We start from the raw sequence: 115343 nt of genomic DNA, 5'->3' as shown, positions 1-115343 counted from the left end.
TGGACGGTTAATCCTCCTTATATTCGCCCGCGTTATCTATTTCTCCTGCAACACTTCCGGGTTGACAACATATTGCGGCCTTTTTCCGGTTAATACATCAACTACTCCCTGAGCCGCGCCGGTGGCCATCCTGACAACGCATTCCTTGGTCAGGGCCGCGCTGTGGGGCGAAAGGAGTACATTATCGAGTTCAAACAGCGGATGATTGTGCGGCGGAGGTTCTTCTTCGAACACATCCAAGGCCGCACCGGCGATAAGGCCGTTCTTTAAAGCCTTATACAGGGCGTCCTCGTCCACCACGCCGCCGCGGGAGAAATTGATAAGAAAGGCGGAAGCCTTCATCAAAGCTAATCTTTCTTCATTTACCAACCCCCGCGTCTCCGGTGTGAGTGGGGTGTGCAGGGAAACTACGTCGGCTTCCTGGAAAATCCGGTCGAGGTCGCTGTATAATGTAATATTGTTTTCTGCCGCCGTTTCCGGCCGCACATAGGGATCGTAGGCAATTACCCGCATGTTGAAGGCGGCGGCTGCTTTTTTGGCTACCATGGTTCCTATCCTGCCGAGGCCCACCAGTCCCAGCACCTTGCCGTCCAGGTCCACCGCTTTGTATTCGTTTCTGACTTCCCATTCGCCGCGGCGGGTGGCCAGATCCATGGATAGCAACCTTTTTGCCAGGGCTCCTATGGCGGTGATGGTATGTTCGGCTACCGATACGGCATTGGCGTCGGGGGTGTTGACAACCAGGATACCCCTTTCCGTGGCCGCCCGAACATCGATGTTGTCCACGCCTACGCCGTGACGGGCGATCACTTTCAAGCTGTCGGCCGCCGCGATTATTTCCCGGGTAAAGGGCGCCGTCCGGACGACCACGCCTTCGACGCCCTTAATCTCCCTTTTTACCGTTTCTACCGACGGGTCGGGCGCCACTTTTACCTCGAAACGGTCATCAAATACCTTCATGCCGCTTTCATGAATCGGCTGTACGATTAAAACTTTCTTTTTCATTCTTTTCTTTGCACCGTCCTATGCTTTGACTATACCCATTTCCTGCAAGACCTGCCTTAAGCGGGCGCGGTTTTCTTCCGTAAGGGGCCCGACAGGCCGAATGGCCTGCCCCGCTTCGATGCCGATCATGTTCAAAGCTTCCTTGATCACCACCGGGAAGGTCCCGAGTTCAAAGGCCAGGCGCAGGGGCGCAAGGCGGTACTGGGCCTCCAGGGCGCGGCGGTGATCCCCGGCCATAAAGGCCTCATAAATTTCTACCACCAGGCTCGGATCCACGTTGGCCGTGGCCGTAATGGAGCCGGTACCGCCGTAGCAGAGGGTGGCGTAAATGAGGGTATCCCGGCCGGCCAAAACGGAGAAATCCATTTGCCGCGTGACCCTTATATATTCGGCCGTGAGGGTCATGTCGCCGCTGGAATCCTTGATGCCAACAATGTTGTCCACGGCCGCCAGCTCTTTTACGGTTTCTACCGTAATTGGCACCTTGGTCCTGGCCGGATTGGAGTAAAGCAGTACCGGCAGGTCAGGGACGGCCCTAGCGATATCAAGGTAAAACTGGATGACTTCCTTCTGGTTCAGGTTGGTGAAAAAGGGCGTCAGGATGGAAACGGCGTCGACCCCCAGATCGCGGGCCATCTTAGTGGTTTCTATGGCTTCCCTAGTAGTTAAAGCCGCCGTGCCGGCATAGACGGGAACGCGGCCCCGGGTTTCGTCGATGACTATCTCGATCACTTTTTTCTTTTGCTCAAAGGTGAGGGCGAAAAACTCCCCCTGGCTGCCGATGGGGAAAAGGCCGTGCACGCCGCCGTCGATTAAATGATTGACAAGTTTCCGCAGTGCGCCTTCATTGATATTTCCCCACTCGTCGGTGGGCGTGGCCATAGCCGGGATGATACCCCGGGGTACAAATTTTGCCATTTCTTTTACCTCCATTTTTACTAACGTCGGGAGGCGACGTATCCCTTTAACTCGGTGGTATACTTGCTGCCGGTATCGACGATCATGCTGATATCGTTGGAGTAGGCTATCAGCCTCATACCCGCATCAATCCATTTTTTGGCGCTTTCCATGTCATAGACGTGGATGCCCGGCGCCACGCCGTGGTCGTTGCAAACCCGGATAAACCGCTCAAGGGCGGCGGTAATCCGCGGATCACTGGTCTGGCCCGGTATGCCGTAGGACTGGCTAAGGTCGGCCGGCCCGATGAAGGCCGCGTCCACGCCTTCCACCCTTACCAGCTTCTCGAGATCGTTGATGGCCCGCTCACTTTCGATCTGGATGACGATCAGTGTCTCCTCGTTGGCCAGTTTGATATAATCGGCCGTTTTCACCTGAGCAAAGTTGGAATGGGCACGCCGCAGGGCCATGCCGCGCTCGCCCAGGGGATAGTACTTGGTGTACTCCACAATCTGCTTTACTTCTTCTTCCGTCTCCACCTGGGGAATGAGAAGTCCTTCCGCACCGGCATCGAGGGGCCGGGAAAGGGCCAGCCGCGACAGACCCGGTGTCCTGACAATGGTGACGATGTCATGGGCTTTGGACACCGCTATCATATCGGCCACGGTTTCAATGCTGTAGGAAGAATGTTCCATATCAATATAGACGAAATCGTATCCGGCCGTGGCCAACATGGTAATGATCCCCGGGCCCCGCACTTCGGAGATCATGGTGCCGATGACGACTTCGCCATTGGCCAGGGCTTTTTTCACCTTGTTCTCCCGCATAAGGTCAGCTCCTTGCTATGAGATCATTTTATTATTTAGTGATTTGATGTGTCATTTAATTTTATCTATTCGTCATTAAAAGCAAAATTCCTTCTTGGTCGGAAAACTTTTTATTCTTGATATGGCAAAACAAAAAAGCTGCCCGTCGGCAGCCGATTAAAAATTAAGAGCTAATTCAGATGCGCCGGTAGCTTTTGCAGGAACGAGGCAAAAATGCTCAAGCCCTTCCTGGCCTCCGGGTTGTTCAGTTGGCGTAAGATACTTAATAACCCCTGCGGGGATTTATCTTTATTTTCGCCAACAGCCTCCTTCAGGGCGGCCACCATGCCCTCTACAAGCCTATCTCCCCGGAACGCTTGGATCCGGTCCAGCATAGCTAAGGCATTCACTAGCTGTCGGAGAACACCGGCGACCACTCCGGGGGTTAGGGAATCCTTCATGGCCTGAAGGGTGCTTCCTAGCTCCAGTAGGGCATCCATCGTGCCCGTCTCTTGCAGTTCTTTAATTTCGGCTATTAATCCTCTGAGACTACTCCCTGCTCCAGCGACCTCCCGCAAAAGCGCCTGCATCTCCGGCCGGCTGAATTCATCGGCAATTTCCCCCAGGCGAACTAGATTGCCGACCAGGTTCTGGATGACGGATGGCTCCAGGGAATCCATGCCGGCGCTGAGGAGATCTAAAATTTTCCGGGAACGGTCGGGCAGTTCCGGCTCCAACTTCTCAGGTCCTACCATTTTCCTGGCGGGTTGGGCCATCCTTCTTCACCCCCTCATAAAATTCCCCGGGCCGACAGCCAGTACATTTCGTTGTAAGAGAGCTTGAACCAGTGCAGCATTTCCGAAGGCGGTACCGGCCGCGGCGGCTGTTTGTAGTTAAAGGTGATATACGTGGCTTCGTTCATACCCGTTTCAATGAAGCAGAAGGCCTTGCCGTTATAGCGATGGGACGGAGGCAGCCCCTTCAGCTCGCTTATTAAATTCTTGACCACTACATCCGCTTCATAATGGGCTGTAGAGCCCGCTTTGCTCACCGGCAGGTTGGTGGCATCGCCGATGACGTAGACGTCGTCCCGCCCTTCCATCTTTAAAGTGTAACGGTCGGTGGGGATAAAACCGTCTTCATCGCCCAGACCGGCATCGCGAACGACCCTGGCCCCCCGGTGGGGCGGTACGGCGACCAGCAAATCATAAGGATGTTCGGAGCCGTCCATGTTATAGGCAATTTTCTTTTCCGGATCAACCGCTTCCAGGTTAAAAAAGACCTCATATTCGATACCGCGCTTCTCGAATTCTTTTACAGCCCATTTGGCCACCGGTTCCAGGGAATGAACACGGCCTATGGGGTAGGTGTATTTCAATCGCACCTTGTCGCGAATACCGATGTCGCGGTAATAATCGTCGGCCATAAAGATGAATTCCAGGGGAGCGACCGGGCATTTATGGGGCACGTCGATGGTGACCATGATGGTGCCGCCCTGGAAATTTAACATCTCATATCGTAATCTCTCCGCACCTTCCGGCGTATAGAAGGTGTGGCCGCCCGCCGCCAGACCGGGTACGGAATCCATATCGGGGTATGACCCCGTGGCTATCACCAGAAAATCGTAAGCAAAGGACTGCTTTGGGGTTATAATTTTCTTCCCCTCGACGTCGATATTGACGGCGCCGTCCGCAACGAAATTAATTTTGGGATGCAAAAGATATTTTTCTTCCCTGGTAAACTGCTCCAGGAAGCCTTCATTGAAGGCCATGAAAAGGAAGCCCGGCTGATAAATATGCCTGTCAGTGTCACCGATTAACGTTACTTCCAGCGCGCCGCTGTAAATCTCGTCTTCCATGGATTTTGCCAGGCGGTTGGCCACCATGGTACCGGCCACACCGCCGCCGAGGATGATAATGCGCCTGGTCACTCCATGCCACTCCTTTAACAACCGCCTAACTTGGGTAAAAACCGGGGGACGGGCCGCTAAGACCTCCCCCGGCCGTTTTTATGCCGCAGGTTTTATTTTGTCTTCCTAACGGCAATACGCCAAAAACCTTCGTCTTCTTTGCAGTAGACTAGCTCGTGACCCATTTTATTGACCCATTCGGGCACGTCTTTCGCCGAACCGCTGTCGCCGGACAGCAATTCGTAAACGTCTCCCACCTGGCCGCGCTTGATGGCCTTGACAAGCTCCATCAACGGCCCGGGACAGTATGAGCCTCTGGCGTCTATGGTTTTGGTAATATTAATTTCGGACATGTTATCCCTCCAGATTTAATTACATTACAATAACCTGGCTGCCGGCCGCCTTACCCAGGAAGGCCGTTACCCCGATTACGTCGTCAAAAAGGTCGATGAGGTCTTCCTTTTGCCACCCCATTAAATCCATGGCCATGGCGCAACCGAAGACCCGTAAGTTTCCCATTTCTTTGCCGTTTTCCAGCAGCTGATAGAAGAGATCGACTTTTTTATTGAGCATTTCCCGTCCGACTTCGCCGGCGGTTTTAAAATCGCGGGCGTTGATTACGTCTTTACGAAAGGCCCTTAAAGCCTCCATAGTCACGAAAATATTGACCTCCATCCCCGACATGGACGCTACCGAACCCACCAGGCATCCGGCCTGCAGCTTTTCCAGCTCTCCTGAGAGAAGGATTACGGATAATTTAGGTTGATCCATGACCATTCTCCTTTCGGTAATTTTTCACAAGTAAATCTTTGGGGCGCCCCGTATATCACCTTGCTTATTAAATATATACGCCGTAAAAAATGATATTCCTCCTTTTCTTTTATTTTTCTTCGCTTAAATTTTAATGGGCGAATTTGACAGCAAAAAAAATTACTCCAGCTGGGCCTGCTTAAAAACCTCAATAAAGCGCAAAAGGAAACGCAGCTGCTTCTCGTTTAAGTAACAGATCTGCCTTAAAACTGCCTGGACGTTTTCATTTAAAAGCAGTTCCCTTAGATCCGGACCCATGGAAGCCAGCATCTCTTCCAGCTGGTCACGGGCTATAAGCAGATAACAAGGAGAAATACCAAGGGCTTTGGCTATTTTTTCTATAGTATTAAGGGAAGGCTGCACTTTTCCGGCTTCGATCTGGCCGATCATCGCCGCCGAAAGGCCGGCCTGGGCCGCCAGGGCGCCCTGGGTCAGTCCCAGAGCTTCTCGCACCTCTTTTAGCTTTTTTCCGATCCAGTTCTCGTTATGGCTGAGGAGCATGGACAGGGGTACTTCCAGGGCGGCCGCTATTTTGCCCAAGGTATCTACGGCAGGATGGAGAACGCCCCGCTCGATCTCACTCAAATAGGTAAAGGAGATGCCCGTTTTGGCGCTTAAGTCTTTTAAAGAGAGACCTTTTTCTTGGCGGGCCATACGAATTTTATCTCCGAGACCAATGCGGGCCGCCTCTGCCGGTATAAGGGTTTCCCGGGAGATATTAAGGGCGCTGCATAGCTTGTCCAGGGTTTTCAGGGAAGGGCGCTTGTGTCCCCTTTCTATCTCGCTTAAATACGAAGGGGAAATCCCCGCTCTATGCGCCAGTTCGTCCAGGGTGTAACCCCTTTCTTCGCGAAAATGCCTGATGGTAGGACCTAGATCCACGAAAAATCCTCCCAGTATCTTTATACCTTTAAAGAAAAAAACCGGGTTTGCCACCCGGAAACCGAAAAAGTGATATAAAACGTGGTGCGGGCGAGAGGACTTGAACCTCCACGGATGTTCTCCACCAGATCCTAAGTCTGGCGCGTCTGCCGTTCCGCCACGCCCGCCGATAAAATGGTGAGCCATCGGGGAATCGAACCCCGGACACCCTGATTAAAAGTCAGGTGCTCTACCGACTGAGCTAATGGCTCACAAGCAGTGGCTGGGGCGGCTGGATTCGAACCAACGAAATGACGGATCCAAAGTCCGTTGCCTTACCACTTGGCTACGCCCCAGCATAAGGGATAAAAATGGGGTGGGAGATGGGACTCGAACCCACGACCCCCAGGGCCACAACCTGGTGCTCTAACCAACTGAGCTACACCCACCATAAAATTTTTCTCTTTTTATGGCGCGCCTGGCAGGGTTCGAACCTGCGGCCCGCGGCTTAGAAGGCCGCTGCTCTATCCAGCTGAGCTACAGGCGCCCAATTTTGGAGCGGGTGATGGGAATCGAACCCACGTAACCAGCTTGGAAGGCTGGGGCTCTACCATTGAGCTACACCCGCGCGCAATGGATATTATACCTTAAAAAAAGCCTGAAGTCAAAAACAGTTTTTACCGTAAACCCTTAAAAAACCTTCAATTTTATTTTAACCAAAAGCCGTTCCTTTACAACTCCTGTTTTTCTCCGAAAAGCTCCCTTAATACCGGCCGCAGGTTTTTAACCGCCAGCGCCCGGTGGCTTAAGCCGTTTTTCAGCTCTTCACCCAGCTCGGCATAGGTTTTGCCGTAAGCCGGCAGATAAAAAAGGGGATCATAACCGAAACCGTATTCACCCTTCAGTTCGTATGCAATAAAGCCTTCCACCATACCTTCCGCAATATGCTCTTTCCCCTCTGGCTCTATCAGCGCCAGGGCGCAGCGGAAACGAGCCGTTCGCTTGTCCCAAGGAACGCCCGCCATAAGCTGCAGGAGTTTTTGATTGTTGAGCAAATCGTTAGAGGGTTCGCCGGCAAAACGGGCGGAATAAACCCCCGGCGCTCCTTTTAGAAAGTCTACTTCCAGGCCGGAGTCGTCTCCCAGGGCAGGCAGGCCGGTCCTTTCGGCCACGGCACGTGCCTTTAAAAGGGCGTTGGCGGCAAAAGTGTATCCATTTTCTTCCGGCATGATAACGTCTGGAAAATCCCTCAAAGTCAATATAGTAACATTTAACCCTTTAAGCAGTTCCCGGAATTCCTTTGCCTTACCTTCATTGCCGGTGGCCACTACTATTTTATTCATTTCCCATTCCCACCTGCTCTGCCAGGGGACCCAAAACCCGACGCTGGATGGCAATAAGTTGGGCGATGCCTTCAGATGCCAAATCAAGCATGGCAGTCATTTCTTCCCTGGAAAAGGGATGTTTCTCCGCCGTCCCTTGTATCTCTACCAATTGTCCAGAACCGGTCATGACTACGTTCATATCAGTGTCGGCCCGGGAATCTTCTTCAAAATCCAGATCGAGTAAAAGCTCACCGTCTACCAGACCTATACTTACGGCCGCCAGAAAGTCACGGAGGGGAAGCCTTTCTATGACGCCGGTCGCCACCAAACCGGCCAGGGCATCGGCCAGGGCCACAAAACTACCGGTTATGGCAGCGGTCCTCGTGCCGCCATCGGCCTGAAGGACGTCGCAGTCAACCCAAATGGTACGCTCCCCCAAAACCGCAGTATCTACGACGCTGCGTAAAGCCCGACCGATCAGGCGTTGGATTTCCTGGCTGCGGCCACTGGGCCTCCCCCTTGTCGCCTCCCGCACCGTCCGTTCCCTGGTTGAACGTGGCAGCAGGGCATATTCCGCCGTAATCCAGCCTCGCCCGCTGTTGCGTAAAAAGGGCGGCACTTTATCTTCAACGGTGGCGCTGCAGATCACCCGCGTATCGCCTATGCAGATCAGGGCCGAACCCTCGGCATACTTTAGATAATTTCTCTCTATTGTTACGGGACGCAGTTCCTGGGGGCCGCGTCCATTTACTCGTGTTAAAGCCATAAACCGTTACTCCCCAAGTAGATAGAGTTTTCTGGTGCCTTTAAGCTCCGGCCAACCCACCAGCTGCATGCCGACCCTATAAAAGGTTTGGGGATCGCCACTGACATAAAAAGTGTGGGCCTTGGAGCCGTGGGCTCCCCGCAGACCGCCCGCGGAGGCCAGGACTTCCTTTAACTCCCGCACCGTTGCCGCTGCGGGATCAACGAGGATCACCCCCGGACCGGTCACTTCCTGTATCACCGGGGCCAGGAAGGGATAATGGGTACACCCTAAGATTAAAGTATCAATACCGGCGTTGACAAGGGGTTCTACATACTCCCGCACCGCCCCTTCTACTTCCGGTCCGGAAACCTTGCCGGCCTCGACCAGGGGTACCAATTTGGGGCACGCCCGGCCGAAAACTTGCACATCGGCGGCGTGGGCTTGCACTGCTTTTTCATGGGCGCGGCTGGCTATGGTGGCTTCCGTGGCAATAACACCGATGCGGCCGTTGCGCGTGGCTTTTAGTGCCTCCTTCACGCCGGGTTCAATAACGCCGATTATGGGAACATCATATTTCTGCTTTAAATAGGGAAGGGCCACGGCGGATGTGGTATTGCAGGCATCGACAATGGCCTTGGCCCCCTGTTCAACTAGAAAACGGGTTATGGTGTCGGCAAAAAAAATAAGCTCCTCTACGGTGCGACTACCGTAAGGTACGTGGGCGGTATCGCCGTAGTAAACAATGGTTTCTGCCGGCAGTTGCCTGGAAATCTCCAGGGCCACCGTCAAACCCCCGACACCGGAATCAAAAACTCCCACCGGTTGGACGGGCTGCACCGTCCTCATCTCCTTATCCCAATCCTTTTTGGCAGAACCAGTACTTCATAATTATATGCATGCAAGTCTTAGGTTAATCTTTATTTCCCTTTACGCCGATAATGACAAAACCCTCCATGGGTCGTTCTTGCTTCGTGTACAACTACAAAAGCGTTGGCGTCCCAATCATTGACCATCTGCTGGACAATACCCAGCTGTTTGCGGGGAAAGCTTAAGTTTAAGATAGGATGAGAACCGTCCCGCCCCTGGCCTTCGGTTACTGTGACCCCGAACCCTGCGGTGCGCAGAGCTTCGGCCAGTTCCAGAGGTTCGCGGAGGGTAATTACCTGGACCGTCACCTGTCCCAGGGCCACCTTCTCTTCAATAAAACTGCCCACTATATTACCTGTAGCGAAACCCAGGGCGTAGCAGATGAGACTCACGGGATCGCTTAAACGATCGACTACATACTTCAAAGCCACTACGTAAATCGTTACTTCAAAAATACCGATCCCGGCCGCATAGAAGCGCTTGCCCCTGACTAAAAAAAGCATCCTCATGGTGGCCATGCTTACATCGGCTACCCGGGCCAAAAAAATTAAAAAATATCCCCCCACCAGGGCCAGCACCGGTACTCCCTCCCGCCAGACTGCTGCCTCCCCATTGTAGCAAAGAAGAAGGGAGCCCGCAAGGTAAGACAGGCTCCTCCTTCCTTATTGACCAGCAAAATAGGCGCTGAGCCCGTTAAAGATTCCCTCGGCCACTTTGGCCTGAAAGGTGGGGTTGTTTAACAGCTGTTCCTCCGTGGGGTTGGAGATAAAGGCTGTTTCCACCAGCACCGAAGGCATATCCGTATTGCGCAGCACGGCGAAATTGGCTTCCCGGACACCCAGGTCCTTTGTACCCAGGACGGCTACCAGGGCATTCTGAATGGCCGTTGCCAAACGCAGTCGCTCCTCCCGCTGCTGCCCCAGGGCGGTACCTTCCGGAGCATAGAAATAAGTCGACGTGCCGGATGCCTCCGGGCTTAAAGAAGCGTTGGAGTGAATGCTGATAAAGAGGTCGGCGCCTATATCATTGGCATAATAGGCCCGGCCGGAAAGGGTGTAAGGACAGATCTCATCACTGCGGGTGAGGTAGACGTTGGCCCCCGCCTGTTTCAGAAGGGCGGCAAGTTTCTGGGCCATGGCTAGATTGACGTCCTTTTCCTGCACCCCTGTGGGGCCGATGGCCCCGGGATCGCGTCCTTCCGGATCGGTGCCGTGGCCGGGATCGATGACAATCTTGCTGCCTTTAAGGGACGATTTCTCCAGGAGGAAAATCATACCCTTCTGATCCGCCGCCGGCTGGGAGCGCAACCGGACGCTGCTGTTCAGGTCGAATACTATCCGCACTGTATCTTTGGTATATTGTCCCAAACGCACCCTTAAAAGGGGTGGCCGGTTAACTTCTACCGTAGTCTGCCCCGAGGAAACAGCCAAAACGGCGCCGGGTACATCAACAATGAGGCGATTGTCCCAGCGGGAAGTTTTAAAGGTGAAAGCCCCGGTGGCTTTAACGGTTACCTTAAAGGCCTCACCGACAGTCGTTACAGTTACCCCCGTGATCTGGAGGTTGTCCTGCGAATCATTAGGCTCCTTTTCTGAAGGTTCATATGGGGCAAAGGTGGCCAGGGCCCTGGCCAGCCAGCCACGCCGGCCGTCGTCCATCTCCACCTGCCACCAGTCGCCCTTTTGCTCCCAAATGGGAAGCCTGCTGCCGGCAGCGGCTGTACCTACCTGTTTTTCTACCGGGCTCGGCCCGGCCAAAACGGCCACAGGCCTGCTGCCGATCACCGCCAGGCCCAGGGGCTGCCCGTCGGTCTGTTGATCACCGTCAGGCGGCCGGTTGTCTTCAGCGGGCGGCTTCGTATCACCCTCCGATGGTCCTCCTGCCGATGGCCCGCCGTTATCCGAAGGGCCGCCGACCAGCTGGGCATAAGAAGCCGAAACCCAACCCTGTCGCCCGTCCTTCAATTGGACCTTATACCAGCCGGAGGCTTCCCCCAGAAAGCTTAAAACCGTATCCCGCGGGAGGGTTGTGATGATGCTATAATTTAGTCCCGGCCCGGAACGGATATTTACATAACTGCCCGTCAGGCGCACCTGGCTACCAGCAGACCCTCCCAAAGTAATCTTTACGCTCTGGGTGGCTTCTTCCCATTCGACCCGGCCGCCAAAGGCCTGGGACACAAAACGTACCGGTACCATGGTCGTATCGCCCTTTAAAACGGGCGTGGTATCCAGCGTGAGGGATTGTCCATTGACATAGGCCTGACGGCTGTCGATCCACATCTTTAAAGTTATTGACCCCCGGGTAACGACGATGCCCCGCTCCTTTTCCAGCCAGTCCACCCTGGCACCCATATATTCCATTATAAAGCGTAATGGTACCATGGTACGACCGTTGGCATCGATATAGGGTGGTACTGCCGGTTTAACCTGGACCCCGTTCAAAAAGAGGGCAATCCCCGGATCGGCCGCAGCCGGTAGGGTTTTTAAGCCCCATGCCAATATGTAGAAAAACATCAGCATCAGTAAAAAAGCCCACCGGCTTTTCAATTTTTTCCTTATCATCACCCTTCCTTTCTCCTTTCGTATTTTAGAAGCTATCATATCTATTCGCTATGCCGCGACTCTTTCCTTCCCTGCCGCCGCTTTTTGTTGAAAAAACAAAAAGGGTGCCCGGCAAGGCACCTTCCTTACCGGGCTTCCTTTTTGATCAAGCTTTCATTGCGGCTTATCGCCGTGGATACGTCGACATGGCCGGCTATTGTCTTAACATATTGGCCGTCCACCAGGAACTGGACTTCCTTAACCGTAGGAAACTGGGTGAGGGTGTTGACGATGGAATAAACCGTTAGGCTTTCTCCCAGGGAACCGCCGCTGTGGTTTTTCACCAGTTCTTTGCTGAAATCTACCCGGCAGAGGCCGTCGGAACGGATGTTAATATCTTTAAGCACCGTTCCCTTGGGGATAGTCGGTAGAAGCTGGGAACCCGGTTTCGGTCCTTTGATAAGCTCCTCTATGGCCGCCCGGGCAATCCCTTCTACTAAAGGTATGCTGCGTTCTTCGGCCACCAGGTAATTCCCGGTTGGATCGCTGAAATAGAGAACAATTTTAGTTGTTTTGGTGCCTTCCTTAATCTCCCCGGCCCCGGCCTGGGGCGATGCCGTTTCCGGCGGCGGCAACTGCACCTGCACCTGGGACTGGGTCCTGCCCCGCAACCTGTCAACCAGCCCGCAGCCGCTGATATTTACGACCATAAAGAGCAAACCTACGGCGACAGCCAGGCACTTTCGTACCCGCAAGGTGGTCCCTCCTTTCATTCCTGCTATAACATAAATATCAAAGAAAGGAGGGAACTATTCCTAATTTTTACGCCCGACCCAAAACTTCCCGTAGCGCCTTTATAAAGCGCTCATTCTGCCGGGGGGTGCCGATGGTCACCCTGAGGTAAGTATCATAGCCGAAAATATCCCCCGTACGGACGATAACCCCCCGTTTTAACAGCTCCTGAAAGACGCCGCGGCTGTCCTGCCCGACGTCCACGAAGATAAAGTTGGTCTCCGTCGGCACATACGTAAGGCCCATGGCCGCAAACTGTTCGTACAGGTACTGCTTGCCTTCTATATTTATTTCTCTGCTTTTGCGATAATGGGCTTCATCTTTTAATGCGGCGAAAGCCGCAGCCTGGGCCACGAGGTTTACATTGAAGGGTTCCCGCACCCTGTTTAAGTTTTTAATGATCTCGGGAACGGCCACACCATAGCCCACCCGCAGGCCGGCCAGACCGTATATCTTGGAAAAAGTGCGCAGGACTATGACGTTGGGCCGACCGTAGCGCACGTACGCCAGGCTGTCGGGATAGTGTTCGGCCGTAACGTAATCGGCATAGGCTTCATCTAAAACCACCAGGACCGAAGGAGGTATTTCTTTCAAAAAGTTGTCCAGCATCATCTGGCCGACGATGGTCCCCGTGGGATTGTTGGGATTACAGATAAACACCAGCCGTGTCCTGGACGTTATGGCGGCGGCCATGGCCTTTAAATCGTGGCGGAAGCTGCGGCAGGGCACCTTCACAGCTCGGCCGGCCATAACCAGGGCAGCAAACTCATACTCCGAGAAGGTGGGATCGGCGACCACTATTTCGTCCCCGGGGTTTAAGTATGCTTCGGCCAACATCTTGATAATCTCGTCTGTACCGTTGCCCACGATGATATTTTCCGGGGATACGCCGTGTTTTTCCGCCAGGGCGTTTTTTAAATAATAGCAGTTCCCGTCCGGATACAGGTAAACCCTCTCAGCCGCTTCCTGGATGGCCCGGACGGCATCAGGGGATGGCCCCAGGGGATTTTCATTGGAGGCCAGTTTAATTACGTCCTTAATTCCCAGCTCCCGCTGGACTTCCTCAATAGGTTTACCCGGTACATAGGGCTTAATGGCCAGAATAGTTTCCCGACATGCAGGAGAAGTACCCAATTCTTAACATCTCCTTCGCTGTTATAACAGTTATAATTGATAAATCTTCTCGCCTTCCAGGACGGTTATACCCTTCTGCTGGAGGACGGCGATGGCTTTATCCAGTTCTTCCACCCGGAAGATGACCATAGCACCATTCTCGCCCCTACCGATGAAGGCATAGAGATATTCGATGTTGATGTCCGCCTCTTCGAGCAGGGAAAGGATGTGGCTCAAGCCCCCGGGCCTGTCCGGCATCTCCACCCCCAGCACCTCGGTAAGGCTGACGGTAAAGCCGGCCTCTTTCAGGGCCCTGTAAGCTTCATCCGGATCGTTGACAATAAGGCGCAAAATGCCGAAATCGGAGGTGTCGGCAATGGAAAGGGCGCGGATGTTGATTCCCCGCCCGGCCAGCAGCCGAGTTACCGCCGCCAGCCGTCCCGACTTGTTCTCTAAAAACACCGAGATCTGCTTGATCTTCATAAATTTCCCCCCTCATATCTTCCGCTTATCGATTACCCTGACGGCCTTGCCTTCGCTGCGCTGGATGGTTTTCGGCTCTACCAGGGTGACCTTCACACTGATACCCAGGGTGCTCTCCAGTTCGTCCACCAGTTTCTTCTCCAGCTCTTCCAAGCCCCGTACTTTGTCAGAAAAGAGGGATTCGGAAACTTCCACCTTGACTTCCAGGGTATCCAGGGAACCGTGGCGGTCGACAATCAGAAGGTAGTGGGGTTCTGTCCCGCCCATTTCCAGAAGAACGCTTTCCACCTGGGAGGGGAACACGTTAACACCACGGATTATCAGCATGTCGTCGGTGCGGCCGGTAAAGCGGGCCACCCGCACATAAGTACGACCGCAGGAACAGGTACCGGGTATCAAGGTGGTAATGTCCCGGGTGCGATAGCGAATGACCGGCAGGGCTTCTTTAGTGAGGGAGGTGATGACCAACTCGCCCAGCTGGCCCGGCGGTACCGGCTTTTCCGTCACCGGATCGATGACTTCTACGAGAAAATGATCGCCGAATATGTGAAGGCCGTTTTTCGCCTGGCATTCAATGGCGACACCCGGACCGATAACCTCGCTCAGGCCGTAGATGTCCACGGCGCTGATCCCCAAGCGTTTCTCTATTTCCTGGCGCATGTTTTCCGACCAGGGTTCGGCGCCGAAAATACCGCAACGTAATTTCAGCTCATCCGAGGTAACGCCCATTTCCGCCATGACTTCAGCGATATGGAGGGCATAAGAAGGAGTACAAGTTAAAACCGTACTACCGTAATCCTTCATAATCATTACCTGGCGTTTGGTATTGCCGCCGGAGATGGGAATGACGGACGCCCCCAGGCGTTCGGCGCCGTAATGAACGCCCAAACCGCCGGTAAAAAGGCCGTAGCCGTACGCGTTCTGGATTATGTCGTGGCGGGTCGCCCCACCGCAGACCAACGCTCGGGCCATTAGCTCGGCCCAGACGTCGATGTCATGACGGGTGTAACCCACCACCGTCGGCTTGCCGGTGGTGCCCGACGAAGAGTGGATGCGCACCACTTCGCTCATGGGCACGGCAAACATGCCGAAAGGATAGTTGTCCCGCAAATCCTGTTTGGTGGTAAAGGGCAATTTTTGGAGATCGTCCAGACTCTTGATGTCGCCCGGCTCCAACCCTATAGCCTGAAAGGCTTTGCGGTAAAAGGGGACGTTATAGAAGGCCCTTTTTACTGTCGCCTGCAGGCGTTCCAGCTGTAGTTCCCGCAGCTCCTCTTCCGGCATACATTCATATCTTTCGTTCCAGTACAAACCGTACTCCTCCATATAATCTAAACTTCTCCCGAAAGTATGTTCCCGAAAACGGGACCATGCATCCGGGCATAATAAAGATATTTCCACATTAAAACAGGGATTCCTGCCTATGAATTAACGCCTGCTGTTTTTCTTGCCGTCATAGCTGAACACCGTTGTTTTACCGTCAATGACTGTCTCCAGATGGACCGGCCGCCCCCATAGCAGGTAAACATAGGGCAGGGTCTTCTCCAGATAGTAGACGTCGAGCTCTCGCCCTTCATAGCAGTGCTTAAGATAGAGCTCACCCCGGCGCTGGTAGTCGCCGTCCTCAACTACAATATAAGGGAAGCCGCAGTTGGTGAGGCGACTTACCAAGTCATCCCGCACCTTCTCCCAGTCCGTTTCGACGACTACCCATTCCGCTCCTATTTTCTGGTAAAGAAAGAGATCTAATTCTTCCACCAGTTCCTTGGTCAGGTAATTGCGCAGGAAGGACACGTCGTTCTCAAAGCTGCGGACTTCAAAGATTTTGGCCCTGCCCTCCCCGCCCGGCCGGATGTTCTGCTTTTTTTCTTCCGGGGAGGGGTTTTCCCAGCGTCTTTCAATATCCTCAAAAATTTTGCTGCCTACATAGTAGGGATTAATCTGCATCTTCCCCGGCTGAGTAACGACGGCATGGAGGTGGGCAAAATCAATGGTTTCCTTTTCCGTTAAATCCAGTTCCCGCATAATTCGCACATGCCAGTAAGTAGCCCAGCCCTCATTAATGATCTTGGTTTCCATTTGCGGCCAGAAATATCGTATTTCTTCTCGGATCATGGCCAAAATATCCCGCTGCCAGTCCTCCAGTTCGGGGCTATGGCGCATAATAAAGGCTAGCATATCCTTGGTCGGCCGCGGCGGTATTTTGCGGCCGCGCTCTTTCGGCCTTTCCCTGGGTTTGCCGTCCAGGGCCCACAGGTCGTCATAGGGCGTTTCTTTGGGGCGGGAATGGCCCGTGTCCTTCTCTTGTTCATCTTCGGCGCCGGTGAAAACGGAAGGCGGCTCGATATGTTCCTGGATGGACAGGGCGGCGTCGAGGAAAATTTCCACCTCGCGGCGGCCGTATTTAAACTCATACTCCCTTATTTTTTCGGCATGGACGGCCATGGTTTCTACCATATTGCGGGAAGTAGGGACAAAATGAATGTTGTTCTTAAAAAAGTCGCTGTGGGCAAAGACGTGGGCAATGACCAGCTTATTCTGGATCAGATCATTGCCCTCCAGTAAAAAGGCATAGCAGGGATTAGAATTAATAACCAGCTCATAGATACGGCTTAAATTGAAGTCGTACTGGAGTTTCATTTTATAGAAGTGCTTGCCAAAAGTCCAATGTGTGAACCTGGTCGGCATGCCGTAGGCGCCAAAGGCGTAGATGACGTCGGCGGGCACCAGCTCAAAGCGCATGGGAAAAAAGTCCAGGCCGAATTTTTTGGCCTGGTCGTGGATTTCTCTAATGGCCCGCTCCAGAACTTTAAATTCTTGCTCCACCCGGCTCCCCCCACTTCAAACCTGAAAAAAAGGTACGCAGGGCTTGATAGACGTCGTCTTTATCTTTCAGGGCAACTGTTACCAGACGCTCGTCTTTGATACGCTTCAGTACATTCATCAAGGTGCTGGTACGGTAATAGGGGTTGACGATCTCGCCATAACCCAGGAGATTTACCTTTGGTAAAAGTCGCCGCACTGCTTCCAGGCAGGTTTCGTTGTCGCTGGGTAGATTGTCGCCATCGCTGAAATGAAAGGGATAAATATTATAATCGGCAGGAGAATAACGTCTATCGATAATCTCTTCGGCCAGTTGATAGGCTGAAGAACACCGGGTGCCCCCGCTTTCACCCTTGGCAAAGAACTCTTCCTCCGTAACCTCTTTGGCCTGGGTGTGGTGGGCGATAAAAACAATTTCCACCTGCTGGTATTTGCGGCGCAGGAAACGTACCATCCAGAAAAAGAAAGTCCGGGCGATATATTTCTCAAAGGTCCCCATGCTGCCGGAAGTATCCATCATGGCCAGGACGACGGCGCTGGTTTCATAACGGATTTTTTCCTCCCAGGTTTTAAAGCGGAGGTCCTCCAGGGTAATGCCGCCGATGGCGGCCTTTCCTTTTATGGCATTGCGTTTGAGGTTCTCCAGCAGTGTCCGCTTCTTATCCAGATTACCCATGAGGCCTTTGCGGCGGACGTCGCGAAATTCATAGGTGGGGGAAGCCAGGACGGGCTTTTTCTTTTCCTGGAGGTTGGGAAGTTCCAGTTCGCGGAAAAGCATTTCTTCCACTTCTTCCAGGGTCACTTCGGCCTCGTAATAGTCCACTCCCGGCTGGTCACCCGCCCCCGCTCCTTTCCCGGCGCCTTCATGGGCCTCGCGGCCGATGACCGTTCCCTTTTGGGTACCACCGCTGCCCTGGCCGACGTTGCGACCCTGGTTGTAGTTGAACCGAAAGTGGTACTCCTCCAGGCTCCTGATGGGTATGCGAACCACCTTTTTGCCCCTGCCCATGATAATGCTTTCCTCGGTAATTATTTGCGGTAGGTTCTGTCTCAAGGCTTCCCGCACCTTTTCCTGATGCCGCTGCTGGTCCAGATATCCTTTGCGGTGCAGGGACCAATCTTCCCGCGACATGATGTAACGTTCCTCCAAGGTTATCACCCCGGTTCTTTAGCGGTTTAAGAGGCTGCCGGTGTATTTTAACAGCTCGTTGGCGCAAATAGGACAGTAGCCGTGCTGGGAAATAAGGCGGTCGATGACGGCATTGATGCGCTTTAACTGCTCCGGGTCCGGCGTCCTGGTGGAGGTGGTAATCTTGATGATATCCTTCATGTCGGCAAAAAGCTTCTTCTCAATGGCCTCCCGCAGGCGCTCGTGGGAGTTATAGTCAAAGGTCTTACCCTTACGGGCATAAGAGGAAAGACGGATGAGAATTTCCTCTCGGAAGGCCTTTTTGGCGTTTTCGGTTACGCCGATCTGTTCTTCAATTGAACGCATGAGCTTCTCATCGGGGTCCAGCTCTTCATCGGTTATGGGATCGCGCACCTTGGTTTTATTGACATAGGCCTCTACATTGTCCAGGTAATTGTTGAACAGGGCCCGGGCCGATTCTTCATAGGAGTAGACGAAGGCCCGCTGGACTTCCTTCTTGGCGTACTCGTCGTATTCCTGGCGCGCCAGGGCGATGAAATTGATGAGGCGCTCCTTTTCTTCTTTCGTAATAGAAGGATGCTGATCCAGGCCTTCCTTCAAAGCCCGCAGAATGTCCAGGGCATTGATGCAGCGGGTGTCGGAAGTTATGAGGGCGCTGGAGATGCGATTGATGACGTACCGCGGATCGACCCCGCTCATCCCCTCGCCTTCCACCTCGTTCATTAGCTCTACTACGTCCTTTTGTTTAAAGCCCTCTACATCCTCTCCGTCATATAGCTTCATTTTCTTCAAAAGGTCCATACCCTGTTTTTTTGATTCCTTCAAGCGGGAAAGAATGGAAAAGATGGCCGCCGCCTGAAGGGCAAAGGGAGCAATGTGGACGTTGATATCGCTCTGGCGGATCAATTTTTGATAGATCTTTACCTCATCCCGCACCCTCAGGTTGTAGGGAATGGTGATGACCATAATCCGCGACTGCAGGGCTTCATTTTTGGGATTGCTGATAAAGGCTCGATATTCCGCTTCATTGGTGTGGGCGATAATAACCTCGTCGGCCGATATCAAGGCAAAGCGGCCGGCTTTAAAATTGCCCTCCTGGGAGAGACTCAACAGGTTGTACAGGAACTTTTCATCACACTTTAACATCTCCTGGAATTCCATGATTCCCCGGTTAGCGATATTCAGTTCGCCGTCGAAACGGTAAGCCCTGGGATCCGACTCCGAACCGTATTCGGCAATGGTAGAAAAATCGATACTCCCCGTGAGTTCGGCGATGTCCTGGGATTTGGGGTCGGAAGGGCTAAAGGTGCCGATGCCCACCCTTTTTTCTTCCGACAGGATAATCCGTTCCACGGGCACTTCTTCCACCCGGCCGTCATACTTTTCTTCTACCATCAGCTGGCACACCGGGCAGAGGCTGCCCTCGACATATATACCATACTCCTTTTGAAATTCCGGGCGCAGTTCCCGGGGAATGAGGTGCAGGGGTTCTTCATGCATGGGGCAACCTTTAATGGCGTAAAGGGCTCCGTCTTCCGTCTGGCTGTATTTCTCCAGCCCGCGCTTTAACATGGTGACAATGGTGGATTTGCCGCCGCTGACCGGGCCCATGAGAAGGAGGATGCGCTTGCGCACATCCAGACGGCAGGCCGCCGAATGGAAATATTCTTCCACCAGCTTTTCCAAAGTCCGATCTAGCCCGAAGATCTCGTCGCTGAAGAAACGATAGCGCTTGACGCCATCCACTTCTTCTACCCCGGCGGCAGCAATCATATCATAAATCCGGGCATGGGCCAGCCGCGCCAGACGAGGATTTTTAACCACCATAGCCAGGTAATCGGCAAAGGTCCCTTCCCAGTAAAGCCTTTTGGTTTCCTGGCGGTATTCTTCCAAACGCTCTAAAATTTTCACCCAAACCCTCCTCCTTTCTGCCTGAAAGGTAAATGGCAGCCGCGATGAGACAGGAGTATTATATAAATATGAATCATGCACCGGAAAAAGAAGACTGCTGACAGAAGCAGGAAAAATAAGATGGGAAGCCGAATGATTATATAGGGATTGGCAAAAAATATCGCCGAGGTGATGGGTTTGGGCTACAAATACGAGTTTACCTGGCTTATCCGTTTACCAGTAGATGAACTGCCGGAAAAACCCAACGAGCAAAAGGGCGACGGAGAAAACCTGCTCCTGTGGAAAAGAACCAGCGGCAATATTATCCTGGGATACTTCCGCCAGGGTCATAAATTGGCCCACCCGGTAGGCTTGGAAGCCCTGATTGTTACCAAAAGCGAAGAAGTCCTGGGGTACGGCCATATCGTCAAGTCGGAAATCTACGAACTTCCCGATGGCACCATGACGACGGTGGTCGAATTTTCCGTAACCCGTCTCTTCGACGAAGAAGAAAAAAGGGTTATGACCCGTATTTTCCGGGAGATGTACGGACAAAAGCAGAGATAGCGGCCTGCAGGAGGGTTGTTTTTCAGTACCTTTAGGGTATAATGGTAAAGATGGTAAAGAAAAATATTCCGGGGAGGTCAACCTCCATGATTTTAGGCAAGCATTTTACCCTGGAACCCAGTGGCCTTTTAACTTTCACCGACGGGGTGATAGCTCCAGAACCGGATATACGGCGTCTTGCCGACGCCTTACCGGTACTTTATGCCGATGTACCGCCCAGCGATCGACCCCTGTATTATATGTACCGCGGCGTCTGCCTGGATAAGGATAAAGATTTATATGCGCAGCATGACATCCGCTATGACATTACCGTGATCCTTCCGGGAACCATAGGCAAAGAGTATATAAAAACCGTCGGGCACTTTCACCCGTTAAAGCCCCATTCGACAGAAACATACCCTGAATACTACGAAGTCCTGGATGGGGAAGCCATTTACCTGTTGCAGAAAAACAACCGCAGCGGCGAAGTGGAAGAAATCATAGCCGTGGAAGCCCAAAAGGGAGACAAAGTATTCATCCCCCCTTCTTATGGCCACGTGACCATTAACCCCGGCAGCCGCCCCCTGGTCATGGCTAACCTCGTTGAAAGCAACTTTTCTTCCATTTACGGACCCTTCCGAGATAAACGCGGCGCCGCCTACTACTATCTGGAGGGCGAGGACGGAAAAGGCGACTTCGTCAAAAACACCCGCTACCAGAACTCCGTCGCGCTAAAAATGGTCGCCGCGCCCAACCTCAACCAGCCTGTCGCCGCCGTAAAAAATAAATCCCTGTACGAAGCCTTTATAGCCGAGCCGGATGCCTTTAAAATTCTAAAATAACGGTTAAATAAAGGAAAACCCCGGTTTTTATATTGACGGCCGGGGTTTTTATATTGCTTCCAGGGCTTCATCAATCTCGCGTCGCACCAACACATCCTTTTCTTCAAGGCGGGCTTTATTAAGGAGCGAGCGGGCGGACGGCCCCAGACGACCCAGGGCCCAGGCGGCATGCCCCCGCACTATGGGGGACGGCGAGCGCAGGGCCTGTTCAAGAAGGGGAAGGGCAAAAAGATCGCCCCAGTTTCCCAAAAGGAGTACGGCGTTGCGCTGGATTACCGTTTTCCCCCGCCAGGCCAGGGGCGTGGTGCCGAATACTTTAGTAAACTGCTTATTATCCATAGCCAAAATGGCCGCCAGCTCCGTAAAGCGGTAGCTTCCTTCAGGGCTATTGCCCTCCGCCCCCTGCTCCCATAATTGAGCCGGCTCCCGCCCGGCGGCCGGGCAGACTTCCTGGCAGACGTCGCATCCCCAAAGATAGCGTTTAAAAAAAGGACGCAAATCAGATGGCACGACACCCCGGGCCTGGGTAAGATAGGAAAGGCAGCGCGCCGGGTCCAGGCGCCCGGGTGCTACCAGAGCTTTCGTGGGACAGGCCTTTAGGCAACGGCCGCACTCCGCGCAGGTAACAGGTTCCGCGGGTACGCCCGGTTCCAGCTCCAGATCGGTTAACAAAATCCCCAGGGATACCGCCGAACCCATACCCGGGATAATCAAGTTGCAGTTGGCACCGTAATACCCCAGACCGGCCAGATAGGCCGCCTCCCTTTCCAGCAGGGGGCCGCTGTCCACCTGAACGGCCGTGAACTCCGCTCCATTCTGCCGTAAATATTGGGCCAGTTCCTGAAGGCTGTTTTGAAGTTCATCGTGGTAATCGGTTCCCAGGGCGTAGCGGGCGATAAATTCCTTCGCCGGCAGGGAAACGGTAGCGGGGTCGGGATGGGGTTTAGCCACCACTATTAAAGAACGGACCATAGGGTATAAAAGGCGCGGATGGCAGCGTTCTTCTAGGCTGCCGCAGGCAAAGGGAGTTATAATCCCCCTCTCCTCCCGCCATTTTAAAGCGGCCAAACCCCTTTGGAAGGGAAGGGCAGGCGCTATACCCAGGACCAGACCCCGCTCTAGCGCCCATTCCTTAAGCTCCTTTTCCCGCATAAGCCGGTTTCCCTCTCCCCCTTCATTATGGATTAATAGCCCTCATCAGATGCTTCTACCTGGCGGCACTTATCAGGGCCGCAGTTGAACCCACAGATGGGACAAATATTGGCGCCGCCGGGATTCACCTTAAAGGTATTGCCGCAGCGGCTGCAGCGGTAGCTCAAAGGAGCATTTTCAGCACCCATGATTTCCAATCCCTCCTCACATATTCCCCCTTAGTATGGCTCGCCAGAGTTTACCTTATAAGCAGGAATTTTACCAACCATGAAGAAATAATAGTAATCACTACTGGAGGTGATAAAATGGGTGACGCTATTTTTAAGCAGCGCTCAGGTTTTCTGGGTGTGGGCATCGTTGCCAAATGCGGCGTTCTTACGCCGGAGCAGCTGGTCGGCCTAGCGGAACTGGCGCGAAACGTCGACTGCCGGTACTTAAAATTGACGACGCGTCAAACCCTCATCTTTGTCATCCCGGAAGAAAGGCTCGACGACCTGCGGAAGGGAATTGCCGCCCTGGATTTAAAAATCGGGGTATTTGGAGAAATAGTAAGAAACGTCAAGGCCTGCGCCGGCAATGAAGACCTCTGCCAGCGCTCTCTAAGCGATGTTTTCAGCCTTGGTAGCAAAATCCAGGAGCAGTTCATGAATCGGCCCACCCCCTGCGATTTTAAAATATCGCTAGCCGGCTGTCACCGCGGCTGTACCGACCCCCTCTGCGCCGATTACGGCATCATTGCCACCGGCAGTGACACCTATAACGTCTATCTGGGCGGCCGGGGCGGTAGCCGCAAACCCATCCATGCCCGACAAATCGCTACAGGCATTAACGGAGAGGGGGTCATCAGCCTCCTAGACTTCATCCTAGATCGTTACGCGGCCCTGGCCCAACCGCGGGAACGCATCTGCAACACCATCGCCCGCACCGGGCTGGAAGCCTTTCTGCCGCCTGAAGATTTTCTGCAACGCTACCGACCGCCGGAAGAAGATGACTTTCTCAAATTTGCCGGCTTTTAGATTGGAGGTAAAAAAATGAGCGCCCGCAATGTTGATCTGGATAAAATCCAGGGAGCCGTTGACCGCTGTTGCAAAACGGTAGCCGAATGCGGCACCTGCAATAAAGCTCACTGCTTAATCGGTTTTGCCCAAACAGCCCTGGCCTACGCCCGACAGAAAAATACCGTTCGCATTCCTCGGGGGAATGAACTCATCCCCCAGGACGACTTGCGGGTATACTACCAGCAGGATTTAATTGCCGCCCTGGTAGAAGTATTACTTGAGTGCCAGGACTGTCGCGACAACCATGAAGAGGAATGCGTAATCAACGTCACCCGGCGGGCCCTGGAGCTGGCTCTGCTGGGCGAAAACTTCGACTACGAGGGCAGCGTTTCCGCCTACCTGATGCAGGTCGCCCGCCATAACCCCGCTATCGGCGGCAGCCTTCTGGCGACCTACCAGGAGCGTAAAAAGAAAAAACAGGAAAGCTAAAATTAAAGCCACCGGAAGCATTACCCGGTGGCTTGTATTTTTCCCTCGCCCTTTTTCATCCGGCCCGGCGGCTGTTCCTTTTTAAAATGGCCGGCATGATATCAAAAAAGAGCTGCACCAACCGAGGATCGAATTGTTTGCCCGAGCCGTCTACCAGTTCATTAATCCCATCCAGCAAATTTTTAGAATACTGATAAGCCCGGGAAGAAGTCATGGCATCAAAGGCGTCGGCCAGGGAGATAATCCGCGCCCCCAGGGGAATATCGCTGCCCTGCAGGCCGTAATAACCCTTGCCGTCCCAGCGTTCATGGTGGTAGGCCACCAAAGGCTCAAGGACCTCAAAACCCTCCTGGGCGGACAGGATCTCCACCCCAAATTCCGGGTGCCGGCGCATTACTTCCCATTCATGATCGCTTAACCGGGCCGCCTTGTGCAGGATGGCGGCGCGCACCCGCACCTTTCCTATATCGTGCAAAAGGCCCCCTAAAGTTATGATGTTTACCTCTTCCTGATGTAAACCCAGTCCCTCCGCCAGAACGCCGGCTAAATTACCGACATTGCAGGAATGCTGGTAAGTAGTCATGCTGTGCTTACGCAGGCGCTCCAACAGCACCGCCACCTCTGGTGCCAGCGACACCGGGACCACTCCTCTTCCCGCCTTTCACCATTTTAAACTATTTTTAGACAGCACTCAAGGAAATCCTTTACCCTTTAAGGAGCTTTTTCAACACTTTCCCCGTAGGGCTCTTAGGGAGCTCGGGTACAAATTCGAAAAGGCGGGGGATCTTATAAAGGGCCAGGTGCTCCTTTAAAAATTCCTGCAAATCCCGTTTATCAGCGGTGGCTCCTTCCTTCAAAACAATATACGCCTTCACCGTTTCGCCCTTCAGGGGATCGCCGACACCTACCACTGCCGCTTCCTGAACGGCCGGATGGGTCAGGAGAACTTCCTCCACTTCCCGGGGATAAACGTTAAAGCCTCCCAGGATGATCATGTCTTTTTTGCGGTCGACAATGTAAAAATAGCCGTCCTCGTCCCGCCGGGCCAGATCGCCGGTGTGAAGCCAGCCGCCCTTTAATGCTTCGGCCGTTTCCTCCGGCCGGTTGTAATACCCGGACATAACGTTCGGCCCGCGCACGACAAGCTCCCCTACCTCATTCACAGGGAGTTCACGATCGTTTTCGTCGACAACTTTCACTTCTATTCCCGGCAGGGGCAGGCCGATAGAACCGGGCTTGCGAACACCGTAAAGGGGATTCAGACAGACTACCGGAGCCGCCTCGGAAAGGCCATAACCTTCCACCAGGGGAAAAGAAAATTTCTCCTCAAAACCACGGTGTACCTCCGCCGCCAGGGGGGCACCGCCGGAAATGGCGAACCGCAAACTCTTAAATTGACCCTTTTCACCGAGGCGCAGGAAAACGGCATACATGGAGGGAACGCCGCAGAAAATAGTAATGTTCTCTTCGGTCAGGGTCCGTAAAGTGTCTTTAGGTTGAAAACTCTCTTTTATGGTAATGGTACTGCCAAGGTAGAGGGGAAGAAGGACACAGGTTGTCCAGGCAAAGCTGTGGAACATAGGTAAGACACAGAGGAAATTGTTATCCGGTCCGAGGTGGGAAACGGCATCCATGGCTTCAATGTCGGCCATAAAATTCCTGTGGCTCAACATGGCCCCCTTCGGCCGCCCGGTAGTGCCGGACGTATAGAGGAAAACGCAGATGTCATCCTCCGAGGCGGCAATCGGCTCCGGCGGTGGTGCGGCTTGGGCCTTTGCCGCCGTATTTTCGTCAAGGACCACCAGATGTTTGAGACCTAAACTGGAGGCCTGCTGCGGCGAAAGGCCTATTCGCTCCAAAATCGCCTTGTGGATCACCAGGGTGCTGCAACCGGAGTCTTTGATTATAAAGGCGATTTCTTCCCGGGTAAGCATCAGGTTCAAAGGCACGGCGATGGCCCCGGCCTGGATGGCCCCCAGGTAACTGTAAATAAATTCCGGACAGTTAGGTGAACATATAGCCACCCTCTCCCCAGGGGTGACGCCCATTTGCTGTAACAGCCCTGCATATGCTTTTATCCAGGCAACCAGCTCAGGGTAAGATATCCTCTTATCCTGGAAAACCAGAGCCGGCCGGGCATCCGCCTCCCGATGCTTCTGCGGTAACTGCCAGAGTAACATTAGATATAACCTCCTCCAAAAAAAGACAAGTAATATAAAGATTCCCCGCCTTTCGGTTTTTTCCTGCCGCTTTGAGGTATATGGCAGAAAAATTCGTTAAATGAAGATAAAAAAAGGAGCAGGCACAATGCCCCTCCTGATTTGTACTGCCCTGCGGCAGCCATGTTTGACAAATTTGTGGTTCAGGTTTTTTTCACTTCACATAGACCTTCCTTGTAAGGCGGGTAGCCGGAAATCGGATCAAAGTTACGGGGGACAAGCATATTCACATTGGCCTGCGGCCAGCCATGAAATACGTCGATTACCCCCGGGAGAACAATATTGGTGACGCTGGCCTTTAGTTTAATTTCACCGTGGGGTGAAGCAAGGATAACGTCGTCACCATCTTTGATGCCCCTGGCTGCGGCATCTTTAGGATTTATACGAACCACCGGCTCGGGCATAAATTGATTTAACCACGGCAATTCCCGCAATTTGCTGTGGGTATACATGGGTACACGAGAACCTGTGTTGAGTATCAAAGGAAATTTTTTGGCCAGTTCCGGTGTACTTAAAGGACTCTCCAGGGGCTCGCGGTAAACCGGCAGGGGATTAAATTTGTATTGAGCCAGAATCTGAGAAGCAATTTCCACTTTACCACTCGGCGTTGGAAAACCTGGCTCGCCGTCCTGGCGTAAAAGCCCCAGTTCATATTTGCGGAATTTATTCGGTCCTTTAGGAGGAATTTCCAGGCCTTCGGGGTGCTTACGCAGGTCATCTACAGTAAGGTTTAAAGGTTTCAGCAGTTCATTTAGAGCAGCTTCCTCATCGCCATGCCAGAATTCTTCCGGATAACCCAGTCGGGTCCCCAGTTCAAACGCTATCCGCCAATCGGACCGCGCTTCTCCTAAAGGCTTTATTACCGGCTCGCGCAAGTATATCTTGCGCCCGAATATAGCCAGCGGTGCCATGCGTTCATAGGTCATAGCCGCTGGGAGCACCATATCCATAAAGTTATGGGTCCAGGGGCGTAAGTAGTAATCGGCTGCCACAGAAAACTCCATCCTGGCAATAGCCTGCTGGTACTGTGTTGTCTGGGGCCACATCATAGCATTGCCGCCGAACATGACCATAGCCTTAAGCAGGCCTTTTTCAACATATTCGGGCAGCATATTCATTTGGATTTCATTGATGTAGTGGGCCCATACGGGGAAGTATTCTTTATCAACCCGTTTATCTCTAATCTGCGGGAAAATATCGGTTTCCCTGTTAAACGCCGGGTTACCGGCAAAAAGATCAAAGGGAAGGGGTTCCGTGGGGATGGTTACTCCCCCTTCAACATCAAAATTGCCCGTTAGAGCAACCAGGGCAAGTATCGCCCGGTGGTTCTGGATGGCATTGGAGCTGTGAACGGTCGGAGAGGCGCTGCCGATCCACGTGGCAGGCTTTTCAGTGGCAAAAAGTTTTGCTGCTGTCTCAATTTTTTCCTTTGGAACCCAAGTAATTTTTTCTACCCTTTCCGGAGTAAACTCCTGGACATAAGCTTTTAATTCCGGGAATCCCAGGACCCACCTGTCGACAAATTCCCTGTCATACATCCCCTCACGGATTATAACATTTATTAGACCCAATGCCAGGGCACCGTCTGTACCCGGCCTGAGCTGCAGATGAATATCCGCCAGACCACTTACTGTCGGCGTAACCCGGGGATCAACAACAATAAATTTAGTGCCTCTTTCCTTGGCTTCATGCAACTTCCAGTGTCCGTATGGACCAGACCAGGCCGGGTTTTTACTCCAAATTAGACAAGTCCTGGTCTTCGGCGTAGGGTCACTTCCCAGAGTTACCAGGCCAAAAACCAAAAGCGACGCCAGGGCAGCCGCCCGGAAGCATGTCGAACTTTCATTGCCATAGTTAGGAGATCCAAAAGTGTACGCCAGTCGCTGAACAGCCGAACGGGGCTCTTTGGGATCACCCACATAAAATAGAACCTTTTCCGGCCCTTCCCGTTCTTTAATTTCATTTAATTTCTTGACAATCGTGTCATAGGCTTCATCCCATGATATCCGCTGCCACCCGGGATCCGGATCGCCTTTGGGGCGGGTACGCTTAACGGGGTATAGCAGCCGTTCGGGATCGTAAAGCTCTTGCAGGCTGGCAATTCCTTTTGCACACAACGGTGCATTGGGATAATTTTCCCGAGATTCAACCCTAACTATTTTACCATTTCTTATTACAGCGTTGATTCCACATTTCGGTGTCTGGTTGCACATATCGCAATAGGTATAAGCAAAGGTTTCCCGGCTGTTATCCTCGGCGTACGCCGGACTGGTTTGATGGAAAAATCCCTTTCCTGTCGCCAGGGTTATACCGGTCAGGGCAGCCGACCCTTTAATAAAGGAACGTCGTGTAAGTTTAATCACTGGCCATCCCTCCTTCTATCCTTAATAAGCGTTTATACCGCCGGTGGGCGCTGCTTATCGTCAAAGAGAGCTTTAATCCATAAGGAATGATGGGAACGGGCATATTCCATGGATATACGTCCTTTAACCATAGCCTGTATGCTTTCACGAGAATAAGGATGTAATAACGCCAGATAGGCGTGGCCGATTAAAACCGCACCTAACACCATCGCTCCCAGGGAGTGAATCGGCCGCGACCAGGCAACGAAGGTCGGAGAAAATTTAGCAGGGTATAGCATGGGCCAGCCGGTGATGATCATTATCAGAAAACCAATAATAGTTAAGATAGAATTCAGCTTTTGACCGGCATTATATTTTCCCTGTTCCGGCAGCGTCGCCTTCAGGCCGAAAAATTTAGCAGGATAAGCACGAATAAACGACCAATCGGATTTCGTCCAGGTGAAGCATTCTTTAAGCCATTCTGCTGTTGCCCTGGGAGCACCGAAGACGAGAATTAACAAAGTCAAACAAGTAAAAGGGTAGGCCATAAAATGGTGTATTTGTTGGAAAAATTTCAACCCCTCGCTGCCAAGGGTAGCACCGAAGCCGCGGAAAACAAGGGCCAGACCTGTCAAAAGCAGGGCTACAACAGAGATGGCGTGACTCCAATGTCCAAGACGCACTGCCGGGCTGAAACGTTCAATGCTGTCAAGAGGCTTCCTGTTATCCATTTGCTATTCCCCCTTCCTGATTGAATGGATGACAATACTACTGGCGACAGCCACGGCAGCAATACCCATTACAGCTTTGCCGGCAGGATGGACCACTTCCTTCCAGAAGCTGACAAAAGCAGGTTCTTGCAAATCTGGTGGCAGCTTACTTAAATCAAGCCCCGCAGGAGGTACATAATAAATACTGGTGCCTTTAATATTTATTGCCTGATGTTTCTCGATGTACTTTTTAACAGCACTGTCAGGTGCATCAAGGTCACCAAAAATGCGGGCTTTGCCCGGACAGTTGACCACACAGGCCGGTAGTTTTCCATTGGTAACTCGATGAATACAAAAAGTGCACTTTTCTGCCACATTAAGTCTGTGGTTCTTATATAATTCCTCTTCATAAGGCATAAGTTTATCTTTAAAATTTGTTGTCTCGCGTTCATTCATAATACGTGCTTCATAGGGACAGGCAGACAAGCAGTAGCGGCATCCGATACACTTGTCGTAATCTACGGCAACAATTCCGTTTTCCATTTTTGTACTTGCCCCCGTGGGGCATACTTTAACACAGGGTGGGTTATCGCAATGCATACATTGGGTGGGTATGAAAGTCTGGCGGGCACTAGGAAATTCAGCCCATTCAACTGTATGCACGTGGTTCCAGTTAACTCCCGGCCGTGTCCCGTTTTCCATCTTGCAGCTAACAACACAGGCATAACAGCCGGCACACTTCTTTAAATCAAAGATCATTGCCAAACGTGTCAACTCTTCCCCCTCCTTTTGTTAAAGATTATTCATAATAATATTTTAGGATCAAGTGAAAGTTTACACAATAGACCATCCAGTGGAAAAAACAAGCCGGGCGGTTTAGCCCGGCATCCTTAATAGTCTAAGCCCAGGAATTATAGTAGTCTAGTCATTCGTGATCATTTGCAATCATCATTAACTGGTGTCGGTTGGAGATACCTAGTTTGCGATAGATATTAAGCAAATGATTATGGACTGTATGGGCGGAAATATGCAGGTGCGTGGCAATTTCCTTATTCTTTAACCCCCGTCTCGCCAGAAGAAAAATCTCCTTTTCCCTTTTAGACAACAGCTTTTCGCTTTTCAATAGTTGTTCTCCATCTCCAGTATTTCTCGCTTCTTGATTATGCTTGCAAATAAAGTTGTTGATAAACTTGAAGACTATCCCCGTAACGCGTGGATCGAGATATGCTTTATTTTGATATACACATCTAATAGCCGCAGCTATCTCTATTCGTCCGGCCTCTTTAATGATAAATCCATGAACACCTGACTTAATAGCAGTAATTATTATATCCCTATCTGCAAAAGCGGTAAGGATAACTATCCGCATCCGGGGTGCAACTTCATGAAGAAAGTCCAAAATTCGCAGGCTGTTTTCATTACCTAATATTACATCGAGTAACAAAATATCAGGTTGTAACTGTTCAACTGTAGCTATCAATTGCGAAAGATCACCAGCCTCACCTATAACGTTAAAATCAGGTTCAACATCTAATGCTGCATGTAAACCTGAACGGTAAATCGGGTGATCATCGGCAAGAACTATTCTGATCTGTTCCATATTAAACCACTTCCCATAGTTCCTATTGGGGGAATAGTAATATCTATTACAGTACCTTTACCCGGTTCACTATTTAAGATAAAATCCCCACCAAGCATTTGTGTTCTTTCTTTAATTGAAATTAAACCAAAATGCTTGTTATCTACATTTCTATCCCCTTTTAACTTATTAACGTCAAATCCCCGTCCGTTGTCAGCGACATAAATCTGTATGCAGTCCCCTTTAAAAATTACTTTAACAGTCGCTTCACTAGCATGAGAATGTTTCTTAATGTTCGTTACTGCTTCCTGGACTATACGAAAAATCTCTACTTGTACCATCTGGTGGACACCAGTAAAATTCTTGGTAATTTCAGCATTAAATTTAATATTAGTATTCTCGGCTACTCTTTCCAGATAATTTTCCAGGGATTTTGCAAGCCCTTCTTCCATATACGGGGCACGTAATTCAAAAAGCATTTCTCTCAATGTATCATAAAGATTCTGTAATTTATATTTTATTTCATGTGCTCTTTTTATCATGTTTTCTTCATAAATACTAGTAATAAAAGTATCAAAATCTAAGATTATACAACCCAGGGTTTGTGCTACACTGTCATGCAATTCCATAGCCCAGCGTTTCGATTCCCTCTCCTGGGCATGATGAACGTTTATCCTTAATTTGCGGCCCGGACAGGGACAACTTTCTGCCTTTACCGGGCACACTTCCTTTTTATTAAAACTGGGACATTGTTGTAACAAATCATTTCGTAACGAACTCACACCACCCTGACCCAAAAAATTCCCTCCCCGACAGCTATTTATTGTTAATTTACAGCAAGCTAATCATATATAATATTCTTTCAAAATGAGTATTTTCCTTTCCATATTTTATATTCGATATGGCTATCATAGCCATCGTGTAGATCCTCACATTAATTCATCCCAAAATAATTCCATGGTTGCAAATTGAACAATCTGCTTCTGAAGTTAATACCAGGAGAGTATGAGAATCCCATTTCACTTTACGCCGGTATTTAAACTATAGATGGGTTTAGTCCGTCTTCTGGAAGGCGTGCTGCTTGGGGGCGAATCGAGTAGAATATTGGCTGGGAGGGTTTGCCATGCAGCTGATATTCTACACCACCGTGTCGCCCGAAGAGTACTGCCGCCAGGGTAAAGATTTCCCTTTCCCGGAGCCCGATTATTGTCCCCACTGCCGGATAAAGGTGCCGCCCCAAAAACACGGTTTTTTTGACCGTAACGCTATTACCGCTGATTTCAGCGGCCACATCTTAATCCGGCGTTACTACTGCCAATACTGCCACACTACCATTTCCTACCTGCCTTCCTTTTGCCTGCCCCGTTTCCAGTATTGTGTTGATTTGATTTTTACAGGCATCAGGCTTATGCTGGAGTTCAATTTTTCCCTGCGGGGCTGCCTTAAGTTTCTAAAAGGGCGCTGCCGGCAGTTCTACTGGGACATCTCGCACCTGCAGTTTTACCTGCGCCGCTTTCTGGCAAGCTTAAAGTCTATCATGTTAGGCCTACGTCAAATCCTGCCCCGGGTCCAACTACCGGAGGAAATGCCCGCCAAAAAGGAAGGAGCCCAAAAGGTACTCCGCCTCATTACCACTGGATTTGCCCACATCCAGTCCTTCAGTACCAGGTTTTACGAGGCTTTGGGGTACGCTTTTATGGCTCCTTTGCCCAATATTTTAGCATAACCGGAGCCCTTCTGGTACCCCCGGAGGTGAAAAATGGCGGCAACAAAACTTTTGTCTGGGGACTACTTAGCGGCAATGTTATCATGAACTTTGAGGGCGCCTCAGGCTGTAAGCGCTTACGGCCTCCTAAATTTTTACATGCAGTACTCAAGGAGGCTGGGGTTCTTTATGCTTTCTTCTCAAGACCGGGAAGAGATCGCCCTTAAAAAGTTTTCTTTGATTGCGCCGGTGCTTAACGGCCAGGTGGAAAGTGGTTGTATCTCTACCGCCGCCATGGCCTGGAGGGTTTAAAACCAGGTTACCGTTCCGACCGGGGGAAAAGCCGGCGGATTACGGAAGAGATGGCCCTAAAAATCGAGGCCAAAAGGCGGCAACCCCCCGCCTTAACGGTCTCATGCTCTATGATGAGCAGGAAATTTGTCAGTGAACTTAATCCGGCCCACTACAAAGCTTGTTATTTTGCTCTCTCCACCGTCGCGGGATTACTGTTTGAGCCGGCTGAAACTTGCCGGCCTCCGTTGGCCCAAACCTTAGCGCTACCTTTGGGCCTGCTTGAACTCATCACACACTAGCTCGTCTTTTCATAGACTAGATGTTGTGCGCCAATCTTTTTAACTTGTTTTCTGCCGGAATAAGCTTAGTTTCATATTCTTCAATTTTAAAATTTAACCTTTCCAGCGCTCTCTTCATTTCTTCAATGCGGGAAAGAAGTTTCTCCCGTTGCTCCATAAGGATTTGTTTTCTGGCCTCTATAGTTTCGTCGCCTTGCTGGAGCAGCGTAATATACTCAATCAGCGTTTCAACTTGAACACCTGCGCTGCGCATACATTTGATGAATTCAATCCACTTACAGTCTTCCTCCGTATAATCAAGGATACCGCTTTCGTTGCGATTTACCCTGGGGATCAGTCCTATACGCTCATAGTAGCGAAGTGTATCCGGTGAAAGGCCAAATTTTTTACTTACTTCCGCAATCGTCATGTAGTTTCACCTCCAATGTTCAATAACTCAAGTTGTTCCTATAAAACCGTCATTTGTAATTTTGTTCCCTTTCGGGGAAATTATTCTGTTGCCTGAGTTTCTTTGTTCGATTTTGTCCATTCTTATTTCCCCTTTCGCTTATGATATCAAACCAAGTCTCTTAAGCCAGTCTGCAACATCTTTGTCTGCTTTGTTAACATTGCTTCCTCGAATGGCTAAACCGGGCAGTACCTTGGCATTCGGACAAAGTTTCTTGATGTCGCGCTCACTGCTTCCCATACCACTGCCTTCATGTGTGCAAAATGGAACAATGGTCTTTCCCGCGAAATCATAAGACTCTAAAAATGTAAACACAGCCATCGGCATCGTTCCCCACCAATTGGGGTAGCCGAGGAAAATCACATCATAAGAACTTATGTCGTCTAGCTTATTTGCAAGCTCTGGTCTGGCATTCTGCCATTTTTCTTCCTTTGCTACCTCTGTTGTTTCTGTATAATCTTCCGGATATGTCTTTACCGTTTTAATTTCGAACATATCACCACCAGTTAGTTCCTGTATTTTTTTTGCTATTACCTCTGTGTTCCCAATCGGCAGATTCATAATCCTGCCATTGACATAATTATTTCCCCTACGAGAAAAATAAGCGATAAGAATCTTTGAATACGCCAATTCCTATACTCCTTTCATACTCCTTTCAAAATCACTGTTTTTATTTGCCCACTATGCATCAAATTTAAGTGTGCCAAGCCATTTCACGGTTTCCGGATCATTATGCGATAAGAACAAGCTCTTTTTTGTGTCTAATGTTGCAATTTTTTCCATATCCTCTTGACTCAATTCGAAGTCGAATATGCTAATGTTTTCGATCATCCTTTCTTTGTGTACAGTTTTCGGGATTGTGACTATCCCTCTTTGAATCAGCCACCGCAAAATCACCTGGGCAACCGTTTTATCGTACTCTTTGGCTATAGATACCAAAACTTCATTCTGAAAGATGTTGTTCCTGCCTTCTGCAAAAGGACCCCAGGATTCTGGTTGTATATTGTATTTCTTCATGAATTCGGTGCTCTCTGTTTGCTGGTAGAACGGGTGTATTTCAATCTGATTCACAGCAGGAACTACCTCGTGGTGAATTATTAAATCCATCAAACGATCCGGTTGGAAGTTACTGACTCCTATTGCCCTAACCAATCCTTCATGATAAAGCTCCTCCATAGCCCGCTAAGAACAATGCACATCGCCAAAGGGTTGATGAATCAAGTAAAGGTCGATATAGTCAAGCTGAAGCCTTTTAAGCGATTTTTCAAATGCTTTCTTGGTCGACTCGTAGCCCGCGTCTTGTATCCAAAGTTTTGTAGTAATAAATAGTTCTTCTCTTTTTACTATACCTTCCTCGATTGCCCTCTTAATAGCCTTGCCAACCGCTTCTTCATTCATATAGGCGGCTGCAGTATCGATTAAACGATAACCAACCATTATTGCATCATAAACACACTGTTCGCATTGCGTTAGGTCGGTAATCTGATAAACACCAAAGCCCAGTATAGGCATCTCAACACCATTGTTCAAAATTACCTTTTCCACAGTTTGACCCTCCTGTTTAATTAATTACATTGCCATGCGTAGTATTTCTACAATATCTTCCTTTCGCAGAGGGGGACGACCTGGAAGCCTTCCTTCTTCATCCTGAAGCACTTTCAGGGTCTCTTCCGCATAACGGAAAAGCATTTCCTCGGTAATTTCTCCAATGCCCAATTCCGACAGGCGCGTGGGACAACCTATGGAACGCAAAAACTCTTCAAACCTATTAATACCCTCCATAGCCAGGCTCAAGTCATCTTTGCCCATTGCCGACAGACCGAAGATACGCTGAGCAAATTGGGCAAAACGTTCGGGACGGACCCTCGCAGCAAAGCGCATCCAAGCCGGGTTCACGACTGCCAACCCTGCTCCATGGGGGATATCGTAGAGTGCGGAAAGTGTGTGCTCGATCATATGAACAGGGTAAGCTCCGTTTGTTCCTACTTGTACCCAGCCATTGAGAGCAACTATCGACGCCCACTGCACCTGAGTACGCGCTTCCAGGTCACTTCCATTGCTAACCGCCTTTGGGCCCCACTCCAAGACAGTAAGGATCACTCCCTCGGCAAATCTGTCCTGAAGAGGAGTCCCGTCTATACCGTTAAAATAACCCTCGGTCACATGGGTTATTATGTCGCACACCCCAAAAGCTGTGTGATTTTTGGGTACTGTCACCGTAAGTTCAGGATCCACCACTGCCACACGAGGATAGAGAACCTCGGCCTGAACGAATGTTTTTAGCTTTTCTCCTTCATCGTCAATCGTGATCACCGCACCGTTGTTCATTTCCGAGCCAGTTGCCGCCAGGGTAGGAACAGTGATAATGGGAAGAGCTCGCTCCGGAAGTCTGGGCACTTGCCCTGCCCGCACAAGCATATCCCTGGGATGTCCTTCATAAAGGACTGAGGCTGCAATTACTTTTGAGGCGTCCATAACGCTACCGCCACCCATACCTATAACCACATCACATGCTTCTTTTTTTGCCAGCTCTGCAGCGCGCACCACAGTTGACAGACGGGGGTTCGGCTCAACACCTGAGAATTCCACCACTGAAACACCTGCTGCCTTCAGACTGGATACTGCTCGTTCTAAGGCTCCACTTTTCTTGACGCTTCCTCCACCAGTGATTAGCAGTGCTTTTTTGCCATACGGACTTACCGCTTTTCCTAACTGCGCCAGCGAACCCGCACCAAAGATAAGCCGGGTTGGGTTATGAAATTCAAATTTCATCATAGGTAACATCTTCCTCCCTAATATTTTGTGAAATTATTTTAATGCTTGGAGTTAACTCCAAGTCAAGCACTTTTAATCAGTAAATATATTATCTCGACCGGCAACTTCTTCACAGCCAATCCCGGCCGAATATTGTCAGCCGGTGGGTTCGTCAGTACAAAGCCGGCCAACCCATGCAAGGCGGTAGCCCAAAGGGAAACGCCACCCACGTTACTCAGCAGGAACACGCCCGACTCGTTGCAGAGAACCGTGAGTTAGACAAACAGAATACCCATCTAAAATAACTTCTGGGCGAAAAAGACCTTGAAATTGCTATATTGCATGACCTATTAAAAAAAGCCAACCCTCACTTGCAGATAAAGTAGCCATTGCGCACAAGTGGATCACAGCCGGGTACAACGCTACTATCATGCTGCGCATAGTACACATGAACCCAAGCCGCATGCCACTTCGGGTGGACGTCCGTTTCCTGGTCATTCACTGACTGTGGGCGGCCGCAAGGTAAGTGATGAACAGATTAAGGAATGGATTATGGAGTCTATTTCCGGTGATGGTTACGCCTACGGGTACCGTAAGCTCACTCATATGCTTCGACAAGATCATGAGCTGGTGGTGAACGAGAAAAAGGTATACCGCCTGTGTAAGGAACTGGATATTCTGCGGCCACAACGGAACCTCCGTCGGAAACACCCGCGGAATTTGGCCCAGAACCGCACTATCACAGCGCCAAACCAGCGATACATTGCAGGAGAAGACCGGTTTTTCTTTGTGCTGTCGTACATTGACGTCTATGACAGGCAGATTGTGGGCTATCATATTGGTCTAACCTGTGAAGCCAGACATGCCGTTGAAACTTTTCGAGCAGCATTGTGGAAACGTCAGATTCTTCAAAGGAATTTACCATTACCCATCATCCGTTCGGATAATGGACCCCAGTTTGTAAGCCATCTGTTTGAATCGGAATGTGAGCGATGGAATGTCCTACACGAGAGAATACCGCCCAAGACACCGAATATGAACGCATATATCGAATCGTACCATCGGCTTCTTGAGGATGAATGCTTGTCGATGGGCGAGTTTCAGACCTATGCGGAGGATATCAGGCGGTCGTGGAATTCGTTAGCCGTTACAACAACCGCCGGTTGCACTCTAGTTTACACTACCTGTCGCCGGCCAAGTTTTACTGTCGTCATATCGAGACAGGATTGCAGCCCAGACATCCCGTGAGGGTGTGACGTAAATTGGTGCGTATCCGGAAGCCTTTGCCCTTTAAAAGCTTGAAGAAAAATTGCGAGAGAGCTTAATGTCGGGTGCATATGTCCAGTCTGCGGGGGTAAAGCAGGTCAGCTTACCCCGGAAAGGCAAAATCAGTAAAGCTCGTAAAGCATATCAAACGCAGAGCTGGTTCAAACGCCTCCAACGCTGGCGCGCTGGAGGGGAGGCTACTATTAGTCTTCTGAAGCGCAAATATGGATTACGCCGCAGCCTTTCCCGTGGATATGAGGGTACCATCACCTGGGTCGGTTATGGAATTTTGGCCTATAATTTAAACCGGGTGGCAACAATGGTTTAACAAGATGGGTGAAGCAGTTAGAGATTAACCCGGACTACAGTCCAGTAATAACTTTTCCCCTTAAGCGATGCAAAAGTGGATTTTTTCAGGGGGAACTAACTAATTTATCCTCTCTGCTATTGTCGAAGCTAGTTTCAATTCCTCATAGGTAGGCTGCGAACTGGGGAATTAATCCCCGTACCCGTATTAAAGAGAAGTTTCAATTCCTCATAGGTAGGCTGCGAACATAATATCCTTTATGCGAAATACCATTATCGCCTTATGTTTCAATTCCTCATAGGTAGGCTGCGAACTGGGAAAATACGCGGAGCCGCCTGTAAGGGAGCCGGTGTTTCAATTCCTCATAGGTAGGCTGCGAACCCGTTTATTCGCCGATTTTTCTATGTATGTAATGCGGTTTCAATTCCTCATAGGTAGGCTGCGAACTATACCGCTATTTTGGGCACTCTTTTTACTGGAATGTTTCAATTCCTCATAGGTAGGCTGCGAACTGGCTTATATGCCATTATATGCCTAGATGTCAGTATATGGGTTTCAATTCCTCATAGGTAGGCTGCGAACTGAGTACCAGGCAAATATGTTTACTGCCCGGTTGCTTGGTTTCAATTCCTCATAGGTAGGCTGCGAACTAACCAAGGAGGTTTGTAACGTGAAAACCTATGGAAGTTTCAATTCCTCATAGGTAGGCTGCGAACGCCTGGCTGGTGAGAAAAATTTTTGAGGTGTAAAGAGTTTCAATTCCTCATAGGTAGGCTGCGAACCTGCAATTGCGGAAGCAGTCCCCTGTACTGCTCGGCAAGTTTCAATTCCTCATAGGTAGGCTGCGAACATCCTTTTGACGGTTTAAATCCCCAGCTTAATCGCAGTTTCAATTCCTCATAGGTAGGCTGCGAACTGCACATCCGAAAAACAGCTCGCAGCTTTAATCCGGTTTCAATTCCTCATAGGTAGGCTGCGAACAAAAACTGCCCAGCTTGCGTGCTGGGAGGTTAATACGTTTCAATTCCTCATAGGTAGGCTGCGAACGGGGAAGGGGTTGTGGAATGTCCTGATTGTGAGGGGTTTCAATTCCTCATAGGTAGGCTGCGAACAGAATCCCGGTCAGCCGGTTTATACCGGCTTCCGCGTTTCAATTCCTCATAGGTAGGCTGCGAACAAAAACGCCGCCGATATGGAAATGTTATTTAGTAAGGGTTTCAATTCCTCATAGGTAGGCTGCGAACTGAAATGTAGCGAAAGAGGATTGAAGTAATGTACTAGTTTCAATTCCTCATAGGTAGGCTGCGAACTTCTGATGCCTTTACTCATACCCTCGTCTCCTTACAGTTTCAATTCCTCATAGGTAGGCTGCGAACAGCGGCGATTATGTTCTATTGCCCATACGAGGGCTTGTTTCAATTCCTCATAGGTAGGCTGCGAACTTTTTCCCGGCGACATGCCGGGAAAATTTTTTGTGTGTTTCAATTCCTCATAGGTAGGCTGCGAACGTGTTAAAACACTAAATACGGTAAACTATAGAACGTTGTTTCAATTCCTCATAGGTAGGCTGCGAACATTCTTCAGCAAAGGGATCCCACCATCCCCACTCTAGTTTCAATTCCTCATAGGTAGGCTGCGAACATATAGTACATGGATTTGTTTTGACTGATGCTGAACAGTTTCAATTCCTCATAGGTAGGCTGCGAACCCTGAATGGTATGTGAAAGATGCTTTTAAGCAGGCGTTTCAATTCCTCATAGGTAGGCTGCGAACTGACATCAACGACTTTCATATATCCTGACATCTATGGCAGTTTCAATTCCTCATAGGTAGGCTGCGAACATAATACCAACTATAATACTACCAACTAAATCAGCGTTTCAATTCCTCATAGGTAGGCTGCGAACGCAAAAACACCCGATAAGCAGGTAAGGAGTATGTTGGTTTCAATTCCTCATAGGTAGGCTGCGAACGGCCGAATCGCCAGCAGGCGGGTTGTTCGGGTCCTCGGTTTCAATTCCTCATAGGTAGGCTGCGAACTCTACTGGCAAGCCGGGGTCCTGTAAGACTGCCTGGAGTTTCAATTCCTCATAGGTAGGCTGCGAACTGTATCTGCCCACTCAATAGTTCCCGCCGCCTTTTCGTTTCAATTCCTCATAGGTAGGCTGCGAACTGCAAGGCCGGCCCCGCGTTCCTCGAGGGATTCCCGGTTTCAATTCCTCATAGGTAGGCTGCGAACTGCCGAACCCCTGGGCAGGCTTCTTCCCCAGGGCTAGTTTCAATTCCTCATAGGTAGGCTGCGAACCTGTTCTTCCCAGGGCGGGGTACGCCCGAACTGCCGGGTTTCAATTCCTCATAGGTAGGCTGCGAACGCGGTAACGGAAACGAAAACGGAAACGGAAAACGCGGTTTCAATTCCTCATAGGTAGGCTGCGAACTGAGGTGCCCCAGGGGGTCTGTCCGGTAATGCCAGTGTTTCAATTCCTCATAGGTAGGCTGCGAACGTAAAGCCGATCCGCGCTTGCTCCATATTGCCGGCGTTTCAATTCCTCATAGGTAGGCTGCGAACAGATTAATTGCATATTCCAAAGAAAGTGCGAAGGAGGTTTCAATTCCTCATAGGTAGGCTGCGAACTTATTCCATGCTGTGGAGAATGGTATTATGATCCCGGTTTCAATTCCTCATAGGTAGGCTGCGAACCCTAGAATTGCCTGTTGAACCTAACAGGCAATTTTGTTTCAATTCCTCATAGGTAGGCTGCGAACCTCCCGCCGCAACAATTATCGTTGCCGCAGGAACTACGTTTCAATTCCTCATAGGTAGGCTGCGAACTACCACCTGTCCGCCCGATCATCCGTGGTGCCGTGAGTTTCAATTCCTCATAGGTAGGCTGCGAACTCATGCGGCGGCCGGCCGGCTTTGCCGGCCGGGTGAGGTTTCAATTCCTCATAGGTAGGCTGCGAACTCGGTTTGGGCCGAATAAAAATTTTAGGAGGAGGAATTGTTTCAATTCCTCATAGGTAGGCTGCGAACGGGAAAAGGAAAATTGGGTATATAATCCAGAACCTAGTTTCAATTCCTCATAGGTAGGCTGCGAACTGATGTGATTAGATTTAATCAGTATGCCGAGATGTTGTTTCAATTCCTCATAGGTAGGCTGCGAACGAGCTATGCCAACGTGCCACCCCTGGGCCGTGGAAAATGTTTCAATTCCTCATAGGTAGGCTGCGAACGCTCGCCCGCCTTTTTTACTATGAATTTTTTATCACTCGTTTCAATTCCTCATAGGTAGGCTGCGAACGGGAGTGGAGGAGAAGTTAGTTCGCCAGAAGAACAATGTTTCAATTCCTCATAGGTAGGCTGCGAACTGTATCACTCACCGAAGGCTATATCTATGTGAGGGACGGGTTTCAATTCCTCATAGGTAGGCTGCGAACCCAGCCGGTTTATACCGGCTTCCGCTCAAGGGCTAAATGTTTCAATTCCTCATAGGTAGGCTGCGAACTGCTCTCGCCCGAAAAAATCCTAAAAAAATTTCCGGGTTTCAATTCCTCATAGGTAGGCTGCGAACCGAAGGCCGTCCAGCTGGATGAAGTTACGCCGAAACGGTTTCAATTCCTCATAGGTAGGCTGCGAACAAGGCAAAACGTGTTGGACGTAACACTGCCTACTTCGGTTTCAATTCCTCATAGGTAGGCTGCGAACGTGCAAGCCCGTACCTCCCCGAAAGGGGAGCCGCTGTTTCAATTCCTCATAGGTAGGCTGCGAACTTCCGCGTCCAATCGTATAACGTCATTACCGGGATGCGTTTCAATTCCTCATAGGTAGGCTGCGAACATAATACCAACTATAATACTACCAACTAAATCAGCGTTTCAATTCCTCATAGGTAGGCTGCGAACCCAGTAATAACTGTTACTGGTAGTCTAGATGAAAGAAGTTTCAATTCCTCATAGGTAGGCTGCGAACAATGCCCTCACTGCGGCGGCGAGTTTGAAGTCGATGTGTTTCAATTCCTCATAGGTAGGCTGCGAACAGACAGGCTAAAAATTGGTAGCGGTCTTATAAAAGGTTTCAATTCCTCATAGGTAGGCTGCGAACCAAGTCGTTTTTCTTTGTTAGCTTGCTTAATCATTTGTTTCAATTCCTCATAGGTAGGCTGCGAACTGCCGCCGGCGCCGTGATGTACCAGCGGATCCACCTGGTTTCAATTCCTCATAGGTAGGCTGCGAACGAAACTAGCCAAGATTGGATGGCATTGTATCCGTTGTTTCAATTCCTCATAGGTAGGCTGCGAACTTACAGGTTGCTTGAAGATATTAAAACAAAAAACTGTTTCAATTCCTCATAGGTAGGCTGCGAACAGAATGGTCTTTATTCGTTTGATAATGAACAGAAACGGTTTCAATTCCTCATAGGTAGGCTGCGAACCCATTATTATCATCCTCCATAAATATAGTCGATATTGTTTCAATTCCTCATAGGTAGGCTGCGAACTTGTATTAGCATTAAAACCTTAAACCCTATTAATTAGTTTCAATTCCTCATAGGTAGGCTGCGAACTCGGTATGAAATCGCTAGCAGATTGAAAAAATCTGTGTTTCAATTCCTCATAGGTAGGCTGCGAACTCTGCTTTTTTGTTGGCCATTATTGTAATCCTCCCTTGTTTCAATTCCTCATAGGTAGGCTGCGAACATATAATATGTTCCAGATTGTTGATCATGAAACTGGGTTTCAATTCCTCATAGGTAGGCTGCGAACTTGCACTATATTTGATTTTTCGCATATAATACTCTTGTTTCAATTCCTCATAGGTAGGCTGCGAACCTGGTATTAATCAGGAGAAGATCACGCAAAAGCTAAAGGTTTCAATTCCTCATAGGTAGGCTGCGAACTCAATGTTAAGCAATTGAGCAAACCTTTCTTTAATAAGTTTCAATTCCTCATAGGTAGGCTGCGAACATATACCGTCTTTTTTTTCTGAAGTCTACGTCTATAGTTTCAATTCCTCATAGGTAGGCTGCGAACCCAACGCATAAAACGGCAAATATAACCAAAATATACATGTTTCAATTCCTCATAGGTAGGCTGCGAACAAAAACTATAGCATTTAAGACGAATGAAGGATATTAGTTTCAATTCCTCATAGGTAGGCTGCGAACCTGGTGCGATGTGGCGGAGCTAATCAACCAGCATAACGTTTCAATTCCTCATAGGTAGGCTGCGAACACTTGGTGCTAATGCCAGTTTTATGTTTCAGGGAGGGTTTCAATTCCTCATAGGTAGGCTGCGAACTTCAAAGTAAAATTAATGCTTATTTGACGAAGTTAGTTTCAATTCCTCATAGGTAGGCTGCGAACTTGGACGTCGATTTTGCAGTAATTGCAATTCTTAAGAGTTTCAATTCCTCATAGGTAGGCTGCGAACCCAGCAGCGAGGCGGCGCCGGCTATCTTTTTCGCCAGTTTCAATTCCTCATAGGTAGGCTGCGAACGAAGAACATGGAAAAGAATGGGAAACGGTTTTTGATGGTTTCAATTCCTCATAGGTAGGCTGCGAACAAGATGAACTAATTATCAAGGATTATACGTTTTACCTGTTTCAATTCCTCATAGGTAGGCTGCGAACGAATCCCTCGGGCCTCCATCGGTCTCGATTACGTGAGTTTCAATTCCTCATAGGTAGGCTGCGAACCGAAGATGGATATTACTGCGATCGTTGTGGTAGTTGGTGTTTCAATTCCTCATAGGTAGGCTGCGAACCCGTGTTCTGCCGCCCGGTAATCAAGGTACTGACCGGTTTCAATTCCTCATAGGTAGGCTGCGAACTCGGCGGTGAACGCCCGGTGCATCCTTCTCGTCGGCGTTTCAATTCCTCATAGGTAGGCTGCGAACTAATATAACAATCTCCGGGTTGGCCGAACTCTGGACGTTTCAATTCCTCATAGGTAGGCTGCGAACGAAGAATTTCACCGCCTGGCTGCCACGTGGCCGGAAAGTTTCAATTCCTCATAGGTAGGCTGCGAACTGAAATGATTAATAGGGGCGGCGTTGTGATGACGGCGGTTTCAATTCCTCATAGGTAGGCTGCGAACCTGAATGTCCGGTATGCGGTAAATACAGATTGCGGGGTTTCAATTCCTCATAGGTAGGCTGCGAACAACGAAGGCGCTGATAAATTAACTCTCGCCTACGCGTTTCAATTCCTCATAGGTAGGCTGCGAACGGGCTGCCGGCTGCCGCATGAAAGCGCGGCTGTGGGGTTTCAATTCCTCATAGGTAGGCTGCGAACAAGTGAATATTCACCGGGTAATCTCCCAGGTTGGAGTTTCAATTCCTCATAGGTAGGCTGCGAACTAAAGTACAATCAGGAATTCCCCCGGGAGCACTATGCGTTTCAATTCCTCATAGGTAGGCTGCGAACCCAGTCTATCGCCAGCCCGTACTTAACCCAGATTACCGTTTCAATTCCTCATAGGTAGGCTGCGAACCATTGTTTCGATGTTGCGCTTATAAAACTCCATGACGGTTTCAATTCCTCATAGGTAGGCTGCGAACCAAGCTAAAAAGCCAGCGCGGTTTCACGGATGAAACTAGTTTCAATTCCTCATAGGTAGGCTGCGAACGCGGCCCTTGATTGAGCGCCGGCTGGCCGGGATGCTGTTTCAATTCCTCATAGGTAGGCTGCGAACGCGGGATCCTAAAGTCCGTGAACCCCTTACGTCCGGTTTCAATTCCTCATAGGTAGGCTGCGAACGAAAAAGGCGGCCCAGGCTGCTCTTGATGGCAATTTTGTTTCAATTCCTCATAGGTAGGCTGCGAACTTGAAGCGGAAATATATGCTTACTACGATACATTGGTTTCAATTCCTCATAGGTAGGCTGCGAACTACCGTCAATTACCGTCTGTATAATCTTCAATATATACGTTTCAATTCCTCATAGGTAGGCTGCGAACCGTTTATAGATTCCGTTGATGATACTGTCTGGCCGAGTTTCAATTCCTCATAGGTAGGCTGCGAACTAAGGTAGTAGGTGTTATTACTGTAGGTAGACCCGGTTTCAATTCCTCATAGGTAGGCTGCGAACTGAAGGAGGGGTAAAAAGTGTTTTCTTGGAGATGTGCGTTTCAATTCCTCATAGGTAGGCTGCGAACGAGGGTTCAAAGGTAAAGAAGGATATTGTCTTTTGAGTTTCAATTCCTCATAGGTAGGCTGCGAACCCAAACTGTGTCAGATACCCTCATGACTCCATTTAGTTTCAATTCCTCATAGGTAGGCTGCGAACCTGAACCAGGAACAAGTTTAAGGGCCGCCGGTTGGAGTTTCAATTCCTCATAGGTAGGCTGCGAACTCAATTTTTCAAAAAATTTGCGTCACCATAGCCCGGTTTCAATTCCTCATAGGTAGGCTGCGAACTGGGTCGCTGAGACAAAAGAGGCGGCCCCTGAAGCAAGTTTCAATTCCTCATAGGTAGGCTGCGAACGGTGACTGCGGCGGCGGCTGGGAATGTGACCGTAAAAGGTTTCAATTCCTCATAGGTAGGCTGCGAACAGGTTAGTGCCTAAAGTAGAACAAGGGAAATTATTTGTTTCAATTCCTCATAGGTAGGCTGCGAACTGGGATGGTCGAATGACCTCAAACCCTGGGGGATTAGTTTCAATTCCTCATAGGTAGGCTGCGAACTATCTGCCTCCACTCATCCTCCTTCCATTCTCCGGGGTTTCAATTCCTCATAGGTAGGCTGCGAACCCACCGCACCCCATACCATACGCCCACCGCCGAAACAGTTTCAATTCCTCATAGGTAGGCTGCGAACTTGGGTGGGCGATAAGAGCAATAAAAAATTCATAGCAGTTTCAATTCCTCATAGGTAGGCTGCGAACAGCTCAATCACAATGACCACCTATCCTATATATCTAAGTTTCAATTCCTCATAGGTAGGCTGCGAACGCTTGAGAATGGTGTTTTCATCCTGATCAGTCAGGGTTTCAATTCCTCATAGGTAGGCTGCGAACTCTTGATGGCGGTGTCAACATCATAAACAGCCCGGGTTTCAATTCCTCATAGGTAGGCTGCGAACTTAGCCAGCACCACCTCGTACTTGTTCAGCCCTGGATGTTTCAATTCCTCATAGGTAGGCTGCGAACTCTTAATACAGACCCTTTTATTCTTTTTCCAATTGAGTTTCAATTCCTCATAGGTAGGCTGCGAACGCAGGATTAGTCAATACATCTGCACCCGTATATGCAGTTTCAATTCCTCATAGGTAGGCTGCGAACTCGAGTGGCTGATTAATTTTAGTATCGAAAGAGGGTTGTTTCAATTCCTCATAGGTAGGCTGCGAACGCGTTTACTTTACTTATTCCCCTTCTTAGAGCATGAGTTTCAATTCCTCATAGGTAGGCTGCGAACTAACGCTGCCAATGTCAATGTGCCTTGGGAGGTGATTGTTTCAATTCCTCATAGGTAGGCTGCGAACTTGCGAACCCGCGGCGTAGGACCTCCTGTGCCCAGAGTTTCAATTCCTCATAGGTAGGCTGCGAACCATGTTCCTCCCGCCACCTTAGATCACTCTCCTTTTGTTTCAATTCCTCATAGGTAGGCTGCGAACTGCCCAGGACATGGCCAATAAGCTTTTTCCTCACCTGTTTCAATTCCTCATAGGTAGGCTGCGAACGGAAAGCGAGACCCGGGGTCAAAAACACCTGACGGGTTTCAATTCCTCATAGGTAGGCTGCGAACGCCTCCTTCCGACAGGAAGTTTAAAGGAAAAAGATATGTTTCAATTCCTCATAGGTAGGCTGCGAACTTGCTGCACATTTGGCCGAAATTGTGACAACTCCAGTTTCAATTCCTCATAGGTAGGCTGCGAACTTACCATTGCGGCCCTGTCTATCAGCCCCTTATCGGGTTTCAATTCCTCATAGGTAGGCTGCGAACTACCCGGCCTCGTAAAAGAAAAAGCCCTGGAAGCCGTGTTTCAATTCCTCATAGGTAGGCTGCGAACCACCGAGGAAGGCCGTTTGGCCCTTATCGGTGCCTAGTTTCAATTCCTCATAGGTAGGCTGCGAACCGTCCTGGAGAAGCTGGTCACTGGTATCTGTGTCGCGTTTCAATTCCTCATAGGTAGGCTGCGAACTAACGCTGCCAATGTCAATGTGCCTTGGGAGGTGATTGTTTCAATTCCTCATAGGTAGGCTGCGAACTAGCCTCTCCGGCGTCAGCAGGATCGCCCGGGCCAAAGTTTCAATTCCTCATAGGTAGGCTGCGAACCTACTACTTTTGAAAGCGCCGAGCCTGGTGAATTTGTTTCAATTCCTCATAGGTAGGCTGCGAACGTGATCGACCATGACCGTTGCCAACGTTCCTGAAGCGGGTTTCAATTCCTCATAGGTAGGCTGCGAACTTGAACGCCTGGGTGGGGAGGCGGGAAGGATGAAAAGTTTCAATTCCTCATAGGTAGGCTGCGAACCCGAATTCGGGGCAGGGTGTAAAATGTTGGCATATGCGTTTCAATTCCTCATAGGTAGGCTGCGAACGTAGCGGTTATCATGCTAGTGGCCCGCGCAGTTTTTAGTTTCAATTCCTCATAGGTAGGCTGCGAACAAAGAAAGTCCAAGAGGTATTTGTTGAACTCGGTGAAAGTTTCAATTCCTCATAGGTAGGCTGCGAACCCCCAACTTCCCGGTATTCCGCTATTACCCAGCCGGGTTTCAATTCCTCATAGGTAGGCTGCGAACGTATCGCTTCAAAAGTCTGTTCTTCAAGAAAGGACGGGTTTCAATTCCTCATAGGTAGGCTGCGAACCTCCTGAAGCATGGGTGCTCTTATGGGCGCTCGGAGGTTTCAATTCCTCATAGGTAGGCTGCGAACGAACCACCCAAACCGTAACTATTATTTCGGGAGGTGTTTCAATTCCTCATAGGTAGGCTGCGAACGTACCGAGCTTATCCCCCTGGTATCCGGTGTACTCGGGTTTCAATTCCTCATAGGTAGGCTGCGAACGCTGGCGTGGCGAGATGACACGCTCGGTTGCTGAGAAGTTTCAATTCCTCATAGGTAGGCTGCGAACGAATAATTCAGTGAGGTGAGGGATGATGGCTGACGAGTTTCAATTCCTCATAGGTAGGCTGCGAACACTAATAGGCCCCGAAGACACTGATTGGGAACCAAGGTTTCAATTCCTCATAGGTAGGCTGCGAACTACACAGCATCTGTTTCCGCCACCTGGGGCTGAAGGTTTCAATTCCTCATAGGTAGGCTGCGAACAGGCGAAGTAAAGTCAAGCGTTCCAGCAATGTCCAGGTTTCAATTCCTCATAGGTAGGCTGCGAACGCCGTCCCCGGGCTGTCGAATACGTCACCCGGAACGAGTTTCAATTCCTCATAGGTAGGCTGCGAACGAGTTAATCGCCACGTTCGCCGTCCCGTTGTTAACCAGTTTCAATTCCTCATAGGTAGGCTGCGAACATTGTTATCCACCATTCCGGAACGCCAAACGGGAATGGTTTCAATTCCTCATAGGTAGGCTGCGAACGTGCAGACGGGGCTTTAATTGTGGGTGATGATCTATAGTTTCAATTCCTCATAGGTAGGCTGCGAACCCAGCATAGATACCACCCAGACCGATGATACTGGCGACGTTTCAATTCCTCATAGGTAGGCTGCGAACCTGGTCGTATCGCCTGGCCTCCTGCCGCTTATGTTGTTTCAATTCCTCATAGGTAGGCTGCGAACGAAAACAGAACTGATTCCTATAGTAACGTTAACGATACGTTTCAATTCCTCATAGGTAGGCTGCGAACCGGCGAGTCCGCATGACCAGGCACGCCGCGGACCGGGGTTTCAATTCCTCATAGGTAGGCTGCGAACGCCGCAGTTGCTCTCTGGCGTACTCGGACACCTTCGGTTTCAATTCCTCATAGGTAGGCTGCGAACGCCCCAGCGGATATGCTTTTGCAGTTTTACCAAGGGTTTCAATTCCTCATAGGTAGGCTGCGAACTGGAAAGCGAGACCCGGGGTCAAAAACACCTGACGGGTTTCAATTCCTCATAGGTAGGCTGCGAACGGTTTGAGCGTATAAAAATCCCCAGCGGCGGCGGGAGTTTCAATTCCTCATAGGTAGGCTGCGAACCCATACCGTAGTAACTGATAAATTGCTCCGCAACTGGGTTTCAATTCCTCATAGGTAGGCTGCGAACTCGGCAAAGCTGAGATAAGGTTTTTGCGGGGGCGGTGTTTCAATTCCTCATAGGTAGGCTGCGAACTGGAACGACCCGGACGGCTGGAGTCTGGCTGAAGTAGGTTTCAATTCCTCATAGGTAGGCTGCGAACAGCTTGCTTGCACCGCTATTCAACGTCCTCTACCTCGTTTCAATTCCTCATAGGTAGGCTGCGAACTTATAAGACTCGCTCCTAATTTGCTTCCTAAATCCCGTTTCAATTCCTCATAGGTAGGCTGCGAACTTTGACCGCCGTCGCTCATCTGCTGGTTTTGGACCTGTTTCAATTCCTCATAGGTAGGCTGCGAACGCCTGCCGTGAGCTTATCCCTTATCCGCATCACCGGCTGTTTCAATTCCTCATAGGTAGGCTGCGAACTTAAGTCAGCTTACCCTTGATGGTTATGAGATTGAACGTTTCAATTCCTCATAGGTAGGCTGCGAACGTTTAAGAACTCTCATGCACTCATTAAATCCTTGTGGTTTCAATTCCTCATAGGTAGGCTGCGAACTTGCTCCATATTGCCGGCCAGTCCCAGTGGAGCTTGTTTCAATTCCTCATAGGTAGGCTGCGAACCATATCATCATTTCGCCTCCAATACCGGTACTCCCAGTTTCAATTCCTCATAGGTAGGCTGCGAACCCATTTATATACTAGTTTGGCTGCTTTTTTATTATAGCATATTTCCAGCAAAAACTTAATCTAAAGTAAAGGATACAGTAAAATCAAGGATTTTTTGATATCTTCACTGTCGTCGATCCCCGGGGGTTTTTACATTATTCAAGGTCGACGACATTTTTCCTGCTTATACTACAGGTTCCAGCATACCAAAGCCCTGGGAATTTTTGGCCCCGATGCCCGCGCTAAAGGCCAGGCGAATTAACTGCGGATCACCTGTTAGCATATATTTACCCAACCAGCCTTTAATTACTGTATCTTTATAATAAACTACTTTCATGTCGCTACCCTTTACGTTAACTGGATGTAATTCCAGTGGTACATCTGGCGGCAGGTTTATTCCCAGGACGGCAGCCTTCTTGAGAAGATTATTTCTTACCTGCTGCCCGAATTCTTTTTCTACAGGATGATAGTAATATGTCTTCTTTTTTCCATCAGGTGCTTGCAGGGTGGAATAGACGGTTACAGGGGAAATGGCTCTGCCTATTGCTTTGCCCGTACTGAAATCCGGCACAGGTATAACGGCGATTGTCCCAGGCAAGAATATGGTATCCCCCAGCCTTATTTCTTCTGCAGCGAGCATTGTTTCGGCAAAAACTTCTATGAACTGCTCCAGGGGGCTGCCAACTTTAAATTTTAGGGGGGAAGCAAATACTATTTTGCCATCTTTTATGGCTTTAACCCTGCCCAAAAGACGGGAAAAGACAAAAAGACGCAATATCCTTTCCCCGGCCGCATATCCTTTAGCATGTATCTCAGGCATTTTATCCTTGACCATACTGTAAATAAGTCCCTGCAGCAAATAGTTATAATGAATGGGTAAAACTGCATAATCGCCATTAGACGCGACCAGTTCGATCTGCAACTGCATTTAAATTCTTCCTTTCCACCTGACGTTAATAAATATTGCTCTCGCCGCCTTTAACAATGCCTATGGATTCCCTCTGGGAGTACCTTGTAGTCCGAAAGGTATAAAATATGACCGAGTCCTCGCTGGTATTAATAATACGCTTCAATTCCATCTTCAATTTTTTATAATTGGCTTCGGAAATCTCACCCTCCAGGACGGAGTTCTGTACCCAATAAAGGTATTTCCTGCTTATCTTTAAAACTTTGGCAACTCTTTTCTCGTTAACGTCATAAACTTCAATCACAAACATCTTTACCACCTGGCCAGGAAAGGTTCATATTCTTTTTCACCTATCAGGTGCTTTTCCAGCTTGTAGAGTTCCATTCTGATCAGGCGCCGGTAAGAAACATGGCGTCCCAGTTCCCGGTGCTGGATAGTGGTGGCAATCTTATCTTCATATTCTTTAATAAAAAGCGCCCGCCCGCTTTCGTTCAGGATTATGCCCCCCAGCTTTTTTTGAAAATGATTCTTTTTGATCATGCGTTTCCCTGTCAGGTTGAATATCAAACGGTCAACGATGATGGGTTTAAATATTTCGGCAACATCCAGGTTTAAGGAAAACCGTCGAAAATTGGACGTGTGCAGGAACCCTATCCTGGGATCCAGGTGGGTGCGGTAAATTTCGCTCAAAGTAGTAGTATAAAGCAATGTGTTGCCAAAACTGATGAGGGCGTTTAATTGGTTCTGGGGCGGCCTCCTGCTCCTTTCATTAAAAACGAAATCGGGATCACCGATGATAACATCGAAGGCGCCGTAGTACCTTTCCCGGATATTCCCCTCAATGGCCATCAGCTCCTCAATGCTATTCACCTTATCAACGGCAGGAGCGAGCTGGTCGATATATTCTAAAGTCTCACTTAAGTTTTTGCCACGGTTCTTGTAATATACGAGTACTTGCCTGATATTCTTTACAGCGCCGGTAACAAATGCCCGGGCGATTTTGATTCGCAGTTCAGGGGCCAGGTAATGCTCGGCCTGCTTGACAATCATATAACCAGAATTATAGTGCTCCCGCGGGTAATAACTGCCAACATAATAGTTATAGTGATTGTAAAAATGGAGAATTATTTCTTTCTCGGTCAGGAATTCCAGCAGGCGTTTATTAATGTTTAACTCACCAAAGATATGCAGCTCGCTTACATCCTCGACGGGGATGAATTTTTTCCCGTCCTCCATAATTAAACAGAGGGTGTTGCTTTCTCTTTTAAGCTCGCCGTCATTGAGAATATAAATAGATTTCTTCATGCTTTCACCCTTATTAAGCCCAGCAGTATTCGGCGTAGGCGCAGGGCCGGCACCACTTTGTCTTTACCGGGGGCGGTGGTAGGGATAAGCCTACTACCGCGCGCACGCCTTCTATAGCCCTTTCTACTTCTTCTATCCCCGTAGCATCAAGGGTTACTTCTTCTTTTTCCTTTTCCAGGGGAAATAGTAAAACACCGTTTAAATCAAGGCCATAGTTCTTTTTAAGGATATAGAGATAATATTTCAGCTGCAGGCGGGCGCTTTCCCTAGCATGGCTAGATTTTTTAATTTCGCCGATTACCACTTCTCCCCGCGGGCCTCGTACCAGGTCAATCTTGATATGGCCGACCTGGACTTCGTGCCGGTCACGGCTATAGGCTTTTTCATGCAGGAAACGGCCCAGGACAACATTATCGTCATTTTCATCCGGTGTCATCTGGCGGGCCATCAACCAGGCCTGGCGGGGGCAAATGGTGTAATACCATATGAGGGTACCGTTCACCGGCGGGAGACTTTCCTCAATCATGATCATTCTCCTCTATCAGCGCGGCAATCTTTACCGGGACAAACCCTGTTTCCCGCCGGTAAATACGTCCTATTCCTTCCCCCTGCACCAGCCACAGGTAGGGGAAAAGCTCCCTGATACACGGTTCCTCCCCGCCGTAAATCATGCCCCCTTCCCGCTGGTACCATTCCTCAAGGTACTTTTGGGGAACAGATATTGCGTGCCTTGTAATTTCTCTAAAGGCCCTTCTTCTTTTTTCGACTGCCTCCAGGTTATTTTTATCTTCCGACCCGGGCGGGCTGCAAATGCCGGTCAATAAATCCTGCAGCCTTGCGCCTTCCCCCTCTGCCGCACCATCAACCACCAGCATTATTTCATCAGGCCGCTTTTCGGCATACAGGTCGATATACTCACCCCATCTACCCTCACGGATGTTGCGCCAGAGGTCTGATTCTTTCACGGCCGCTTGTACGGCGCTAAAATAATCTTTGATTATCTCCCCGCAGTCCCTTTCATCAAAATGTTCCCTTAGAACATTGCGCGTTTGGTTTATGAGGGTCGAGTCGTAAATATAAGAAGCATAGCTCCTGCCGTTTTCATCTACCAGTTCCGCAATATAAACCTGCCCCCGTTGCCGCCCGGCATTGCGGTTGCAGCGACCGGCTACCTGGACGATGCTGTCCATAGGTCCCAGGTCCCGGAAGACCATGGCAAAATCCAGGTCAATACCCGCCTCTATCACCTGTGTGGCGATCAGGCAGCGCGGCTCCCCCTTTTCCTCTTTCTCTTTTAAAACCCGGAATATTTCCTCCCGGTGAACAGGGGTCAACCAGGCCGAAAGGAAGAAGGGATCCGCCCCCCTGTTTTTCATTGCCAAGTACATACGCAGGGCGGCTTCGCGGGTATTTAATACGATAAGACAATCGCTGGTCAAGGCCCCCCTGGCTACCAGAAAATCTGCCGCTTCTTCGAGGGACATCCGGCTTTTCTGCCAGTGAAATTCGTGCCTCACAGTGGGAAAGACCACCGGCCTGGGGACGAGCTCTTGTCCCGCTGTCAACCCGGGCTGGGTGGCGGTCATGAGAATAAAGGTGGTCCCCAACCGCTCTGATAACAGGGTCAACATCTTACCAAAACCCTGCCAGCAGGTGGCCGGAATAGACTGGGGTTCATCCAGGATGACAATGGCCCGGCTCAGGCGGTGAAAGGACATGGTGTCGTTGGCCCGCGGCGAAAAAAGGACTTCCCATAGCTTGGCCAGGGTGGTCACTATCACCGGCTCTTGCCAGTAACGGTAAAAAGCCAGAAACCGCCTGTTAGGGTCCTGGTCCTCCGCCCCTTCATCGGCCATTTCGTTGGTATAACTTAGATGGTGGTCCTCCATGACGACGGCGAAGAGTTCCCGCGCCACGGCGGCGTTCTGTTCCACCAGGCTTACAAAAGGCAGCACATAAATAATGCTTGCTGCCTTCAGGTTCCCGGCAACTTCCATGGCTGCCTGGAGGCCGGTAAGGGTTTTGCCGGCTCCGGTGGGCAGGGTGAGGGTATATATCCCCGGCTCTTTAATTATATTTAAGGAGTTGGCCACTACTTCCTCCCTCACCCGGCTGCGCCACTGGGCCAGCTTCCTGCCTCCCAGGGAGGATATATATTTGTCTAACTTTGCTTTGTCTATTGCCAGCGCCACATTCGCCAAATCACCACCCACCGCCTCCAGGCGGTCGGCTGCCACCAGCAGGGAGTAAAGCAGCCTCAGCTTGAGCCAGTCCGCTGCCATTTCCTCCTTTATGCCGTCAGGGTGATAAAGTTCCACCCCGCTAAAGATCAGGTCCTCCCACTGCTCTTCTTCTGGCAGCAGGTTAAGCCACCTGGAAATTCCACCCCCAAGTTCCTCAGCTATCCGGGCAGCTCCCGGCCACCAGGGCAGCCTTCTAACCGTATCTTTCCATTTGCTGTAATTATAGTTGCCCCAGAGCCGCTTTATATCAGCCAAATTTTCCAGGGCTGTATGGTGCCGCCGCACGGCTTCGGCACAAATAAGACTCCCGGTCCTGGCAAACACAAGTGCGGCCGAGGGTTCGGCATGGCCGAATTTAATGTGTTCCCCGGCCAGGCGCCGCTGAAAGAGGGGGTGGGCCTTGGCCAGGTCATGCAGGAGAATAGCCTCCTTTTCTTCCTGGCCAAGGCTAATACCGGCATGTTCCGCCATTTTATACGCAATGGCGGCTGTGCGCAAAAGGTGATCCTCCAGTTTCTTACCTTCGTGGCTGTAGATTTCACCAGGTTCCAAACCAGGCCACCCTCTCCTCCCCTACCTGGGAAACCGTCAATTTTCCTTTTTCTTTTAACCACAATCGCCCTTTGTTTTTAAAATCCAGGTAGACCACATTTACAGTCTCCTGCAGTCGGCGTTCCTCATCCAGGCGATAGGGCACCAGCTCGCGGTGGACAGCCCCGCTGCGCAGGACATCCACCTGTACCCCTTCATAGAGAGGTACGACTGTATTCACCCAGGTATTTTCAGCGATAACTTCTGTCTCGGCAAACTCGCCGCCATAAACGACATCTGCCAGGGCCCAGGCCACACCCAGGTAGGGAGTGTAAACAAACTCTCCACTTGCCAGGCGTCTTTTCAACTCAGGGTAGACGGCGCCGCCCCGCAGGTAAATGCGATAGGACGGCTTCTTCAAGAGCTGGTGCTTGGCCTGGATGTGCTCGCCCATATCGCCGCTGGGCGATTTAAATTTAATCATATTAACAGCCGTCATCATCCAGGAAGGCGCTTTTTTAAAGCTCAGGGCTACCTGCGTTCCGGACAGGTGACGCCAAAAATCCGCCCGCCAGGAACCCCGGGCAGCACCATGGTCAAAGCCGGCAATGGCTCCGATGAGTCCGGCGACTGCCGTCGGGGGTGGAAAAGGGAAGGAAACAAGCGAAGTGGTAGTGTACGGCTTCCTGAACATGGCCATATCGGCAGAAACGTCGAATACCAGGACCACCCCGATCACCTCAGCTCGATGTTACTAAAACCTAAAGCCTTGAGACCATCCTCCCCTTTCAGCCTCAGCTCGCGGTCTTTAATAATCCGGACGGTTTCAATATCATCCTTTTTCCCAACCATGGCATTTACCAGTGGTGTGACGTCAACCAGGACTTCATCCAAGCGCCGCAGGGCCTTTTGCCGGTCGCGGGTGAGCTCCTGCCCGTCCGCCGGGCAGAGAAGCAGCTTTTCATCCAGGGCGCCTATTTTGCCGTCAAAGCCGGTGCGGTATTTTATCTCCAGGTAGAAGCGCGCTTTATGCTCATTTTTGCTCCTGGTGATAAGGTTGTCAGTGCCCTGCCACAATGCTTCGGCAAGAGCCTCTAAGTCGGCATCATCTGCGCCTGTAATGCGCGCAGCGTACTGGTTGGCTATACCATAAACGGCGATTAGGGCAAAAGGTACTTTATACTCATTGCGGAAAGAGCGCTGCTCCTTCTCCCGGCCGCCCCGGCCCTCGGTGGCAAAGGCAGAGGTGCCCTGGATGAACTCAAAGGTAGCGGCATGGAGGGAACGGCCCCATTTAAACTGCACCGGGCCGGTCCAGGAGAAGGATTCGTTGCCCAGGGCAAAGGTCACGCCGAACAACCTGGTATCCAGGCACTCCCGCATGACTTCTCCCCCGCTTCCTTTGCCCGTCTCGCCCTTTAACTCCTCGAACCTGGCCTTCAAAGTCTTGGGTTCGCCGTCTACAAAAACCCTTTTGCCTTGCCGGACCCACTCATCCCGCACCGTGCGCTTAATGCGCACGTCGGAAACCAGCACCTGCTCCGTATCCTCATCATAGCGGGGGTGGTTTTCATTCAAGGGATCACCGTTGGGATTGGCGTCCTTAACCGTGTAGAGGAAAAGTATCTCGCGCCGGTTGGTAAAAGACATAACTCATTTACCTCCTGTGAGAAATTTATTTTATTCCGTTGTTTCCCCGTCTTTTTTGCCAAAAATCTTCCAGAAATAGCTGGAAGCATTGGCAAATCCGGTGGTGAAGGCGAAATTGCCGTCCACGCCCAGTTCCTGGTTCTCCCCTTTGAGGATTAGCCCGTTAGCTTCGGCTGCCAGGGCCGCTATCAGGCCGCTGTATTTCATAGTCTCCCTGTAGGCGGCTAAAAGCTGGGGCACCCGCGCCAGGAGTTTTTTCAACGCCTTCATGTTCAGGCGGCCAAACTCCAGCTGCTTGAAAAGGGGAGCACTGGCGATATCCTTTTCTCCTTCCACCTGACAGCGGGCCATATAGCCCAGCACCACCCCGGCCAAGAAAACACCCCTACCCACGGGTGTCTGCATGTAGGGATCCTTAAACTCATCCAGAAAGTCAAGCTTCATTATCTTCCCCCCTGTCGTTTACCCTGATCATGAATTCCGCCCAGGCATGGGCAAAAAGGATACTCTCTTTCACGCTGGACCAGCTATCGCTTTCGAAAATCAGCTTGCCCGTCCTGGCGTTGATTATCTTTTTGTATGCGGCCACAGGCAGCTTCTCGCCCTGCAGCATTCTGCTGATGACCTTGAGGGCGAAATCGCGGAAGACCTGCCGGTCGGCCTCGCTTTTGCCAGCAAAGCGGCTCAAGGTTACATAAAGGGACCTGATGGCTGAATCCAGAGAACGAAGGTCGTTATCCCAGCCGAAGAGGCACCGGACGGTTTCGCTCCACCGTGCTTCCAGGAAGGCCAGGCGCTCCGGCGGCACGTCTTCCACCATTAAATGCACCAGTTCCTGGGCGTTATTGCGTTCCCAGCAGACGAAATGAAAGGCCAGGCCGGTATCGCCCTGGCGGGCCAGTTGGGTAAAAAACCTCTCCTCCCTCTTTTCCCCCGGGCTTTGCAGGTGTTCGTCTTCCAGATTTGCCTCAATGTTTTTGAGGAGGGCAGTAAAAATAGGGGTCCTGGCTTCGCCCACCGCCTCAGGTATAGCCCACAGCCGCATTCCCGGCAGGATAGAGGCGTTGGCCAGCTTCCTTTCCGTATGTTCCCTGCCGCCTGACATTTTTTCCAGGCAGGATTGACAAATAGGAAAAGAAGCCTCCGCTCGTTCTTTTTCCAGGCCGGGCGCGAAGTTAACCTTATCATCGGTAGAAAACTTGAAGACTTTTTTTAACCCGGTTAAGTCGCCGCTCGCTTTCCCGCAAATGGCGCATACTAACCTTTCTCCTTTATTACACCCCCTGCCCTGCAGGGCTTCGGCCAGCTTGCGGCGGAAATAGGCCACAAAGGCCGGTATCTCCCCCGGGTAGAGAAAATTTCCGCCTTTCGCCGCGCCAAAGATTACAATATGGGACTGTTTGGGATCCAGGTCATCCAGCACCGCTTCGATTTTTTGCTCCAGGCCGGCCATGATCCTGTCTGCCGACCCGGAAGTTAGAGTACCCGTGGCCTCGTATTCCAGGAGCAGCTTGTTCCGGATCTTGAAAAAGTGGCTGTCCTTATCCCGGCGCCAGTCGCCCTTCTTGCCCAGTAAATATTCCCGGTTTTTATCTCTGCCTGCTTTGGGTTTGCCCAGCTTATGGATAGGCGTAAAGCCCCAGGTGGAAGCCGACCCCACCCGGTCGCGGTACAAATACTTCAGCTTCATTTCCGGCTCGGGCTGGAAGTGGGCCACGTCAATCCGGGCCACCCCCCGCACATCCAGGACCTCAGCTTCCGGGTCGGGCACGTCCAGGTAAACCCTGATCACCCGGCCCTCTTTCTCAAGGGGAAATTTTAGGTAGGGCTCCAGGCCTTCCCCTCCCCCCAGGTCCCCCAGGGCCCATATTGCTTGGAGAAATCCCAAAGTCTTATCACCTCCATATTTGATTCTATAAAGAAGCGAAATAACCATAACCTACCGCTGTTTTGGCTCCAATACCATATTCGCTAAGGGCATAGCGAAGCCATTTGGAAGCGGTGCTTAAAAAATCATGTCCGGCAAACTGCCCCCCGGCGATGGCCCGGTTGGCTGCCGGGTTTATGCCTAAGTAAAAGATCATCTCTGTCCCTGCTACCGTCAGGAAAAAAACCGGTACCGGATTATAATAATCGCCGGGTGGAATCCTTCCGCTGGTGTCCTGGTAGTACTTGGCATAATGGGAATTAATAATGTCAGGCACTATTTTGGGTGCCGCAGCCGGGTAGGCATCGAAGAAGTGTACCAGTCCTTTATGACTTTTCGACGTACCGTAATTGGTCCACCCAAAAATAGCCCGAAAACCCTCGTCAGCGACAGCCGCCTTTTCATCTCCCGCAAAAACTTCGCTGATTATTGTGTTGCGCACCAGGCCCTTTATAGCGCTGCCTGGGATAAAGGGAAAACCGTAGACAGGATGAAGGGTCAAGGCTGTTTCATAAACCGATTCCTGGCCCAGGCCTACAACAAACCGCCACTTAGGGGTAAGTTCAAGCCGTTCCAGGAGCAGACCCAGCCCATTGAGGGCTTTATCCCGCCTCGCATTTAGGGCCGGAAAATCTATTGAGGAAAAATCAGCTTTTATAAGTAAAGTGCCGGCCTTCTCCTTCTTATCTACCTTAAAAAACTTAAAACTTTTATCTTCGATGTCATATTTGGCTGCTTTATTGAGGAGAAGGCCAAAATTGTCGATTCTGGCAGGTAAAAACTTTAGAGTATCTTCTGGTAAAAACAACCTCAAATTATCTTCTGATGATTTACCCTTGGTATCGGTATCCTTCTGCCGGCGGAAGTCAGAATATTGCTTGTGCCGGTCCTGCTCTGGCCTGCCCCAAGTAGAATTATCCCTTTGCTGCTTAGCGGGACGGCGCGGCAGTTCCCGCCCGTCCACAAGGATCTTTATTATCTGCCCCTTTTCCCTTTCCACCTCACAATCAGCCCCATTGTAGCTGTCATCTGTTAATTCATAGAAGGACGGCAGGGGCATTTTTTTAGCGCCCAACCAAACTGTACCTGTATACCTGCCACTTTTTGCTTTCTGGATCACCAGTTTGCCCTTTTCAATCATCGGCAACACCTTCAATCAAGCCTTCAGCAAAGCGGCTAACCCATTTGAAAAGTGCCAGAACTTCTACCGTAACCATGCGGTAGGAAAAGGAATCAAGGGAAATTATTGCATCAACTAATTCTTTACCTCGCGCCACCAGGCCCCTTGCCACCAGCCATTGGGTCAACTGGTCATAAATAAGCTTATAGGCATATTCTTTCTTATTGGGATCATCCTTCTTTTTGGCGGCAATAAATGCCACGGTTGCCCCCAGGCCATTAGTTTTGATCAGAGTAGGTATTTTTTTGGCATAGGATTTATATTCTTTACTGGCTTGCAGTTCTTTCCCCTGCCTGGCGCAGTCATAGGCATAACGTGCCCGGCCCTGCTCTAATCCTGCAATCACCTTTTTAATCCTCCTCCAGGACCTTTAACCTTACTATCCCTTTACCAATGGTGGCATTGCCACCCAGTTGCAAGAATTCCGGCAGACCTTTTTGCCAGAAAGTGAGAACGGCCCTCTCTTCATCCCTGGCAAAAACGCCTTTATTGGTGTTAAAAACCGGCGAGGCCAGCGCCAGGGAATAAAGGACGCTTTCCTGGGGTAAATACTCTTCAGTAAATAAGGCCCCCTCCTGCACCGTACCTGTTTTGGGGTCGATCTTTGTCCTGGTGATTACCTCTGTGGACAGGTTGACAAAATCACGGAAATCATCATCCGCCAGGATTACCAAGTCTTTCTTCATCTTCGCGAACCAGTAGTCATAGCCCGATCCTGGAAATAGTTTACCGGCCAGCCAATCTGCCAGGCAGGTACAGGCAGTGTCTTCTTTTACTGCCAGGGTATATTCTTCCAGGATCAGGTGTTCACTGTTTACCATCAGCCCGCAACCCCGGGGTACCGTATACGCCGGCGGTACCTGTAAGCTATTTTTTATTCCAGCCATTCTTAACTCATGAAGAAACTTGGAAATGACTGCCGGGCAGCTCACCCACCCGAACACCCCGCGCATTGAGCGCACTGGAAACAACAGGAGCCTGGCATCGGTAAAACCCAGGGCGCCTGCATAGAGTTCTCCTTCCTCGGGTCCAAAGGCAAGGTTGATAGCTTCCTTCAGCTTGCTCTTTTCTTTAAGGGCAGGAAATTCTTGCACCAGGGGTTCCGGCAGCGAACCATTTGGTGTTTCGCTGAGTCCCTCGAAAGCTTCCCTAAGGCAGCCTTTCAAGCCGGAAGCTTCTACCTTAGGTATGCCGGTATGTTTTTCCCGCTGGATGGGCAGGTCGACTACTCCCAGGTCACTGCCGCAACCGGCATGGAGAGGCGTTTCTACAATGAGGAAAAAAGGACGCGCAGCTTTAAACATTCTTCAACCCCCTGTTAGCTTTTTAAAATTTGTTACCTAAGGGCTTTCTCAAAGTAATAACAATAAAATCCGGTTCTGTGAGCATATTCATCCGTTGCTTGAATTCTTTAATATACTCGCCATGATCAAAATCGCCCCTGACATAATCAAAAAGGCGCAGGCTCAGACCGTAAGGTTTAATAATGGGGGTATAGACAAGCCTGATCTGGCTCTTTCTGGTTGACTTGAAAATGTATTTGTCCCTGTCGGGGTTCTCGCCATGGCGGAGATCATTCTTTTCAGACAGCGAGTTTATGTATATTTGGAGTTCCTCTGTGGTCCGGAGTTTATTCTCTTTGATTAAACTCTCCAACCGGCCGTAGAGTTCCTGCAGGGCCTCGTTGATTTCCCGCTTGTTACCGCTGCTATCTTTGCTATAGCTGAACCCCTTCAAGACTTCTACCACGAAATAGTTGTGATACTTGTTCCAAAACATCCGGCCAATGGCATTTAATTCTGCGCATTCGCCTTCTTCCCAGATACAGGCCTGGAAATCTTCCTCTACTGGATGTTCTAATTTATATCGGCTCCAGTCATAAATTCCCCCGGCCAGGTCTTCAATGATATGGCTGTACTTCTCAAAAATACCCCAATTGATGTCCAGGGGTGCCTGGGGCAACCTGATAAGCTCATCGGTATCTTCGAATATGTAGTAGAGTGGAATATTGTTAAGCTGTCCCATAATGGTAATATAGGGGATAATCGCCTTGTAGCCACCAGTAAAATTAATAGCTATCTCTTTGCAGGTAAATGCTAGTTCTTCGATCCTGGCGATAAGGTTTATTAATCCTTCCTTTTCAAAACGTTTTCTATCCCATACCTGCAGGCCTTTGATAACATCTTTTTCCGGCTCAAAAAATATTTTCATTTCGTCCTTGAGGACCTGTTCAAGGACTTCGGCTACCAAGCGGGAAAGGATGGTATCCGTGGCCAGCAGCCGCACCTCTATTTCTTTAGTATTATGATGGCGAATGCTAAAGAGGCTTTTAATCTCAGCGCAGGTCTCTTTCTTCGCCTGGGCCCAGTTCAACAGGGCTCTTTTAATTTTGTTTATCCGCCGCTCGTTGTTATCCCAGTTTGACGCCGGTTCTTCCTTTAAATAAAGATAATCCATATCGATATCGGAGTGATTCTCGCGGTAATTTTCCAGCAAGGAGGTGCCCACAGTGGTAATAACCAGCATCTCAGGTTTCTCCTTTCTCTAAGATACTTTGATTTTTGGGATCGAGATAGCCCATGTAAGCGAGCCCAAAACCCTCCTTTTCCCTATACTCGCTTATTGAATGGCCGTGGAAAACCTTAACAGCATCGTCCATCGTGCCTTGCAGTATTTCAAAATAATAGACACTGCCCGCCGGTACGGCCTTGCGCATGGGTTTGGGCTGCTTTCGTTTTATATCAAAGCCGCCTATAGAAAGTGGTTTGCCCACAGCCGCCGTAAGTAGCTTTAGTTTTAAACCCTGATAATTACCTACGCCCTCTGGATTTATCCATCCGGGACGCCACCCTCCTTTAAAAAAGGCGGGAGTAGCCAGGTAAAGCTTGAAATACCTGCCCCCTGCAGGAGCTGGCAGTTCCTCTGTTGCTCCTGCCACATGGGTGTAAACGGCTGCCCGGCCTTCCCCACCCAGGCGCAGGAAGCCCTCCTCCGGCAATTTCAGACCCTGATAATCAACGGCCAGGCTCATATCTTTTAACCGTAACATCTCTACCCGGTACAGACGGTGTTCTTCTGCCGCCCTGGTGCCGGCATCCCGACCAATCCCGACTTTGAGCTCCCGGCTCAAATAGAAATTCATATCCAGGCCGAAAAATGTTGCCCTTTTGCCTTCCAGGTAATTCCTAAGGCTTTCGTGATCTATGAGATAGCCTACCGGACCTTCTACCTCCTCATCCTGGCTCGTTAACAACCATGTAAAAGGATAGTTAGTCACCAGGTTCCCCAGCGAGCTCATGGTTAGCAGGTAAAAACGCTGGGGTTCACGCCGGTTGTGCTTCAGCCTGACGCAATCCAGGGGCATGGGATAATAAGGGTTGCCTTCTCCTTCCGAACCTATAAGCCAATAAAAAGCTGTTATTTGTAAACCGGACGTAGGATCGGCCTCAGTTTCGGCCAAAGCAAGTTCTTTCGGATGCCAGGAGAAATAAAGACTGCGTAAAGCACCATAAATCACGCCGGGAGAAGGAGGAAAAATACTTACTGCCCAATTATCATCACCCATGGTAAAGGGCCGACCGTCGCGGAAAAAAAGGGTATCCAGGGGGTCAATCTTTAACTTCACTGATTACCTGCACCTCCCGGGATAGAAAAGCTGCTATATCTAAAAAAGAAAGGAAATTAACCAGGCCACATTCTAAATACAAGGTAAACAACTTCTCCCGAAGCTCACTCACAATTTTATCTGCCTCCGTAGGGTCTTGCAGCTGGCAGGAGCGCTGCAAGAGGCGCTTGATTTCGGCTGCCACCATCTCTTCTTCTGCCGCTTTTAATGCTATATTCCCGCTCTTCTTCGCCAGGCTCTCATCAGCAGGTGGGATTAAGGAGCGGAATTCCCGGGATAGATTCCTGATAAAAGTATCGGAAAACTTGCCGGTACTCAAGAGAACAACCAGGCTGTGCAGCAAAGAAAGTGGTTCCAAATTATCATACTTCCACCTGAAAACAGTCTGGCAGATTTCTCCTGAATGTTTTAATACACCTATAGCGAGGGCGTCCTTCCCGTCAACCCCCTTGGCCACTTCTTCCATTTTACGTGCAAATTTTATTACTTCTGCCAGAGGTGCTTTATAGTGAGCAATACAGACTCCTCCTGAAGTCGAGGAGGTTTTCTGCTGAGACATATTAGCGATTTTCTCCAAAGGCGGGAATTTATCCCGCAAATCTTTTAAGACCGACAGAAGATGGTTCAAGTTAATTAAACCCAGGACATCATCGCCGCCGCAATAAACGAGCTTACCTCGAGGTAGTTGCAAAATTGCTTTGGCCTCCCTGGCATAGGCACCCAGGTACCGGGTAAGGTTGCGCTGGAAGTCTGGCAGTTGCCCCTGGTCAGCCAGATTTTTACCGGCTACCCATTCGCCCATATTATCGCCATCCATCACCAGGAGAGCATAGTATTTCGTAAACTTTATTCCTCGCTTTTTGGCTTCGCTATACAGTTCCTTGAGAAGCGCATCTGCCTGTTGTAATTTTTCTAGGGACAAGCCTTCTAGTGCAAAACGTCTTGGGGTTAAATTCTCCTGGTAAAAGAACTGATCGTCAAATTCGCCTGCAAAAATTTTTTTATAGCTTTCAACTATATCCGCTGGCAATAAGTGGAGACTTGCCGCTAGTGCTATACTGGCCGTCGAAGGAAAGTCAGAATCAAAATTTCCACCCAAACAATGGCAAAAATACCTGGCGGCTGCCCGTTTCATAAAGCCGATCCCGCTTAAAGCTTCTCCAGGGGCCAGGTATTTCTTGGGCACGCTTTCAGGCACCCTGAACGCCTGCTCCAGGTAGGCCTTTTTCCCGCCCCGGTAGAAAAGGGCGTTATGCTCGCCGGTAATGCTGCACTTCCGGCCCCGTTCCCCCCCGGAGGAAAAGATGCGGGTATTTTTTATCGCTCCTAAGACAGCTTCCATTTGCCGGTAACGCTCAGCATAACGGGAGGGTTCGCAATTCCCTCCTACCCAGTAGATTTCCAAGAAATCCTGTAGCTGTGCTTCCAGGGCAGGAGTTACCGGTAAACCGAAAGACCGGACCACTTGCCGCCCGATCTGGACAAACTCATCCCTTACCTTACTCTCTAACTGACGACCTATTTCTTGCAGCTCTTCCTTTTCTCCTACGGGAAGAAGAGCCACAAGACGGTTCGGTAAAGATCCATTATGTAAATCTGGATAGATTATCTCCGCCTCATAATTATCCTGCGCCGTCCGAGCGGCTGTACCACAGAGATGGGACAGGATATAACTGCCGGCGTACAGGTCCTGGGTCTTACGCGCCTGGGCGATAAAAGATTGAACAGGTCCGATAGTAAAAATAAGTAAGGAATTCAATCTATCACCTCCAGGTACCGTCCTAATGCCTTATTCATTTCCTGGCACGCAGTGGAAAAGACCGCATCCTCTTTTTCCAGATTAAGGTTCCCTGGTATTTCTCCTGCCAGGCCTGTACAATACCGCGACGGTAGGTAAAGAATATAACCTGTATATCTTCCCTGCCACTCATGGACGCGCAGAAAATAAGGTTTGGCGTGCCTGGCCAGCCTGGATTGCTGCTTCTGGTTAACAATCAGCGGGGCACCGATATACTGGCGCCGTTTATAAGAATGAGGGGGCTCCAGGGAGAGACGGGCATGGCGATAGGCATGGCCCAGTTCTGCCAGGCAGGTATCCCAGGTACTGTGATCCTGCCGTGTTCTAAAAAGCCTGGCTCCATGAGAGAAGGCGCTGAATTTAGGAATCCCTGTATACTGCTTGAAACTTGCCAGGCTACTTGCCCCGGGAAGAGAGGTTAAGTCAATCTTCTCTCCGGCCGGAAGGTGCCCTTTAACATTTTTAACTTTAAAGCTGCCAAAACCATTGCGCGCTTTTGCTCCCAGTGATCCGAACCAGCAAAAATACTGCAAAGCCAGGAAGAATTCCAGGAGATCAACTTCATTATCTGTCTTTACGATTAGATTGAAACTGTAACCAGGTTTAATATAGGCGCGGTAGAATTCATTCCTTCTCTGCATCCGGTTATAAATATAGGTTCCGTAGGCCAGGTACTCCAGGATATTCAATTCATGTCCTTTTACCTGATATGTATGGCGGGGAAGGGGTTCTTTTGTAATGTAAGGAGTTAAATCCTCTCCCTCAATTCTAAGGGTGATTCTGCTTTTCTGTGCATGTTCACCTGCCGAACCAAATATACTGCCTTCTTTTGTTTTTAACAGGGGGTCAAAGCCGTGGAGGGCCCGCCACCAGAAGCGCAGGACTCCTTTAATTGATGGCGCCCTTAACTCTGGCTCCCTGGCATCCGCCCCACCCAGAAACATTGGCGTTAAAACCTCGCAAGTAAGAATTATGTCTTGCATCATCTCCCTCCTTATCGCCGCCTGCGCGCTCGCTCGCGAACGGCCTGCAGGTTGATAATCTCCGCCACTTCAAAGCGCCAACGAAAGCTTTCATCTACCGGCCGCAGGCGCAACATAGCCGGGAAATACCCTATACGCCCGTGCAGATGGGCCACCAGTACCGCAGCGCAGTAATTAAGGGAAGGGAGATTGAACAGGAAAGAGCCAGTTTGCCACTCCCAGGAGCTAAACCCGAGGCTATCAACCAGGGCCTCAATCTGGGGCTCTAGGGTGCAACGGGGATCGATATGACAGGTTACCTCGATTACTTCCTCCACTCCACCACCGCTGAGCCTGGCTATTTCCCCCAGGTTGGCCGGGGTCAAGGGGTGAGCAAAATTGATAATCTTCACGTTGAGTCATCCCTTCCTGGATGGTGAAAATAGGAAGCAAATTCAGCGATTAGCACGCTGCGATCGACGATACCAGGCGGGTAGCCCAGCCATTCCCGTAACTTTTCATAAACTCCGCGCAGCTGGTTGGCTACGGTTTGTTCTTTTTTATAAAGCCTGGCTGCTATAGCCTTATTGTCCAGACCATAACAGGCGAGTTTAACTACTTCCCGTTCGGCCGGCGTCAACCAGTGCCGGATGAACTCGCTCTTGCGCCTTTCCTGGTCATCACGGCTTAACTTTTCGTACCAGGCTACTACTTCCGCAGGGTCATCCAGCCTGGCCACCATGCGCATCAGCGTACCTGCTTCTCGCCAGCGCAAAACCGGCACCGGTACCAGCCAGACTTTTTCCTCCGCAGGTAGGTGCAAGCGGCGCCGGTCGCCGGGCTGCCACCCCTCGGTAACCAGGTGCCAGACACAGTCCTCAGGCCCAAACAGGAGCTGGGCCACGACCATGGCCATAATAGCCATGACCTTGCGCCCGCCGGAAACGCACAGGTGGACAATAAAATCCTGTTGCCTGGCGCGGCGCACCTCACCATACAGGGTGCGCAGCAGGGCGCGCAGGTCGGCATCGTTGCAAAAATCTTGTATTTTCCCTCGCCCTAAGGCTACTGGAACCGGGCGAAAACTGATACCTTGGTAGCAGGGACCCGCAAACTCGCCGGCAACTATCTCCAGGGCCTGGCGTACCGCCGGGTTCTCTGTATAGATTACGGCGACCTCGCTGATAGACCGACCGTCGGCTAGCAAGCGGTCAAGGGTAATAGTCACTACCTGAGGCTCCACACCCAGGGTGGCAATCAAAATTTCGGGATGCTGCCGGTTTTTCTTGGTGTGTTCCATTTCATCATGCCTTTAAGCTCCAGGATGGCCAAGACGATTGAGTACCAATTTTTTTAGTAGAAAATTACTACTGTATAACAGTGGTAAGGCAGTAATTCGACACCAAGGGAAAAAATTCCTGCTCCAGCGCCAACAGAATTAAAGTTGGTTGTTCACCTAAATTCATCCATACGCCAGGATTGAAAAACCTGGTCAGCAATGGCTATACTAAAGTTAGATTGGTGACTACCGAAAAGGCCTGCTGGAAAGTCATAATGAGAGGAGGGCACTGCAATGGGTATTTACCAGGAAAAAATGATAATCCCCGTTAAGAACAGCTATACTTACGAGGACTACGCCAGGCTGCCGGAAGGAACTCCCTTTCAACTAATCGGAGGTAAACTCATTATGACGCCCGCACCCGGTATCTATCACCAGATCATACTAATGCGTCTGATTGAAAAGCTGTTGTTTTTCCTTGCGGGAAAGGATTTGGGGATACTTTTTACCGCACCTGTAGATGTATTTTTAGAGGAAAAAGAAACCTACCAGCCGGATATTATCTTTATCGCGAAGGATAGATTGCATATAATCGAAACAACAAAAATAAAAGGGGCTCCCGACCTGGTAATGGAGATTCTTTCTCCCTCTACCGGCTATTATGACTTAAAGAAAAAAGCCCGTGTTTACGCGCGGTGCGGTGTAAAAGAATACTGGATTGTAGATCCCGAAGATAAAAGCATTGAGGTTTTTCAGCAAAAGGAGGGAAATTTCGTCCTTGTCCATCATGTCGAAGAAACGGGCCAGGCTAAATCCATCTTATTGAAAGGATTTGCAGTAGAAGTAAAAGAAATTTTCGCTCCACTTCAGTAACCCATTTGCTCCAAAGTGGCTGGCTTGCTTCGTTGCTCGGCTGCCAGCACGCCAACGATCCTGCCGCTGCCGTCCCGTATAGGCAAAGACAGGGTGCGCCAGGGTTGCCGGGTAATGGCCGACACATACACCGTTGATATATACTCTTCCCCGTCCATGGTCGACTTTGAGGAGAGATATGGGGATGTCCTTAAAAACCAAAGTACTCCTTGTTTTCTGCGCCGTCTTTGCCCTTCTTGCCCTTATTTTTTTTGCTGTTTCCCATGTTATAGCAGGGAATATTGCAGGTAAGCTGGAAAACGAAAGTATCCGAGAGAATGTGGAGCGGGCCCTGCAAGCCCTGGAAAGGGAAATAGCGGCGCTAGATAAATCTGCCGCAGACTGGGCTACCTGGGACGACACGTATAGCTTCGTGGAGGACAGGAACCGGGAATATATAGAAAAAAACCTGGTCGATAACGTATTTCAAATTTTGAGGCTTAATTATGCAGTTTTCCTAAATACCAGGGGAGAAATAGTATACGCCAGAGGATACGACCCTGAAGCGGGCGAAGAAATACCCTTACCTCCCGGCATTGTTTTTACAGCCCATAACCAAACCGGCGGCCTTAAAGGGGTGGTGGTAACGCCACAAGGGCCGGTGCTGGTGGCCGCCAGGCCCGTTTTAAAAAGTGATGGTAGCGGCCCCGCCCGGGGGACCCTTATCTTCGCCCGCACCTTCAAGGATAAAGATGTGAAAGAGCTCTCGGAAATCACCCGTCTCCCCCTCTCCCTTCACCCGCCGGAGGCCATAGACTTCCGCGAGCTCAAGCCAGCGGGAACCCTTAAAAACGGAGAACCCTTTTACGTAAAAATTGTTTCCCCGGAGGAGAGCGCCGGCTTTGCCGTCATTAAGGATTTGCAAGGTGAAAGCGCCTTAATCCTCCAGGCGAACTCCTACCGGCGCGCCGCTCAGGCGTTCCTGTCCGCAAGACAAGCCTTCAGCCTCTTTCTTGCGCTGGCGGCAGCTTTATGCTGCCTTCTTGCCTTGTTCTGGGTGGACCGGGCAGTTCTCTCCCGCCTGGCCCGGCTTACCGCCGTAGTTACTGGCATCGGCCGCTCTCCCTCCCCTGCCCCCGGAATACCCCCTCTGGAGGGAAAGGATGAGCTTGCCCTTCTTTCCTCTGAAATCAGCAAAATGCTGGAAAGGCTTGAGGAGTACCAACGGGAACTAGGCGAGAAGGAAAAGAAATGCTCTTCTCTGGTAGATAACGCCACTGAAACCATCATCGTTGTCCAGGACGGCGTGGTGACCTTTGTCAACCGGGCAACACTGGCCCACACGGGCTACACGGCAGGAGAGCTTCTATCCAGACCTTTCCTGGACTTCATTCATCCCGAAGACAGGGAAAGTGCCGTACAGCACTACCGGGAATTGCTGGAGAAAAAAAGCCCTCTGTATGCCTGCTCTTTCAGAATATTTGCCAAGGACGGGAGCGTCAAATGGATGGAGGCCAACTCTGTGGTAATCGAATGGGAAGGGCAGCCCGCTACCCTGCATTTTTTGACCGATATCACCCCGCGTAAAATCCTGGAAGAAGAGCTGCAGAGGTTAATGGCCGAAAAATCTCTGATTCTTGACAGCCTTACCGAGATGGTCGCGTTTTTGGACCGGGACATGCACGTCATTTGGGCCAACCGGACTGCGGGCCAATCCGTGGGCAAGAACCCCGAGGAGCTATTCGGAGCCAAATGCCACGAAATATGGCAAGGGAAGAGCGCTCCCTGCCCTCGCTGCCCGGTGGTCCAGGCTATGGAAACCGGCCAGGTATGCACAGGTGAGGTAGCCTCCCAGGACGGTCGCTTCTGGAGCATTACCGCCACGCCGGTGAAGGATAAAGATGGAAAAGTCATAGGGGCGGTGGAGGCAACCCTGGATATCACCGAGCGCAAGCGCTACGAGGAACAGTTAAGGTTCTTAAGCCTGCACGATTCTTTAACGGGCCTCTATAACCGGGCTTTCTTTCAGGAAGAGCTCAAGCGCTTGTCTGGCAGCCGGGAATATCCCATAACCATCCTGGTGGCGGATCTGGACGGCCTAAAACTGGTCAACGATACCCTGGGCCACGCTAAAGGCGATGAACTGTTACAGGCCTGCGCTGGTGTTCTAAAAACCTCCCTGCGCCGCTCAGATATTGTGGCTCGCATTGGGGGGGATGAATTTGCCGCCATCCTGCCCAAAACAGGCGAAAAAACTGGAGAGGACCTTGCCCAGCGGATCCGCTCGGCCATCGAGGCCTCCAATAAAGAACATCCCGAGCTGCCCCTGCACTTCTCCCTAGGGGTGGCCACCTGCCAGAACGCAGCGGAATCCCTGGAAGAAACCTTCAAGAAGGCCGACGACCTCATGTACCGCAACAAGCTCCAAAATCGGGCCAGCGCGCGAAACCAGATTGTTGGCGCCCTGCTGGCAGCCCTGAAGGAAAAGGATTACATTACTGCAGGGCACGCTGCAAGGCTGCAGGAAATGTGCCTGAATATCGAGTTGGGAGGGTAACTTTGCTTTTTTTTGGCAGGAGAAAAAGCTTTTCTGTCGAATAAACTTTCGAAGAAAAAAGATGCGGCAGCCGAGGTGTCCTAAGATGTTTAAAGAAACTTTTCCAGGCATAATATATGCTTTGCTTCTCCAGGATTTTCCCGAAAGCCTGGTTGAAACGATGGCGGTCTTTAGCCTTTTAAACCTGCGGATAAAAGATAGAAAGATTCTTGCCATTGCCCTGTTGCAGACCTTCACCAACCTGGTGCGCCTACTGCCCATCGCCTTTGGCGTGCATTCGGTAATTTTGATCTTATCCTTAGCTGCCTATACCCGCCTTTTCACCCGCGCTCAACTGTCCAAAATATTTTTGGCCGTCCTGCTATGCTTTGCTCTCATAGCCACAGCCGAGCTACTTTACGCACAACCCCTTTTAAACCTTACCGGGTTGGAATATGAAGAAGTCTTCGCCAATCCTTTTTTGAGAGCAGCCTTTGCCCTTCCCTACACAGTACTATTGTTGGTCCTGGCTTTAGTCAAGAATTATTATAACCAGAAGAGGGGATTGGTTTGTTAAGGTTTAACCTGACCCGGCCGGCTGCCGCCTACTTGAAGGAGAAGCTCAATTTGACCCCGGATGAGGAAGAGATCGCCCTATATGGGCTGCAAGTTATTATCTATCCCCTTATAAGCTTGCTGTCCATCAGCCTGGTAGGCTGGCTTTTAGGCTGCCTGTATACCACCCTGGCCGCTACCTTAACGGCAGCTTTCCTGCGCCTTTGGTCCGGCGGGGCCCACAGCCGGTCGCCCCTAACCTGCACCCTGCTGGGGGCAGTTGTTTCCCCAGCCCTGGGGAAAACGTCTCTAATATTGACACCTCATTTAAGCCCCTTTAACCTTTTCATAATAGTTATCCTGGGGTCGCTCTTATCTTTAACCTTCGTCTGGCGCCTGGCCCCGGTAGATTCTCCGGCCAAACCCCTTCTTTCCCCGGAATACCGCCAGAGAATGCGGCGTTTATCCATTACCAGCGTATTTTTTATCGCCGCCGTACAAATTGCCCTGCTGGCTACGGCCGGGGCCCCGGCCGTAGTCCTGGCCCTGAGCCTGGGTCTATGGTGGCAGACCTTTACTTTGACCAGGGCGGGACACCGGTTTGCCACTCTCATAGACGAAATAATCTCACCGGGAGTAGGGAGGTGAGAGGGGATGAAGCGTTTACTTTACCGCCTTTTGCCTTTTGCATTCAGCGTCTTGGCCTTCGCCGCTGCTATTGGGGTCAAACCGACTTGTAATTTCTTTTTCTATCAGCCCGAGGTGCCCAGGTCCCTCCGCAAGTAAAGCACTTTCGTACCGGGAAGCCCCGCCCTTCCCGGTACCAATTTTTTGGGAATAATGGAGGCTCTCGGGTCCAAGCAAGTGAAGGGGAGAACACGGCTCAGCTTTAATTTGACAAGGGAGAAGCGTCGATGCGCAAGTGGGAGCAAAAGAGGGCGCAGGAGATATCCGAGTATATTTTAGTTACCCATATCGTCAGCCTTTTAATTTTTTTAATGATCGTTTTCAGCTTTTATAATCTACCGTTAGGCTTACATCTGCGTTTGTATTTGCTATTTATGTTTATTATATTCGCTGCAACAATTATAGCGTATACTGCCGGCAAGCTCCTCCCCAGGATAACTACTCTGGAACAGCCGCAGATAGATGAGATTTTACTCCTGGCCGTCATCTTCCCTTTGGCCTTTATCTTTCTCTGGTACAGCCATAATTTTTTCGGGGCCAAGGTTTTGATTTTGGTCCCCTCCATAATCGCCTCCACCAGCTTGGGCAAGCTGGGGGGGACAACAGCCGCTGTTCTGGCCAGCGCCCTCCTTTTTTTCCTGGATTACCGGCTGCATAATTATTTGCCTCCCGAAATCTTCCAAACAAACTCCATCATCACCGGCGTTAATCTCCTGCTCACCTGGCTGGTGGGCGGGCTGATGGAAGTAGAAAGGAAAACCCGGCAGGAGTTGCTCCAGCTGGCCGATTACGATCAATTAACCGGACTGTACAACCACCGCTACCTGCAGGAAAAGCTGGCCCTAACCTTGCAAAAAGCGGCAGCGGCAAATCTTCCTGTATCCTTTGCCTTATTAGACATCGATCAATTTAAGTACTTTAACACGGTATACGGTTACCAGAAGGGGGATGAAATTTTAGCCAACATCGGGCAACTATTGGGGGAGGAAATCAAAGAGCCGTGTTATGCAGCCCGCTACGGCAGCGATGAATTCGCCCTGGTTTTTCCCGGGAAAGAAAAAAGTGAGACTGCCAGGGTGACTTCACTTATAAAAGAAAAAATAGTGAGCCGGGCCACCGTTTCCTTGCTGGAGAGTGAAAGGACGCCGCCTTTTAAGCCCTTTACCATTGTTACAGGATTAGCGAGCTACCCGGCTGATGCTGACGGGGTTTCGTCCCTGGTGAGGGCGGCAGAAAATGACCTATACAGAACCAAGTACTCACGAGGTGACGCTTACCTTTATTATTCTATAATAAGCGAGATAACCCACTTAAAAGTCAAGGAAGCCTTCCCCACCCTCCAGACCCTGGTGGCGCTGATAAATATCAAAGACCGCTACACCTTCGGCCATTCGGAGAGGGTTATGTCTTATTCTTTGGCCCTAGCGAAAAAATTATCCCTCTCTGAGGAAGAAAAAGATACCTTGCGCTACGGTGCCTATTTACACGACCTGGGTAAGATCGAAGTTGAGAGCGCTATCCTCAATAAAACAGGTTCTTTAACCGAAAGAGAATGGGAGATCATGAAGATGCATACAATATTAGGAAGCGAAATAGTCAAACCTTTACTATTTTTCCAAGATATATCACCAATTATTCGCTCCCATCATGAAAACTACGATGGCTCTGGTTATCCAGATGGTTTAAAAGGAGAGGAAATCCCGCTCCCGGCGCGCATCGTGCGCCTGGCCGACAGCTTCGATGCCATGACTACCGACCGCCCCTACAAGAAGGCACTGACCTTTTTGCAAGCTAGCCAAGAATTGCAGAAATATGCTGGTAAGCACTATGACCCGTTGCTCGTAGACCTCTTTCTGGAAGCGGTGAAAGAAGCATATGAAAAGCGGTACACCTATCTGTAGAAGGGATGCTTCTATACCTTTCCGCCTCCTGCCCAATCCTGGGTCCTGGGCCATACCTTCCCCGGAAGCGCTTTTTTTAGTGCTTACTGAAGAAAACTACCAAAAGTATTACCATGTAACCCCCGAGGGAGCAGACTTTATCCAAAATATTTATCTCCTCGCCTGCTGGGGGATAAAACCCAATCCCGGTTATAAGATCTCAATTTCGCAGATAGCCCAACATGATCGGGAAGTTATTATAAGAATAAAGTTAATCGAGCCGGAACCCCTAAAATTTTATCCCCAGGTTATCACTCGCCCCCTAATGGTCGCTGAGGTAGCTAAAGCTGCTTTATCTCCCCGCGGGCTGCTAACGTTTATCTTTGTGGCAGAAAAGGGGTTGGAACTAGCCCGCCTCGAAACTAATGTTTCAGCGTAAAGCCTTATAGGCGTTAACCCGTCCTATAGGCGGATCAAAGCCCCCTGCAGGATCCACCCCTTCTTCGATCCTCTTCCTTACCTCTGCATTGCTCAAGCCAGGATACTTGGCCCAGACTAAAGCTGCTATTCCGGCTACGTGCGGGCTGGCCATAGAGGTCCCTGACAGGTAGTCGTAGCCCAGGGCTATGCCATAATTGTGAATATAGTTGTCGTGGTTGGGGGTGGTAGAAAAGATGTTTAAACCCGGGGCGGCAATGTCCACCCATGGCCCATAATTAGAAAAGAACGCGCGGCTGTCGTTTTCGTCTGTAGCTCCTACTGCGAGGCAATTGGTATAAAAAGCGGGATAAAAGGGAGCTGAGGAATTGTCATTACCGGCCGCGGCTACCAGGACCACTCCCCGGCTCCAGGCATAATTGATAGCTTTTTCTAATACCTTAGAAGGCCTGTTGCTACCGGCGCTAATATTGATGACCTTGGCCCCATTTTTTGTGGCCCATATTATACCCTTGGCCAACCAGCTATAGTAACCGCTCCCGTCATCGCCCAATACTTTAACGTTCATGAGGCTGCACTTAAAGCCGACACCTGCCACCCCTTTGCCGTTGTTGGTGGCCGCTGCAGCAATTCCCGCCACGTGAGTACCATGACCAAATTTATCATCTACCGTCTTGCTAGGGGTAAAATCAACGTTGGCCACAATTTGGGTTCTCAGGTCTTCGTGATCCTGGTCAATCCCGGAATCTAGAATGGCGATTTTTACTTCCCGGCTCCCCTTGGTCACCTTCCAAGCATCTGGTGCCTGAATCTTGGCCATTCCCCACTGTTTCTCAAAATAGGGATCATCAGGAATGAAAACGGCGCGGGCTATGTAGTCTGGCTCGGCAAATTCCACATGGGGATTGCGGCTGTAATTGGCTACCTTCTCCCGGGCTTTTTCCTTTGCTACTTTAACTACTTCTATTCCTATCTCAGGGATAGCGTCAATTACCTGGGCATCATTTTGAACATGTACCCTCTCCTTAACGGCTTGAGGGATGCCGGGTTTAAATTTAACGAGAATTTGCTCCGAAGCGGGCGTGTCATCCTGGCCGGCAGTTAAAAAGGGGTTGATAGCCGCGAAACTACTAGTAAAAGCAAATAGCAAAACTAAAATTATCCCCGCTAAAGATAAAAGCAAACTCCTCAACAACTTTCGCAAAGCATGTCCTCTCCTTCCCGCTAGATATTCATAACATAAAACGCACGACTTGGAGATTTCGCTGCTGACCGTACAGACACCCACTCCCCTCTTGAGCCAACTTTATGCATCCTTCCTTCCAGGCCAAAAGTAAAGTTTTCCTGGAATGCTACGTATCAGACGCCTGCTGCTGGGCTGGTGCACCCGGCTCTTTTTTCTCCCAGCTCTCTTTAAGGGCAGCTTCGGCGTAGGCGAAAAGCTCCTCCCCGTCCTTTCCGTTGTCGGGATATACCGCAATCCCGTAGCTCCACGTCCCTTGGAGGAAACTCTCTAGTTTCGTCGTTACCACCTGCGCGCCTTCTTTTCCCGTATGGGGGAGAATCAACGCCAGCGTGCTCTTGCTGAGCTCTATGACGGTGTCTATCTCGCGCAGGCGTCGTCGCGCCTGCCTGGCGCATTCTCCAATCTTTCCCTTGCCCAACTTTTCCGACCTGGCCAGGACCAGGGCTACCTTTAAGCCGCCCCTACTCGCCCGGTTGAGCTCATTCCTGAGTACTTTATGGAGCATCTCCGCAGGGGATTCTTCTCCCCTGACACCCGGTCCTATCAGTTTCTCTACGCGGCGCACCAGCTCCTCGACCGAGTAGGGCTTGCAAAGGTACTCCACCGCCCCCAGATCTATCGCCTTCTTGACAACGGCGGCGTTGCTCTCGACCGTTACCACCATGACCGGGACGTAACGGTACTCCGGCAGGCGCTTGAGGTTCTCCAGCACAGCCAGGCCGTCCATTCCCGGGAGGTGGATGTCGAGGATCACCAGGTCGTACGGTTCTCCTTTCCCTCGGGCTTTAACCAGCGCTTCCTGGCCGCTGGCGGCTTCGTCCACCAGGTAGCCCTTCTCCTCCAGTGTTCTCCTTGAGGAAAACCTGGTGAGTGTCGAGTCTTCCACCAGCAGGACGCTTTTTTCCGGCATGGCAAGCAAAGTTTTCAGCTCTCCCTTCAAGACAGTTTCCGGTCCGCTTCCGGTATCTATTCCGAATTTATAAAGGGGTTTTCGTACTCTGTTTCACTAGTAATAAAGAGCGGACCGAATATATTTGCCCCGGCTTAAGCGTCTTAAGCCTTCATTTTGCTATGTTTCCGTTCCCTAAGCAAGTTAGAAACTTCGAGTTATAACTTCGACACAAACTACCATTTTCCTCCAAGATTATCCCGTCTTCGCAAAAAAGTTTCGCGCAATATTCTATTAATCAGGATGCCGGTGGTTCAATCATGAAGGATGGCGGCATATCCACCTAGGGTGAAGGATCATACCGCCATATGGCGAATAATAAATAAAATAATAAGGAAATTTAGGGGCACATTTTAAATGCCATCTCTAAATAAACAACAGCGCCATATCATAAAACTCGTTTACCCCGGTAAAAAACGAGAAGATGACCTTCTCGCCGAAACCCCGGCTGCCCACTTAAAATCTGTAAAGGCTTTCTTTATCGGCAGCAACAACGAATGGCACAACATGATCATCTGGGGAGACAACCTAACTGCTTTAAAAACCCTTCTGCAGTGGAAAGAACAAGGTAAGCTTATAAATGCCGACAATTCCCCGGGGGTAAGGTTGATTTACATCGACCCGCCCTTTGCCTCAAAGCAGGAATATATAAGCACCCAGGAGGAAAGGGCCTATCAGGATAGATTGAGTGGGGCCGGGTTTATCGAGTTCCTGCGCCAAAGGTTAATTTTAATGAAGCACCTGTTGGCCGATAACGGCAGCATTTACATCCACCTGGATGAGAAAAAAAGCCACTATATTAAAGTAATTATGGATGAAATCTTCGGAGAAAATCATTTCCAACGGGAAATCATCTGGCGGATCGGCTGGCTTTCTGGCTTTAAGACGCAGGCAAAAAATTGGATAAGGAATCACGACGTTATACTTTTTTACACCAAAAGCGATGACTTCATCTTTAATAAAATTTACCTTCCCTACCCCGAGGGTTACACCAGACGCGACGGCTCCCCGCCCAGAGGACCTGGTTATCCCATTGAAGATACGTGGAACTGCTATGAACTCGACCGCCTCGACTCCATACAGATTATGAGCTTTTCCGGCGAAAAGACGGGTTTCCCCACCCAAAAAAACGAAAACCTCCTTGAGCGTATTATTCGCGCCTCTTCCAACCCGGGCGATATTGTGTTGGATGCCTTCGCCGGTTCCGGCACCACCCTGGCGGTGGCGGAAAAACTGGGGCGGCGCTGGATAGGTATCGACAACGGCAAGCTGGCCGTGTACACCATGCAAAAACGCCTGCTAAGCCTCAAAAAAGAAATTGGCAACCGGGGTGAACCCCTTATACCCAAACCCTTCATTCTTTATAACACCGGCGTGTATGATTACTCCCAGCTCCAGGGCTTTTCCTGGCAGGAATGGCGTTTTATTGCCCTCCATCTTTTTCAGTGCCGGGATGAACCCCACATGGTAGGCGGCATACAATGGGACGGTTACATTGAGGCCAGCGACGTTATGGTCTTCGATCACCTTCAGAATGGCGGTATGACCCTAAACCATAGCTTTATTAACGAACTGCATAAACGTCTTACCAGCAAGGCGGCCCGCTATTACATCATCGCCCCGGCGCCATGCGTGACCTTTATCGAAGACTGTATCACCAAAGATATGACACGCTACTGCATTTTACGTATCCCTAATTCCATAATCAACGAACTATTACGCCGTTCCCATGATACTAACCGCCCCCTGGATGAAAAACTGCTCCATGCAATTGTTAAAACCGTAGGTTCTGACCTAGTCTATTTACCCGATTTGGAATGCGAATATATACGCCGGGAGGATAAAGCGGTCATCCGCATTCTCCAATTTAAAAGCAAAGCCACGGCCAAAGGCGCGAAGCAAAAAGAAAACCGGGAAACGCTGTCGATGGTAATGGTCGATTATAACTACAATGGCCAAACCTTCACCCTCGACGCTTACTTTATTGCCGAAGAAATAAAAAAGGCCGGCTGGGAGGTGCTTCTCCCCCTGTCCGCCCTGGGAAAACACGTTATGATTATCTTCCTGGACATTTACGGCAACGAATACCGGGAGGTTAAAACGCCGGGGGATTTTCAAAATCAGTAATACCCTCCTGTTCGACCCACCGGCGGTGCTTGAGCATTTCCTGGATTAAAGGACGCCAGGTACAATAAACGTCGTCATCAAGAAGGCGCCGGAGCCTGGCGGCATATTCGTCGCCGAAGGGTATGCCGGCATGTAGATACCTGCTATAAGTGTCGACGTCCATGAGGTAGGGCTGCAAGTCCGGAATAAAATTGCGGCGGATGTATTCGTAAATGCGGATGCCGCCGTAGTCCATGTCGCCCCAGTGATAAACCGGGGGCCTGGCGGTGGCCGCAAGGTTTTCCCGGTATTCCTGGAGGCGGCGTAAAAAAAGCTGTACGCCACGGTGGGGAAAGCCACCGGTATATACCGCCATGACGGCAGGGAGCCCTGCCGCCTGCACCCCTCCCCCTTCTCCTTCTTCATCGCCCGGCAGGGAAAACCTCTGGACAACCTGGTGGTAGCTGGTCAAATTCTCCACCAGGAGAACCCAAGGAGCGCTAACGGCCGTTATCTCCATGGCCCGCACCGTTTGGACGGCCAGGCCCAGGCCGCCCGGTAAGCCCCCAGCGTCGAAAACCGCACTTCCCGCCCTAAAAATAAAAGGGCCGGCCGCCAGCACCATCTTGGGATTGTCCGTCAGGCCGACGCTGTCCAGGTACTCGGCGTCGGTTTCATATTCCTCCGGACCATGACTTTTAAGCAGGGACAGCAGCCGCTTTTTCACCCCCTGCTCGAAGGCCTTGGAATCCCCCAGTACCCGCTGGCTGAAGATGCGCTCCGGCACGCTGTCCTCCAATCCCGGCAGTGCCAGGAGTACCCGCACGAGGTTTTCATACCCTTCCCCATCGTCCAAATCAAGGCCCGCCGTCCGCCGGGCCGCCAGGGCGCCGTCCACTTCCACCCACCACCGCCGTACCCACTCCCAGGGGTGATTGCTCAAGGGCGCCAGCATATGGCGCATCCTTTCCATCCGTTGCTCCAGGGGCTCCATCCCTGCCAGCTCGTAGGCCCGGGGAATGGCCGCGAAGTTCAAATACACCTTTTCCACCCGGCGGCCTTCCTGGAAGCGGGGCCAGGTGACTTCTACCACGCCGGCAGATGCCAGCTCATCCAAGGCGGCGTGGATGGCCTCCCTTTTGCGGTGGTCCATCTCGTCAAAATAATCTTCGGCCAAGGGGCTTCTCGCCATGGCAAACTGGGGCCGCTGCTTGCCCGGCGTTCCCGTTTGAAAGGAGCGGCTAGCTTCATATTTACCGAGCAGCAAAGAGAGAATCTTGTACCGGTAATATTCCTTCAGATTCGCGCCCTTCACGCTCAACGTTTACACCCCCTTCACTCCCTGCTGCCACTTCCTCCATGGCCTGGATTTCCTGGCGGCTGACCATGTCTACAAAACAGCGGAAACCGCTGCGGTGGACCAGCAGGGTGGTATCCACCTCCGGCGCCATGTGCTGCATCTTCTCGTCGGGCACGGCGGCAATGAGCTGCAAATTCATCCGCTTGATAAGGCGGAGGCTGGTCTGGATGCGCTCTTCGTCCATTTTGTTGAAAGCCTCGTCAAACACCACCAGGCGAATGGTCTTGCCCGTGTTGTAAAGGTGATTGAAGGAGGCCAGGATGGCCACATAAAAGGGCGTCTGGGTTTCGCCGCCCGATTTTTCCCGCAGCACCTGGGAAAAGGAATAGCGGTGGTCGCCGCTGGTGACCACTATGTCGAAGTCCAGGTAGTTGCGGTAATCGGTGAATTCTTCCAGATCGCCGGCCTCGCCGCGAATGAGCTTCTCAAAAAGCTCGTGAAGGACGGCCGCCCGGTCGTCATCGGGCAGCTCAAAGAGGGAGCCCTGCTCCATAATCCCCGGGTCCATGATCACGTCATAAAAACGCCGGTACCTCTCGCTGGGCTTAATCTCAAAGTGGTAGCGGTCCTCGTGGAAGGGGAAGTTTTTCAGGGCGAAGTTGAGCTCGTTGAAGTCCCTTTTTGCCGCTTCGATGGCCTCGCGAAGCTTATAGATAAAGTGGGATTTAAATTCCTCCTCCGACTGCCGCAGGGCCTCGGCCAGTTTTTCCCGATAGCGGGGGATATCTACCGTGGCGATTCCCGCCAGCAGGGACTGATAGGCTTCATTGTCGGCGGCGCCGGGATCGGCGCTGTAGGTGTAGCGCAGGTTGTATTCATGGCGCAGGTCGCGCAGACGCTGGTATTCCTGCTCGCGCCTGGTGATGTTGCCCTTCTGGCTGTTCTCCCAGTTGACCAGCTTGTTGGCCGTAGGTAAATCCTGCCCCTCTACTTCCCGCCACCGTTCCTCGGCCCGGGGCAGGAGCTCTGCGGGATACTGTTCCCGCCAGGCCTGCCAGAAAGCCAGGGCCTCCTGCACCTTTCCCTCCTGCAGGTAGAGCTCCGTCTGCTTCTGGTCCAATTCGTTCTCGCGGCTTTTTTTAAGGCCGCTGATTTCGGTAATCTTGTTCAACAGCTCTTTTTCGCGGCGGTCCCAGTAGAAATACTCTTCCTTTAACCGCTCCACCTCCCCCAGGTCCAGCCGCTCCAGCTCGGCGACAAGGTAAGCCCGCTCCTCTTCCAAACGGCGGATGCGGGCCGGGAGGTCCAGCTTTTCGGCCATGCCGGCGTAGAGGGATTTTTTATCGGCCAAGCGTTCCAGCCATTCAGCCATTCCTTCCTTGCGGTGCAATAGCTTTGCGATTTGCTCCTTTGTTTCCGCCAGCTCCTGCCGCTTGATCTCCAGCTGGCGAGCGATGGCCCGGGCGCCGATGTAGGGCACGGCGTAACGGTGTTTCTCCAGCTGCCTGGCCACCAGGTTGTGATAGGACATGCAGGTTCTGGTGATGGCCGTGGAAAAGCGGCGCAGGTCCTGCTCGTCCCTGGCCTTCATCACCCGGCCCAGGAGGTGGTCGATGTGGGCCTGGATAATTGGGTTTGCCGTCACGATTTCCTCCGCAAGCGACCCCTCCCGGGCGGTGCCCAGGTACCTCTGTTCTTTCTCCGTATCCACCAGGCCGGCGCCTTCAACCTGATGGTTTTTCTTTTCCCGCTCATAAAGGGCCAGGGCCTCGGCAAAAAAGGCCGGCTCTACCAACAGGTCAAAACGCTGGGTGTGCAGGTAGCCCTCGATGGCGTCCCTCCAGCTTTCATCTTTAATATCCATTTCTTCGCAGAAAATCCACACCGGCGAACGCCCTTTGAGGCGCTCCTCCAACAGCCTTTTAAGGTTAACGACGCTCTGGGGGTAGGGCCGCTTTTTATTTTCCAGGTCGCGGATCTGGCCCTCCAGTTCCATCCTTTGCCGCTCCAGCAGGGTCAGGCGGTCTTCCAGGCGGCCGGCCGCCAGGGCGAAGCGGCTGTATACCCCGGCCAGGAAAAGGCCCGCATCGCGCACCGCTGCTATGGTATCTTCCCCAGGGATCCAACCGGGATCACCGGCAGGGAGCAACCCGGCGAAAAGCTCCCGGGCCCGTGCCAGGTATTCCCGCTCTCCCGGCTGCCACTGCCAGTATTCGTCTTCTTCCATCTCCTCAAGGGCGGCCAGCAGGGCCTTTTCCCTTTCAACGGTCTGGCGCAAAACCGCCAGCATCTCCTGCTGCTCTTTCAGTTCCTTATCCAGGCGGGCCAGGCCTTCCTGCAGCTCCTGCTCCCGCCGCTTTAACTCGTGCCCCTGCCATTTTTGATAGGCTATCTGCGCCTTCTCCCTTGCTTCCTGTTGCCCGGCCCGGGCCAGTTCCAGCTCGCGGCCCAGGCGCTCCACCTCACTCGCCAGAAAACGGATGCCGTCTTCCAACTGCTCCTTAATCTCCGCCTCCCGGGCGTGTCTTAAGCCGCGGATGACATACTCCTGAACGGCAACGGTATCCCGCAGGCGGGCAAAGGTTTCATACTGGCGACAGATTTCTTCCAGCTTCTGCCGCCTTTCTTCCAGGGCTTCCAGCTCGGCCCGATAGCGTTCGTGAATCTCAAAATTCTGCCGCAGGAGGTCTAGCTGCAGTTCCTTCTCGTCCAGGATATACTGGTAGACGAAATCGCGCACGTTCTGGATGGGTTTAAAGGAGAGGGCCTTAACGAAGACAGGGAAAAAGCGGTCGCCCAGTTGACCCAGGCGGGTTAAAAGGGCTTTCTGGTAACCCGCCTTGCTGCGCTCAAAAACATGGCGAACGGGCAGTTTCTGGCAGTAGCGATGAAACTCCTCCCGATTTTTCCAGCGCTCCGCCGGGCTCCAAAAGTCGAGATCGGAAAGGCGCACACCCGCCAGGATGAAGTATTCATCGTCGATGGCATCGTCTCCGTAGACGTCCAGCACCACGCCGACAATAAAGGGTTCTTTTTTTTCTTCATCATAAAATTCGGCCACAATATAGCTGGTGAAATCCCCTTCCCGCAGGTACTTGCGGTCCTCGCCCCCGGTTTTGCCCCGCAGGTAGCTGATGAGGGAACGCCGCGCCTCGTCATGGGCCGCCGAATTGAAGCGGATCTGGCGCTGGTTGGCCACCAGCAGGACCTGCAGGGCATCGATGATGGTCGACTTACCGGCGCTGTTACGGCCGGCGATGAGGGTCTGGCGGCCGAACTCCAGGGTTTCGTCGTGAAAGTAGTGCCAGTTAATCAGCCGCAGGCGGCGCAGCCATTTCATCCGGCCTAACCTCCCTTCCCTGCTCGTAGCTGGCTATCTTTTGATGCAGTTTCTCCACCGTATCCGCCCGGACGGCGTAAAGAAGGGTATGGAACAGGCGGAAGGCGCAGTCGTCGGAGCTCAAGTCATCATCCAGGGGTTCCAGGAGCTTATACTGGGTACCCAGGCGCACCAGTTCCTGCAGCCTAGTTTTATTAAAAAGGGGCAGGCGGAAGGCTTCGTACTTGGCCCGTATTTCATGGAGGGTGGTCACCGGGAATTCGCTTAAAGAAAGGCCCTGGCGCTTTTCCTGGTAGATAAGCCGGAGGACCAGGAGCCAGATGCTCTCCTCCCGGGTGAGGTTGCGCCGGCATCCCGCCTCCGGAGCCATAACGAAAATACACTCATGGCGGTCGTCAAAAACGATCTCCCAGCCCAGGAAACGGAAAAAATCCTCCAGTGCCTGGCGGTGACGCCGCGCCGTCAGGTAGGGTTCCCTTTCCTGCTCTTTGTTTAAGAAGTTTACGGCCAGCAGGCGGTTAATGACGTCCCGCAGCCGCTCCCTATCCTGCTCGCTTAAATTTTCACCCAGGTGAAGCACCAGTTTTCCTCCCGTCATGACCTGTCTACCGTCAAACGCCCCGCCGCTTCCCGGCCTTATCCACCCTGATTACCCGCCGGTCATAAAAACGGTAGCCACCGATATCGAGGACGCGGTTTTCGCCATCCGCCACCAGGCGGTAGCCCGCCAGGCCGTCGTAGCCGTAAAGGTAAACATAGAGAAGGTACAGGAATTCTTCCATGTTTTGGGGCGCCAGCTCGGCGATGCCCATTTCCCGGCGCGTCCCCATCCGGCCCAGGACATAGGCGCCTACCTTTTCCCGGGTTATAGCCTGCCGCACCCGCTCCAAGCTCTGTTCCCGCAGCTGCCTTTTTAATTCCTCCGGAACGGCCACCACCACCACGGGCTCAGGCCGGTGGGGCGTCCGGCGCCGCCGCGGCGTGTAAAGGGATTGCTCGTTTATAAGGTTTAAGCGCATTAAAGTGAAAAGGCCGGTCAGGCAGGAATCCACCTCGAGGTTCCCCTCCCTGATGCCTGCCGCCGTCCACTCCAGGATATGCGCCAGGTAGCGGTCGATGCTGGAGCTGTGCTGGCTTAAATACCGGGCCCGTTCATAAGAGGCGCGCAAATACTGGTTGTGGCGCAAATCGATCTGGTAAAACATCTCGTCCAGGCCGCGGTAAATCTCTTCGATATCCATCAAAGCGCGCCGCAACTCACCGGCAGCTTCTTCCCTGTCGTTAAAAAACTCGCTGCGCAGGGCGTCTTCCACAGCCCGGGCCATCCATTCCGGGTCCAGGAGCCACTCCTGGACCGTGGTCAGAATCCGCTGCCGGTAACGGGAAACGTGGTCTGAAGTCTTGAGGCGGTGGTAGCTGCGGTCGATGATTTGGGCCTTGTATTCTTCAAAATGGTGGTCCAGCACTTCTTGAATGGAGGTTTTGGCCACCACCTGCTCCATATGGTACTTCATATTGTTGACCAGCGCCCGCAGTTCTTCCAAAAATTCCTGGGTCATCCTGTGGGCCTCCAGGATGGCAAAGCCGGGCCGCAGTCGTGCTTCCTCGCCGGAAAGGAGCTGGTAGGTAACAAAGGCAAAGCGCTGGTACTCGACGGCCCTGTTCTCGCACAACTCCTGAAAGACTGCCAGCAGCCTACTGGCATAGCGGGGCAGGACAATATAGCGGCGGAAATTATCCCGTACTTCCACCTGGATCCATTGCAGCCTGTCCAGGCGGCGCAAAAGGGCGCCGGCCTTGAGCCTTGCCAGATCTTCACCGCCTGCTTCTAGAAGCGTTCCGGCCGGCACCCGCTCCTCATCTTCCTCCACCTCGTAGATGACGCCCTCTTCTTCCTGGCTCTCGATCAGCTCCTGCATCAAATCCCGCATGACCTCATACTGGATGCCAAAGCGGTTGATCCGGTACTGCTCATAAAGAAGAAGGAGGGCCTCGGCGTAAATCTGCCGGTTCCGGCCGCTGAAAACCTGGAACAGGCGCTCCGGCAACACCTCGAAAAGCTTCAACAAGCAGACCCCCGATAATTTCCCGGCAACCGGCGCCGGTTCTCCACTATTCCCTACTAGAGTATGCTATTCGACATCGTTTCAGGAAAATCCTTGTTGATGCGGCTTAACCTGGGCGCAGACGACAGTACAGGGCAGCTTTTACCGGCTAAATGTGATATATTTAACTGATTACCTTGTTGAAACCACGTAGAATAAAATAAAATGAAGCGGGAGGAATGGCCAATGGAATGGGAAGCGGATGCCCTGGCCCGGCTGGAAAAAGTACCATTTTTTATACGGGCTAGGGTTAAAAAACAGATTGAAGATTACGTGCGGGAAAAAGGCGGCCGGATAGTGACCGATGCCGACGTAACGGCAGCCCGCCGGGCCCTGGCAGGGGATGGCATCCCGGGAATAAAAACAGCTCCGGGGCAGGAAGGTGAACCTCCGGGGGCGGCAGGCGATGCTTCACCAGCTTCCGGCAACCTGACCGCCCAGGACCTAGCCCGCATTGAGGAGTTGCTGGAAAAGGGTCCGGTAGTGGAAGGTTTAAAAAGCCGTTATCACGAGGTTAAGGTGTGCGGCGGTGCTGCCGGCTGCCCGCGGTCTTTAGTAGACGTCACAGGTCTTGCCCGCAACCTGGCACGTATTCTCGAGGATTCCGGCCTAGACCGCCACTTGGCAACACAGACCGAAGGACCGTTGCTGTTTCACCACAAGTTCAGGGTAGCCGTGGCCGGCTGCCCAAACTCTTGCTCCCAACCGCAGATCGTCGACTTCGGGGTTACCGGCCGCGTCCTCCCCGGCCGTGGAGAAGGCCACTGTCGCAGTTGCAACCTGTGTGTCGCCAAGTGCCAGGAAGATGCCGTCCGGCTGGAACCGGAAGGCCCGGTCTTTGATTATACACGTTGTATAGGTTGCGGCGACTGCCTGCGGGTATGTCCTGAAGGCGCCATTAAAGCAGAAACCAGGTGCTTCCAGGTAATGATCGGCGGCAAGCTGGGCCGGCATCCCCGTCTTGCTGAAACCATCCTTACCGAAGCTGATGAAACGCAGGTAATGGCAGCTCTGAAAGCATCTGTCGATTTTTTCATGGCCCAGGGGCGTAAAGGCGAACGTTTCGGCCAGCTGCTAGAACGAACCGGTTCGGAGGCCATTACCGCCGGGCTGCGGCAGAAGACCGGCGCATGACACTGGGGTAATCGAGTAGGAGGGGGGGCAAATGCCCCCCTATAGTATATCCCTACTTGCTGCGAGGCCTTCCCATTACTTATCCCAACCAGGTCTGGGGACAAAGGGGTCCACCTTACCTCTTCTGTATAACTGGACTGTCGCGCACTAAACCTATTACCTTCTGAGGCAGTCTCTAATAAATAGCACGCACAGGTTTTTTCCCTTTTTAACCATCGTCTCCCGGCCATAGATGACCCTTCAAAAAGCCAGCAAGCGGCTTTAAAAAGGGTTATACAGTATTGATATTTCCTGGAAAACTCCTGGGAAGACGAGGGCAAAATCGCCGGCAAAGGGCCGCGTGGCACCGGCAAGTTATAATAACAAGGCCCACCCCGGTGGATAAGGCGGGACTTTTCCTGAATTTACGGCCAGCAAAAAATCACTGTTCCAGCTGTTTCTTCAACACGGCGATCTCGTCCGGAGTAAGCCCCGTAGCTTTAACAATGGTCTCTATATCGACGTTGAACAGTAGCAGGTTCCGGGCTACTTCTCGTTTGCCCTCCAATTTCCCTTCCAATTTCCCCTTCTGTTCGCCTTCTTTTAAGCCTTTTAACAAAGCCTGCTGTTGCATCTCTTCCAGGGTTATTTCCAGGTTGTAAATCATCCGTTCCACCTCCCAGGGATTGCTTGCGTCCAGGATGCGGTCAACCTTTTCCCTAAAATCTTCAGGTATTCTGGGTTTGACAACGTTCTTCAGCCAGCTAGTGATATGGCGGAACTCATCAGGCGTGAGTCGCCTTAAAATACCTGACAATTTCTGCAACCGTCCTGCCAGCTCTTCCGGGCGCATCTTCTGGTCCAAAAGAAAGACGCTGGCGATTAAATTAGCCGCCCTGATAAGCTCTTCTTCGTTGTAACGATTGACGTCAAATAGCAGGTAGCGGTAGTCCAGAAGATGCCCGCTGAAGTCCTGGTAACCGTCTAGCATTTCTTTGAAGGAGAGCGCCGCCGTCCAGGAGCCGACCCCGTTGTAGAGCACCGCCGGAATGATGGGCGGTAGGCGGAAATGCTTGCTCTCCCGCTCGTGCTGCGGGGTGTTGTTGTAGACTTCCCGCCAGATCTCAACCATATAGAGCAAAAGGCGGAAAGGTATAAGGTAGTCTACCGTTGACTGCAGCTCCAGCAGGACGTAAAAGATGACGTTTTTATCCCTGGTCTTAAGCCTGTAGACGATATCGGCTTCTTTCTCGCTGAAATCCTGGAGGACGTAGGACTTATTCACCAGGATGAGGTCGTTGGCGTCAATGGCCTCCACCCATTTTTCCCGGACGAAGGTTTTCAGCAGTTCCAGGAAAACTCTCTTGTCGGAAAGGAGCTGCCGGTAACCTTTGTCGTGGGGGTGGTGGGGAAACTGGGGTTGCCCTTCGTTTTCCGGCAAGGGATCACCTTCTTCTGGATTTTATTATAGCATATTTCTGGAACATGGGGATACTTTTCTGAAAACCGGCACTACCCGCTTCCTTCACCGACCCTGCCGGTCCGCCGCAAAGACGGTCTTCCCGTCCGCCAGGTCGCCCTTAAGCAGGCCCTCCCGCACGGCCACCGCCGCGGTGTTCAAAATCTACTCCCAAAGGCAGGAAGATGGCAGAAACTTGTAGAATAAACGTAGTTTCAGGAGGGATGCGCCGTGGCCGCAGGTTATGACGAACTCCTGCTGCCCCGCGCGGTGTCCGGCTTCTTCCGTATTGCCTAGCGCACCTTATGGAACTGGGAGCACAAGGGTATCCTGATCCCTGTCCGCCTGCCCACGGGGCAGAAGCGGTACATGAGGGGTGAAGTGTAAACGCTGCTGCAGGCGTTTGGCGGAAAAGGGAACGCAGCCTGAAAAAACTGAGGAGGCGAGGTAAGTCATGTGGCGAAATACTAGGTTTCTGACTACGACCGCCCTGCTGCTGGCCCTAACGGTCGCAGTTCAGATGGTCGGGCTCCCACAGCCGGTGACAGGCCCGCTGGTAAACGCGATGCTGTTCCTCGCGACTTTAACCGTAGGCATGGGGGGCGGTGTCGTCATAGGCGCCCTGACGCCGTGGATCGCCCTCATGCGGGGCATCGTGCCCCCGCTCGCCCAGCCCGTAACGCCGTTCATATTGGAATTAAAGACTTTATAGTTGAGTTGACGCCGACCGGAAATGGCTCCGCAAGTTATAGGGAGAAGATAGGAGGGGCATATTGGCCGGTGACCCGAATACCTGATTTGCGTGTGGGGTTAGGCTTCAGCAACGAATACGATGCCAAGGCCGCCGTACAATGCGCTCTGGAGCAGGCTTTAGGCCGGACCGGACGACCAGCCCTGACGCTGGTTTTGACCACTGAGGGCTACGACCCCGAAGAAGTGATTGTAGGCGCCGTAAGGGTGGTAGGTAATTCCCCCCTGATAGGCGCTTGGGTACCGGGTATTATCTTTGGCTTTGAAGTATACGCCAGAGGCGTAAGTGTCTGCGCTATCGGCGGAGAAGGAATAGAGGCGGCAACTCACCTGGAAAGAATTATATCGGCAAGTCCCTTTGTCAAAGGTGAAAAAGCGGGCGAGGCTTTATTAAAAAAAGGCGGAGACAGCCCCGGAACTGTTTTGCTTTTTCCGGACGGATCTAACGCCAACATTTCTGAACTATTAAGGGGACTATATAACGCCATGGGACCGGACTTCCAGTATATAGGGGGAGGCAGCGGGGACAATTTGCGGTTCAACAGCACCTACCAATTTACCGAAGAAGGGGTGGGCAGTGATGCTGTAGCCGCGGCAGTGTTGAGGGGGATAAACTTTAAAGTGGATCTGGACCATGGGTGGATCCCCGCAGGCGAGCCTTTTACTATAACCAGGGCGGAGGGCAGGCGAGTTTATGAAATTGATGGAATTCCGGCATTTGAGAGGTATACGGCTCTGGTCCGCAGCTGTACCAGAAACGGATTTCCTTACTACGGAATGCAATACCCCCTGGGCTTGCCCGCTGCCGGGGGAAAATTTATCATTCGGGATCCGCTGAAAGCAGAGGAAGACGGAAGCATCTTATTTGTTACAGAAATTCCCGAAAACACCATTGCTACTATCATGGAAGGTGATGCTGAAAGTCTAATTGCTGCCGCCGGGAGGGTAGCGGAAGGTGCCTTAAATACCCCGGTCACTCCCAAAGTTCTTATCTTGTTTGATTGTGTATCCCGCTATTTATTGCTGGGTAAAGATTTTTCCAGGGAAATGGAGGTAATATCCCGGAGGCTTAAACCCGAGATCCCGGTTTTAGGGATGCTTTCTTTCGGAGAAATAAGCAGTGTCTCAGGGACTCCGCTGTTTTATAACAAGACTATCGTTGCGGCCGCGGGGTGGTAGATAGTGTCCTTTGATGTATCTGAGCTTTTGACCTTATACGAGATAGTAAATTTTTCCTTCCCAGAGCGATACGAAGATCTGATACAAGAAATTGTAGAGAAAGGAAGCCGGCTTCTCGGAATACGCCGCCTGGCCATAATGCTTGATGAAGGCGGCAGGCTTATATGTCTGGGGAAATGGGGTTTTAGAAAAGGCGAGGAATTTACGGAGAGGATCAAGAACCCCGGCGAGAGCGGGTTTGTCTATTTGATGTCCCATGGTGTGCAGGGGTTAATATTTCTGGAAGCTTCAGCACGGATTTCCGGTCGGGGAAAAAGGCTATTCAACATTTTTGCCCGCCGCATCGAAGATATGGTTGCGCTCAAACAAATGGAAAATAAAATAAAAGAATCAGACTGGGAAAAGAAGACCATTTTGGACAGTATAGTTGAGCTGTTGATCTACCAGGATGCAGAGCACCGCATTTTGTGGACCAACACCTCAGCAGCGAAGTACGCGGGAAAAAGGGGTGAGGAGCTGACAGGCGGTCTTTGCTATGAGATATTACACTGCAGGAAGGAACCGTGCGCCGGCTGTCCCGTTGTCAGCGCTTTTAAGACCGGCGTGCCACAGGAGGGCATAGTGACGCCCCACGAGGGCAAGCAATTTTTTGTAAGGGGTTACCCTGTAAAAAGCCAGAAGGGAATAATTGAAGGTATAGTAGAAGTATGTTTCGAGGTCACCGAACGGATGCAGGCGGAGGAAGCGTTTCGGACGATTTTCAACAGCGTCCACGATGCTATTTTTATACATGAACCTGAAGGGGAAATACTGGATGTTAACGAAACCATGTTGCGCATGTACGGTATAACTTCTAAAGGAGAGGCCGTAAAGCTGTCCATCGCCCAAGATTACTCCAGCCCGGGCAATCCCCTGGAACAGCTCCGCGAATGGTGGCAAAAAGCGGTAGAAGGAGAAAGTCCGCGGTTTGAATGGAAAGCCAGGCGGCCGGTGGACGGCACAGTCTTTGATGCGGAGGTATGTTTGAAGAAAATTACTTTTGCGGGCAAAGACGCGATACTGGCCACCGTGAGGGACATCACCGAACGCAAACGCGAAGAGGAGCTATTAAGAAGTATTTTTAGTCTTTCCCCTATAGGGATGTACATAGTCAACGGAGGAAGGTTTCGGCTGGTAAACGCCCGGTTTGAAAAGCTCTCGGGTTACTCTCAGGAAGAACTAATCGGCAGAGAAGCCTTGAGCCTCGTACACCCGGAAGACAGGGAGGCCGTGCGACGCAACGCCGTAAAGATGTTAAAAGGCATGGTTGCCCAGCCCTACGAGTTCAGGATTATTACCAAATGTGGTGAAATTAAGTGGGTCGAGGAGACGGTGGCTTCCCTGCAGCACGAGGGCAAGAGGGTGACACTAGGAAACATAATGGATATCACTGAGAAAAAGAGGGTTGCCCAGAAGCTGGAATATGTTAGCCTCCATGACCAGCTGACAGGTCTTTACAACCGCACATTTTTTGAAGAACAGCTCAAGCGCTTGGGTAAGAGCAACAAATATCCCATCAGCATAATAGTTGCCGATGTGAACGGCCTCAAGCTGGTGAACGATACCATGGGCCACCATAAGGGCGATAAGCTGTTGATTGCTTGCGCTCAGATCCTTAAGAAGGCCCTGCGCCCTTCGGATATTGTAGCACGAGTGGGAGGAGATGAATTTGTGGCCCTTCTGCCCCGCACCGATGAGGCTACGGGCTCGAATATACTGCACCACCTGCGTTTATCCATTGAGCAATACAATCGAAAACATCCCCGGCTTCCTTTGAGCGTCTCCTTCGGCATAGCTACAGCGTACAATTCTGAGGAGCTTTTAAAGCAGACCTATAAAAGGGCAGACGATCTTATGTATCGGGAAAAACTATACCTCGGCACCAGCGCTCGGAGCAAGATCGTCAATGCCTTGCTTGCCGCACTGTCGGAGCGCGACCATTTGACTGAAGGGCACGGCCGGCGCCTGCAGCAGTTATGCCGGATCCTGGGAGAAAAGATGGGGCTTTCGCCGCAACAGCTGGCCAACCTTTCTCTTCTGGCTCAGGTCCACGACATAGGTAAGGTCGGTATACCTGACAGAATACTCTTCAAAAAAGGCCCCCTCACAGATGAAGAATGGGAGATTATGCGCCAGCATCCGGAAAAAGGCTACCGGATCGCTTTGGCCTCACCGGATTTAGCGGGGATCGCCGACTTAATCTTAAAACACCACGAAAAATGGGACGGCACTGGGTATCCTTTGGGCCTCAAAGGGGATGAAATACCCATAGAGTGTCGTATTTTAGCCATAGCCGATGCTTTTGACGCCATGATCTCCGATAGGCCGTATAGAAGGGCTAAAAGGGTCGAAGAAGCATTGGAAGAAATACGTCGGTGTGCAGGTACGCAATTTGACCCGAAGCTTGTGGAGATATTTTTACAGGTGATCCTTACTTTAGAGGAGTTTTCTGAAAGACAAAAGGTGGCGAATTGATTGGCTTCAACTAAAAAACTAGACCCATCTTCGTCGTCAAAAAGTCTTTACTCAGGGATTTTTTCGGGAAGTACGTCTCTTTGCCCTGGACCGCATCCGGCAATGGCAGGTGACAGGGCGCAAATTCGAAGTAGCGGCTGATTTTTCCCTGGAAGACTACCTGCAAAATTCCCTGGGCATAGAGCGGGGGCCGCAGGTATACGAGGTCATCATTCGCTTCCACCGCGACCAGGCGCGCTGGATCAAGGAGCGCCAGTGGCACCCCGGCCAGGTAATGGAAGAACTACCCGATGGGGGCCTGGTGTTAAAAATGCACCTCAGCGGCCTGCAGGAAGTGAAACGCTGGGTGCTGAGCTTTGGTAGCAGGGCGGAAGTCCTGGCTCCCCCGGAGCTACGCCGGGAAGTAGCCCGGGAAGCAAAAGAACTGGCCGCACTTTACGACCATATTTAGGGGCAAGCCGTGGTTATCATACCCGTCCCCGTTTCCCCGTTCATTTTTCCGCCTTGGACATGCATGTGCGCCAGCTAACGAAGGACCGCCCCCAATGCATACTGGCCAGCATCCTCTGTATGGGGGAGAAATGCTGCGTTTTGGCGGCCAACAACTGCTGGGATAGCCAGATTACCGTTATCTCCATGACCCGCACCGTATGGGCGGCCAGGCCCAGGCCACCCGGTAGCACTCCCATATCAAAAACAGTTCTTCCCACACGGAAAGTTTACGGCCCGGCCGCCAGCACCAATCTGGGGGTTTTCAACAAGCCCGAGGTAAAGGTGTTAGAAAGAAAAGCGGTGTGACAGTTTAGATTCCTCTATGGTCGAACGGTACGTGTTCCAAGAGAAAATGTTTCTATAAACTGTCCCGGTGTGATTATGGGAATCCCTTCATATTCCTCCAGGGCCAGCAAATGGCTGTCACCAGAGATGAGGCAGTTAGTTTCTCCTGTCTTGGCGCACTCTAAAAAGCGGTTATCACTTGGATCTGCGTTAATAGCGTTAACTTCTACATCAGGCAATACCAAAATTGTGTTTTCAAGGTTAATAAAACCTTCTAATAATTGCTGCCTTTCTTCCACGGTGCCGACTTTAGCAAACTTTGGTCTGAGAAAAACCCCCATATACTCTGTTACAACCGCTGGGCTAACTACAACTTCGATTTTCCCGTCTGCCCAAAGGTCTACTATTTTGCCAGCCGGCCCTACCGGTGCCAACAGGCCGGATATAACTACATTCGTATCTAAAACTACTTTCATTTACCCTCTCTGTACTCCTTAATTTCTTTTTCTATATCCGCCTGGGTAAGACCGTTTGTAGCTGCTCTGGATCTAATCTTAGCCAGGGCTGTTTTTAGGGCCAACCTTTTGTTTTCTTCGGCGGTTTTTTGCAAGAGCCGGTATTTCTCGTAATCCAGGAGTACAGCTTTAGGTTCACTGTTGATTGTAATAACTACCGGCGAATCATTTTTTAGAGATTCGATGAAGGAAGTTAATTTCGGGCGGACTTCATTTATGCCGGCAATGCGTTCCATTTTAACACCCCCATTAATGGTTACATTAACATTTTCTTTAATCTTAGTATATATTTTTAATATGGTCAAGTATGCGAAGCCGGTAGCCTTCTCAAATGGCATACAAACCCCTGACTTTATCAGTTAAAACCCTGGAACCCGCATGAAACCTAGACAAATCGAAAACCAGGCGTGCATTTTGCCACTACTGCTAGTTCTGCCAGCGGGAAGCAAACTCATCTACAGCAGTTATGTTTCCCAACTTATCTTTCAATTTTTTAGTTTACCAAACGAACGGGGAGCTATTTCTGCCGGCAGATAAGTTTTTATAATATCTAAAACTTCCCCCAGGCGTTCAATCTGATGATCGGGTTGCACCGCCTGGTTTGGAACACGGGCTTTTTTACGATTCAACCATACTGCCGCCGCACCAAAATTCTTTGCCCCTACCACGTCGGCATTGTACGAATCCCCTACGTGCAAAATTTCTTCCGGCCTGCATTCTAAAATATCGGCCGCCTGCTGAAAAATCTCCGGCGAAGGTTTATACGCACGGGCATTTTCAGAGGTAACGACGGCATTGAAATTTAAATTATATCTAGCCAGAGCGATGGATAACTCATGGTTGTCTGTGTTGGAAATCAGTGCGGTCTTGAAATGCCGGGCCGCAGCTTCGACCACAAGGGGCGCATCGGGATATATGGAGCAGTTTTCGATTAACCGCAGCCAGATTTCTAAATCGCCCGGTTTCCTTTTTCCCTGGAAACCAAAGTCCCTGAAAGTCATATCTAAGGCCCGATCAAAGACGTTCCACAATTTATCAAATTTATCTGTTTTAATCAATTCATCGGTATGTTCATCCCACAAGCGGTGGAAAGAAGCGGCGTCGGCGGCAAAGGAGTTATGCTGCAGTATGAGTTCCGTGGCCCTGGAATGGAGACCCTCTATATTAAAAAGTGTCCCGTAGGCATCAAAGGTTACGGCACGTATTTTACGTTTACATTTAATAGAAAGTTCCGTGTTCACCCGAATAGCCTCCAAAAATATTGTTTTCACTGCGTTGCCGGGGCATTGCTATTTGTTCTTAATCAATATTACAGTTATAGCTGCTATCAGCAACCAAAACACCACAATAACTCCCCCGGCCCACCAATTTACAGGTTTATTTTTCAAGGCCAGCTGGGCTTTCTCGCGGCACTCAAGCATGACTGCCCGGGGAATCATTTTTAAAGCAAGGGTTACACCTAAAGGAAGGATAATCAGATCATCTAAATAGCCCAAAATTGGAATAAAATCAGGTACAAGATCCACCGGGCTAAAAGCATATGCTACAAGACAGGCGGTAAAAATCTTGGCATACCACGGTACACGGGGATCCCGATAAGCTAGATACAAGGCGTATATATCTCCCTTTAACTTTCGCGCCTTCTCTTTCCAAGTTACCCAAAATTCGCGTGCTCTCATTATTTATTCGCCACGTCCTACCATATTTCACCCAAAAAATCCTGCAGGCCGTTCAATTACGAAATCCCCGGCCGGGATTTCCTTAATATTACATGTTCAAGCAAGATACTTGCCAGGGTGCCTACGATAACTCCGTTGCTCAATATGGCAGCCAGCCAACCCGGCACCTGCTCCCACTGGGAGTGGGGTAGGAGCATGACGCCGATGCCGGAAAGGAGGCCCAGGCCGACAATAAAATTTTCCCGTAAAGCAATTTCTTCCCGCATTACATCCCGCAGGCCTATCATCGCCAGGGAACAACCGGAAACCAGGAGCACGGCGGCCGCCACCGGCTGGGGGACGCTGCCCGCCAGGGCTCCCAGGGGCGGGAACAGCCCCATGGCTATAAAAATTACACAGGCCAGGATAAAAGGTTGGCGAGATTTATTGCCGGTTAAGGAAATCAGGCCGGCCGAGATGGCGAAGGGAATAGTTCCTATACCGCCGAAGATGCCGGCCAGGAAGTTGGCGGCACCGCTCGCCGCCAGGCCGCGGTCGTATTTTTTTATGGGCAGGCGTTCATTGATGGCCGCTTCCAGGGCGGCGATGCTGCCCACGACGTTGGGAACCAGAAGCAGGCCAAGTAGGGTAAAAGAAGCGACGCTTCCCGTCTCCAGCGTGGGCGGACCCCAAGGCAGCAATGTGGGTAGGGAAAACCATCGGCTGATTCCCGGCCATTTTACCTCCCCTGCCAGGAAAGCCAATAGCCAGCCGCATACGACGCTTAAAATAAAGGCGCTGCTCTTTAACAGTCCCCTGCCGTTTAAGTTAAGATAAATCACCATCATAAGTACCAGGAGGCCGATTATGAAAAGCTTCACTCCTCCTGCTGCCAGGCCTTTAATCCCCACCCCGCCTATCTGCAAACCCAGAAGCATTAAAAGGATTCCGGTGACGCGGCAGGTAAAAAGGGCACGTGCCCAACGGATAAAACCAATACTTCCCAGTACGGCCATGGCCAGGCCGGCAATGATCAAAGCTCCTTCAACGTCGGTACGAACTAAGGTCAAAGGTCTTCCCATAGCACTGGCTATCCCTGCTAGAATTACAATAGCTGCCCACCAGGGAGCCGCCGGGCCTTCGATAAGCAGCCCGCCGTGGCCAAGCCAAATTTGCAAAAGGCTCGCAACGCCGGTCAGGAAAAAGGTGAGCTGGCTGAGCTTGCCTATTTCCGCCGCATCCATTCCCAGAGCGTTCCCGACAACTACCGGGGCCGAAATGACGACGCCGATGTGATAAACGATCCATTGGAGAGCGTCCAAAGTAACGAGGCCTTGCTTCTTCAACAATAACCGCTCCTTTAATAACTTAAATCTATATTACTTTAAATCCCGTACCTCCATCAAGATAATAGACATAAGCTTCCTTTACCCTGCGCCGGAAAATAAACGATACGGCCCGGGCGTAGAGCTCAATCTGCTCGCGATATTCTGCCAGGGGGTCGGCAGGTAGGCGTCCCGTCTTGAAGTCCAGGAGCAGGAAGCCGTCTTCTTCATCTACCAGGCAGTCGATAATGCCCTGGACAAGAATGGTTTCACCGGTAGATACTTCTGACTTAAGCGCTGGATAGAGCTCGGCGACGGGTACGGCCAGGGAAAAGGGCAGTTCCCGCTTTACCTTTTCCGGGCGGGCGAGGAGGCGCCGGCCCAGGTCACCGGTAAAAAAGGAAATGAGGGCACCGGTATCGACGGCGGCCGCCTGCTCCGGCGTTAAAATCTCATTAGTCACCATTTCCTGTAGTAATTCACCCAGGCTTTCCGCCGTCACCGGCCGCCCCAAGTCAACGTGCTGTATGACCATATGGGTAACGGTGCCGCGTTCGGCCGCTGTGAGGCCGCTGCCGGCCTGAAGGAACATGGGACGACGGTTAAAGCGGTTTACCTGAATTCGTGTGGGAGTTTCGCCGTCGTTAAATACATCAAAACGCCGCTTTAATTCGGTTACGGCCAGTTTGACCGGCAGGCCATTCAGCGGACGCCACGGATAGACCCAGGAAAGCCGCCGGTCTACTTCCCGCCGCAGTTTCTCCCGGTCGATTAGTGGTGTACCTTCTGTGTCTGCAATTGCCCTTTGACTTGTTTTTTCCTGCTTAAGGGAGATCGCCTCCCGTCCGGCCATTTCAGACAAGGCCGCAGCCGTTATCACTTTAACATCCCAGCATGAGGGATCGTCGAGGAGGCGGCTTTCTTGAATTTCAGCAAGCATTCTAATGGGTGTTGCGCTCGAGTGGCGCGCCAGGGCATACATAAGCCAGTCCAGGGGGCATCGCGCCCGGGAGGTGAGCATGGGAGAAAGACGTTCTGCCTTTTCCAATAAGCCGGCGCTCCAGCTTTCCGCCCTCTGGGGCAGATTTCTGGCAGTTCCTGTCAAGATAAGTTTTTCCCGCGCCCTGGTCATGGCGACGTACAGGATGCGCAGCTCTTCACTTAAAGCTTCCAGGCGCAGGCGGTGGGCCGCCGCCAGATAGGGCAGGGTCGGGTATTTAATGCCGTTTTCCATGTCGAAACAAAGGGGGTTAAGACCCAAACGGCCGTGTAGAAGAACGTCGCCGCTCAAGTCTTTAAAGTTAAACCCTTTGCCAAGATCGGCCACGATGACTACGGGAAATTCCAGTCCTTTAGCCTTGTGAATGCTCATAATCCTGACGACGTTCTCGTTTTCCCCTAATGGTGAAGGCGCTTCCAGATCGCCTTCCGTCTCCCGTAGCCTTTCGATAAAGCGCAGGAAGCGAAAGAGGCCGTGGCGGGCAAAGCCTTCGAACTGACGCGCCCGATCGAGAAGGGCACGCAGGTTGGCCTGGCGCCGAGCCCCTCCCGGCAGGCCGCCGACAAATTCGAGATAACCTGTTTCCCGGTAAAGCTCCCACAATACGTCAGGCAGGGGGCGACGGCGGGCCATGGTCCGCCACCGCTCCAGTCGGGTTAAAAAATTACCCAGGCGGGCGGCGAGTTCGCCGTTTGCGGCAGTCCCGGCGGCCTCGATCACGGCGGTGAAAAAGTCTTTTTCCGGCGCCGCCAAGCGAATGCGGGCAAGATCAGCGGCCGTCAGGCCGACAATGGGGGAGCGCAGTACCGCTGCCAGGGGAATGTCCTGATGGGGGTTGTCGATTATTCGTAACAGGGAAAGGACCGTTTCCACTTCCACCGCTGCGAAATAACTGCCGCCTGCGTCGACATGGGCGGGGATGCCTTCCTGCTGCAGGGCCTCGAGGAATACCGCCGCCCTGTCCCTCGTGGCCCGCAGGAGGATGACTATATCCCGGTAGCTAAGATCCCGGTAGGTCTTCCCTTCTGCATCCCATACTTTAAACTCCGGGCCCGGTTTTTCTGATGTGCCGTGTACCAGCTGCTTTACGCGCCTGGCTACCAGCCGCGCTTCGCGCTCCAGGGCAGTTAGATCTTCCAAATCCGTTGAACCGTCTTCATACCCATCGTCCGCCTCGTTAAATTCCGCCGTATTCTCCCCGTCCCACCGGCCCTCAAGGATATACGCCTCTATCGCCGCCGGCGCCGCCTCCGGGTGTTCCGGATAATTGGCCCGGCAAATCAGGGCCGCGTCATCGTCGTACTCCAGCTCGCCGACGTGGCGGGAAAAAAGCTGGCGAAAGACGAAGTTGACGCCGTCCACTATCGCCTTCCGGCTGCGAAAATTGGCTTTAAGGATTATGCGCCGATTTGGCCCACCTTCCCTTTCCGGATAGTCATGATATTTGTCAAGGAAAAGCTCCGGATTGGCGAGGCGAAAACGATAAATGCTCTGTTTGACGTCGCCCACCATGAAAAGATTGGCATCATCCGGCGTTCCCTGCCGGGACACCAGGGTTAAAATGGCGTCCTGAACGCCGTTGATATCTTGATACTCGTCCACCAGCACTTCGTCAAAACGGCGACGCAGTTCCAGGGCGACGTCCGATGGACGCAGTTCACCGGGCGGCGCGCCTTGATCCATGAGGATTTTAAGGCAAAAATGCTCTAAATCGCCGAAGTCGACCAGTCCCCGGTCCCTTTTTATTTTCGCGTAGGCCCCATCAAAGCGGCGCACCACCTCTACCAAAGCTCTAGCCATCCCGGCGGCCCGCCCCAGTTCCGCTTTTACGGCGGCCCCATCGCGGCACAGTTCTTCCTGGATGCCGCAGATGAGCTTTTTGGCCCGCTCCCTGTAACCCACGGCCCTTTCTTTAACGATGGCGTCTACTCCGGGGTCGCGAACGGGCTTCAGTCTCCCAAAGGTGAAGGAGATAAGCCTTTTGCACACCTCGCCCCAGGAGAGAAGGTCCAGTTCCTTCCTTAGCTCTTTGATTAATTCTTCTTCCTTTATCAGGTTGTCCAGGTACACGGCAGGACCGCCGGGACCAGCCGCCAGTTTTGCCGCCCGGCGGAGATAATATTCCGCTTCCTCAAGCCTCAAGTTGAGGGCTTCTTTTACTTCCGGATACCATATCTGTTTTTCCAGGGGGCCTTCGCCGGAATAACAACACGTCGCCGTTTCTGCCAGCCAGGTTTCAGGCCGGGGCAGGCTTCTGGTAAAGCGCCAAACCTTGAGCACCAGATCCACCAGGTTGGCATCGCCGCGGCCGCCGAGACTGTCGGCCAGCTCGGTTATGGGGCCGCCCTCGGGTTCGGCGGTAAAACATTCCTCCAGCACCTGGTCCATGACCTCCAGTTGGAGGAGGTCGGCCTCGGCAGGGTCCATAACTTTAAAAGCCGGATCTAAATCCAATCGGTAAAAATAAGTGCGCAGTACCCACAGACAGAATGAGTGGATGGTGCTGATATGGGCGCGATTGAGCAGCAGGAGCTGGCGTCTTAAGTTTTCGTCATCCGGCCGGCGGGCGGCCGCCCCTTCCAGGGCCGCCCCTATTCGCTGGCGCATTTCGGCGGCAGCGGCCTCGGTAAAGGTAACAACCAGAAGGTTTTCCAGACTTATGGGCGCCACGGGATCCGTCAGGCGCCGGATGATCCTCTCCACCAGTACGGCCGTTTTGCCCGCACCTGCGGCCGCGGCCACCAGCAGATTGCCGCGGCGGGTATTGATGGCATTGAGCTGTTCATCCGTCCAGGCGCGGGCATCAAGGTCATAAACCACTGCCCATCAACCCTCCTTTGAGGCGGCAAGAAAGTGCGCGGCAGCATCCCAGAAATCCTGCCCTTTTAATGGTGGCAGGCGGCGGTAATTATTCCCGGGTATCTGAATGTCAAAAAAGCATACCGGCCGGTAGGGACAAAAATCGCAGCCGCTGCTTTTTGCCTGCTTGTAGGGGCTGATGGCGATTTGTCCCGTTAGTATTTCCCTTGCCAGTTCGACGGCCCTGGCCCGGGCCAGGGCGAGAAGGAGATTCAGCTGTTCCCGGGTGACGGCAGGCGCTCCCCGCCTTATACTCCCATCTTTGTTCAGCCGTACGGGTAAAAGGTCCGGGCTTTGTTCCACGTCCCTGTCCATAAGCCTTATGACCTCGGGGTCGGCAAGAAGAAGTCCGCGCATTTTCAGGGCCTGGCGGCGCAGTCTGACCGCCTCCATTGCATCCCGCACCGGCGCCTGCCGCCTGATAACGGGATTGCTGACGGCAAAGTATAATATGCCGGCCGGGTCGGCCTCCTCGCCCAGGAGTTCCGGCGCCGCGGCCAGGGCGGCCTGTAGGTATAAAGGCAGCTGCAGGGAAAGGCCGTGATAGACCCGCTCAAGATCAAGGCCGGTTTGACTGCTTTTGTAGTCTATAATCCGCACATATGCCCGATCCCGGCAGCGGGCGGCGTCGATGCGGTCGACGCGGCCTTCGAGGAGGACCCGCCGTCCGGGAGCGGCCTCCAGCTCCAGGGGCGGCACCGTGCCTTCCCTGCCGAAATAGGCTTCCACCGCCACAGGCCGGAAGGCTCCCCGTCGGGCGTGTTCGTTCAAGACCGCGAGGACCCCCAGCAGGGTCTGCTCCAGTTTCTTACGCAGGTAGCCATAGCGGGCGCTGCTGTTTAAGATCTCTTGCTGCAGCGACGGAACTAAAGCCTCGATCCCTTCCTTGAGGATGGCCGCCGCTTCCAGGTCGTCCACTTCACCCCAGTCACGCCCCCTGGCCTTTAGCTCTTCCACGAAGACTTTTAAGGCCGCGTGGTAAAACTGGCCTATGTCCGCAGGCTCCAGGCGGTACAGCTTTCTTTCCTTCAGTCTTAGGCCGTAGGCCAGGAAATAGCGAAAGGGGCAGGCGGCATAGGTTTCCAGACGCGAGATGCTCATCTTTAAAGGTTCGGGATAGAGATGCGCCACCAGCCGGGGTTCCAGGGCCTTCTCTTCGTTGGTATAAGCCGCTCCCTTCAGGAGGTCCAGCCACCTGCCGCCTTCGCTTTCTTCAAGCCAGCTGTAAACCTCCCGCCAGAGGGGAGAAAGGGGGATGCCGCGGCCTAAAAGGCGGGCCAAATGCCCGGCGGCCCGGCGCGGTGTGGTAAGATAAAGGAGGGCGTCTTCTCCTTCCGGCAAATCCGGACCGGCGTATTCTTCTACCAGAGCAGGCATCAGCTGGCGCAGCCGCCGGATCAAAGGCGACGGTCCCAGGGCCCTGCCGGCGGCGTCGGCCAGGGGATAGCTAAGCCATAAATGGCGTTTTGAACGGGTAAGGGCCAGGTAAATCAAAAATTCTTCGTGGAAAAGTCTTATCGTTCCCGTCGGAGCCAGTTTCAATCCGGCAGCCTGAAGTTCTTCCCTTTCCCGGTCGCTGAAAGCGGCATCTTCCGCAATCCGCGCGGGCAGCATTCCCTCCGCCGCTCCGAGGATAAAGACGGCACGGACTTCCGGCTGACGGGAACGGTCAAGGGTGCCGACCACCACCTGATCCAGGGCCGGGGGGATGAGCCTGAGCTTCAGCCCTTCCATGCCGGTCGCTAGGACGGCGGCGTACTCTTCCAGAGTAATGGGCGCATCCCCCATTACCGTTACCATCTCATCCAAAAGTTCCGTAAAGTCGTCCCAAACTTGTTCGTGTTCCTGGGCAGTATCGAGATCGCCGGCCTCCCTTGCCTCCCGGCTCCATTTTTCTAAGCGTCGGGGCACCTCCAGATCATTTAAAAGGTTGAAAAGGGCGGTCGTGATCCCTTTCACCGTCAAAGTCCGCCCCTGAACTTCCCGGTAAAACCGGCGCAGGTGCCGGACGGCCCGCTCGCGGATGGCGTTTTCAGGGGTTTCTTCCAGCCACAGGCGACCGCGAATGCCGTAGGCCAGGACGTAGTTTTCTAAAAGGTCTACCTCCCGGCGCTGGATGGGCACCAGATCGCTTTTCAGGTAACGAAAAAGGGGATCATAGGCCCAGTTTTCCAAAATGGTTTCCAGGGCCGCACGGACCAGTTCCAGCAGGGGGTGGTGGCCTACAGGTCGCCGGCGGTCGATGAAAAAGGGGATGTTAAAATCGCGAAAGGTGTTGACGATAAGATCGTGGTACGGTTCTAAATCCCTTAGCAGAACGGCCATTTCTCGAAAACGCAAGTTCTCGTCGCGGGCCAGGCGTAAAATCTCCCCGGCGGCCGCCTCGACCTCCACGCGGGGATTGGCCGCCGCCACCAGGCGCACGCCGTCCGGCGCGCCGGGAAAGGGTTTTATGGGCCAGCGGCCGAAATGGGCTTCCAGGTGAGCCAGGACCGGGCTCTGGAGAAAACGGGGGCAGGTAGTAAGGAGGACGTCGTCTTCGATATCCACCCCCGCCCTCTGGGCTAAAGAGCGCAGGCGATGATAGGTTTCGTTGGTGGGATGAAAAAGCTCTGTTTCACCGAGCTGACGCCGCCTCAATGCGGGGTCCAGGCACAAGGTGACGGTCACCCGGTCGGCGACGGCCAACAAAGCCTCAAGGACTTCCTCCTCTTGGGGCGTAAAGCCGTTGAAGCCGTCGATCCAGACCTGGGCGCCTTTAATAAAGGGTGCCTCCGGCAGTCTTTGGGCAAGTAAAGTCATATAATCGTCTGGATCTATGTAGCGGCCGGCAAGGTGTTGTTCCAGGTCGCCGTAGATGACGGCCAGGTCGTGCAGCTTGCGGCCTAAAATGGTATCGCCCCGCCCGGCGGCGCGGTATTCCTCGGCGGTCCTTTTCAGATCGTCAGGTTCTATGCGATAGAGCTTGAGTTCGGCGATGGTATGGGCGAGCTGGTCGATGAAACCGGCGCTGCCCGCCAGGGAGGCAAATAGGGTCAAATCCTTTTGCCGGACATTCACTATGGCCCGCAGGGCCATGCGCTTGCCCATTTCTCCCAGATGGGAACGGGCGGCTCCCCCCGCTTCCTGAAAAACCCGCCATCCCAGACGGCGAAAACTCAAAACCTGGGCCCGGCTGAAACCCGGGAGGGAGAGGAACTTGTGCAGTTCCAATTCCATCTGCAGTGTGGCCTGCTCCGGGGTCAGGATAATGAGGCCCGGTCCTTCCGGCCCCGTATCCAGGGCGGCCTTTATTTCTTCCAGGCACAGCCGCGTCTTACCCGAACCGGCGCGACCTAAGACAATGCGCAAAGACAACCTGAACACCTGCCCTATCCCTTCAATTCCCTTCTTCAACCTGCAGAAGGCTGCCCCACCCGGCAAAATCCGGATCGTGGGTCAAAAGCAAAAGCTGGCGTTTTTCTGCCAGAACCGTAAGGCTTTCCCGGATACGCCTGCGGCGTTCGGCATCGCAGTTGACAAAGCAATCGTCAAAAATAAAGGGAAGGGTCAAAGCGGCACTCAAGAGGTCGCCGATGGCCAGGCGTAAGGAGAGATAAAGCTGGTCCTGGGCGCCGCGGCTGAGCTGGGCCAAAGGTATGGCGGCACCCGTTTCCTTAACCTCGACGCGAAAATCCTCGGTGAGTTCCACCCGCCGTTCCTCCTTGCCCGTAAAGAGGATAAAATATCGGGTGGCGGCGGCGGCCAGCTCCCTGCGGTATTCCCGGCTGTAGTCCCGAGCCGCTTCTTCCAGCTCTCTGTAGGCCAGGGCCAGGGCTGCGGCTTCCATTTCCAGGCGGGCGAGTTCCCTTTCCCGGGCCGCCAGGATTTCGGCGGTAACGGCCACATTGGCGATTTGCCCCCCTTCCAGCTGGGACTGGCGCCGCAGAAGCCCGCGTTCTTCCTCTTCTAGCCCCTGCACCTGGTTTTCCAGGGCCGATGTTTCTTCCTGTAGTTTTTTATATCTTGCTTCCAGCTCCTCCCCTTTTATTTCTTCACCTGGTTCCGGCAGGCCCGGATGTTCTTGCGCCAGGGCCCGCCACTCCTGCAGGACGATTAAGGTCCGATTGGCGGCATCCAGGCCGGCCGCTTCCAGTTCTTCCAGGCTGCCGCCGCCCAGGAGGCCGGTCAGCTGCTCCTGCCACCCCTGCCGTTCCCGGACCATCTGTTCATAACTCCGGCGCCTCTCCAGGGCTTTGCCGGCGTCACCGCCTGTTGCCGCCAGAACAGGGGCCAATGCCCGCCGCAGTTCGTCTGCTTCGCTCTTCCTTTTTGCAATCTGGCTCTTTAATTCCTCTACCCTTGCGGTGACGGCCCGGCTGCTGCCCTCCACTGCGGCCAGTTCCTTTTTCACGGTTTCGGCCTCCGTTAAGAGGGAAGCGACCGCGTCTTTATCATCCTTCGTAAAGGGTGCTACATGGACCTCTAAAGCGGCGACGGCGGCCTCAAGGCGGGTTAGAGTCGTCTGCCCTTTGTCGTCCGGCTGCAAGAGTTGTTTCTGCCGCTCATTTAACCAGCTCTTCTTGGCCGCCAGCTCTTCCCACTGCCGCGCCCGCTCCAGGATCTCTTCCCAGCCTCCCTTTTCCAGTTCCTTTAACCACTCCAGGAGCTCGCCCGTCGTGGTCGAAGACCTTCCGTACAGGCGCGCCAGCGCGGCCAGTCCCGGCCAGGGGGCATCCAGGGTGTGGGGTGATGCCTTAAAGGCTTCTTCCACCGCCACGCCTGGATTTTTCTCGCTAAATTCCTTCAGCCTGCCCTCCAGTATTTTCAGCTCATCGCGGGCGTTCCGGTAGCGCTGGAAGGCGGCGGCAACATCGGTAAAACGGACGGCAAAGGCGGCTGTTGCGGCCGTAAACTCCTGCCGCGCCTTCACGGCGGCCGCCAGGGCCTGCCGGGCCCTTTCTTCTTCTTCAACGCCGGGGAGGGAAGCCGCCAGGGCGGCCAGTTCCGCGCGGGCCCGTTCCCTTTCCAGCAGGCGGTGACGCAGTTCGTCCAGCTTCTCTAAAGGGGCGTCAGCCCAGGGGCCTAAGACCGCATCCAGCCCCCTAAGGCGTTCTTTTAAGGCGGCAACCTCCGCCTCAAGGGCTACGGCGTCATCCCGGGGGCGTCCCAGGTAAATCCAGGCCGCACCCCCCAAACAGCACAGCAAGATGATAACGGCCGCCGCAGGCCAGCTGCCGCCCATAATGCCGACCACCGCACCTGTCAAAAGGCCGGCGCCGACAAGAATTGCCAGGACGGCCCGCCGGCGGCGGCCTGCCGCCAGGGACGACTGCAGGGCGGCTTCTTTAAGCTTAAGCTCCGCTCCGGTCTTCGGCTTTTCAGCCAGGGCGTGAAGGGCGTCTTCCCCTAAAGCGTCAAGATCACGGAAACGCCGGTGATACTCCTCCTCACGTTTGCGGTAGGCTTCTTTCCGTTCCTCCAGCCGGCGGCAGTTTTCCCCGGCCTCCCTTTCTTCTTTTTCCAGAGCCGCCCGCCGATATTCATAATTGGCCGCCAGTTCTTCCTGTTCCGGTGATAGAGCGGCAAAGCAGGAGAGTTCCCCGGCAAGCTCTTTTTTTAGCTCCCGCCAGCGCGTATAATCTTTCTCAAAACGTTCCCAATCCGCCATGAGCCCGCGGGCGGCCGTCTGCAGCCCTTCGATGACGGCGGCCGGGCTCGTTCCCAGGGTGGCGAAATCCGGCAGGGCGGCCAGTGCCGCGGCCGTCTCGGCCTCGCGGGCGGCCAGCTCCTCCATTTTTGCGGCCAGTTCTGCTATTTCCCGGCGCAGCCGTTCTAATTCTTCCAGATCCCGCAGGATGTCGGGATGGTCGGCGACAGCTGCCAGCTCTCCTTTAAGCCTTGCCGTTAAATCCTCCCGCCGGACCCGGAGTTCATTGACCTGGGCCTCCCCTGCATCTGCTTCCTTCTGGAGGCGGGTGATTTCTCCTTCCAGCTCCAGAAGGCGGTCGAGGCCTTCACTGCCTTCTATAAAAGATTCCCATTCGGGATAGAGGCGGGAAGCTTCCTCCCGGGAGGCGCGAATCTTCTGCTCCAGCTCCCGGGCCCTGGCAAGGGCCGTTCCAGCCTGCCGCTGCTCGCGTAAGAAACCCTGGTAGCGCACGTGCAAGGCCCGCCATCTGTCCCATGCATCCCGCAGTTCCCTCCGTTTCTTCAACTCCTCCCTGGCGTTTTTAAGTTCTGCTGCCAGTTCCTGGAGCCGGGCACGCACCGCGGTCAGCTCCTCCATGGTGTCGCCGGATGCCTGTTTAACCCTTTGCAGGGCGGCGATTTCCGTCCGCAGTTCTTCCAGGCGGGCGTCTTTGCGGCCGTTGTTGCCTACACCCATATCGCCACAGTAGCGGGTCAGGGAACGTAACGAACCGGCCAGATGCTGGAGGGCTTCTTGGTAATGGCCGCCGCTCCCTGAAAGGAGCTTCTGCACCTCATTATCTAAGGCCCTGCCCTCCGGCAGGGGCTGGCCCAGGCAAAAGGTGGCTTCAAAAAGTTCCCGGGAAGTTATGCCCAAAAGGTTCGTTAAATGATCAATATAGATGGGAATTTTTTTATGGGCGCCGGGATTATGGGTCCCCCGCCAGATTTCTTCCCAGCCGTTTTCCTCCCAGCGCCGCAGGGTCACGCGGTTGGTAGCGAAATGCCGTTTTATGACATACGGTACGCCGTCAACTAAAAATTCCAGCTCTCCTTCGAAACGCTCCGCGCCTTCCCGGTTGGCGAAACGGGTGGTGCCAAAGGCTTCCGGATTTGCGGTATTGGGCAGACCGAAAAGGACGGCTTCCAGCCCGGCCACGAGGGTTGATTTGCCCCTTTCGTTGGGAGCCACAAGGACGTTCAGGCCATCTTGAAAGGTAACCTTTACCCCGTCGCGATAGCAGCCAAAGCCCCAAAGGCTCAACCGCCGCCAAGTTACCGCAGGCATGACCCGCCGCCCCCCTTCAAGGCCGCCAGGCCGTACATGAGGGCCCGGTTTACCGTCTCCGCCTCCTGGGGTGAAGCCGCATGGGAAAGCTTTTCCCGCAGGCGGCGGACGAAAAGGCCCCTGATGGTGGGCTCTGCCGCCAGTTTGTCCAGTACCTCCGGCGCCCATCCTTCAGTTTCATCCGCCAGTTCCAGGTACGAACAAATATGTTCCAGACGGACCCGCAAGACTTCCAGATCCAATTCAAAACCCACATGCCCGACAAGGCGAACCTGGGTTATGGCATCTGCGGTCAAGTTTTCTTTTATCTCTGCTTCCAGCTCCTCCATCCCGCCCATACCCGTCACGTCGACCGTTATCACCTGCCAGGGCCGCGTCGGAGCCGGTATCCCCTCCACCCGCGCCGGGCCGTCGCCTAAGGTTACTATGGTCCAGGAGCCCGTGCCGGGATCGGCAAAGCCCCTGCCGGCCACCATCCCGGCATAACAGGCGAGGGTTTTGCCCAGCCGCCGCTCACCCCCTCGGTGGATGTGGCCCAGGGCTATATAATCGTACCCCGCGGCCGCCAGGGCGGCACCATCCAGGGGCAGGCTCCTTTCGCCCCCGTCCCAATCCAGGGAGCCGTGGAAAACGGCCAGGCTTATCTCCCCTTCTCCTGCCGGCGGGAAGTCTTTTAACGGGCCGTCGATGCGGGTGACCCCGCCCGTATAGGCCATGGCCACCAGGCGACAGGTATAACCTTTAATGGTAAATTCGGCAACTGATGCCGGCATGGGCGCATTCACCAAAATTCCCGGCCAGCGCCCGGCCTCGCGGCGGTAAACCGCGTCGTTATATGTAATCTCGTCGTGGTTTCCCGGCACTGTCACCACCCGGATGCCGGCGGCCTCCAGCCGGGCCAATTCCCGTATGGTTTCTTCCACAAAGGTGGCCTCCGGACGGTGGTTGTCAAATAAATCCCCGGCGATGACCACCATATCGATGGCCATTCTGGGGTCCAGGGCCAGGTCCACGGCTTTCTTCAAAATCCCATTGCGCTCCCGGCAGACTTCTTCCTTAAGGGGGGAAGGAAGGGCCACATGGTAACCTAGATGTAAGTCCGCCAGGTGCAGCAACCTGAACAAAGGCTTCACCCCCGTCAAATGCTTCGCTATACCTCTTTTCGCCGCCCGCACCCGATTTCCTGCAGTAAACCCGCGGCCAGCAAAAAAGCCGCCGGAAAGGCGGCATATTTGTTGTTTTAGCCAAAACGCCCGGTAATATACTCCTCGGTGCGCCGGTCCTTTGGATTGGTAAAAATGTCGGCAGTGGCGCCGTACTCGATCAGCCGCCCTTCTAAAAAGAAGGCGGTGTAGTCGGCCACCCTGGCGGCCTGGTGCATGTTGTGGGTGACCATGACGATGGTGTACTTTTCCTTCAATTCTTTTACCAGCTCTTCTATTTTTAATGTCGATACCGGGTCAAGGGCCGAACAGGGCTCGTCCATGAGCAAAACTTCCGGTTCCACGGCCAGGGCCCGGGCGATGCACAGGCGCTGCTGCTGGCCCCCTGAGAGACCCGCCCCCGATACATGCAGGCGGTCTTTTACTTCCTTCCACAGCCCCACCATTTTCAGGCACCTCTCCACCACCTCTTCCACGGTGGTCCCGGAGGGTATACCGTGAAGGCGCAGGCCGACGGCCACGTTGTCGAAAATTGACATGGTAGGAAAGGGATTGGGCTTTTGAAAGACCATGCCTACCCGGCGGCGCAGGTCGGCTGCATCCACATTGGCACCGTATATATCTTCGCCGTCAAGGAACACCCGGCCCTTTGTCCGGGCGCCCGGGATCAATTCATGCAGCCGGTTCAGGCAGCGTATGAAGGTAGATTTGCCGCACCCGGACGGTCCGATGATGGCCGTTATCTGGTTGGTGTACACTTCCAGGTTGACGTCCTTTACTACATGGTTTTGACCGTACCAGGCATTGAAATCCTCTATCTTCATGCATACCTTCATCACTGACGTCCCCCTCCGCCGAACCGGCGGCCTGCCATTCGGGCGGCGATGCTTGTAAGCATAACCATGGCTACCAGCACCAGGGCCGCGCCCCAGGCCAGGCGGTGCATCTCTTCATAAGGCGTCGTGGCATAGGTGTAAATATATACCGGCAGGGAAGCAATGCGATCCAAAAGGCCGGTAGGCCAGTAGCGGCTGTTCAAAGCCGTAAAGAGCAGGGGCGCCGTTTCCCCGGCGATCCGCGCCACGGCCAGAAGGGAACCCGTAATGATTCCTCCCATGGCACTGCGCAGCACGATGCTTAAGGTGGTGCGCCACCTGGTAGCCCCCAGGGCGAGGGAGGCTTCGCGCAGGCTGTTGGGAACCAGGCGCAGCATTTCCTCCGTCGTGCGGGTGACCAGGGGCAGCATAATGACGGCCAATGCCACGGCCCCGGCCAGGGCCGAAAAACGTTTCATGGCCAGGACCATGGTGCCGTAGACAACGATACCGACAATTATAGAAGGGATACCGGTCATGACGTCGCAGATAAACCGGACCAGACCGGCTAAGCGGCCCCGGCCGAACTCCGCCAAATATATGCCTGCGAGAATCCCCACAGGTATGCCGATAAAGGAAGCCGCTACAACTAAAATAATGGTGCCGATGATGGCGTTGCCCAACCCGCCCCCGGGCTGTCCCACGGGTCTAGGGAGCTGGGTAAAAAAGTCCCAGTTAAGGGCCGTCAGGCCCTTGGCCACTACATACATTAAAATACTAGCCAGGGGAACGAGGGCTACTGCAGTTGCCCCCATGGCCAGGACAAACATCAGGGTGTTCATAAATTTCCGACGGTAATTTCTTCCCCCGCTCATTCTTTACCCGCGCCTCCCGCTATCCTGGCCGTCCGCCACACCAGCAAGCGAGCGACGACGTTTAACAGCAGGGTAACGGTGAAAAGGACTAGCCCGGCCATCACTAGAGCCGCCAGATGCAGATCGTCGAAGGCCTCGCTGAACTCATTGGCAATAATGCTGGCAATAGTCTGGCCCAACTCAAATACCGACGGAGAAATCTGGGGCCGGTTGCCGATGACCATGGTCACGGCCATGGTCTCTCCCACCGCCCGGCCCAGGCCGAGGATGACTGCTCCCAACAGGCCAGAACGGCCGTAGGGCAGAACGGCCATTTTTATAGTTTCCCAGCGGGTGGCGCCCAAGGCCAGCATGGCTTCCCGCTGGGTATTAGGGACTGCCAGCAGTACTTCCCGGGAAACGGCGGCGATGGTAGGAATAATCATAATGGCCAGGATAACGCCGGCCGCCAGCATGCCGAACCCGTAAAAATTACCCTGAAAGAAGGGCAGCCAGCCAAGAAAACGGTGTAAAAGAGGTTCCACGGTCGTCCGGATCCACGGCACCAAAACGAATATTCCCCACAGGCCGTAGACAACACTTGGAATGGCCGCCAGCAGCTCTACCAGAAAGGAAACCGGCCCCCGTAGCCTGGAAGGTGCCAGTTCGGCCAGATAAACGGCGATCCCCAGACTTAGGGGTACGGCGATAAGCAGAGCTATGAGGGACGATACAATGGTCCCATAAATTAAGGGCAGGGACCCAAATTGGCCGTGGACCGGATCCCAGCGGGAACCCATAATAAAGCCAAGGCCGAAGCGGGCATAAGCCGGTTGGGATCCTTTAACTAGCTGGAGGGCGATGATTATCACCACACCCAGCATCACCAGGGCCGCTAGCAAGGTGAGGCCGTGAAAGAAGCCATCGCCTACCTGGCGATTTTTATGGTTCGGCATCTACACAAAACCTCCACACCGGCATTGAATTGGGCAAGGGGAAATCATGGGTCGAACCCCGATTTCCCCACTCCGGTGTACCTTTGTCCGTCGCATCAACAAAATTAGTTTTTGCGGAGCAGTTATGATTAATATCCAAAAATTATTATAAAAGATCGGTGTTATAATTAAGTTAGCCCCATGTTAAAATATTGTTAAGGATTATTTATAAAGGGGTTGCCCCTGGTAGTTAATTTGTTTGATCTTGGCTTCGGCCAATTTTACTACATTTTCGGGCAGGGGGGCATAAAGTAGATCTTTGGCATATTTTTCACCGTCGTGAATGGCCCACCACAAGAATTTGACCAATTCCGTGCCTTTGTCTTTGTCCTTCTGATCTTTATATACCAACAGGTAAGTGTATCCGGCAATCGGATAGGAATTTTCGCCTGGGGCGTTGACGATGGAAACCCGCATATCTTCAGGCATATTGGCGGCGGCACCGGCAGCAGCCGCAGTCGTGGTATCCAGGGTGGGCTCCACAAATTTACCGGCCTGATTTTTAATGAAAGCGTAAGGCAGCTGGTTCTGGACGGCATAGGCAAGCTCTACATAGCCAATACCGCCCGGCGTCTGCTTGACTGTACCGGCCACGCCTTCATTGCCCTTGGCGCCAATGCCAACAGGCCATTCGACGGCAGTACCTTTACCTACTTTTTCTTTCCATTCCGCACTAATGCTGCTCAGGTAATCGGTGAAAATATTGGTGGTGCCACTGCCGTCGGAACGGTGGACGACGGTTATGTCTTTATCCGGAAGTTTTACGTCGGGGTTTAAAGAAGTAAGGGCAGGGTCGTTCCACTTCTTAATTTTACCCAGGAAGATGCCGCTTATTACTTCCGGCGTCAACTTGAGGCCTGAATTAACGCCGTCGAGATTATAGGTGATTACCACGGCGCCCATAACCGTGGGAATGTGGAAAATCTGCCCTGGCGCTTTGCGCATTTGCTCATCTGTCATCGGGGCGTCGCTGCCGGCAAAATCCAACGTTTCCTCTGTTATACCCTTGATGCCGCCGCCGCTGCCAATGGATTGGTAATCAATGTTTACATTAGGAGCTACTTTGTTATATTCGGCGATCCATTTGCTGTAAAGGGGGTAAGGGAAAGAAGCGCCGGCACCATTTAAGGCTACGGTTTGAGCCTTGCCGTCGCTGCTACCCACCGGCCCTTTGCCGGTTTCACCGCTCTTGCCGCAAGCGGTTACCAACATCAGCAACGCCAGCGCCATTACCAGCACAATTACCCGCTTGCTTTTCTTCGCCACTTAAAATTCTCCTCCTATTTTTAATATACCACCAGCAGGTTACTGCCTGTCCACAGATTATTATAAAAAACTGGTGTTATTTTTAAATTAGCTCTACGTTAATATCATGTTAAGGATTATGAAAGCCGCGCCACGCGCGGCTTTTCCACTGGTATGAATCAAGTTTCAGCTTCCAACCCGTCCAGTAATTACTGCCATTCATCCCCGGCAATATTGCCTGAGGATTTACTTATAAAGAGGTTCACCCTTGTAATTGATCTGCTTGATCTTGGCTTCCGCCAGTTTTACGACGTTATCGGGAAGCGGCGCATAGAGCAGGTCTTTGGCAAACTTTTCCCCATCATGAATAGCCCACCACAGGAATTTAACCAGTTCCGTACCCTTGTCCTTATCCTTCTGGTCTTTATACACCAGCAGGTAGGTGTATCCGGCAATTGGATAGGAGTTTTCACCGGGAGCATTGACGATGGAAACCCGCATATCTTCAGGCATATTGGCGGCGGCACCGGCAGCAGCCGCAGTCGTGGTATCCAGGGTGGGCTCCACAAATTTACCGGCCTGATTTTTAATGAAAGCGTAAGGCAGCTGGTTCTGGACGGCATAGGCAAGCTCTACATAGCCAATACCACCCGGCGTCTGCTTGACTGTACCGGCCACGCCTTCATTACCCTTGGCACCAATGCCAACAGGCCATTCGACGGCAGTACCTTTACCTACCTTTTCTTTCCATTCCTTGCTGACGTTGCTCAGGTAATCAGTGAAAATGTTGGTGGTACCGCTGCCATCGGAACGGTGAACAACGGTGATGTCCTTATCAGGGAGCTTTACATCCGGGTTCAAAGAACTGATGGCGTTGTCGTTCCACTTCTTAATTTTACCCAGAAAGATGTCACTGATGACCTCCGGGGTAAGCTTGAGGCCTGTCTTAACGCCTTCCAGGTTGTAAGTAATTACGACGGCACCCATAACCGTGGGAATGTGGAAGATCTGTCCCGGGGCCTTGGCCAGCTGTTCATCCGTCATAGGGGCATCACTGCCGGCAAAATCTACTGTCTGCTCGGTGATACCTTTGATACCACCACCGCTACCAATGGATTGGTAGTCGATAGCTACACTGGGAGTCACCTTGCGATACTCGGCAATCCACTTGCTGTAAAGGGGATAGGGAAAAGACGCGCCGGCACCATTCAAGGCTACGCTTTGAGCCTTGCCGTCGCTGCTCCCCGCCGGCCCTTTGCCGGTTTCACCGCTCTTGCCGCAAGCGGTTACTAACATCAGCAACGCCAGCGCCATTACCAGCACAACTACCCACTTGCTCTTTTTGCTTAGCACTAAGTATTCTCCTCCTTTTAAATTAAGATGGTCAGCAGGTAACTACCAGGCTAAAATAATTATAAAAAGTTGATGTTATGTCTAAATTATCCCTTAATGAATCCCTAGTTAAGGTTCTATAAAATAATCGTAAACTTTTAATCAACAATTTCCCGGAAACGATACCCTACCCGGCGAATGGTTTCTATATAGATGGGGTTGGCCGGATCCGGCTCTATTTTTTCCCGCAAGTGGTGGACGTGGACATCTACCGTCCGGGTATCTGCACAGTAATCGTAACCCCAAATTTTTTGCAGTAACAGCTCTCGGCGCAGTACTTTACCTACATTAAGGAGAAAGTAATGCATCAATTCAAATTCCTTAGGTGCTAATTTAATAGCTGTATTGGCTATGTAAAAGCGATATTCCTGAACCTCCATTAAGAAGGGTCCTACTTGCAGCCGGGGCTGGTCCATGCCCTCCGGTAAAATCAACCGCCGTAAGCATACCTTAACCCGGGCCAATAACTCCCGGGGGCTAAAGGGTTTAGTAACATAATCATCGGCCCCCAGTTCCAGTCCCAGGATCTTATCCAATTCATCATTTTTAGCTGACAGGATAATTATGGGTATAGCTGCCGTTGCCTTGTTGGCCTTAAGACGGCGACATACTTCCAGGCCGTCGATACCCGGTAGCATCAAGTCCAGGATAATGAGATCCGGTAGCGTTTGTTCGGCTTTCGCCAGGGCTGTAGGCCCATCCGGGGCCGTCAGTACTTCAAACCCCGATCGTTCCAGGTTATAGCGTACCAGTTCCTGAATCGCCACTTCATCATCCACCACTAGAATTCTAGTCATTAATATCCCCTCGCTACCAGTGCTTTTAAGAAAATTGTACAATCTCAGGGTTAAAGTAACGTTGGTTTTGACTTAAAATTTCGTTAAAAGTCCTTCTGAACGGCACCAGCTGGAAGCTCAAATTAAAAGCCGGGGCAAATATAACCCCGGCCGTATTATCTCGGGAAATTCTAGTTTAACAGTTCCGTTGCCGCCCTGGGGACATAGGTAACGCCTTTCGGCTCACTATAAACTATCACCCCCGGCAGGTAATGCTTCTGGCCATTAATGAGCATCAGGTTCGTTCCTACCGGCAACTCGGCCCTTTTCCCGCCCCTCTCAATTATTACTTTGGGCAGGTTGGGGTTGCTGTTGTCCCAGGTAATGGCGGCATCTTTAAAGGCCTGGCGCACCGGTATGAATAATTCTTTGTTCAGCCAGGTTAGATCCAGCCCCATGGCTGCGGCCACTTTCCGGCCGATTTCTGCGTTTTCAACCGTACCGGTTAATTTCCCCGGCCCGTAGGAGTAGAGGAAGACATCTTCGCCGGTATGGCCATTGGTAGTCCACCCGATATAGGCCCTCTTGCTGATCATAGGGCCGATTACGTAGTTCAAAGAACCGGGCTTCGCCTGGCGGATGGCAGCAATCTCTTCTTCTGTTAGATCACTTATCCCGTAATACCGGGCCATGACTTCCACAATATTGCTCCGGTCGGCATTCAGCCTGGCCTCCACTCCCTGGCCAGTCAGGCGGGCTTTACGCAGGGGTTCGATGAC

The 115343-nt window shown here is 51.9% G+C and carries 94 protein-coding genes, 6 tRNA genes, 4 pseudogenes and 1 CRISPR repeat array (1 of these 105 running past the window's edge); of the genes and pseudogenes, 23 read left to right on the top strand and 81 right to left on the bottom strand.

The annotated features are described in order from the left end of the window. Positions 1 to 36 precede the first annotated feature (36 nt). From MHFGQ_RS02530 to MHFGQ_RS02405, 26 genes are all read right to left on the bottom strand, one after another. Positions 37 to 1005: a hydroxyacid dehydrogenase gene (locus MHFGQ_RS02530; RefSeq protein WP_106004538.1), complete on the bottom strand. Its 969-nt coding sequence runs from the start codon at positions 1003 to 1005 to the stop codon at positions 37 to 39. Positions 1006 to 1023: 18 nt separating this feature from the next. Beyond that, positions 1024 to 1938, bottom strand: coding sequence for a 4-hydroxy-tetrahydrodipicolinate synthase (gene dapA / locus MHFGQ_RS02525; RefSeq protein WP_106004539.1), 915 nt, complete (start codon positions 1936 to 1938; stop codon positions 1024 to 1026). Between the two features lie 5 nt (positions 1939 to 1943). Further along, on the bottom strand, positions 1944 to 2729 hold the full coding sequence (locus MHFGQ_RS02520; protein ID WP_106004540.1) for an HpcH/HpaI aldolase family protein: 786 nt from the start codon (positions 2727 to 2729) through the stop codon (positions 1944 to 1946). 170 nt (positions 2730 to 2899) lie between these two features. Further along, a complete protein-coding gene (locus MHFGQ_RS02515) occupies positions 2900 to 3484 on the bottom strand; it encodes a DUF1641 domain-containing protein (protein WP_106004541.1) in 585 nt (194 codons plus the stop codon). Between the two features lie 14 nt (positions 3485 to 3498). Continuing rightward, positions 3499 to 4638: an NAD(P)/FAD-dependent oxidoreductase gene (locus MHFGQ_RS02510; protein WP_106004542.1), complete on the bottom strand. Its 1140-nt coding sequence runs from the start codon at positions 4636 to 4638 to the stop codon at positions 3499 to 3501. Positions 4639 to 4730: 92 nt separating this feature from the next. Continuing rightward, entirely contained in the window at positions 4731 to 4970 is a 240-nt protein-coding gene (locus MHFGQ_RS02505) for a sulfurtransferase TusA family protein (protein WP_106004543.1), read from the bottom strand. Positions 4971 to 4989: 19 nt separating this feature from the next. Next, the gene (locus MHFGQ_RS02500; RefSeq protein ID WP_106004544.1) at positions 4990 to 5388 is read right to left on the bottom strand and encodes a DsrE/DsrF/DrsH-like family protein; all 399 of its coding nucleotides are present in this window, start codon (positions 5386 to 5388) and stop codon (positions 4990 to 4992) included. A gap of 159 nt (positions 5389 to 5547) precedes the next feature. Continuing rightward, positions 5548 to 6309: a helix-turn-helix domain-containing protein gene (locus MHFGQ_RS02495; protein WP_106004545.1), complete on the bottom strand. Its 762-nt coding sequence runs from the start codon at positions 6307 to 6309 to the stop codon at positions 5548 to 5550. Between the two features lie 82 nt (positions 6310 to 6391). Next, positions 6392 to 6476, bottom strand: a tRNA-Leu gene (locus MHFGQ_RS02490). Positions 6477 to 6484: 8 nt separating this feature from the next. After that, a tRNA-Lys gene (locus tag MHFGQ_RS02485) sits at positions 6485 to 6560 on the bottom strand. 8 nt (positions 6561 to 6568) lie between these two features. Next, a tRNA-Gln gene (locus tag MHFGQ_RS02480) sits at positions 6569 to 6644 on the bottom strand. A gap of 16 nt (positions 6645 to 6660) precedes the next feature. Further along, positions 6661 to 6737 (bottom strand) — tRNA-His (locus tag MHFGQ_RS02475). A gap of 21 nt (positions 6738 to 6758) precedes the next feature. Beyond that, a tRNA-Arg gene (locus MHFGQ_RS02470) sits at positions 6759 to 6835 on the bottom strand. Positions 6836 to 6842: 7 nt separating this feature from the next. Continuing rightward, positions 6843 to 6916: transfer RNA gene (locus tag MHFGQ_RS02465), tRNA-Gly, on the bottom strand. 103 nt (positions 6917 to 7019) lie between these two features. Further along, positions 7020 to 7631: an XTP/dITP diphosphatase gene (locus tag MHFGQ_RS02460; RefSeq protein ID WP_106004546.1), complete on the bottom strand. Its 612-nt coding sequence runs from the start codon at positions 7629 to 7631 to the stop codon at positions 7020 to 7022. Continuing rightward, the gene (rph, locus tag MHFGQ_RS02455; protein ID WP_106004547.1) at positions 7624 to 8379 is read right to left on the bottom strand and encodes a ribonuclease PH; all 756 of its coding nucleotides are present in this window, start codon (positions 8377 to 8379) and stop codon (positions 7624 to 7626) included. The genes MHFGQ_RS02460 and rph overlap by 8 nt, the downstream gene beginning before the upstream one ends. Positions 8380 to 8385: 6 nt before the next feature. Beyond that, positions 8386 to 9198, bottom strand: coding sequence for a glutamate racemase (gene murI, locus MHFGQ_RS02450; RefSeq protein WP_106004548.1), 813 nt, complete (start codon positions 9196 to 9198; stop codon positions 8386 to 8388). Positions 9199 to 9278: 80 nt separating this feature from the next. Next, positions 9279 to 9806 carry a DUF2179 domain-containing protein gene (locus MHFGQ_RS02445; protein WP_106004549.1) on the bottom strand — a complete coding sequence of 176 codons (528 nt, stop codon included), beginning with the start codon at positions 9804 to 9806 and terminating at the stop codon, positions 9279 to 9281. 84 nt (positions 9807 to 9890) lie between these two features. Next, a complete protein-coding gene (locus MHFGQ_RS02440) occupies positions 9891 to 11792 on the bottom strand; it encodes an N-acetylmuramoyl-L-alanine amidase (protein WP_106004550.1) in 1902 nt (633 codons plus the stop codon). A 125-nt stretch (positions 11793 to 11917) separates the two neighbouring features. After that, positions 11918 to 12526 (bottom strand): GerMN domain-containing protein, encoded by a 609-nt coding sequence (locus MHFGQ_RS02435; protein ID WP_106004551.1) that lies wholly within the window; start codon positions 12524 to 12526, stop codon positions 11918 to 11920. Positions 12527 to 12593: 67 nt separating this feature from the next. Further along, complete coding sequence (gene hisC / locus MHFGQ_RS02430; protein WP_106004552.1) at positions 12594 to 13697, bottom strand: histidinol-phosphate transaminase; 1104 nt, start codon at positions 13695 to 13697, stop codon at positions 12594 to 12596. Between the two features lie 30 nt (positions 13698 to 13727). Continuing rightward, on the bottom strand, positions 13728 to 14159 hold the full coding sequence (locus tag MHFGQ_RS02425) for an ACT domain-containing protein (RefSeq protein WP_106004553.1): 432 nt from the start codon (positions 14157 to 14159) through the stop codon (positions 13728 to 13730). Between the two features lie 12 nt (positions 14160 to 14171). Then, entirely contained in the window at positions 14172 to 15470 is a 1299-nt protein-coding gene (locus MHFGQ_RS02420) for a phenylacetate--CoA ligase (RefSeq protein ID WP_106004634.1), read from the bottom strand. 117 nt (positions 15471 to 15587) lie between these two features. Beyond that, a complete protein-coding gene (locus tag MHFGQ_RS02415) occupies positions 15588 to 16985 on the bottom strand; it encodes a SpoVR family protein (protein ID WP_106004554.1) in 1398 nt (465 codons plus the stop codon). Continuing rightward, positions 16969 to 18114, bottom strand: a complete 1146-nt coding sequence (gene yhbH, locus MHFGQ_RS02410) for a sporulation protein YhbH (RefSeq protein WP_106004555.1) — start codon at positions 18112 to 18114, stop codon at positions 16969 to 16971. The genes MHFGQ_RS02415 and yhbH overlap by 17 nt, the downstream gene beginning before the upstream one ends. Positions 18115 to 18150: 36 nt before the next feature. Then, positions 18151 to 20043: a PrkA family serine protein kinase gene (locus MHFGQ_RS02405; RefSeq protein ID WP_106004556.1), complete on the bottom strand. Its 1893-nt coding sequence runs from the start codon at positions 20041 to 20043 to the stop codon at positions 18151 to 18153. Positions 20044 to 20214: 171 nt separating this feature from the next. Between MHFGQ_RS02405 and MHFGQ_RS02400 the strand changes: the two genes are divergently transcribed. Both MHFGQ_RS02400 and MHFGQ_RS02395 read left to right on the top strand, forming a co-directional pair. Next, a complete protein-coding gene (locus MHFGQ_RS02400; protein WP_106004635.1) occupies positions 20215 to 20589 on the top strand; it encodes a hypothetical protein in 375 nt (124 codons plus the stop codon). Positions 20590 to 20675: 86 nt separating this feature from the next. Then, the gene (locus MHFGQ_RS02395; protein ID WP_106004636.1) at positions 20676 to 21410 is read left to right on the top strand and encodes a glucose-6-phosphate isomerase family protein; all 735 of its coding nucleotides are present in this window, start codon (positions 20676 to 20678) and stop codon (positions 21408 to 21410) included. 48 nt (positions 21411 to 21458) lie between these two features. Here the strand turns inward: MHFGQ_RS02395 and queG are convergent, their stop codons facing one another. After that, positions 21459 to 22562 (bottom strand): tRNA epoxyqueuosine(34) reductase QueG, encoded by a 1104-nt coding sequence (gene queG / locus MHFGQ_RS02390; RefSeq protein WP_106004557.1) that lies wholly within the window; start codon positions 22560 to 22562, stop codon positions 21459 to 21461. Positions 22563 to 22594: 32 nt separating this feature from the next. Continuing rightward, the gene (locus MHFGQ_RS02385; protein WP_170066150.1) at positions 22595 to 22750 is read right to left on the bottom strand and encodes a hypothetical protein; all 156 of its coding nucleotides are present in this window, start codon (positions 22748 to 22750) and stop codon (positions 22595 to 22597) included. Positions 22751 to 22867: 117 nt separating this feature from the next. Here MHFGQ_RS02385 and MHFGQ_RS02380 point away from each other — a divergent pair, with 117 nt between their 5' ends. Together MHFGQ_RS02380 and MHFGQ_RS02375 are read left to right on the top strand one after the other, a co-directional pair. Next, on the top strand, positions 22868 to 23578 hold the full coding sequence (locus MHFGQ_RS02380; RefSeq protein WP_106004558.1) for a nitrite reductase: 711 nt from the start codon (positions 22868 to 22870) through the stop codon (positions 23576 to 23578). A gap of 15 nt (positions 23579 to 23593) precedes the next feature. Further along, positions 23594 to 24049 carry a hypothetical protein gene (locus MHFGQ_RS02375; protein ID WP_106004559.1) on the top strand — a complete coding sequence of 152 codons (456 nt, stop codon included), beginning with the start codon at positions 23594 to 23596 and terminating at the stop codon, positions 24047 to 24049. Between the two features lie 55 nt (positions 24050 to 24104). On the opposite strand, the gene MHFGQ_RS02370 is transcribed toward MHFGQ_RS02375, so the two are convergent. The 7 genes from MHFGQ_RS02370 to MHFGQ_RS02340 all read right to left on the bottom strand — a co-directional run bounded on the left by MHFGQ_RS02370 (position 24105) and on the right by MHFGQ_RS02340 (position 31696). Beyond that, positions 24105 to 24686 (bottom strand): HD-GYP domain-containing protein, encoded by a 582-nt coding sequence (locus tag MHFGQ_RS02370; RefSeq protein ID WP_170066151.1) that lies wholly within the window; start codon positions 24684 to 24686, stop codon positions 24105 to 24107. Between the two features lie 67 nt (positions 24687 to 24753). Beyond that, a complete protein-coding gene (locus MHFGQ_RS02365) occupies positions 24754 to 26229 on the bottom strand; it encodes a long-chain-fatty-acid--CoA ligase (RefSeq protein ID WP_106004561.1) in 1476 nt (491 codons plus the stop codon). Positions 26230 to 26411: 182 nt separating this feature from the next. Beyond that, complete coding sequence (locus MHFGQ_RS02360; protein WP_106004562.1) at positions 26412 to 28631, bottom strand: molybdopterin-containing oxidoreductase family protein; 2220 nt, start codon at positions 28629 to 28631, stop codon at positions 26412 to 26414. A gap of 32 nt (positions 28632 to 28663) precedes the next feature. Next, entirely contained in the window at positions 28664 to 29341 is a 678-nt protein-coding gene (locus MHFGQ_RS02355; protein ID WP_106004563.1) for a formate dehydrogenase subunit gamma, read from the bottom strand. A gap of 3 nt (positions 29342 to 29344) precedes the next feature. Then, positions 29345 to 30094: a 4Fe-4S dicluster domain-containing protein gene (locus MHFGQ_RS02350; protein WP_106004564.1), complete on the bottom strand. Its 750-nt coding sequence runs from the start codon at positions 30092 to 30094 to the stop codon at positions 29345 to 29347. Positions 30095 to 30245: 151 nt separating this feature from the next. Further along, positions 30246 to 30920 carry a response regulator transcription factor gene (locus tag MHFGQ_RS02345; protein WP_106004565.1) on the bottom strand — a complete coding sequence of 225 codons (675 nt, stop codon included), beginning with the start codon at positions 30918 to 30920 and terminating at the stop codon, positions 30246 to 30248. Continuing rightward, on the bottom strand, positions 30902 to 31696 hold the full coding sequence (locus MHFGQ_RS02340) for a sensor histidine kinase (protein ID WP_146127115.1): 795 nt from the start codon (positions 31694 to 31696) through the stop codon (positions 30902 to 30904). The genes MHFGQ_RS02345 and MHFGQ_RS02340 overlap by 19 nt, the downstream gene beginning before the upstream one ends. A gap of 326 nt (positions 31697 to 32022) precedes the next feature. Between MHFGQ_RS02340 and MHFGQ_RS02335 the strand changes: the two genes are divergently transcribed. Then, on the top strand, positions 32023 to 32625 hold the full coding sequence (locus MHFGQ_RS02335; protein ID WP_106004567.1) for a hypothetical protein: 603 nt from the start codon (positions 32023 to 32025) through the stop codon (positions 32623 to 32625). A gap of 168 nt (positions 32626 to 32793) precedes the next feature. Next, positions 32794 to 33011, top strand: a pseudogene (locus MHFGQ_RS02330) (helix-turn-helix domain-containing protein); the annotation flags it as partial. 202 nt (positions 33012 to 33213) lie between these two features. Here MHFGQ_RS02330 and MHFGQ_RS02325 read toward each other — a convergent pair. The 4 genes and pseudogenes from MHFGQ_RS02325 to MHFGQ_RS02310 form a co-directional block, all read right to left on the bottom strand. After that, positions 33214 to 33606, bottom strand: coding sequence for a MerR family transcriptional regulator (locus tag MHFGQ_RS02325; protein ID WP_106004568.1), 393 nt, complete (start codon positions 33604 to 33606; stop codon positions 33214 to 33216). Positions 33607 to 33744: 138 nt separating this feature from the next. After that, positions 33745 to 34275 (bottom strand): flavodoxin, encoded by a 531-nt coding sequence (locus MHFGQ_RS02320; RefSeq protein ID WP_106004569.1) that lies wholly within the window; start codon positions 34273 to 34275, stop codon positions 33745 to 33747. A gap of 51 nt (positions 34276 to 34326) precedes the next feature. After that, positions 34327 to 35190, bottom strand: a pseudogene (locus MHFGQ_RS02315) (aldo/keto reductase). A gap of 24 nt (positions 35191 to 35214) precedes the next feature. After that, on the bottom strand, positions 35215 to 36420 hold the full coding sequence (locus MHFGQ_RS02310) for an iron-containing alcohol dehydrogenase (protein WP_106004570.1): 1206 nt from the start codon (positions 36418 to 36420) through the stop codon (positions 35215 to 35217). A 531-nt stretch (positions 36421 to 36951) separates the two neighbouring features. On the opposite strand from MHFGQ_RS02310, the pseudogene MHFGQ_RS13905 reads away from it, so the two are divergent. From MHFGQ_RS13905 to MHFGQ_RS02300, 3 genes and pseudogenes are all read left to right on the top strand, one after another. Next, a pseudogene (locus MHFGQ_RS13905) lies at positions 36952 to 37371 on the top strand (transposase); the annotation flags it as partial. 158 nt (positions 37372 to 37529) lie between these two features. After that, positions 37530 to 37655, top strand: coding sequence for a hypothetical protein (locus MHFGQ_RS02305; protein WP_277997002.1), 126 nt, complete (start codon positions 37530 to 37532; stop codon positions 37653 to 37655). A gap of 95 nt (positions 37656 to 37750) precedes the next feature. Further along, positions 37751 to 37993 (top strand): annotated as a pseudogene (locus MHFGQ_RS02300) (transposase); the annotation flags it as partial. A gap of 131 nt (positions 37994 to 38124) precedes the next feature. Then, positions 38125 to 49837: direct repeats of the CRISPR family, unit length 30 nt; unit sequence GTTTCAATTCCTCATAGGTAGGCTGCGAAC. Positions 49838 to 50000: 163 nt separating this feature from the next. Here the strand turns inward: MHFGQ_RS02300 and cas6 are convergent. From cas6 to MHFGQ_RS02210, 18 genes are read right to left on the bottom strand one after another with little or no spacing between them, the layout of a single operon-like run. Further along, the gene (gene cas6 / locus MHFGQ_RS02295) at positions 50001 to 50744 is read right to left on the bottom strand and encodes a CRISPR-associated endoribonuclease Cas6 (protein ID WP_106004572.1); all 744 of its coding nucleotides are present in this window, start codon (positions 50742 to 50744) and stop codon (positions 50001 to 50003) included. A gap of 25 nt (positions 50745 to 50769) precedes the next feature. Continuing rightward, complete coding sequence (cas2, locus tag MHFGQ_RS02290; protein ID WP_106004573.1) at positions 50770 to 51033, bottom strand: CRISPR-associated endonuclease Cas2; 264 nt, start codon at positions 51031 to 51033, stop codon at positions 50770 to 50772. A gap of 2 nt (positions 51034 to 51035) precedes the next feature. Further along, positions 51036 to 52028 carry a type I-B CRISPR-associated endonuclease Cas1b gene (gene cas1b / locus MHFGQ_RS02285; RefSeq protein ID WP_106004574.1) on the bottom strand — a complete coding sequence of 331 codons (993 nt, stop codon included), beginning with the start codon at positions 52026 to 52028 and terminating at the stop codon, positions 51036 to 51038. A 13-nt stretch (positions 52029 to 52041) separates the two neighbouring features. Then, positions 52042 to 52554, bottom strand: coding sequence for a CRISPR-associated protein Cas4 (gene cas4, locus MHFGQ_RS02280; protein ID WP_106004575.1), 513 nt, complete (start codon positions 52552 to 52554; stop codon positions 52042 to 52044). Continuing rightward, on the bottom strand, positions 52547 to 54823 hold the full coding sequence (locus tag MHFGQ_RS02275) for a CRISPR-associated helicase/endonuclease Cas3 (protein ID WP_106004576.1): 2277 nt from the start codon (positions 54821 to 54823) through the stop codon (positions 52547 to 52549). The genes cas4 and MHFGQ_RS02275 overlap by 8 nt, the downstream gene beginning before the upstream one ends. Next, a complete protein-coding gene (cas5b, locus tag MHFGQ_RS02270; RefSeq protein WP_106004577.1) occupies positions 54810 to 55532 on the bottom strand; it encodes a type I-B CRISPR-associated protein Cas5b in 723 nt (240 codons plus the stop codon). Before cas5b ends, MHFGQ_RS02275 begins: the two co-directional genes overlap by 14 nt. A gap of 5 nt (positions 55533 to 55537) precedes the next feature. Further along, positions 55538 to 56452 (bottom strand): type I-B CRISPR-associated protein Cas7/Csh2, encoded by a 915-nt coding sequence (cas7b, locus tag MHFGQ_RS02265; protein WP_106004578.1) that lies wholly within the window; start codon positions 56450 to 56452, stop codon positions 55538 to 55540. A gap of 30 nt (positions 56453 to 56482) precedes the next feature. Further along, positions 56483 to 56896 carry a TM1802 family CRISPR-associated protein gene (locus MHFGQ_RS02260; RefSeq protein WP_106004579.1) on the bottom strand — a complete coding sequence of 138 codons (414 nt, stop codon included), beginning with the start codon at positions 56894 to 56896 and terminating at the stop codon, positions 56483 to 56485. Continuing rightward, positions 56886 to 58340 (bottom strand): TM1802 family CRISPR-associated protein, encoded by a 1455-nt coding sequence (locus MHFGQ_RS02255; RefSeq protein WP_170066152.1) that lies wholly within the window; start codon positions 58338 to 58340, stop codon positions 56886 to 56888. The genes MHFGQ_RS02260 and MHFGQ_RS02255 overlap by 11 nt, the downstream gene beginning before the upstream one ends. Before the next feature lie 25 nt (positions 58341 to 58365). Beyond that, positions 58366 to 59520 (bottom strand): type III-B CRISPR module RAMP protein Cmr6, encoded by a 1155-nt coding sequence (gene cmr6, locus MHFGQ_RS02250; RefSeq protein WP_106004581.1) that lies wholly within the window; start codon positions 59518 to 59520, stop codon positions 58366 to 58368. Then, complete coding sequence (gene cmr5 / locus MHFGQ_RS02245) at positions 59513 to 59905, bottom strand: type III-B CRISPR module-associated protein Cmr5 (RefSeq protein ID WP_211292838.1); 393 nt, start codon at positions 59903 to 59905, stop codon at positions 59513 to 59515. The genes cmr6 and cmr5 overlap by 8 nt, the downstream gene beginning before the upstream one ends. A 4-nt stretch (positions 59906 to 59909) precedes the next feature. Continuing rightward, positions 59910 to 60863 (bottom strand): type III-B CRISPR module RAMP protein Cmr4, encoded by a 954-nt coding sequence (gene cmr4, locus MHFGQ_RS02240; RefSeq protein WP_106004583.1) that lies wholly within the window; start codon positions 60861 to 60863, stop codon positions 59910 to 59912. A gap of 22 nt (positions 60864 to 60885) precedes the next feature. Beyond that, on the bottom strand, positions 60886 to 62085 hold the full coding sequence (locus tag MHFGQ_RS02235; protein WP_106004584.1) for a putative CRISPR-associated protein: 1200 nt from the start codon (positions 62083 to 62085) through the stop codon (positions 60886 to 60888). Between the two features lies 1 nt (position 62086). After that, a complete protein-coding gene (cmr3, locus tag MHFGQ_RS02230; protein ID WP_106004585.1) occupies positions 62087 to 63184 on the bottom strand; it encodes a type III-B CRISPR module-associated protein Cmr3 in 1098 nt (365 codons plus the stop codon). Next, positions 63168 to 64943, bottom strand: coding sequence for a type III-B CRISPR-associated protein Cas10/Cmr2 (cas10, locus tag MHFGQ_RS02225; protein WP_106004586.1), 1776 nt, complete (start codon positions 64941 to 64943; stop codon positions 63168 to 63170). The genes cmr3 and cas10 overlap by 17 nt, the downstream gene beginning before the upstream one ends. After that, positions 64940 to 65968, bottom strand: a complete 1029-nt coding sequence (gene cmr1 / locus MHFGQ_RS02220) for a type III-B CRISPR module RAMP protein Cmr1 (protein ID WP_106004587.1) — start codon at positions 65966 to 65968, stop codon at positions 64940 to 64942. The genes cas10 and cmr1 overlap by 4 nt, the downstream gene beginning before the upstream one ends. A gap of 8 nt (positions 65969 to 65976) precedes the next feature. Then, the gene (gene csx15 / locus MHFGQ_RS02215; protein ID WP_106004588.1) at positions 65977 to 66357 is read right to left on the bottom strand and encodes a CRISPR-associated protein Csx15; all 381 of its coding nucleotides are present in this window, start codon (positions 66355 to 66357) and stop codon (positions 65977 to 65979) included. Beyond that, on the bottom strand, positions 66354 to 67244 hold the full coding sequence (locus MHFGQ_RS02210) for a CRISPR-associated protein Csx14 (RefSeq protein ID WP_106004589.1): 891 nt from the start codon (positions 67242 to 67244) through the stop codon (positions 66354 to 66356). The genes csx15 and MHFGQ_RS02210 overlap by 4 nt, the downstream gene beginning before the upstream one ends. 273 nt (positions 67245 to 67517) lie before the next feature. On the opposite strand from MHFGQ_RS02210, the gene MHFGQ_RS02205 reads away from it, so the two are divergent. Beyond that, positions 67518 to 68096, top strand: a complete 579-nt coding sequence (locus MHFGQ_RS02205; protein WP_106004590.1) for a Uma2 family endonuclease — start codon at positions 67518 to 67520, stop codon at positions 68094 to 68096. On the opposite strand, the gene MHFGQ_RS02200 is transcribed toward MHFGQ_RS02205, so the two are convergent. Continuing rightward, positions 68090 to 68254, bottom strand: a complete 165-nt coding sequence (locus MHFGQ_RS02200) for a PDC sensor domain-containing protein (RefSeq protein ID WP_170066154.1) — start codon at positions 68252 to 68254, stop codon at positions 68090 to 68092. The two genes, MHFGQ_RS02205 and MHFGQ_RS02200, sit on opposite strands and share 7 nt — an antisense overlap. 26 nt (positions 68255 to 68280) lie before the next feature. Between MHFGQ_RS02200 and MHFGQ_RS02195 the strand changes: the two genes are divergently transcribed. The 6 genes from MHFGQ_RS02195 to MHFGQ_RS02175 all read left to right on the top strand — a co-directional run bounded on the left by MHFGQ_RS02195 (position 68281) and on the right by MHFGQ_RS02175 (position 74172). Continuing rightward, a complete protein-coding gene (locus MHFGQ_RS02195; RefSeq protein WP_170066155.1) occupies positions 68281 to 70632 on the top strand; it encodes a diguanylate cyclase in 2352 nt (783 codons plus the stop codon). A gap of 85 nt (positions 70633 to 70717) precedes the next feature. After that, positions 70718 to 71188 (top strand): hypothetical protein, encoded by a 471-nt coding sequence (locus tag MHFGQ_RS02190; protein WP_106004592.1) that lies wholly within the window; start codon positions 70718 to 70720, stop codon positions 71186 to 71188. Next, on the top strand, positions 71182 to 71814 hold the full coding sequence (locus MHFGQ_RS02185; protein WP_170066156.1) for an accessory gene regulator ArgB-like protein: 633 nt from the start codon (positions 71182 to 71184) through the stop codon (positions 71812 to 71814). Before MHFGQ_RS02190 ends, MHFGQ_RS02185 begins: the two co-directional genes overlap by 7 nt. A gap of 6 nt (positions 71815 to 71820) precedes the next feature. Then, positions 71821 to 71952 carry a cyclic lactone autoinducer peptide gene (locus MHFGQ_RS13900; protein WP_106004594.1) on the top strand — a complete coding sequence of 44 codons (132 nt, stop codon included), beginning with the start codon at positions 71821 to 71823 and terminating at the stop codon, positions 71950 to 71952. Positions 71953 to 72080: 128 nt separating this feature from the next. After that, on the top strand, positions 72081 to 73754 hold the full coding sequence (locus MHFGQ_RS02180; RefSeq protein ID WP_106004595.1) for a bifunctional diguanylate cyclase/phosphohydrolase: 1674 nt from the start codon (positions 72081 to 72083) through the stop codon (positions 73752 to 73754). Positions 73755 to 73833: 79 nt separating this feature from the next. Continuing rightward, positions 73834 to 74172, top strand: coding sequence for a protease complex subunit PrcB family protein (locus MHFGQ_RS02175; protein ID WP_170066157.1), 339 nt, complete (start codon positions 73834 to 73836; stop codon positions 74170 to 74172). On the opposite strand, the gene MHFGQ_RS02170 is transcribed toward MHFGQ_RS02175, so the two are convergent. Both MHFGQ_RS02170 and MHFGQ_RS02165 read right to left on the bottom strand, forming a co-directional pair. Continuing rightward, positions 74164 to 75375 (bottom strand): S8 family peptidase, encoded by a 1212-nt coding sequence (locus tag MHFGQ_RS02170; RefSeq protein ID WP_146127117.1) that lies wholly within the window; start codon positions 75373 to 75375, stop codon positions 74164 to 74166. The two genes, MHFGQ_RS02175 and MHFGQ_RS02170, sit on opposite strands and share 9 nt — an antisense overlap. A 148-nt stretch (positions 75376 to 75523) precedes the next feature. Then, positions 75524 to 76357, bottom strand: a complete 834-nt coding sequence (locus MHFGQ_RS02165; RefSeq protein ID WP_245907764.1) for a response regulator — start codon at positions 76355 to 76357, stop codon at positions 75524 to 75526. Between the two features lie 366 nt (positions 76358 to 76723). On the opposite strand from MHFGQ_RS02165, the gene MHFGQ_RS02160 reads away from it, so the two are divergent. Further along, complete coding sequence (locus MHFGQ_RS02160) at positions 76724 to 78493, top strand: DNA methyltransferase (protein ID WP_106004598.1); 1770 nt, start codon at positions 76724 to 76726, stop codon at positions 78491 to 78493. Here the strand turns inward: MHFGQ_RS02160 and MHFGQ_RS02155 are convergent. Genes MHFGQ_RS02155 through MHFGQ_RS02140 form a run of 4 tightly spaced genes read right to left on the bottom strand, consistent with a single transcriptional unit; the run spans position 78462 to position 85178 of the window. Continuing rightward, complete coding sequence (locus MHFGQ_RS02155) at positions 78462 to 79787, bottom strand: Wadjet anti-phage system protein JetD domain-containing protein (protein WP_170066167.1); 1326 nt, start codon at positions 79785 to 79787, stop codon at positions 78462 to 78464. The two genes, MHFGQ_RS02160 and MHFGQ_RS02155, sit on opposite strands and share 32 nt — an antisense overlap. Further along, complete coding sequence (locus MHFGQ_RS02150) at positions 79726 to 83112, bottom strand: ATP-binding protein (protein WP_245907766.1); 3387 nt, start codon at positions 83110 to 83112, stop codon at positions 79726 to 79728. Before MHFGQ_RS02150 ends, MHFGQ_RS02155 begins: the two co-directional genes overlap by 62 nt. After that, complete coding sequence (locus MHFGQ_RS02145; protein ID WP_106004599.1) at positions 83081 to 83692, bottom strand: DUF4194 domain-containing protein; 612 nt, start codon at positions 83690 to 83692, stop codon at positions 83081 to 83083. The genes MHFGQ_RS02150 and MHFGQ_RS02145 overlap by 32 nt, the downstream gene beginning before the upstream one ends. A gap of 31 nt (positions 83693 to 83723) precedes the next feature. Next, on the bottom strand, positions 83724 to 85178 hold the full coding sequence (locus tag MHFGQ_RS02140; protein WP_106004600.1) for a Wadjet anti-phage system protein JetA family protein: 1455 nt from the start codon (positions 85176 to 85178) through the stop codon (positions 83724 to 83726). Between the two features lie 225 nt (positions 85179 to 85403). Between MHFGQ_RS02140 and MHFGQ_RS02135 the strand changes: the two genes are divergently transcribed. Then, positions 85404 to 86351: a 4Fe-4S binding protein gene (locus MHFGQ_RS02135; RefSeq protein ID WP_170066159.1), complete on the top strand. Its 948-nt coding sequence runs from the start codon at positions 85404 to 85406 to the stop codon at positions 86349 to 86351. Between the two features lie 421 nt (positions 86352 to 86772). Here MHFGQ_RS02135 and MHFGQ_RS02130 read toward each other — a convergent pair whose 3' ends face one another. Beyond that, positions 86773 to 87771 carry an Rpn family recombination-promoting nuclease/putative transposase gene (locus MHFGQ_RS02130; protein WP_106004602.1) on the bottom strand — a complete coding sequence of 333 codons (999 nt, stop codon included), beginning with the start codon at positions 87769 to 87771 and terminating at the stop codon, positions 86773 to 86775. 583 nt (positions 87772 to 88354) lie between these two features. Between MHFGQ_RS02130 and MHFGQ_RS02125 the strand changes: the two genes are divergently transcribed. The 5 genes from MHFGQ_RS02125 to MHFGQ_RS02105 all read left to right on the top strand — a co-directional run bounded on the left by MHFGQ_RS02125 (position 88355) and on the right by MHFGQ_RS02105 (position 93030). Continuing rightward, entirely contained in the window at positions 88355 to 88501 is a 147-nt protein-coding gene (locus MHFGQ_RS02125; RefSeq protein WP_170066160.1) for a hypothetical protein, read from the top strand. A 68-nt stretch (positions 88502 to 88569) separates the two neighbouring features. Beyond that, positions 88570 to 89718, top strand: coding sequence for an FIST signal transduction protein (locus MHFGQ_RS02120; protein ID WP_106004604.1), 1149 nt, complete (start codon positions 88570 to 88572; stop codon positions 89716 to 89718). Positions 89719 to 89721: 3 nt separating this feature from the next. Next, complete coding sequence (locus MHFGQ_RS02115; RefSeq protein ID WP_106004605.1) at positions 89722 to 92232, top strand: PAS domain S-box protein; 2511 nt, start codon at positions 89722 to 89724, stop codon at positions 92230 to 92232. A 109-nt stretch (positions 92233 to 92341) separates the two neighbouring features. Beyond that, entirely contained in the window at positions 92342 to 92683 is a 342-nt protein-coding gene (locus tag MHFGQ_RS02110) for a WYL domain-containing protein (RefSeq protein WP_245907768.1), read from the top strand. Between the two features lie 65 nt (positions 92684 to 92748). Beyond that, the gene (locus MHFGQ_RS02105) at positions 92749 to 93030 is read left to right on the top strand and encodes a hypothetical protein (protein ID WP_146127118.1); all 282 of its coding nucleotides are present in this window, start codon (positions 92749 to 92751) and stop codon (positions 93028 to 93030) included. A 14-nt stretch (positions 93031 to 93044) separates the two neighbouring features. Here MHFGQ_RS02105 and MHFGQ_RS02100 read toward each other — a convergent pair whose 3' ends face one another. From MHFGQ_RS02100 to MHFGQ_RS02025, 16 genes are all read right to left on the bottom strand, one after another. Next, a complete protein-coding gene (locus tag MHFGQ_RS02100; protein WP_106004608.1) occupies positions 93045 to 93485 on the bottom strand; it encodes a putative toxin-antitoxin system toxin component, PIN family in 441 nt (146 codons plus the stop codon). Beyond that, a complete protein-coding gene (locus MHFGQ_RS02095; protein ID WP_106004639.1) occupies positions 93482 to 93760 on the bottom strand; it encodes a type II toxin-antitoxin system Phd/YefM family antitoxin in 279 nt (92 codons plus the stop codon). The genes MHFGQ_RS02100 and MHFGQ_RS02095 overlap by 4 nt, the downstream gene beginning before the upstream one ends. A gap of 249 nt (positions 93761 to 94009) precedes the next feature. After that, positions 94010 to 94765 carry an HAD family hydrolase gene (locus MHFGQ_RS02090; protein WP_170066161.1) on the bottom strand — a complete coding sequence of 252 codons (756 nt, stop codon included), beginning with the start codon at positions 94763 to 94765 and terminating at the stop codon, positions 94010 to 94012. Positions 94766 to 94813: 48 nt separating this feature from the next. Continuing rightward, complete coding sequence (locus MHFGQ_RS02085) at positions 94814 to 95203, bottom strand: YkvA family protein (protein WP_106004610.1); 390 nt, start codon at positions 95201 to 95203, stop codon at positions 94814 to 94816. A gap of 56 nt (positions 95204 to 95259) precedes the next feature. Continuing rightward, positions 95260 to 96528 (bottom strand): uracil-xanthine permease family protein, encoded by a 1269-nt coding sequence (locus MHFGQ_RS02080; protein ID WP_170066162.1) that lies wholly within the window; start codon positions 96526 to 96528, stop codon positions 95260 to 95262. Positions 96529 to 96556: 28 nt separating this feature from the next. Beyond that, positions 96557 to 100327 carry a helicase-exonuclease AddAB subunit AddA gene (gene addA / locus MHFGQ_RS02075; RefSeq protein ID WP_106004612.1) on the bottom strand — a complete coding sequence of 1257 codons (3771 nt, stop codon included), beginning with the start codon at positions 100325 to 100327 and terminating at the stop codon, positions 96557 to 96559. 6 nt (positions 100328 to 100333) lie between these two features. Beyond that, entirely contained in the window at positions 100334 to 103723 is a 3390-nt protein-coding gene (locus MHFGQ_RS02070) for a PD-(D/E)XK nuclease family protein (RefSeq protein WP_106004613.1), read from the bottom strand. Positions 103724 to 103745: 22 nt separating this feature from the next. Then, entirely contained in the window at positions 103746 to 107324 is a 3579-nt protein-coding gene (locus MHFGQ_RS02065; protein WP_106004614.1) for an AAA family ATPase, read from the bottom strand. After that, a complete protein-coding gene (locus MHFGQ_RS02060; protein ID WP_106004615.1) occupies positions 107312 to 108448 on the bottom strand; it encodes a metallophosphoesterase family protein in 1137 nt (378 codons plus the stop codon). The genes MHFGQ_RS02065 and MHFGQ_RS02060 overlap by 13 nt, the downstream gene beginning before the upstream one ends. Before the next feature lie 116 nt (positions 108449 to 108564). Beyond that, entirely contained in the window at positions 108565 to 109323 is a 759-nt protein-coding gene (gene pstB, locus MHFGQ_RS02055) for a phosphate ABC transporter ATP-binding protein PstB (RefSeq protein WP_106004616.1), read from the bottom strand. Beyond that, on the bottom strand, positions 109323 to 110177 hold the full coding sequence (pstA, locus tag MHFGQ_RS02050) for a phosphate ABC transporter permease PstA (protein ID WP_106004617.1): 855 nt from the start codon (positions 110175 to 110177) through the stop codon (positions 109323 to 109325). The genes pstB and pstA overlap by 1 nt, the downstream gene beginning before the upstream one ends. Beyond that, on the bottom strand, positions 110174 to 111112 hold the full coding sequence (gene pstC / locus MHFGQ_RS02045) for a phosphate ABC transporter permease subunit PstC (RefSeq protein WP_106004618.1): 939 nt from the start codon (positions 111110 to 111112) through the stop codon (positions 110174 to 110176). Before pstC ends, pstA begins: the two co-directional genes overlap by 4 nt. Before the next feature lie 201 nt (positions 111113 to 111313). Then, positions 111314 to 112417, bottom strand: a complete 1104-nt coding sequence (pstS, locus tag MHFGQ_RS02040) for a phosphate ABC transporter substrate-binding protein PstS (protein ID WP_211292839.1) — start codon at positions 112415 to 112417, stop codon at positions 111314 to 111316. 225 nt (positions 112418 to 112642) lie between these two features. Beyond that, on the bottom strand, positions 112643 to 113692 hold the full coding sequence (gene pstS, locus MHFGQ_RS02035) for a phosphate ABC transporter substrate-binding protein PstS (RefSeq protein WP_425463819.1): 1050 nt from the start codon (positions 113690 to 113692) through the stop codon (positions 112643 to 112645). A gap of 194 nt (positions 113693 to 113886) precedes the next feature. Next, positions 113887 to 114585, bottom strand: a complete 699-nt coding sequence (locus tag MHFGQ_RS02030; RefSeq protein WP_106005609.1) for a response regulator — start codon at positions 114583 to 114585, stop codon at positions 113887 to 113889. A gap of 170 nt (positions 114586 to 114755) precedes the next feature. Continuing rightward, positions 114756 to 115343, bottom strand: partial view of an alkaline phosphatase gene (locus tag MHFGQ_RS02025; protein ID WP_106005610.1) — the final stretch only. The gene runs 1062 nt beyond the window's last position; the window shows 588 of its 1650 coding nt (coding positions 1063-1650); its start codon lies beyond the right edge, outside the window; it ends in the stop codon at positions 114756 to 114758.

Origin of the sequence: Moorella humiferrea (genome assembly GCF_039233145.1) — a bacterium.
In the GTDB taxonomy this organism is placed as follows: Bacteria; Bacillota; DSM-521; order Neomoorellales; family Neomoorellaceae; genus Neomoorella; species Neomoorella humiferrea.
The sequence above is the reverse complement of the archived record's forward strand: the minus strand, read 5'-3'. Positions and strand labels throughout refer to the sequence as shown.

What these genes read in the sequence shown, in the direction of transcription:
- MHFGQ_RS02530 (WP_106004538.1), bottom strand. Translation starts at nt 1,005, where the DNA reads ATGAAAAAGAAAGTTTTAATCGTACAGCCGATTCATGAAAGCGGCATG.
- dapA (WP_106004539.1), bottom strand. Translation starts at nt 1,938, where the DNA reads ATGGAGGTAAAAGAAATGGCAAAATTTGTACCCCGGGGTATCATCCCG.
- MHFGQ_RS02520 (WP_106004540.1), bottom strand. Translation starts at nt 2,729, where the DNA reads ATGCGGGAGAACAAGGTGAAAAAAGCCCTGGCCAATGGCGAAGTCGTC.
- MHFGQ_RS02515 (WP_106004541.1), bottom strand. Translation starts at nt 3,484, where the DNA reads ATGGCCCAACCCGCCAGGAAAATGGTAGGACCTGAGAAGTTGGAGCCG.
- MHFGQ_RS02505 (WP_106004543.1), bottom strand. Translation starts at nt 4,970, where the DNA reads ATGTCCGAAATTAATATTACCAAAACCATAGACGCCAGAGGCTCATAC.
- MHFGQ_RS02500 (WP_106004544.1), bottom strand. Translation starts at nt 5,388, where the DNA reads ATGGATCAACCTAAATTATCCGTAATCCTTCTCTCAGGAGAGCTGGAA.
- MHFGQ_RS02460 (WP_106004546.1), bottom strand. Translation starts at nt 7,631, where the DNA reads ATGAATAAAATAGTAGTGGCCACCGGCAATGAAGGTAAGGCAAAGGAA.
- rph (WP_106004547.1), bottom strand. Translation starts at nt 8,379, where the DNA reads ATGGCTTTAACACGAGTAAATGGACGCGGCCCCCAGGAACTGCGTCCC.
- MHFGQ_RS02440 (WP_106004550.1), bottom strand. Translation starts at nt 11,792, where the DNA reads ATGATAAGGAAAAAATTGAAAAGCCGGTGGGCTTTTTTACTGATGCTG.
- MHFGQ_RS02425 (WP_106004553.1), bottom strand. Translation starts at nt 14,159, where the DNA reads ATGAAGATCAAGCAGATCTCGGTGTTTTTAGAGAACAAGTCGGGACGG.
- yhbH (WP_106004555.1), bottom strand. Translation starts at nt 18,114, where the DNA reads ATGTCGCGGGAAGATTGGTCCCTGCACCGCAAAGGATATCTGGACCAG.
- MHFGQ_RS02400 (WP_106004635.1), top strand. Translation starts at nt 20,215, where the DNA reads ATGGGTTTGGGCTACAAATACGAGTTTACCTGGCTTATCCGTTTACCA.
- MHFGQ_RS02395 (WP_106004636.1), top strand. Translation starts at nt 20,676, where the DNA reads ATGATTTTAGGCAAGCATTTTACCCTGGAACCCAGTGGCCTTTTAACT.
- queG (WP_106004557.1), bottom strand. Translation starts at nt 22,562, where the DNA reads ATGCGGGAAAAGGAGCTTAAGGAATGGGCGCTAGAGCGGGGTCTGGTC.
- MHFGQ_RS02385 (WP_170066150.1), bottom strand. Translation starts at nt 22,750, where the DNA reads ATGGGTGCTGAAAATGCTCCTTTGAGCTACCGCTGCAGCCGCTGCGGC.
- MHFGQ_RS02380 (WP_106004558.1), top strand. Translation starts at nt 22,868, where the DNA reads ATGGGTGACGCTATTTTTAAGCAGCGCTCAGGTTTTCTGGGTGTGGGC.
- MHFGQ_RS02375 (WP_106004559.1), top strand. Translation starts at nt 23,594, where the DNA reads ATGAGCGCCCGCAATGTTGATCTGGATAAAATCCAGGGAGCCGTTGAC.
- MHFGQ_RS02365 (WP_106004561.1), bottom strand. Translation starts at nt 26,229, where the DNA reads ATGTTACTCTGGCAGTTACCGCAGAAGCATCGGGAGGCGGATGCCCGG.
- MHFGQ_RS02355 (WP_106004563.1), bottom strand. Translation starts at nt 29,341, where the DNA reads ATGGATAACAGGAAGCCTCTTGACAGCATTGAACGTTTCAGCCCGGCA.
- MHFGQ_RS02345 (WP_106004565.1), bottom strand. Translation starts at nt 30,920, where the DNA reads ATGGAACAGATCAGAATAGTTCTTGCCGATGATCACCCGATTTACCGT.
- MHFGQ_RS02335 (WP_106004567.1), top strand. Translation starts at nt 32,023, where the DNA reads ATGCAGCTGATATTCTACACCACCGTGTCGCCCGAAGAGTACTGCCGC.
- MHFGQ_RS02325 (WP_106004568.1), bottom strand. Translation starts at nt 33,606, where the DNA reads ATGACGATTGCGGAAGTAAGTAAAAAATTTGGCCTTTCACCGGATACA.
- MHFGQ_RS02310 (WP_106004570.1), bottom strand. Translation starts at nt 36,420, where the DNA reads ATGATGAAATTTGAATTTCATAACCCAACCCGGCTTATCTTTGGTGCG.
- cas6 (WP_106004572.1), bottom strand. Translation starts at nt 50,744, where the DNA reads ATGCAGTTGCAGATCGAACTGGTCGCGTCTAATGGCGATTATGCAGTT.
- cas2 (WP_106004573.1), bottom strand. Translation starts at nt 51,033, where the DNA reads ATGTTTGTGATTGAAGTTTATGACGTTAACGAGAAAAGAGTTGCCAAA.
- cas1b (WP_106004574.1), bottom strand. Translation starts at nt 52,028, where the DNA reads ATGAAGAAATCTATTTATATTCTCAATGACGGCGAGCTTAAAAGAGAA.
- cas4 (WP_106004575.1), bottom strand. Translation starts at nt 52,554, where the DNA reads ATGATTGAGGAAAGTCTCCCGCCGGTGAACGGTACCCTCATATGGTAT.
- cas7b (WP_106004578.1), bottom strand. Translation starts at nt 56,452, where the DNA reads ATGTCTTTTACCAACCGGCGCGAGATACTTTTCCTCTACACGGTTAAG.
- MHFGQ_RS02260 (WP_106004579.1), bottom strand. Translation starts at nt 56,896, where the DNA reads ATGAAGCTTGACTTTCTGGATGAGTTTAAGGATCCCTACATGCAGACA.
- cmr6 (WP_106004581.1), bottom strand. Translation starts at nt 59,520, where the DNA reads ATGATTGAAAAGGGCAAACTGGTGATCCAGAAAGCAAAAAGTGGCAGG.
- cmr4 (WP_106004583.1), bottom strand. Translation starts at nt 60,863, where the DNA reads ATGTTTAAAGCTGCGCGTCCTTTTTTCCTCATTGTAGAAACGCCTCTC.
- MHFGQ_RS02235 (WP_106004584.1), bottom strand. Translation starts at nt 62,085, where the DNA reads ATGCTGGTTATTACCACTGTGGGCACCTCCTTGCTGGAAAATTACCGC.
- cmr1 (WP_106004587.1), bottom strand. Translation starts at nt 65,968, where the DNA reads ATGATGCAAGACATAATTCTTACTTGCGAGGTTTTAACGCCAATGTTT.
- MHFGQ_RS02210 (WP_106004589.1), bottom strand. Translation starts at nt 67,244, where the DNA reads ATGGAACACACCAAGAAAAACCGGCAGCATCCCGAAATTTTGATTGCC.
- MHFGQ_RS02205 (WP_106004590.1), top strand. Translation starts at nt 67,518, where the DNA reads ATGGGTATTTACCAGGAAAAAATGATAATCCCCGTTAAGAACAGCTAT.
- MHFGQ_RS02200 (WP_170066154.1), bottom strand. Translation starts at nt 68,254, where the DNA reads ATGGACGGGGAAGAGTATATATCAACGGTGTATGTGTCGGCCATTACC.
- MHFGQ_RS02195 (WP_170066155.1), top strand. Translation starts at nt 68,281, where the DNA reads ATGTCCTTAAAAACCAAAGTACTCCTTGTTTTCTGCGCCGTCTTTGCC.
- MHFGQ_RS02190 (WP_106004592.1), top strand. Translation starts at nt 70,718, where the DNA reads ATGTTTAAAGAAACTTTTCCAGGCATAATATATGCTTTGCTTCTCCAG.
- MHFGQ_RS13900 (WP_106004594.1), top strand. Translation starts at nt 71,821, where the DNA reads ATGAAGCGTTTACTTTACCGCCTTTTGCCTTTTGCATTCAGCGTCTTG.
- MHFGQ_RS02180 (WP_106004595.1), top strand. Translation starts at nt 72,081, where the DNA reads ATGCGCAAGTGGGAGCAAAAGAGGGCGCAGGAGATATCCGAGTATATT.
- MHFGQ_RS02160 (WP_106004598.1), top strand. Translation starts at nt 76,724, where the DNA reads ATGCCATCTCTAAATAAACAACAGCGCCATATCATAAAACTCGTTTAC.
- MHFGQ_RS02150 (WP_245907766.1), bottom strand. Translation starts at nt 83,112, where the DNA reads ATGAAATGGCTGCGCCGCCTGCGGCTGATTAACTGGCACTACTTTCAC.
- MHFGQ_RS02135 (WP_170066159.1), top strand. Translation starts at nt 85,404, where the DNA reads ATGGAATGGGAAGCGGATGCCCTGGCCCGGCTGGAAAAAGTACCATTT.
- MHFGQ_RS02125 (WP_170066160.1), top strand. Translation starts at nt 88,355, where the DNA reads ATGCTGTTCCTCGCGACTTTAACCGTAGGCATGGGGGGCGGTGTCGTC.
- MHFGQ_RS02100 (WP_106004608.1), bottom strand. Translation starts at nt 93,485, where the DNA reads ATGAAAGTAGTTTTAGATACGAATGTAGTTATATCCGGCCTGTTGGCA.
- MHFGQ_RS02095 (WP_106004639.1), bottom strand. Translation starts at nt 93,760, where the DNA reads ATGGAACGCATTGCCGGCATAAATGAAGTCCGCCCGAAATTAACTTCC.
- MHFGQ_RS02085 (WP_106004610.1), bottom strand. Translation starts at nt 95,203, where the DNA reads ATGAGAGCACGCGAATTTTGGGTAACTTGGAAAGAGAAGGCGCGAAAG.
- MHFGQ_RS02065 (WP_106004614.1), bottom strand. Translation starts at nt 107,324, where the DNA reads ATGCCTGCGGTAACTTGGCGGCGGTTGAGCCTTTGGGGCTTTGGCTGC.
- pstB (WP_106004616.1), bottom strand. Translation starts at nt 109,323, where the DNA reads ATGAAGGTATGCATGAAGATAGAGGATTTCAATGCCTGGTACGGTCAA.
- pstA (WP_106004617.1), bottom strand. Translation starts at nt 110,177, where the DNA reads ATGAGCGGGGGAAGAAATTACCGTCGGAAATTTATGAACACCCTGATG.
- pstC (WP_106004618.1), bottom strand. Translation starts at nt 111,112, where the DNA reads ATGCCGAACCATAAAAATCGCCAGGTAGGCGATGGCTTCTTTCACGGC.
- pstS (WP_425463819.1), bottom strand. Translation starts at nt 113,692, where the DNA reads ATGTTAGTAACCGCTTGCGGCAAGAGCGGTGAAACCGGCAAAGGGCCG.
- MHFGQ_RS02030 (WP_106005609.1), bottom strand. Translation starts at nt 114,585, where the DNA reads ATGACTAGAATTCTAGTGGTGGATGATGAAGTGGCGATTCAGGAACTG.